Raw genomic sequence first — 115343 nt, forward strand, 5'->3', positions numbered from 1 at the left:
ACCTCACGTACGGTTTGATGAGGGGGAACAGGAAAAGGACTTGCCCACTTGTCTGGCTTAGTAAGGTGGAACACCCTGAAACCCGAGGACAAGAAGGGCAAAGTCTAATTCCTGTTTTCTACTCTACAATCAGTATCAAATTGGTTGTCACTTTTTCGATAACTAAAGTCATTTTAATCCTTATGATAGTGAGTAAAAAAGATTAATTAATTACCATGACGTCGTTAGGATCGATAGATAATATAAAATCCATAGCGGACATTTCCGATAGGCTTTGAATAAATAGTCTTGCTGACGAAATATCACTAAAAGACAAGGATTGAAGGATTTTCAAGATACTAAACGACGAACCTTCTCCCGAGTACTCTAATAGATAAAGATAAAGCAATACATTGTTAGTTTCGGAAACTTCTTTTGAAAGAACCCCAATAAAAAGGTCTTCTTCAACTGGGCTAATGAGGATAGTTTCTAAATTCATCCCTTCTAAAATGGAATTCGGAATATCAGTATGGAAATCATACTCGTTTTTTTGCATATTCTTTCCCCCAATCAGAATTTACTACGATATAACAATAACATAGTATCCTTCTAGTTATTTAAACACCCCAAAAATTCATAATCTAGCCACACTTATATATATAGAAACAATAAAATCACGAGATTTTATTGTTTATTTACAATGCGGTACGCAAAAGCGTACCACATTCAGAGATTCCTTTTGTTAGGTTTTCTTTAGATTCCAATGTATGGGAGTAAAGAAACCATGAACATTATTATAAAAATTAAAATTAAGGAATTGATCCAAAAAAGAAACATTTCCTTAAGGGAATTATCCAGATTAACCGATATCAGGCATTCTGCGCTAAGCGAACTTGCTAATGATAAGAGGCAGAATATCAATTTAGGTCACATTAAAAGGATAGCGGAATCACTCAATATTAAAGACATTCGGGAAATAATTAATATCGAAGAGAAGTAAAATTTCTAAATAAAATGATTCTCCTTAAGAGGTGCATTAATGGAACCAATCCACTATGATTCTTTTGAAGTCATCCGATTTATTAATAACTTTGGAGACGAAGTTGAAGTTGAAATCATAAATTTTGGTGCTGGTTACAAGGCAACTGCCAATATTTGTGCTGATGAACCTCCATTTACTGATTTGACAGCGGTAGGCTATGATTTGAGAAACAAAAGTAAAGCTGCAAAAAAGGCCTTGAATAATTTATATCGTAAATTCTAACCTTGTAAACTGTTCAAACAGACTTGTTCAATCGATGAGGTGACAATAATGATTATTGGTTATGCAAGAGTTAGTTCAAAAGATCAAAATATACAACCGCCTCCCGTCCTTTCCATCATCGATTTTACGTACCGACAACAAAAAAGCTATTGCTTATGGTCCATATTTCTTCAAATTGACGAAGTGTGACTCTCTTGAAGTTCTTTTCCCGACGCTTCACGTTCGTTTCGCTACCACTTTTTTTCTTATCCAAGAAAGCTTGTACCTGGCTTTCGCCTTTGGCTACATCCAGACCTACAACAGGATTCATTCTTTTATCTCCTCCAATAATTTATAAATTAGCCGGCAGCCCCTAGTCCTTCTTGCAGTTTCATAGCTTCGCTTGTTATACGAGATCGTTGTCCCAACCAGCCAAATCATGTTTAAGCAAGTAGGGGGTGAACTGTTTTGTTGACGGGATCCGTGTCCCACGGGCAGGTACGTTCTACCCCGGCTACCGTAATAATAAAACCATATAAAAAATGGTCAACCAGAAATATCTGGCTGACCTTATAATACTAACGTGGCAGGTTAGCGGAAGAAGGATTATCTATTTTACCCGTCGAATTTTGATATTCAAGAGTTAGAGAGATTCGGCTGTGATTGAATTTTTGAGGAAAAACAATCAGGTAAGAATTTTTTAGAGCGCAAAGTTTATCATGAGATGCGCTCTAAAATGCGTTTTGGTGATGTGTTGGTTGTTCATGACTTGAGTCGCTTTGGTCGCAACAAGCAAGAGATAAAAGAAGAATGGGAGAAACTTGTTGAAGATGAAATTGATATTGTCGTCTTGAATATGCCAATTCTGGATACAAGGAAATACAAGGAATTAGAGGGTATCGGACAATTAGTATCGGATTTAGTACTTATGCTGCTATCGTGGATGGTTGACGAAGAAAGAGAACGGATTAAAACAGCTCAAAGAGAAGGGATAGAAATTGCAAAGAAAGAAGGTAAGTTCCGTGGAGGTGAGAAGAAATACCACGCTGGTGCTACCGGAAAAGATAAAGTTATTTATGATAGAGTGGTACAATTGTTGAAAGAAGAGATGAGTGTTATGGATATTCATCGTGAAGTGGGGATATCAAGGAATACTATATATGCTATTAAGAGGAGACTCACTTAAGGCCATATACATTTTCAAGATAATTTAATTATCTTTCAAATTTGGATAAATGCAAGGAAATGAATACGTGTTTATAAGTAAAATCTTATATTCAAAAAGTATAGAATCTTATCGTTGAGCCTCTGGTTTTGCTAGATTATGATATAATAATAAGTATAAAAAATACATAAAAGTATACTTTTTAGTGTGGAGGAAAGTTTATGGCATTTTCTTATAATAATCTATGGAAACAATTGATTGATAGAAATATGACTAAAACAGATTTAAGAATCTCAATAGGTATCACCCCTGCAACTCTTGCAAGATTAAGTAAGAACCATACCGTTTCTATGGATGTGTTGGGAAAAATTTGTCATGAATTAGAATGTAACATTGGTGATATTGTCGAGTATGTGGATGATCCAATGAGTGATAATCGCAACAAATAATATTGGGGAGAGTGCAGGAATGCATATAGGTGAGTTAGTTGAAAAATACAAAGCACATAAAAGTTCTTTTATAAAGTCAACTTATAATGAAACTCAATTAAGAAATGATTTTATAGACCCATTTCTAAAATGTCTAGGATGGGATGTTGATAACAGTAAAGGGAAAACACATGTTTTAAGAGATGTCATTCAAGAAGAATACATAGAAATAAAAGATGAGAAAACAAAGAAAAACCCAGATTATACGCTTCGTATAAACGGTACGAGGAAATTGTTTGTAGAAGTTAAAAAACCGTCTATAAATATTTTAGACTCAGATAAATCAGCTTTCCAAACGAGAAGGTATGGTTGGAGTGCTAACCTCGGTATTTCTATTCTTACGACCTTTGAACATTTAATTATTTATGATTGTAGATTTACACCTAATGAATACGACAATGCACATGTTGCTAGATATAAAGTTTATTCTTACGAAGACTATGAAGAATACTTTGATGAAATAAGAGAATTAATATCTTATGAGGCAGCAAATTCAGGTGCTTTGGATAAAATGTTTGATGTAAATACGAGAGATGGCGAAACGTTTGACGAGTATTTTTTACAGCAAATTGAAAATTGGCGAGAAAAACTTGCTGAAACTGCAATTAAAAATAATACAGACTTAGGTGAAGAGAACATAAACTTTGTTATTCAGAGACTATTAAACAGAATTATTTTTCTTAGAGTTTGTGAAGATAGAACCATTGAAAAATACGAAACAATTAAAGGTGTAGAAAGCTATGAAGAGTTAAAAGGTCTGTTTGAAAAGTCTGACAAGAAATTTAACTCAGGTCTTTTTGACTTCATAGATGATACACTGTTGCTTGATTTGGAAATTGATTCGGATGTATTGATAGAAATTTTTAGTGAGTTATATTTCCCACAAAGTCCATATGATTTTTCCGTTGTCGATCCAACAATATTAAGCCAAATCTATGAGCATTTTTTAAGTAAAAAAGTAATTATAGAGTCGGGTGGTACTTTTCAGATTAAGGAGTCACCAGAAATTGCAGCATCAAATGGTGTTGTTCCTACCCCAAAAATTATTGTTGAACAGATAGTAAAGGAAACAATAACACCACTTATAGAAGGTAAAAGTTTTAATGAAATATGTGATTTAAAAATAGCGGATATATGCTGTGGATCAGGGACATTCCTAATTTCAAGTTATGATTTTCTAGTTGAAAAAATAATGGAAAAAATAATTGAAGAGAAGATTGATGATTCGGCTTTAGTATATGAAACGGAAGAAGGATTAGCTTTAACACTTAAAGCAAAAAGAAACATCTTGGAGAATAATTTGTTTGGTGTTGATATCAATCCATATGCTGTTGAAGTATCAGAGTTCAGTTTGTTATTAAAGCTATTAGAAGGTGAGGATGAGGCATCAGTTAATAATTTTATTCATGAGCATTCGGAAAAAGTATTACCAAATTTAAAATCCAACATTAAATTTGGAAATTCTTTAGTAGATGGTAAGTTTTTTAATTTTATGCCAGAAGCGCTACATGATGACGAAGTCCTCTTTAACGTTAATCCTTTTGAGTGGAAAGAGGAATTTCCGCATATAATGAAGAGTGGTGGGTTTGATGCAATTGTAGGAAATCCACCTTATGTTCGCATACAGAACATGAAAAGGTATAGTCCTGAAGAACTTAAATATTATCAATCACAAGACTCAGAATATACTGTTGCAAAAAAAGATACAGTTGACAAGTATTTTGTGTTTATTGAGAGAGCCATAAATTTACTCAAACCAACAGGACTGTTAGGTTATATAGTCCCACATAAATTCTTTATTTTAAAAGGTGGTAAAGAACTGAGAAAGTTCATAGCTGAAAAATACCAGATATCAAAGATTATAAATTTTGGTGTCACACAGGTCTTTCCAGGAAGATCAACATATACGGCTATTTTAATTATCCAAAGAAGTATAATGGAACAATTCATGTATAAGAAAGTAAATAATATATCAGCAGAAGCATTGTCATCCGAAGAAAATACTCGATTTTATAGATCGGAAAATTATAATTCTGATCCTTGGATATTTTTAGCACCTGAAACAGAAGCTGTCTTTAATAAATTTACAGGAGATCAATTTAAGCCGCTTGGAGAAATCACCGATATATCTGTAGGACTACAAACAAGTCGTGATGAAATTTATATTTTCATTCCTGAAAATGAAACTGCAAATACATTTATATTTAATTATAAAGGGAAAAGATATGAGATAGAAAAATCTATATGTCGACCAGCAATCTATGACTTGTCATTCGATGTATTTGAAAGTATTCAGGGAAATGCACAAATGATATTCCCTTATGAAATCAAAGATGAAGAAGCACATCTACTAGAGGAAATAATACTTAAAAATGATTATCCTCTTGCGTGGAGTTATCTAAATGAGTTTAAAACAGTGCTTGAAAAAAGAAGCTTACAAGGGCGTAATCCAATATGGTATCAATTTGGTCGTTCTCAAAGCTTATCAAAATTCCATGATACAGAAAAACTGGTATGGTCTGTACTTGCAACGGGATCTCCTTACGTACTTGACAAAAACAATTTATTATTTACAGGGGGTGGAAACGGACCATACTATGGTTTAATCAACGAATCTAATTATTCTTTAAACTACTTTTTAGGGATTCTTTCTCATCCAGTAATAGAAAGTATGGTAAAGGCGGGAGCCAGTGAATTTAGAGGATCTTATTATTCTCATGGAAAACAATTTATCGAAAAAATACCAATTAAGAAGATTGATTTTACTAATCAAGCTGAGGTAGACAAGTATAATACGGTGGTAACAACAGTAGAAAGTTTAATTATAAATACCCGAAAAGTAAAAGTTGAGGAAAATGTATCCCACAAGAAGATGTTAAAGAGAAGGTTAGACGCTTTATTTAATCAGCTTATTCAGGTGATCAATAGCCTTTATAAAATTAGCGATGCAGAATTTGCGACAGTTTTGAATGATGAGATGTTGACAGCTGTGTTAGGAGAAGAAGAATGAGTCAATTAATTGAAAATGTTAATCTACAAAAATTAAGGGGCGGCTATTACACCCCAGAAGTTATTGCTGACTTTTTATGTAAATGGAGTATTCAAGATGATACAAAAAGTGTACTTGAACCAAGTTGTGGAGATGGTAATTTTATTGAGTCAGCAATACTTAGGTTTAAAGAACTTAATATAGATAATGACCAAATTAAAGAAAGAATTACAGGGATAGAACTAATTAAGGAAGAAGCTGTGAAAGCTCAGAATAAAGCAAATCAGTTAGGAATTAATAAAAACTCAATCGTAAACAGTGATTTCTTTCAATTTGTAAAAAAGAATAAGAATAGAAAATACGAAGTTATTATTGGTAATCCGCCATTCATAAGATATCAAAATTTCCCTGAAGAACATCGTAGTATAGCCATGGAAATGATGCGGGAAATAGGATTAAAACCAAATAAACTTACTAACATATGGGTTCCTTTTCTAGTTGTATCTGCTGAATTACTTAATGATCATGGAAAGCTGGCTATGGTTATACCAGCTGAATTATTTCAGGTAAAGTATGCAGCAGAGACGAGAGTTTTTTTATCAAAGTTTTTCGACCGTATTACTATAATTACATTTAAGAAGCTTGTTTTTGAAGATATTCAGCAGGAAGTTGTATTACTTCTTTGTGAAAAGAAAGTTAATAAAGATAAGGGTATTCGGGTTATTGAATGCGAGGACTTAGAGGGATTAAATTCTATTGATTTTGTAGCTATAAATGGGTCAAATGTTAAACCTATTGAACACAGTACTGAAAAGTGGACAAAATATTTCCTAGACGAAGATGAAATAATTCTTTTACAGAGATTAAAGGAAGACAAACGCATTAAAAGTTGCAATGATTATTTTAAGACGGAAGTTGGTTTAGTTACTGGAAGAAATGAATTCTTTATGATGCAAGAAAACCAAGTTAAAGAATGGAATCTAGAAGAATATACAATACCTGTTACAGGTAGGTCCAATCAATTAAAAGGTATAACATTTACAGAAAATGATTTTCATGAAAATTCAATGGAACAAAAGGCAATTCACCTATTTTTGCCACCAGATGAAGACTTTGAAAAGTTACCGATTGAGTGTCAAAATTATATCAAGTATGGGGAAGGAAAAGGCTTTCATCTAGGCTATAAAACCAGAATTAGAAAACGTTGGTATATAACTCCATCTAGATGGGTTCCAAATGCTTTTGCTTTAAGACAGGTTGATAGCTATCCAAAACTAATTTTAAATGAAACCGGCGCTTCTTCTACTGATACAATTCATAGGGTTAGATTTAAAGAAAGTATAAATGAAAAGTTAGCAGTAGTTTCATTTTTGAACTCACTCACTTTTGCATCTTCAGAAATAACGGGGAGAAGTTATGGTGGTGGTGTTATGACATTCGAACCAACTGAAATTGGAGAAATCCTAATACCTTCCTTTGATAACTTATCCATTGATTTTGATAAAATTGATGCCTTAATTCGAAAAAAGGAGATTGAAAAAGTCCTTGATATTGTTGATGAAGCTTTACTTATAAAATATCATGGGTTTAGTGAGAAAGAAGTAAAGCAGCTTCGAGGTATATGGAAGAAACTTTCTCAGAGAAGAACCAATAGAAAGAAGAAATAAGTATAAATATTACCCTGAATAATTGGCTATTAACTATTCAGGGGTCTACTTTTTGCCTCTTAAATCCCCACGGTGAAGCGTATCACAAGTAAGTTAAGGAGATTTTAGTTAGATAACCGAAATACAACAATGTATCAACTTAGGGTAACTTATTTTTGTTTTTCATTGAATTTGAAGATAGGGAAAAGTTTGTAATATCGCACTATTGCTATTGTATGTTTCTGATAAAATATCCACTCAAAGATGGGCATGATGTAAACCCCAATTCTTATAATGAATTGAGCAAAAATCTAAAAAATAAAAGATCAAATAGGTTTCCTGTATATAGCCTGCCAGCGTATATATTTTGATACCTTTTGAATACCCCTTGAATACCCTTTACGAAAAACCCAGTAAAATCTCATGAAATACAAACAGGGGAAAACGTTGATTTAAAGCGGTTTATGAACTTCCATATAATATGGAAGAAACTTGTCATGAAAGAACGTAAGAAATACGGTTGCCTATCGCATTTAAGACGAATGTAAATTAACAACGTGATATAATAACTTGAAAAGGTGAACACTATTACATCGTTCTTTATTTTTTCTACAATCAGCAGTCCAGACATGTGGAGTTTGGGCACAAGAAAATATGATTAAGCAGTACCATTGATTTCCCAGGAGTACTTGGCTGAGTTTTCTCAATCTAATTATGTTAAACGCAAAAGGGCTGCCTCATTGTGGCAGTCCTTTTTCCTACACTTATTAATTTAAAATTTCTTTCTTATTACGCCCTTTTTCTCCAAATTCACTAGAATACCTTTATTTTTAAATCTATTGTACGCGATTAATTTATTTAAATCTTTGAGTGTCAGGTTGGCAGGATCAATAGCAAGCTCATATTCGTTGATTTTGCCAAGGAGAGATAGGGCAAAAGTGATTTGCTTTTCTGTTAAGGAGTAGTCTTCTTCTATCGTTTCTTGCTTAGGTGCATTTTTTTCTAATGTAGCTTCGTGTTCTTTGATTTTTGCCTCGACGATTGCCTCTACTTCATCTTGACTAATTGATTTTTCTTTAGGCTGGGGTTGTTCTCCTGTACCCAGTAATTTATTGATTATACTTTTAAGCATTTTTTCACTTCTCTTTCGAATGTTGATAAAGTTCTCAACAATGTATAAGTTTCCTACACTTCCATTTTATGATTTTAATTGGAAATTACAATGGTTATTGGTGAAATTTGTTTATTTTTAGTTGTATTCAGTAAATTTTGTAATTTTTTGGGTAGTTAGCCTGCTGGTTATAGTATAATGGAGAAAAATGTGAATTTGGAGCGGGTAGGATGGCGATCACAGTTCCTGAAACGATTCGGAGCAGTGCGACAGCAGGGGAAAGGCTTTTGTTCCGGACGTTGAAGACTTATTTACCTGATGATTATATTGTTTATTTTGAACCAGAGATACATGGACGACGGCCGGATTTTGTGATTATTGGGCCGGATTTGGGTTTGCTTGTTTTGGAGGTAAAGGATTATACAAAAAATACTCTTTTTCAGTTAAATCATGAAGAGTGGCATATTCTGACGACTTCTGGCGACCAGGCTGTCATCAAGAGTCCGATTAAGCAGGCGCGTGACAATGTTTTTAAAGTTGTGGATGTGTTGAAAAAGGACAAGAATCTGATCCAGACAGAAGGGAAGTATCAGTTCAATCTGAAATTTCCTTATGGGTATGGCGTTGTTTTTACACGGCTTTATGCTAAGGACTTTGTCCAAGAGGGGCTTTATACGGTGATTGAACCGGAGCTCTGTCTGAACCGGGATGAGATTGACCCAGATAAAGAGGGCTTTTCCGAAGAAGTTTTGATGGAAAAGATTTTAAATATGTTTATCGTGCCATTCCGGCTGAAGGAGCCGCTTTCTTTCGAGGATATTAATGCGATTCGGTACCATTTGTTCCCGGAAGTGCGGATCAGTGCGGAGTTCAAGCCGCCGGTTCCTTACCAGGACCAACTGCTGTTGTCGCTCCATGATATTAAGACAATGGATCTGCATCAGGAAAACCTGGCCAAGCAGCTTGGCGATAAAAACAGGCTGATTCGTGGCGTTGCGGGGAGCGGGAAGACAATTATTCTTGCAAGCCGGGCAAAAATGCTGTCAAAACAGAATCCTGACTGGAAAATCCTGATTCTTTGCTACAATATCTCACTGGCCAACTCGATTCAGCAGATGATCAACCATATGTTGAACGAACCCGAGGATTTGTTCGATTTTAATTTTGCCGGTGGAAATGTGGATCAGCCGGTTATGAACCGCAACATTAAAGTCCGAAACTTCCATGCCTGGCTGAAGCATGATTTGAAAATTAGGGAAAGCCAGATTCCTGTTGTCCTTGAGAAAATTAAGAAGAAGGAAGCTATTCTGCCTACATATGATGCAATCATGATCGATGAAGGCCAGGACTTTGAGGCGAATTGGCTGAGCCTCGTCAGTTCGCTATTGGACGAAAAAACACAGTCGCTGCTGCTTGTTGAAGATCGGGCACAGGACATATATAAAAGGAAACGTTCGTATTTACAGGACACAGGACTCAGTTTTCAGGGAAGGTCAAAAATCCTTTCAATCAACTACCGGAATACCCAGCAAATAGTGAAGTTTGCTTGGGATTTTTACAGGAAGCACTCGATGCTGAAGAATAAAGTTGTCAATCGTGATCTGGAAGGGGAAATCATTGCCCCGCAAAGCACGAAGCGGAAGGGGCCGGTGCCTGGCATTATTCGGGCAAAGAATTTCTTCGATGAGATGAAGCTTGTCGCCAGGCTGATGAAAAAGCTGCATGAAGATCGTAAAGTGCCGTACCATGAAATGCTCGTTCTTTACCGGGTGAAGCGGACTTCCAAAATGCCAATCATTGATATTATTCAGCGCACTTTAAAAGAGGCAGGGCTCCCGTCCTATTGGATTACGGAAAATGAGAAAACGAAGCGTTCTTTTGAAAAGGAAGATTGTCGGATCAAAATTAGCACAATCGATAGCAGCAAGGGGCTAGATTTCCGCGCTGTGTTTATTGTCAATACGGATTCGATGCCTTTTCCACTTGAGGAGGACAAAGAAAGGGAAGTGTCGCTGCTGTATATCGGGATGACACGGGCGAAGGAATTTTTGTGCTTGTCTTATTCTGGTCAGTCGGAGTTTACACAGTACCTTGAGGATGTATTGGCTGAGCGGAATAGGGAGAAGGATGGGGTTAAGAAGGTTAGGTAAAATAATAGTGTAATGTATCACAATTTGCGCTAATAGATTTGAAGATGCCCTTTTGGATTTTGTTTGTACATGGAACCTCATATTAATTAAAGGAATGACAATATAAAATAGAAGCAGACAGCATTAATAATGTTATATGGAGGCAAAATTATGAAAAGAATTGACAATGAAATTTTGAATATAGATCAAGTCATTTGCCGAAATATTGATAGATTTGATGCATCTGATAGAGGGTTATTGTCACAAAATATTTTATCGCAGCTTAGAAATTTTGTTGAGCTTATTTCACTAAAAGCATACAGTAATGGTCAAGATATTGAACTCTGTTATGAAAACATTAAAAAAGCAAATGCTTTTGTTAAATCCAGAGGGAATTTAAAGTTTCTAAGTAAATTCCATAAGCTTTTGCAAGGTACGGTTTCCCACTATACGCTTGGTAAGGAGAACTCAGAAAGACTAATGTTGAAGTATTGTGAGTGTTTACTAAAAATAAAGACATTTCTCAAAAGTAACTATAATCTTGAGGTTCTCAAAAATATCGATAAATTCCCTATGATTACCGATTCTAATCTCAACGAGTACTATGGAAAAATAGCAGTTAAAATAAATCAACCTTTGTTGAATAAATCAAGAACTACATACAATAATCGGTATTACATTCAAAGAATTAAGCCATTTTTCGTAGATTACAAAGTGTATTACGAAGTGACATTTACAGTTGCCAATGACAAAGCAAGTAAGTTTGATAGAATTATCGCTTTCACAAATCTGGATATTTCACATAATTATGCAGTTAAACTTTCAGTGAAAAATGATACAGTTAATATTTTGGGTAAGGAAATGCCTATCCTCATTATTGATAGATGGGAAGTATCAATACGCCAATGTGAACTGAATAATTTTGCTGATATATTTGGAAGTCATCCTTCAATAAAAGGTGGAGGTGTTGAGTATCGAGAGTTAATGAAATTTTTAACTGAGACAGGTCTCAATTTAGTTGAATTCATTGATTTTGAAGATAGTTATTATCTAAGTATCAAAAGTCAAATAACACAAAAGGCAAAGGTGTCACATTTTTTTTTGATATCTTAGAGAAATCTCGTGATTTGATTAAAAACAATAGTCCAGGAAGTCGAGTAATTAGATATCTGCTTTACAAATTAAATAATAAAGTAATTAAATGGCAATATAAATATGGAGGTTGCCATATTTTATCAGATTTACATTTGGATTATGGATGTATTCCTTTTGATCAAATGCCATTTAATACGTCGTTAAGGAGACATAATCCAAAAATTTCAGACTTACTAGATTGTATGGATACAAACAATCGAGAACATGAGTTCTTTGCCAGATTTATTAAAAACAATACTGAAATAAAGGGTCAGTTATTTACCCCAAATAAAGATATTACGGGTTTTAGGGATATTGACAGTCTTATACAGAGTTATAACAGTAAGCTATATTATAAGCACACCAATAGAAGATTAGAGCGACATAAAGAACATATTTACATAAAAGGTTATGAAGAAGACACCTTGACCATCATTCAAAAACTAAAAGAGTTTGCTTCTAAAGGCATAGATAACTATTTAAACTCCTTTCAATTTTGGTTGGATACGTCGGCCTATGACATTGACTGCGAAGAGAAGAAAATGGCCTTAGAAAGAATGTTTGAGAATTCCAATGTAGCGTTAATATACGGCTCTGCAGGAACTGGAAAATCAACAATGATAAATCATATCTCAAATTTTTTCAATGACAAAAAAAAGCTTTATTTAGCAAATACTAATCCGGCTGTGGATAACTTAAGGCGAAGAGTTAATGCTGCTAATTGTACCTATAAAACCATTGCTAAATTTATTGCACAAAATAATTCCGATACAGAATTTGACTTATTGATAATTGACGAGTGCAGTACGGTAAGTAATTCAGATATGCTTAGCGTAATTACTAAAGCTTCTTTCAAATTATTAGTCTTAGTCGGAGATGTTTTTCAAATTGACTCAATAGTTTTTGGAAATTGGTTTGATGTTGCACGATTTTTTGTTCCAGAAACAGCGGTCTATGAACTTACAAAACCTTACAGAAGCAATAACTCTAGATTGCTAACTTTGTGGAACAAAGTTAGAAATATGGATGAAGATATACTAGAACACATAGCGAGGAGCAATTACTCAATTAGTTTGAACGAGTCAATATTTGAAAGTTCAGGTGAAGATGAAATAATTCTGTGCTTAAATTATGACGGGCTTTATGGTATTAACAATATTAATACATTTTTGCAAAGCAGTAATAATAATAATCCTGTTCAATGGGGCATTCAAACTTATAAGATTAATGATCCCATTTTGTTTAATGAATCAGAAAGATTTGCTCCCCTAATTTATAACAACCTAAAAGGAAAAATAGCGGGCATTGAAACGTTTGATAATAAAATACAATTCGATATTGAACTTGATAAGGTAATAAATCAATTGGATGCAGACGGATACGATTTTCATTTGTTAGGTAATTCCGAAAATGGGAATTCAGTAATTCGCTTTTTTGTCAATAAGTATAAAAGCACGGATGATGATGATGAATTATCCTCAGATGCTGTAGTTCCGTTCCAAGTAGCTTATGCTGTATCAATCCATAAAGCGCAGGGACTGGAATATAAATCAGTCAAAATTGTTATTACTGATGAAATTGAAGAAATGATAACTCACAACATTTTTTACACAGCTATTACTAGAGCGAAGGAAAATTTAAAAATATACTGGACGCCAGAAACGGAGAATAAAGTATTAACCAATCTGGAAAGAAAAAATACAAGAAGGGACGTAGTTCTCTTAACAACTAAGTTTAGGCAGCCAGTGATATAAGACAGTTATTTTCCCTGACGGATTAATTGGAATCAATGACTTTGCCTATGCGGTTAATAAAGTGATAGATAAAACAAAAACGAAGAAATTGAACGGCGCAGCCATTAACCGGAAGCTAAAAGCAATGGGGCTTTTTAAGTGAAGTTGTTGATCATGAAGGGAAAAAGCGAACAACAACAAATGAAAAGTCAGAAGGGTACGGCATAGAAACTGTCCCTAAAAATTTCGATGGCAGGGAATATATGTAGGTTGTTTATAATGAGATTGGAAAGAGGTTCTTATTGGATAATATTGAGAGGATTATGGAGTTTGAGCTAGATTCGGCAGAGTTTTAGATAATTTTATTATGTTAACTGGTATTTGTATTGCTAGGATGAAGGCGAAAGGCGCTTGGTCCTATTTAGAAATCGGAGAATGAAAATTTAATGTTATAACCCAAAGGGGGAGGCTGCTGAAGCCTCCCCTTATTTTTATTGCAATTCCTTTCTAGGCCCGTATGAAGATGCCTACCTAATAGGTTACTTTTTTGGTTCCTGTTGGTTCAATGGGGCTAATGTTCTATGTCGATAAATTAGCACAACTTTTAACTTTTTTAGTACCGGCGAGTTTTAATTATATAGATAGATAGTAGTGGTCTATATTTCCTGATATTCTATTAAACCCCTTAAATTCCATTTTCAAATATCCATTTGAAAGGAAATCCTTAAATTCTTTATGCGCAAAATCGTTCTTTCATACCTTTCACCTGCTTTGTTACATTGGTAGATTAAATTATATAGATCTATTAGAAAATAATGAATAGTGGCAATATTGATGTGAAATTCCATTACTTGCAAAATTGCCAATTAGTATTGTGGCATTTTTAATAGGTTGTTGTCCAATTTATGACTACGGTTTATGGCTTTAAGGGGGTGATAAACCAAGGTAAGGCAGTAATCTGTGAATGGAGGCGATAGAGGGGTTAATAACGAATGACAACATAAGTAAAACATCAGTGTCATTGAAAAATAACAACCTACATAAAAAGTAGGCTATTTTCTACTAGAGAGGAGAATAGATTTGAAGATTAGAGGTAAGATTGCAGCGATAATGACCGCTATATTGCTTGCGACGTCTTCAACAGCCGCTTTTGCCGCGGAACCTGGCTTGGATAATATGCCAAACCCAGTGGACCCCCAGTCATGGGTGAACCCGGAGGATATGACGTGGAATGATTATAATCCGGTCCCTGGTATTGACTGGAATAATCCGGATATTAAACCTGAAACAGAACTTAAAGGGGCCCTGATTTTGGTAGACTTTCCGGATCAGGATTTTATCTTGACCCAACCCAAGGGTTCAGAACTCATCGGTAATCCGCAAGTCGACGCTGTTCCTCGTGAAGAACTAGGGGAATGGTGGAAGAATTTCTTGAATGTTCCTAGCGAACTGAACAACTATCAGACAATAGATGGATTTTGGAAAGAGAATTCTTATGGAAAATGGGGCGTATCTCTTGATTCTTATGGCCCATACCGCTTGGATAAAAATGAATTTCAATATGGGCTTGAAAGCAGCCATAACGCTGGAACACTCCCAGGTAACTATACTAGAGGAAACCTTTTTACGGATGGTGTAAATGCAGCTGCAGCCGACATAAACGCATCTGGGGAAGAATATGACTTTGCGTTCATCGTTCATGCTGGCTATGATGAATCAACTGTATGGCAGGAACTCGGAGAAATGATGTTCATGAATCCGGAATCGGTGCCTGATGAATTTGGTCCGCCGGATTTACCTGGCTTTGAAAACATGCCAAACTGGGCTAAAACTCGTTATGTACCGTGGACTTCCTATTATGCAGCCAAAACGATTTGGTCTGCTGCATCCAGTGCAAGGATCAATGGCAAAACGATTCGTGTTTCTATTCAAGGCGAAAGTGATGGTATGGCCGTTTTTGCTCACGAATTTGGCCATCTTAAGGGACTAGGCGATAACTATAATAATGCGGCTCTTGACCCTAGAACCTATTCGGGTTATTGGGAAACGATGAGCCGTGGATCATTCAACGGCCCCGGTGGAACACATACCCGCTGGATGATTCCGTCTACCCTTGGTGCATCTTTACCGGCACCACATATGCTTCGAAATAAGATGAAACAGGGATTTGTATCCGATGATGAAGTCCTGCAGCTAAACCGTGATGAATTAAAAGAATCCGGGCCGGTGTTTGCGGATGTAATCGCGCGTCAAGCGCCAGTTGGGAGTAAATTTGGCCGAACCGGACTTCACGGCATCAATATCAGCATGACCGATTTAACACCAACAGATTACCTTGCCGGTGACTGGCGTAACGATATGCCATCAAGAGCAGTATACAATAATTACACCCTTGAAGTGGTAGACCGCATTGGTGCGGATTCCTTCGCAGCCGATTCCGGTGTTTTAATTGCCAAAACGAAAAATGCCGAAAGTGCCCCGTTCATGTGGGTAGTCGATTCACATCCCGAGGATATTCATCTGAAGGACTTTACAAGACCTGACGGCACAACAGCTATGGTTGGAAAAGGTGACCCCCGTCAAGCTCTTGATGCTTTATTCAAAGCTGGGAATGGGGAAGCTTTAGTCTCCGGCCAATTCGATGGGTCTATTGACAAAGACACGATTGTCAGCGAGTACATTGATTCATACAATAAGCTTCATTTCTACATTTTAGGAAAAAACAAAGACAATGACGGTGTGCTTCGTTATCAGGTTGCGGTCCGTAACACGGAGGGCTCGGGCGCCTATAAACGCGGGGTCAATGTAAGCGCCGGCACTGTGCAACCTGCCGTACAGGACAAAGTGGCAGTCTATCATTTTAATGTTACGAATACAGGCGAAGCAAAGGATCTTATTCGTGTCAACGCTTCTGCCGGCGATGATTGGGATGTGCAGCTTGAGCACAGCGTAGTTGCTGTGGAACCTGGCACAACCGTCGCTGTACCGGTATACGTGAAAATTCCGAAGGGCAAGACAGCTCCGGCTACCCTTACCTTTACGGCAACTTCAGAGACAGACTCTAAGCAAAGCGTTACCGAAACCAATTTATTGCCTAGCAATCTTAGCGCAGCGGGTCTAAGTTCTGTTATTGATGGCTTTGCGAAAGAGGGAGCTTTCAAAGCGGGTGCAGCGCAAGCATTGAAGGCACATTTGAATTCCGTCGGTCAATTTGAAAAGAAAGGATCCGCGGATAAGGTTGTCAAACATGTGAATGATTTTAAAAGATTCCTGGATCTTAAAAAAGATGAGAATCAGATTTCCGGGAAGGCGTATGATAGTTTGAAAGCGTATGCCGATGCCATGATTGAGATTTGGCAATAGGTTAAGTTCACTGTCAAAATATACCTCCTGTGCCGGGGATAACCTGGTACGGGGGGAACAAACTCAAAATCTATTAAATTGCGAAGATGAGAAATGAATAGCCCTTCTATTAATCTTGTTAATTGATGATCTGAAAAGGTAACCAAAGTCAGATTCACCGTCAAGATTTTTGGGAGTTGCCAAAGCAGGAGTGAAGATAATTGAAGAATAGGATTTCAGTTTTAGCCATTATATCATTGTTAGTTTTACTCGGTGCCTGTTCGGCTCAAACCTCTGGCAAGGAGAGCGAGGTGCTTGTTAAAACGAAATATGGAAATATTACCAAAGATGATTTATTTAAAGAAGTGACTAGTTCCGATCGGGGAAAAGAATTGATTCAAAAGCTGGTCTATATGAAAATTTTGGAAGAGAAATACGAGGTAACTGATAAAGAGGTGAATCAACGGCTGGACGATATAAAGGAACAGGCCGGTGAATTTGAAATGTTCCTGCAGAAACAGGGCTTTGAAAATGAAAAGCAATTAAAAGAACATATAAAACAATCACTTTATTTCTTTAAAGCGACAACAGAAGGCGCGAAAGTCTCAGATAAGCAAATACAAGATTATTATGAACAAAATAAAGACCTATACACGAAGGTAAGAACCAGCCATATTCTAGTGGATCAGGAGTCAACTGCAAAAGAAATTAAAAACGAACTAAAGAAAGGAACCGACTTTGCCGAATTAGCTAAAAAACAATCAACAGATAAGGTGTCTGCAGCAGAAGGCGGAGATTTGGGCTATCTTTCCGGACGAAGCCAGGAATTGGATCCGACATTTCTTGCGGCGGCAATGAAATTGAAAAAAGGTGAAGTGAGCGAGCCAGTTAAGACAGTATTTGGATATCACATTATTAAGGTAACAGATAGAGAGGAGACACCATTGAATGAGGTGAAAGACCAAATCAAGCAAACGCTTATGGGACAAGTCGCAAAACCAGTACAGGAGATATTAAACAAATTGAATAAAGAAATTGAGATAACAGAAGATGCATTTAAAGATGCATTTAAGGATGTAGGACCAAAATAACCAAAAAGGACGGGTTCTAGTTTGCCAAAAGGCAAACCGAGAACCGTCCCCACTCTGCTTCTTTTGATGCAAACGAGGATGGAGCCGCTTGGCTTGCATCCTCTTCTTTTTATTGAGGACTAAAAGTTAAAGTTATGTGACACAATGTCATGTTTCATTGACGTATGACACCGTGTCATATATAATCGTCTTATCGCTAATGTGACACGCTGTCATTCGATTGATGGGAGGTTTATAGAATGCCAAAACAAACTTTTTTTCATTTACCTGAAGACAAGCAGGGCACATTGATTCAAGCTGCTAAAAAAGAGTTTTCACGAGTCCCGTTACATGAAAGCTTAATTTCGAATATTATAAAAGATGCGGGAATTCCTCGGGGTAGTTTTTACCAATATTTCGAAGGGAAAGAGGACTTATATTATTTCCTCTTAAACCAGATTTCAGAGAAAAATAATGATCGGTTTATCGCTTCCTTGAAGGAGAATAACGGGGATGTATTTGAATCTTTTATTGATTCCTTTCAGTTTATGATTCAGAACCACAGAAATCAGGAACACAAAAACTTTTTTAAGCATGCTTTTTTAAATATGAATTATAAATTGGAAAATATATTAGCTAGTAACATGTACCAGGAAAACCGGAAAAGTCAGTATCTAACTATGATTAGCTTAATCAATACCGAAAATTTGAATTTGAAGGATGAACGTGAACTTCACCATCTGTTCCAAATTATGATCTCTGTCACTTTTCAAAATGTTATTCAAGCGTTTGTAAGGGATCTTACAGATGAAGAGGCTTTAAAAAATTATGTTGAGCAACTGGAACTGTTAAAAAGAGGCTTATATAAGGAAGAGAATCTATGAGCTCTTTTAAAGTAGTGAGAACAGAGAGGATTTTTTTGCAAAGGATTGTTAAAAAACTGCAAAATCAGGGCGTCAATGCACAGATATGCAAACGGCCAAAACAAATTCAAAAACATTTTTGAAAGGCTAATGTTTATGAAACATACGTGTTAGCAGTTTTAATCGAATGGAAGGTGCATAAACGTGTTAGATGAATTAACCTCCGTAGATCTTGAGCACTTTAAGAAAACTAGAAATGAGCTTAAAAGGTTCATGATGGTCTATAAATTTGCGATTGATGAAGTAAATACCAAGTTGAATATTTTGCGAGAAGAATTTCAAGCCATTCACGACTATAATCCGATTGAACATATTAGCTCGCGAGTAAAGTCACCAGAGAGCATATTTAAAAAGGTGCAAAGGAAAAATTGTGAGCTGTCACTTGCATCTATTAAAGAAAACATTCATGATATCGCAGGGATCCGAATTACGTGTTCCTTCATTTCAGATATCTATAAAGTAAGCGAAATGATTAAAAGTCAAATAGATATCAGCGTTATCGAGTGTAAGGATTATATTAAGAACCCAAAGCCTAATGGATATCAAAGTCTCCACCTTATTATCATGATTCCGGTTTTTATGTCGGACCGGGTTGAACATACGTATGTTGAAGTCCAAATCAGGACCATTGCCATGGACTTTTGGGCAAGTTTAGAACATAAAATCTATTATAAATACAATAAGGTCATACCTGAAAGACTAACGAGGGAACTTAAGGAAGCCGCACTCTCCGCGATGGAGTTAGATAGGAAGATGGAAAGGCTTCATGAAGAAGTGAATGTGATTAAAAGTACAGAAGAGAATCGTGAGCAACAAAGAAACCTTCAGATTCATGGGAAAATTGCCGAGATGGTTGGTTTGTTGAATTAGTGAGCGATCCAGGGAATGGATTTGTTTTTGCCTAGTGAATAGAAAGGAGGATGCGGCAATGGTTTGCGTGCATCCTCTATTTAATTCACTAATTAATCTACCTTTAATATAATTTTTCCGATGTTTTTGTTGTTCTCCATATGTTCATGTGCTTGTTGGATTTGATTAAAAGGAAAGACTTGATCGACAATTGGACGAAGCTTGTGATTTGCAAAAAGGTCTAGGGTTTTGTTGGCAAATTCAGTTGTCAGGGCTGCCTTGTATGCATCGCTTCTTGGTGTGAGCAATGTGCCAGTCAGCTGAATGCGTTTTGACATTAAATCCATTAAATTTACGTTTTCTATATTTGCTCCTCCCAAAATACCAATTAACACCCAACGTCCATCAACTTTGATGCTAGAAAGATTCTTACTCCAATACGATGCCCCGATGAAATCAAGAATCAAATCAACCCCTTGATTGTTGGTGATAGTCAATATTTCCTCATCAAAGTTCTGTTCCTTATAGTTTATACACACATCCGCCCCTAATGACCGGCAAAAATCAAGCTTCTCTTCCGATCCGGCTGTCGTTATGACATTCGCTTGACCGATTTGCTTCGCAAGTTGAATTGCTGCAGTTCCGACCCCACTCCCGCCAGCGTGGATCAGCACGGTTTCATTTGCACGTAATTGGCCAATCCAAAATAACGTTTGATAGGCGGTTAGAAACACTTCAGGAATAGCGGCAGCTTCTTCAAATGAAAGATGATGATTGGGAATCATCATCGCTCTGTCAGCCGGCATGACAACGTATTCGGCATAACCGCCGCCATTCACAAGCCCCATAACGCGCGTACCAACCTCGATTTCTGAACCTGGGCCTACTTTTTCAACTGTTCCAGCAACTTCTACACCTAAAATTGGATTGTCCAAATAGCCCAAACTCTTTTCTCGATTAATAATATCCGTTCGGTTAACGGCTGATGCTTTTACTTTGATTAATATTTCCCCATCCTTTGGTTCTGGTTTAGCATGTTCTGTAATTTGTAATTGATCTGCACCGCCTGGTTGTTTTACAGTGATAGCTTTCATGTTAAGCCTCCTGTGATAATAACTTTGATTCTATATTAAGTTTTAAAATGTATTAAATAAAGAAAGAAGCTTATCAGTGTTTAAAGCGTACCTTAATTAGTTCATGAGTGGGGTAGACAGAGAAGCGATTATCCAAAGAAAATATATCCACCTTTTGATATTGGGGTATAGATCACCCGCTATAAATCAACTGTTGATTTGATTCTTAGAAACAGGGGAATAAATAAGATTAAAAGTGGAAAAGGAGATGAGCCTATGTTTCATTACACTGTAGAAACGAATCAATCAATCGAAGAAGCGATGGTAACCTTAGAGGAAAAATTAAAAGAGGATAAGTTCGGTGTGCTTTGGCATTTTGATATCAAAGATACGTTACAAAAGAAAGGGTTTGAATTTGATCAATCTTATCATGTGATTGAAGTTTGTAACCCAAAAGAAGCGCAACGGGTATTATCAGAAAATAAAATGGTAGGCTATTTCTTACCATGTAAAATGGTTGTTTATGAAGATAAAGGCAAGACGAAAATAGGTATGCCAAGACCTACGGCTTTAATTGAATTGATCAGCGAACCCTCTATTAAAGAATTTGCCCAGGATATTGAAGACCGCTTAATTGCATGTATCGACCGGGTTGTGCAATAGCATAGTGTGACGCAAGAGCTAGACCCTTGGACGAGGATGAGTTTCTCTGTCTAAAGGGTCCTTTTTCATAGATGGAATTTTTTCATAAATAAAATAGGGTTTTTTACTTATTGATTCTCTATTATTCAATACAATCCACTGAGCCAGTTCGTCTTATACACTAATAATCCGGTTTTTCCAGTCAGCTTGGTATGGACCGTTATCTTTAAGGAAAGAATGGATGAGCTCAATCGCCTGATGTTCATGATACGTTTTCTTTTCTTCCATTCCTTTAAACAGTTGCTGTCCTCCGCCTGCAATTTTATAGGTTTTACTCAGGTTGATATCCTTACCGCCCACTTGAAGGGTTTGGATACGATGTCCTTTTGGGTTATATGGTTTGTAGGTCATGAACAAGCCCGAAGAGCGCAAAATATAACCGCCTTTTTGCTGAAAAGGATCTGAAGAAAAAACTTGTTCCAAATTTTTTTCTAGTATATTCAGAAGTTCTTTCCCTTCGACTTCCAGCGTAAAAAGTTTCGGGTTGGTGGGAATGATGCTGTGCAAATCATACATCGAGAGAGAGCCAGGTGCTTGAGGAGGCCCGTATCGCCATCCGTGGGAAAAAGCGGCGTCACATGACAGGGAGTGCATATAAGCATCCGTGATCAGCTGGTCCATTGGGGCCTCGTTTAATGTCATCCGGTGTAACATCGAATTCGTTTGGCCTGCGATTTCTTTCTTTTCGTTCTCATAACGGCCGACAGCGGTCTGAACAAGTTCTTCCACTACCGAATCTTCAGCCAGTTGTTCGTCAATATCGATCAACTGGTAATTAACGCCCGTAATTCTTCCGTTATCAATAGCAATATCCAGCCGCCCTAAAAATGAAGAATTGGAGCCGGCCTGAACAACGATTGTATCGTTCACCATGATTGGCTTGGAAACACGGTCGTGACTGTGACCAGAAAGAAGGATATCTATCCCATCAACAATGGAAGCCAGTTTCACATCAAGGGGAAGCCCCATATGGCTAAGCAACACAATAAGATCTGTCGCCGGTTTTAAAATTTGAACAATGTCGCGGACTTCATCCAAACCTTTGGAGAAGACCAGTCCCTTAGAAAAACTACGCGCCATTGTTTGATCTACATAAGGGTATGTAAGCCCGATCACACCAACCTTAACCCCTTGCATTTCTTTAATGAAATAAGGCTCAAATAAGGTTTTGCCACTTTCTTCATCCTTTACATTACAGGCGATTGCAGGAAACGGAAGGCTTTCAGCCAGTTGTTTCAGCTGTTCGCGGCCATAGGCAAAATCCCAATTACCCGGAACAAACCCGTCAAGTTCCATTTCTTTTAATATTGGAAGGATCGCGCTGCCTTTGCTGCTTACAAGAGGAAGAGTCCCATGAAACAAGTCACCACCATCCAGGAATAGCACTTTGGGGTTTTTGTTTTTAGCGTCTTTTACATATTGATTGATCCGTGAAAAGCCACCCGCCTTTTTTAAATACGGGCCTTTTGCGCCCCAGAAAAGCTCCTCGTGCATTTCCAGGCAGCCATGTGTATCATTTTGTTGGATAATTGTAATTTCCTGGACCATTTTATCCCTCCTGGTTTTTTCCCACCTCAAAAACTTTAGTCTATATATATCTGCCCAGATAAATGTTTTGGAAACCTGATTATTCATCGAAAAATGAAAGTCCAATCTTAATCAAACTTTAACAATTCAAACCCATAATGAAACAGAAAAGGAGTGAGTATGATGAATGATGTAGGAATATTTTTTGCACTAGCGGGTGGCGTATTATCTTTCTTCTCCCCATGCGTATTTCCTCTTTTGCCAGCCTATATCACCCATTTAACAGGTGGAAAGATTGAAGATGCAAAAATGCAAGTTAATCGAGCAAAGCTTTATTCAAGGTCAATAGGTTTTATTATTGGTTTCAGTCTGATCTTTATCGCACTTGGAGCCTCAGCGAGCTTTATCGGTAAGGCTCTGGCGGATTACCGAATGATTATTATGCAAATTGCTGGTTTGTTGATTATTGTTTTCGGGTTGCAGATGGCAGGCTTATTAAAATTTAAATTCTTAATGAAGGAAAAAAGGTTTGAAACTGAACAAGGAACAAAAAATATTTTTAGTTCCATTTTATTAGGAATGGCATTTGCAGCAGGCTGGTCACCTTGTGTCGGACTTGCCCTGTCTTCCATACTATTATTGGCGGGGTCATCAGAAACTCTCAGCCAGGGTGTTTTTTTGTTAGGCGCCTATTCACTCGGAATGGCCATTCCGTTTTTTATCATTTCCATTGTTCTTTCCTATTCTCTGAGTACAATAAGAAAAATCAACAAATATTTGCCAAGGCTTGCATTTGTTAATGGCATGATCATGGTATTCCTGGGGTTCCTGGTCTTAAGCGGACAAATGCAGAAAATCAGCGCCTGGCTTGCATCATTTAGCTTATTCTTTTGATTAGAAGGAGGAAGCGCGCTTGCGTCAAGAAAACTTAATTGGAAAATCGGTCTTGGTTGTAGAAGATGATTCAAAGATACGAAACCTTGTGAAAATTTATTTGACCCGAGAGGGGTATGAAGTGATTGAAGCGGTTAACGGACTGGAGGCAAAGAAAAAAATAGAAGAGATGGATCCATGTATTTTAATTCTTGATCTGATGCTTCCTAAGATCAGTGGAGAAGAGATATGCAGATGGGTTCGGGAGGATTATAAGAGTAGGATGCCGATCATCATGCTGACGGCAAAAGCATCTGAAAAAGAACGGATTAAAGGTTTTAAATTGGGCGCAGATGATTATGTGGTCAAGCCTTTCAGCCCTGGAGAATTAATGGTCCGTATTGAAGCAGTGCTTAGAAGGACGGCAAGTCGCTGTGGAAAGTTGAGTTTTACTGGGTTTACAATTAAGCCCTCAAAAGGAGAGGCATCGATCAATGGTGAGCAGCTTGAATTAACCCATTTTGAATTTAAACTTCTTCATATATTCATGCAGCATCCTGATCAGATTTTATCTAGGGATCAGATCCTTTCCTTTATCTATGAGAAGAATGAAAAAGCTGTATCAGACAGAACAATCGATGTCCATATTAAGAATTTACGTGAAAAAATAAAAGACAAAACACCTAAAGATTATATTCAAACCGTACGGGGAATGGGGTATAAATTTGTGGCTTTATAAAAAATTTTTCAACCTTTTATCACGGCTTATCGCTTTGAATAGTATTGTCATTTTGCTCGTCATTCTTATCGCAGGCATATCCGTCAAGGATTATGCTTGTTTTTTGGTTAATTCGGAACAAGTTACAGGCCAAGCTCTTGTTGATACGTTGAATGAATTTCTTTTGAAAGCGGGCATCATAGCCTTCATTATGGTTGGGCTATTTCATTATTTTACAGTCAGAAAAATAATGAGTCCCATCAAGTCCTTATCATCGGCGGCAAAAGCGGTAAAGGAGGGCAGTATCCCAAATAAAATTAAGGTAAGTACATCAGGCGAGATGAAGGAATTGATTGAGAATTTCAATTCAATGACTGAGACACTTTATTTGGTCCAAGAGCAACGGGAAGAAATGCTTCGTGATATTGCGCACGAACTTAGAACTCCATTAACAAACATAAACGGATATCTTGAGGCCCTGCAAAACAAAGTGATTGAGGGAGATTCCGAATTATTCGGCTCGCTGCTTGAAGAATCTAAACGCATTACAAGGATTGTCGAACTGATAACAGAATTGAATTCCTGGAATAAAGGAAATTACTTTTTTGAGAAACAGTTTCATCCTTTAAAGATCAATGAAGTGTTGTCAAAGGTGATCACGACCTTCCAATTAAAACTGGAAAACAAATTTAAAGTCTATCACATTCATTTTGACCAAGCAGAAATACTCGGGAATCAAGATGGTCTCAAGCAGGCCTTTACAAATATCCTTCAAAATATTATTGATTACAATACCGGAGAGGTACTAACCGTCAACGGATCGATAGGAAATGAAACATACACCATTGTTTTTACACATACCGGTCAATATATTGATCCTGAAAAAAAAGATCTTATCTTCGAACGCTTTTATCGAATGGAACAATCACGAAGCACAGATACGGGAGATGCAGGGCTTGGGCTTGCCATCACCAAAAGTATTATTGCTTCCCATGGCGGGAAGGTCGGAATCAGTACAAATGGCAATAATCATACATTTCGGATACAGCTTCCTTTGAATTCAAAAGCTTAATCATTCCTTAACAATTAGAAACTACCATTAGGTTGAGAGTAGTTTTTTCGCTGGAATCATTGACCGATACCTGCATGGGCTCAATTGTATTTATCCGTGGAATGAAAGCTGATAAGGAGGCAAGATGATTTGAATAAAAATTTATTGTCAATTGCAATTATCATACTGGCAATTGCAATTGTATTCGTCAACGTGTGGAAGCCATTTGAAAAGGAAGCAGCAAATTCTATAACTGAAGAGGAGATATCGACGGATGCAGATATTCCGGGTGTGGACCTCTCTGAAGTAGAAGAAGGAAAGTTGGCACCTGATTTTGAATTAACCACATTAAACGGAGAAACAGTCAAACTATCCGATTATAAAGGAAAAAAAGTAATTTTAAATTTTTGGGCGACATGGTGCCCGCCTTGTAAGGCTGAAATGCCTCATATGCAAAACTTTTATGAAAAAAACAAAGATAAAGGCATTGAAATAGTGGCCGTGAACCTGACAAAGATGGATAAAGGGAAAAAGGAAATAGATAAATTTGTTAAAGATTTCGGTCTAACCTTTGATATCCCCTTAGACAGAGGTGGGGATATTGGTATGCAGTATCAAGCCTTTATCATTCCCACGAGCTATATTATTGATACAAAGGGGAGAATAGTAACAAAATTTATCGGTCCAATGGATGAGCCGACAATGGAAAGCTTAACGAAGGATATCAAATAAAGACCTCAATTGCTTGTAGAGAAAGCAGATATTTTCTCTACAAGTTTTTTTATTAAATAAACGAATGCTGATAACAGACGGTCAAGGCTCACCCGCAGCTTTCAGAAACTTTATAGACTTTAAGGATTAATCGTCTATTACAGCATTTCCTTGTTCGCGCAACTTTTTTAAAGATGTAATCATATGATTTATTTCCTCATCGGAATGTCTTTCCCATGAACCTAATTCAGCTATTATTTTCAAAGGAGACTTGGACCTATAGGAACGTGTGGGGTTTCCGGGAAATCTTTTGTCTGTTAAGTTCGGATCATTTTCAAAATCACCTAATGGCTCGACAATATAAATTCTTTCTTTTGATTTAGAAGTTGCTAATTCAGCACCCCATTTAGCAGCATCTAATGAAGCGGTAAAGTAGATAAAGTTCGATTTTTTATCTTGGTAATTGGATAAGTGCTGTGGTTTTAATAAATCCCCAATTTTCAATTCTGCTTTCGTACCATGAAAAAAAGGACCAGGATCTAAGACATCTTTTTTGTCATTCATACTGATACACCTCTTTTTTGATTTGTGTATAACATTGTAATATAAGAAATACATAAAGAGTACTCTGAAAATAATTTTAGCGTTTTTTAATACCCACATTTCTTTGCATCCCTTTTATGAGGGATTTTTTATATCAACAAAAATTTTGAAAGAGGAATTCTTCAGATTAACACGAATTCGTTTAAGAAGGCTGTTTTCGTATAGATTGTTGCTTTCTTTACTATACTGTAAAAGGCTTGAAATATTGGGGTTTAAGGAGGCGTTCAAGTATGTGGGAAGACGTTTATGAGGATGATTTCAGCGAATTTGTTTCGGCGTGTCAAAAATCCAATAATTTAACAGTCAATCGATTAAGAGATGTAGCATAAAAGTGAAATATGCAGTCAAATGACGACATATTTATGTAAATATCACATTATTTTTCTTTATACAAGATCAACACAGCAAAAAAGAATACAGGCGAAGAAAATTTCACATCTATTATTTCTAATGAAGCGTCTGATAGAAAATCATTCACCTTTTTATCAAATCCTTTTTCAGTATAACCTATTATTGTTTTGGCTTTCAAAATAATACACTCCCCTTCTAATCTATAATACTTTATACGAATATTTAACCCTTTAGTTTCAAATAACTCACTTTGTTTAATAACTTCACATTTTTCTTAAAACAACAACAATATTTGGGAAAACAGCCTTTAAGAATATGCGCTGTAAAGAAAAGGGGGCAACCTTTTGAAATTAACAAGGCCGCAAAAATTGGCATTGGAGTATATTACTAGTTATGCGCGAAACCACAGGAATGAAGCGAAGGAAACGATTAATCATATCCTTCGAATGTCTAATATCGATGGTATAACCTATAGAGATGCCATCAAAAAATTAAAGGCAAATGCACGGATCGCTTTACACTTTCATCCCGATCGACCTGATTCAATGCTGAAAAGTGTTGCGGAGGCGCTGCTTGAGCAAGGGACATATAAGAGCCAATTTGAAACACAACTATCTAATGGACTGGTATCTGCTCTTCCCGGGGGTGCGCGTGATAGATGGGAAGAGAGAATTTTTGGAGGAGCTTATCAACAGGAAGGTACAAGGAATAACGAACGGCCCAAATATGGCGCTCTCAATTTGATGCTGCACCCGGATGGACCTTCTCCAAGATTTGGATCATGCTATTTTCTTCTAAAACCGGAAGTCTCCCATCGCTGTACATATACGTATATGGATTCTCACCAGGACCCTAGGGAAAAAGGGACGTATGAAGAGTTTGATATGATCGTCGCTGCACTATTGGAGGAGACGTTTACAAGGGAGTATGCCATTGGTGAAAGAAACTTGACTCCGGCAAAATTAATAAATCATTTGCTCGTTATTCTAGAGAAACCTTTCCAAGATCCGGCTAACAAAGAGCCACACCGAAATCTAAATCACTATATTGAAGCCCAGGTGCATGGTGACATATCCCTGAAGGATGACGTGGATATCCTTGTTGCAGATCCTTCTTTCAAAAATACAAATACAGGAAGGGTTCTTGAGGAACTATGCCTTCGGTATGCCATAAGTCTATACTGGCACGCGGGGTTCGCGCTTTCAGTGGACGAGGTTCCAAAAGATTATAGAGGACCAACCATGCCTTCTCTGGCTAAACGGATTGCTCACAAACATATCATATCGGCGAACTTGATTGGAGATGCCGCGATGGGGTTGAAACGTAATGCGGTTTCTTGGAGTGATAGAGGGAGCTATAATGAAGTACTCCAGGAATTAAAACTTTTGTGGCATGTCCTTGTTAAGTTTGGAAAGCCGTTTCGAAATTATCATATTAACGGTGAAAAAAATTGACTTACTCTATTCTTTACATGTTTTGAACGAAAAAGTGCTGTCCGAATGTTAACGGGTTCCGTTCCCTATCGCAAACATACGAAAAATTATTATTTTGCATATTTAAATTAGCAATTACGATTATGAACTAATGTACTTAAACAAACGGGTGTGTTGATCCAGGAAGGATGACTAATTCCCTATTGAACAAACGGGGCAGGTTAGTGCAATAAGAAGTTGTATAATAGGGTTAATACTTTATGGGAAATACGCTTTGTTAAACAACTTTGAAGACGTAATAATACCTTGAGGTGAGTAATAATATGAACTGGTTAGGAATAGCCTGTGGTTTGATTGCTGTTTTTTTGTTGGGGTTATTACTTATCGAAACAACCCGATTTAAGAAAGAATTGAAGAAGGAAATTAATAAGAATGATAGGAGTTTATCCAACAGTTTTGTAAAAGGATGGGAAAGAAAAACATCCAGAGAAGTTATCCTTGGGATTACAGCGTTTATTTTTGTTATATTAGCAATTTTATTTAAATAATAAAGTCTTGTTTAGCTAACGGGGCAGTTTAGTTGAAGAATATTCTCGAAGAAAAATCATCCTTGTTACTAACGATGAATGCATTCAGTTATTTCGTTTTGCTTTAACCTTCTGTTTTTGACATCAATAGCCTGCCACTCCAAAGTATATTTATTACTAAAAGTGATAGTGACTAAATCATATGGGAAATCGTGAGCATCTTCAAATGTTGTTAGCTGCACGGTAACATTAAAGTAGCGGTAGGTTTCGTGTTCCACCTTCTCTTTGATTTGGAGAATCTTTGGGCAATAATACTGCTTCGGTTTGCCGAAATGTTTTTCGAGTGCCTTGTCGATGGATGAAAAAAGCAAATTGAGGATCACATCATCACGCAACTGTACATCTTTTTTAGTTGCGGTTTCGGCTTGAACGGGAGAACTAGAGAAAAGAGTTAGGCAGGCAATCAATATTAAAAGGCTTTTTTTTATAAGAATCCTCCATTTAATGTTGCTCTTATTATGAACAATTAAGGAAATTCTCATTAAACAACGGGTACATTGATCTTACGAGGATAAGGCAATTTTTTGTTGAATTCGTTATTGAACAAACGGGGCAGTTTAGTGCAATAAGGAATTTTTATAATAATTATCACATTTTATCTACAGACATATCAATGGATTGGAAATAAAATGGGTTTAAAAGCGATGGATGTGATAATATGATGGAAAACCTTCCTGTAATATATCAAGGAAAAGAATACTTATTAATCGTTCAATACGCATCTGGATTTTGTGAAGTAATAAAAAAAGGGGATTCATCCAACAAAGTTGAACTAGTCCATTTTACTGAGCTTAGATTCAAAAGCGAAACCGTTTAGTAATTTATTTTTGTTACTAATACTATCTATTATAGGATTCTCACTATGGGCATAAAATCTTATAGGGATTATTGCCTCTTTTGAATTCCTTTTGAGGGGCAGATTAGTTTAATCAGAAAATAATAAATGATCAGTTTACCTTTTTTGAAATAAATATGAAAAAACGCCTATTGGCGTTTTTTTCGAAGAGAGTGCTATTCATTTGAACCCATATTCTGTACATTCTTCGCCGCTTTGTTGACGGCATTGGTTGTTGCATCTACGACATTCATTGCAGTGTTCTCTGTTGTCTCTAACGCACTATGGGCGACTTGGAATGCGGCACCCGCAGTATCCTTTATCCCTTTAGACACCTGATTTTCTTTCTGATTGTTATTTTGTTGTTGGTTAGTCATTTTACCACCTCCTGACATTTTAGGGTATGGAGATAGAATTATTAATATACATTTGTAAGTAAAACTGAAAGCAATATTTGTAATATATTCAATTAATAATTTGTATGAAAATGGAATGTAAAAGGGTTACGGGAATTTTGAAAAGGTACAAGGTCACCAAGGAAAAGCACAGTCTAGTAGTGCGTCGGGACCTCGTAACAGTTTTAAAAAGTTTTCCTATTGCACCAGGCACGGGCGGTTTAACCTAAAAGGGGTTAAGACACTTTTTGTTGAAATCCTTATTGAACAAACGGGGCAGTTTAGTTCAAGAAGGAATAATAAGTGGAGGTTTAAATATTGAAATTTCTCACTAGCCTTATTTTTAGCGAGGTAAATAGTCATTTTTCTATTTCACATAAGGTTAATTTAAAGATAAGATAAGCATTAAATCAAAATATAGTATCTTATCTAAAATTAACCCCTAAAGAGAAGGAAATGGATTTTATAAATTTAATAACTTGTACAAAAAAAGCGATATTAGAAGTCGAAGTAAAAGGTCCTGACATCAATCGAAAGGAAAAAATTATTGATTGGGGCTTGTGGTTACCATACGAGAAGATAGTTAAATACCCAGACCAGAGAAAGCCATATATAATATATAAAATTCTATTTTGATGCCCTAGTAATTTTATTTGAAAGGTACGGAATAGAAGAAGAGGATGAAATAAAAATTGACTTTTCGGATTTAAATTTAGATTAACACCTCTTACCTCTTCCTTAACAAACAGAGTTAATCCAGGAAAGATGAACCGCCTTTTTGTTGAATTCCTTATTGAACATACGGGGCAGTTTAGCTTAATAAGAAGAAGGATAAATTTCGGGTAAGCCCTCCTCTCTTTTTATAAAAATGAAAAAACGCCTAGTGGCGTTTTTGGAAGAGAGTGCTATTCATTTGAACCCATATTCTGTACATTTTTAGCGACCTTATTAACGGCATTGGTTTGTTGCATCCACGATATTCATTGCAGCGTTCTCAGTTGTTTCTAACGCACTATGGGCAACTTGAAATGCCGCATCCGTAGTGTCCTTTATTCCTTGAGATTGTCGAAATCTCATATAAATGATGCTAGCAAAAAAATGAGACTAATCCATACACAAAGAGGTGAATAGAAGGCGGTATCTTGTTTTGCAAATTTAGTATGTTGGATTTTCTTGAAAAAACCTACATATTTTCCTTCACCAATAGCACGTAATAAGAAAACAATTCCTCCAGCTATACAAAGCCATTTTGAGAGGGGGGAGGATTTGATGACTGCAAAAAAATCTATTTGAACTAATAGCAGAACAGATGCAAAAAAGCAAAGTGATCCGATAAAAACTGTACCTAACATTCTTGGTTGTAAAACTGGTAATTTACTTTCATCTTTAGTTGGAAGAGCCGCTTTTACTCCCCATCTTCCACCAAATGCCCAAAAAACGTGTAACATACCAATAATTATAAATATTAGAGAAGTTATTCCTATTAAAATCTTTATCAATTTACCACCTCTTCTGTATGTTATCGTCCTCCGTATCTAAATTGGTCATATCATTAGTACATTCATTTTATTGCATTTTATTCCAATTAACTAGATGTTTTTAAATTTATTTCCTGTTTCCTGGAGGGTTGTTCAAATATAGATTAATGCAATTTTCTTGAATCCCTTATTGAACAAACGGAGCTGGATAGTTGAATAAAAAGAAAACACATTTTTATTATTTATGGCTAATGGCATTGGTAATAGCAATTAGTGAACCAATAATAAAAACAATCGTTTTAACTCCGTATGTATTTCTATTCTTAGGCGCAGCTTGTTTGGTAGGAGGAATATCTCAATTTAAAGAAGTTGTCAGTAAAGGAAATCTTAATTAACCAACGGATGCTTTAATCCAAGAAGGATTACCCACCTTTTTTGTTGAATTCTTTATTGAGCAAACTGGGGAGAATACTTCTAAAATTTATTAAACAAAAATAGATGTTTCTTTGTTCAACTTCAGAATGGGCAGGCCCTGGTCACGTTGGAAACTGAAAATTGGAGGCGTTATTGAAATGGCTAAACTGATCTACCCTATTAACGTATCTTTGGACGGTTATATGGAGGACGAGCGCGGCAATCTCGAGTGGTCGACCTCCGATGACGAGGTGTTTGCGTTCTGGACTGACTTCCAGCGGCCGATTGGCACCTACCTATACGGGCGTGGAATGTACGAGTCGATGGTGTACTGGGAGACGATAAGCGCCAAAAAAGGCGATCAACCGGAGGAAATGTGGGAATTCGCGCAGATCTGGCGAACGGCTGAGAAGATCGTGTATTCCCGGACGGTTCAGGCGGTTTCAAGCGCCAGGACTAGGATTGAGCGCGAATTCGATCCTGATGTGATTCGGAGGCTGATAGGGTCTTCAGAAGCCGACATTACGATTGGTGGCCCCGAGCTTGCCGGGAAGGCGATGAGCGCGGGACTGATCGACGAGTGTCATCTGCTTGTTAATCCGATTGTCTTGGGTGGAGGTAAGCGAGCATTGCCGGACAACCTACGCATGCGGCTCGAGCTGCTCGGTGAGCGCCGCTTCCGATGCGGCGTTGTTCATCTTCACTACCGTGTGATCGTCTGATCCCGACGCTAGAGTAAAATTCAGAAGTTACAATTTCGAGCTTACAAAATCAACTGAAATTACAAAAGCCGGAAGTTATGAGCGTCTTCCATATTTATACTAACGGGTGCGTTGATCCAGGAAGGATCAACCGCCGTTTTTGTTGAACTCCTTATTGTACAAACGGGGAAGGTTAGCACAAGAAGGAGAGACGAGTCAAAACGTAGAACATATTAGCAATATGTTGCGGGAATGGGTGATTTTAATGCGAGGAGAGAAACGTATCCGAATCAAAATTGGGGATGTATATGCTATACCATTACCTAATGGCAAATATGCTTTCGGTAGAATATTTAAAGATGGTGGAATTGGTATTTATAAATATATCGGAGAAAATATTGAAGACATTCCAAAGGTTGAGGAGTACCAATTTATTGTTGGTATATATGAATATGTTCTAAAGTCAGGAGATTGGACAGTTGTAGAAAATCGCCCTTTTAAAAGTGATGGAGAAGCATTCCCACCTCCTTTTTGTATCATTGATAGTATTTCAGGTGAATATTCCATTTACCAAAAAGGTGAAATTCGAAGTGCAACAAAATCGGAATGTGAAGGATTAGAGGTAGCGGCAGTTTGGGCGGATAATCACATAATAGATAGGATTATGGGCGACGATAAATGGCACAGAGATGATAAAATATAATATTTCTTTGTTCCAGTAACGGGTGCGATGTTCGGAAGGATATCCGCCCTTTTTTGTTGAATTCCTTATTGTACAAACGGTGCAGGTTAGTTCAATAACATAGGTAAAAGAAAGGACAATGAAATGAAAATTCCAAATGAGTTAGACGGTGCAAAGGTAATTCAATATACAAATAACGTTCCATCTAATGACTATGGTATTGTCTTATATGAAGAGGAAAGCACTAAGAAAGAAGTCAAAATAACTGGGATAGCAATCGCTAAATACGAAGACGCAGAGGGTTTCAATCTTTTTTCTTGTGACTTGAACTGGCAGGTAATTGGTGATTACTTCTATTTTACCTTAGTTGAAGCAATAAATGAGGCGTGCGACGGTTTTGGTGTTAAGAGTAATGATTGGTGTTTGGTCGATAAGCAATCTTAAGCTAACGTGGCAGTTTAGTAAAAGAAGAAAAAATCCTTAATAAGTATTAAACACTAAAATTCTGCATTTAGGAGGAATGTAAAGGTTGATGAAAAGTTTGAAAATTTATTCAGACGTTCCTTGATTGCTTACCATGAGTGTACCGATAAAAAATATGCAAAAGTATTGGAGAAGATAACAAATGATCTAATGGATAATGCACATGAAAACGGTTTTGTTTATGAAGTTTCCCTGATATAACTCGAATCAAATAATTCGCAGAAATCTTTTTAAAACATCTCGACGATACGATCGACCGATTTCACATAAAGGATTATGACTACAGAGATCAGGATATCAAAAGGAAACACAAAGATTATTTTCGCAAGACTTTTCGATATATAAAACGACAAAAGGCTTGGAAAAAAGGATAGAACACGAGCCGATACCACATCTTCTTTTGGTACAACCAGCATTTCCTAACCTATTTTTCCTCGATGAAATTGTTTGATATCCTCTTTTTATTTCAAATAGTACGCACCTAGCTGGGATTGTGTATCAATCATCATCATAATAACTCCTTCTCCCAAGTATCTGGTTAGCTGCATAATCAATATCAGCACCTAGCTGGGATTGTGTATCAATCGCAGCATCCAGTGAATCCTGATCGCCTGATTCTTGATAAAAAACAATGGATTCCAAGGAATCAGGTAACTCCAAGATTGCGTTTCTGTAGATAACAGCAAAATCCTTAAGTTCCGAATCGTCGGCTGGAAGAGGAAGGGTTTCCATTTGCTTGGTCGATTCCCTTAATTCCTTCAGTGCGGTTTTATATTCTACTTCAAAGTTTTTATTATTCATGAAATCAATAGTAGCTGCAGCTGCTATTTTAACAACTTCCCTATGAGAAAAGTGAAAATCGACAAAGGATTTCATATACTCAGAATCTCCAACTACTTCAGGTTCAGGTTTTTTTATTTCTTTTACGGTTTTATTTACATTGCAGGCCGATAAAAATAAAACAATAATAAAAAATATAACATTAAATTGTTTCATAGATACCCTCCTAAAGTGTTAATAAAAGGACTGTAAATATTTTCCCTTTAAAGTAATTAAGTAAACATTTTAAAAGGGATCCACAATTTAAAGAAAACTCGACAATAGAAATTTGAAACCTTTTCCCAATATGATCGTATTGAAACTAAAATCATAATAGTAGGAGGCTGAGGTAATGTTGATAAAAATGAAACAATGTGATGTTTATGCTCCTTAATATTTTTTAGCAAAATTTTGTTTATAGATAAGGTTTGTTGGTTTTAACAAATATTTGCTTAAAGAAAGGATAATTATGTCTAAACTCTCAAAAGCATTTAATGAATACTTTTATGCTTGGGGCGATAATGACCCTAATAAAAAAGTTTTGAGATACGGAAAATTTGTATCTTTAAAACAATTGCATGGATATGACGATCATGTATATTACAGACCACGTAGGCAAATGGCAGGAACGGTAATCATTTTGGGTGGTGTAGGTCTATTTGGGGCGAGTGGATATGGTCTATATAAAGGTGTCTCTTACCTCAAAGCCAAGTACGATAAAAGAAAGACAGATAAAGAAAATCTCTAGCCTATTTTAGACTAGGGATTTTCTTAATACTTTTTTCTGAAAGATTAAACACTATCGTAAGTATGATCTCGTTATAAGCATATATAGGAAACATAGTTGTGGCTGCGAGGTTGTTATTTAAGGCTGTTTTTTAAAAGGTTTTTGTTATCAAGCTTAGCACTGAAAAAACGTTGATTTTAAACTAACGGGGGCAGTTTAGTTGAAGAATAAAATGGGGGTTTTTGTGTCGCATTTGACACAAAATGCGACGGTAACGAAAGGGTTGAAAAGAAAATGAACGATACAGGTAAATCAGTAGCTAGAACGGGTATTACATTCGGTTCAGCGTTGGCAATCGCAATATCTTGGAGTTTACACAAATCAATTTTATGGGCATGTATTCATGGTTTTTTTAGTTGGTTTTATGTAATCTATTATGCTTTTACAAGATAAACTTGATGCACATTTCGAACATAATGTGTAATAGGTATTTATTAAACTAAACCAGCTAATAGTTTGTCAAGATTTTTCATTTAAATAGATTTTTATACTGTGCTATTCTAAAAATAAGCATGCCAAATAACCTTCCGTTTTGCCGAATTGGAAGGTTTTGTTGTATTTAGTTAGATATTGTTCCTAAACATTATCTTGGAAAATGCTCTTTCTTTTTAGTAAGGCATATATCCAATAAAGAAGCTTATTTACGCAGGCTATAACAGCTACTCTGAAGGATTTTCCTTCTTCGCGTTTCTTGTCGTAAAACTCTCTCAGTCTCTTATTACGTGGAATAATCATGTCAGTGGTTTACTTTTTACGGGCGTCCCTGATGCCACTTTGAACAGCCATGTATAAGGCGTGACGGAGTCTACTGGAGCCTCGTTTGGTAATCCTGTTTACCGATGCAGTAAATTTACCAGAAGAGTACACACTTGGATCAACGCCTGCGAATGCAACGAGTTTTTTGGCATTATCAAACCGATCTATTTCCCCAATCTCAGAGATAATCGTTGCCGCGATTTTTTCTCCGATTCCAGGGATAGATTGGAGTAGTTTATATTCTTCAATTTCTTTAGCGAGGGCATCTATTTCTGCTGATAACTTTGATAGATGCTCTTCGTATTGAAGAACAATCCTTATCAGTATCTCCATGTTAAAGATATGACTCTGATACAGATTTCTTTGGAACGGGTTCCTAAGGGCTGCCTCTCTTAGTTTCTGTGCCTTTTCTGTTGCCCAAAGTCTTGAACGACTTTTACATATTAAATTTATATTCTCGGTGATATCATTTTCACTGGCACTTAAAACGGCCTCTGATGTTGGATATTCAAGTAGGGTGAGTAATGATACCTTTGAATACAAACTCCCAAATACCCCTCTGTACTCGGGGAATACCTGATCCAATAAAGTATGAAGCTGGATCTTTGTTTTGGCCGTAATTTCCGCAAGACTTTCTTGTTGTCTCGTCAAATTTCGAAGGTCCAAAAGCTGTATGCCGCGTTTTTTATAAGGCTCCAGCTCCTCTTTATAAAAGAGTTCACAAAGGTGATAAGCATCTGCTGCATCTGTCTTTACCTTCCGTAAACTAGAACTCTTGGCCCTATGCGAGATAAGAGGATTAACAATGATATATACATACTTGTGTTCCTCCAAAAATTGAATGACTGGAGTATTATAATGTCCAGTTGATTCCAAAACTACCGAAGGTTGATGACCAAGTGCTGCCTTTTTAACTTCATTAAGGAATTCTAATAAGTTCCCCAATCCTTCGAAGTTGTGAGTAATGCTAAAGCTTCTCCGATAAGGCTTCCCCTTATCTAAAAATGCCTGGACCTGACTTTCTCCTTTTGATACATCCAGGCCTACGACTGGATTCATGCTTTTCTCCTCCTAAATCTCAATTTGTCGGTATCCCCTAAGGCTTCTTGTAATGTCATAGGTTCGCTTGTTAAACGGGATCATTGTCCCAACCAGCCTGAAACATGTTTATACAAGTAGGGGGTGAACAGTTTAGCTGACGGGATTTAACCCACGGGTGCGACGTTCTACCCCGACTACCGATATATTAAGACCCAAAATAAAAAGGTCAACCAGAAATATCTGGCTGACCTTATAATACGAACGGGTGCTTAAGTTAAACATCGTTATAATTAATTGAAGGATAGCCTGGTTCCTTTACGGAGCTAGGCTATATTATTTTCCCCAAGACAAATAGCACCGCAAAAACGGTGCAAATTGAATTACATTTTACTTTACATATTTAGCTGAAAATTCACGTGTTGCGATAGGTAACGGAACCCGTTATCCGAATGTGGCAGCCCTTTTATTGATGTTTTATTGCTCTGTTTTTCAAGTTCTTATACAATCCGCCAGCTCCTCCAGCCTGTTTAGGTACTTATAAAACAGTCTTATCCATAAACATATAAGAGAAAACAATGAGAAGGGGGGCGAAGTCAATTGTTGAAGGTTAAGGTTGGTTTACGGCCCGTTGCAAGCCGGTTGAATTTAACTACTGTGTTAAAAACGGCTATCCTTCCTGGTGAGTCAACGGAACGATTATTTATTGCTACCCAGGTGGGAGAGGTCTTTTATGTAGGAGATTCAAGTATAAGGAGTTTTTTAGATATTCGCTCGCGAATTATAAAACTGGGTACCTTCGAACCAGGGGTTTCTAGAGGGGGATATGATGAGCGGGGATTGGTGGGGCTTGCGTTTCATCCGCAATTCCAGTCTAACGGTTTGTTTTATCTTCATTATTCAGTAGCTGGAACACAAGGTCCAGGGGCGCTTCCTGGATCTTTTCAGCCTGACCCTTGCAAACCTGAAACCCTAAACTTAAGGTGGTTAAATCGAGAAACGCAATATGACCATATTGATACTGTTGAGGAATGGATTTTGCAATCGAATGGGCAGCCACAAAAACGACGGACATTACTTAATTTAAGGAGACCTTTTTTCAATCATAATGGGGTCAATAGCTTAAATTTTTCGCCTGAAACAGGAAAACTTGTTTTGACAACCGGAGATGGCGGGGCAGGCTATGACCCATTTAATTTAGCACAGGATGATTTGGAAGTCGCCGGGAAAATCATTGAAATCGATTTAAGTAAGAATACATTTATCAATAATCCACCTGTGGTTACGCGTTTTACTGAACTTCCCGTACCGATTCAGGAAACGCTGACGGTTATGGCAAAAGGGGTTCGCAATATACCAGGTATTTCATATCAAAGGTTTTATCAACACTATCTCAAATATGTAGGAAATGTTGGCCAGGATTTGGTCGAGTCGATTTTTTCATTCTTAACATATAAACCAACACCAGTTACTCAACTTGTTCAAGGTTCATTCGGGCACGAGGGATTGGTTAACATTGGCTGGCGGGGGTGGGAAGGGGCTTTTCCTACCCCGATTGTCAGAAGCTGTGCGCAAAATCAGAACTTGAATCAAAAAATAATGGTTTATTACAATGAAGCAGTCGCTCTGTCAGGGAGCCGTCTTCAGCCTTTAACTAGTTACTTTCATCAAGATGCCCGTCCCGATAAGTTTGCAGGTACCGCGCTTACAGGAGTGCAAGCCTATATGGGGAGTAGTATTCCAGGTTTAACAGGAAGCGTTGTGTTTACCGATCTTGCCCGGAAAGATTCCCAGCCTCATGTGAGAGGGGCTTTAGCTTATACGAAAGTAAGGCCAGATGGGAGACAAAATGATTTTAGCGTCATTCAAACCGATTATGACTTTGGGTCTCAATCCGCTTATTATGTTAGCTTAGGGACGAATCTGGATCAAACTCGATTATTTTTAGGGGTTTATGGGTCGATGAGGGTAGCTGATCTGAACCAAGGGACTGTTTTTGAGATCGTGCCGTGATTATAGTGAAACCAGATTAAAACCATGAGTACGTATCCGCTTTAGTTAATAAAAGAGGGAAGCAATAAGGGGAGTCTCGTAGAATCACTAGAGAGTAAAAGACTGTCGACAAAACCGGGGAAATCCGGGCTTGTCGACAGAATTTTTATATGAGGCGTGAATTTCAGACGGAATGGATGAAATGCTAACCAAAAATACACAGTTGAATCGTGTAAGTACCCATATCATTTTATAATTTTCATTCGGCCTTCAGCTTCTCGAACACTTCTTCCGTCAGCGAAAAAGGGGTTGCTGTAAATATTGAAAATACTCCAAGCATGTATAAAAAGACGGCGAGTCCAACATTCTCATCAACTGATTGAAATCGTAGAACTGCCATGATTGCAATACCAATGATGATAATTCCAGCTAGTGCTGTCGGCCACATGACAAGTTGCTTTATCTTTCGCGGATTCACAAAGATTTTTCCTATTCTCTCTTTCAAAAGATGTCCCAATAGGAAAAGTAGCAGTGTACCAATGAGTACTGGCCAGAAAGCTGGCGTCACATAGCTCATTCTCACAAAAGGCATTGTCGTGTAAATCGAGAACCCGATCAGCATCCAGTACGCTTGGATGGAATAGTAACGCTTCGTGTCATGTTTGTATCGATTCCACATCGTTAGTACACGGAAGACCAGTAAAGCTTCTACACTTAGATTAATGGCAAGCCAAAAGAAAAAACCGTCTTCCGGCATGGAAGCTCCCACTATTAAAAAGAGATGCAAGCCAATCGTAAATCCTAGTCGTTTCTCCGCAACCGGTTCGGTTTCATTGTTTTTTGCTATCATTGGTCACTCACTCTCCTTTGTTTTCCCCTTAACTCAATGATAGCAAGAAACTTCGCTCCCCGCTATTTCTCCTACGTCTATGGTGTTAATTTTTTCATTTATATATTTTCCTATCTGGAGCAAGCCCCTATTTCGACTGAACAAACAGACCTGGATGCATTGCATGCATACAATAAATTAACGAACGTTCTAATTGGTTGACAGAAAAACGTTCGTCTATTAAACTAATAATTGTGCTTTTGGCATCAGAAATGAGATGAAAACCTGTTTTATTACTATACGTATGAAAAGGGGACCTGTCCAAATGGATACTGTTTTCGATTATGAAGATATTCAGCTTATTCCAGCAAAGTCGATTGTAAAAAGCCGTTCTGAATGTGATACATCTGTAGAGTTTGGCGGACGTAGGTTTAGGCTGCCAGTCGTACCGGCAAATATGCAAACGATTATTGATGAGAGCCTGGCCATCAAATTGGCAGAGAACAACTATTTCTATATCATGCATCGTTTTCAGCCGGAGAAGCGAATTGATTTTGTAAAAGATATGAGGTCCCGCGGTTTATATGCTTCCATTAGCGTCGGGGTAAAAGAAGACGAATATCGGTTCGTTGAGCAATTGGCGGAGGAACAATTAATTCCTGAGTACATTACAATTGATATTGCCCACGGCCATTCCGAATCGGTCATCAATATGATCAAGCATATTAAAAAGCATCTTCCTGAAAGCTTCCTGATTGCAGGCAATGTGGGTACTCCTGAAGCCGTTCGTGAACTGGAAAATGCGGGTGCGGATGCAACGAAGGTAGGAATTGGACCTGGTAAAGTGTGCATCACGAAAACTAAAACAGGTTTCGGCACAGGAGGCTGGCAGCTGGCTGCGGTAAGATGGTGTGCCAAAGCGGCGAGCAAACCGATTATTGCCGACGGCGGTATTCGTACACATGGCGACATTGCAAAATCTGTCCGCTTCGGAGCTTCAATGGTCATGATTGGTTCACTTTTTGCGGGCCATGAAGAATCACCTGGGGAAACAATTGAAATTCACGGAAAGCTTTATAAAGAATATTTCGGTTCGGCTTCCGAATTTCAAAAAGGCGAAAGAAAAAACGTCGAAGGCAAAAAAATGCATGTTGAGTTTAGGGGATCGATCAAGGATACTCTCGTTGAAATGGAGCAGGACCTTCAATCATCGATTTCGTATGCTGGAGGCAACAAACTATCCGCCATCCGCAACGTCGACTATGCGATTGTAAAGAATTCAATTTTTAATGGTGATAAGATATATTAAGCAATAGGGAAAAGCGCTTAATGATGTAAGGAAAAAGCCCAAGTTCTTCTTATGGAGAATTTGGGCTTTTAACATTTTAAATTATGAAAAGATGCAGCAAAAAAGTAATGCTCTATGGCCGTTAATGGGCATACTACCATATAGTTGAGTACCTCAATGTTAGGAGGACAGCGATGGCTAAGAAGAGCGAACAAACGACTGAATCGGCGAATAAAGATAAAGTCGTTCAATTGCCTGATCATCAGCAAACTAAGGATGAAACTGCCGAACTAACCAGGATGCTTGCGGCAGTATTGGACTATCTATCTGACGAAACACTCGAGGTAATTGATATCGATTATCTTTTTGAAAATACAGAGGGTCTGAAGGATTGGTGGAATCATTACCAGGAAAACAATCGGAAAAAAATTGAGGAAGAAATCAAGAAATCTCTCGGTGATCTATCTTTGGAAGACCTGCAGAAAATCCGGGAACAGATAAAGAAAAACAATGGATAGAGCCATGGACAATGAATCGAACTTCATAATAAAAGCCTAATCCCTCCATACGTTTGACGAGGAATTAGGCTTATTATTATCCGCAAACATGCTGGACAAGGAGAACTATATTTCTAGTCGAGCCTTTTCCAATGCCGCAATTTCAATTTTCTTCATTTTGTACAGCACTTCAGTCACTCTCTTAATTTCCTCTTTTGATCCTTTAAACATGACTTCATCCATGTTTTCCGGAACGATCTGCCATGAAACGCCGAATTGATCTTTTGCCCATCCGCACTGTTCTGCCTCAGGTACTTTAGAAAGCTTATCCCAGAAGTAATCAATTTCATCCTGATTTTTGCAGTTTATGATGAAGGAAAAGGCTTCGTTAAAAGTGGAGACTCCACCAAAGGCATGATCCATTGCTGAAAAATGAAGACCGCTAAGTTTGAAGTCGGCATAATTCACTTTTGCCTTAAGGGACGTTGCTTCTCCTTCTTGATACCTGCTGATTGATCCTATACTGGAATCTTCGAATATTTCGGCATAGTACCTCATTGCTTCCTCGGCTTTCCCGCATACCTCACTTGAAAAACGGAAGTTCGGGGTAATTTTTTGAACCGTTTGTTCTTCGTCCATAAGCATCAATTGCCAGGACAGTCCGAACCGATCCTGACCCCAGCCATATCTTTTGCTAAAAGGATATTCTCCCAACGGCATGAATTCACTGCCGCCATCAATGAGAGCATTCCATCTAGTATTTAGTTCTTCTATCGATGAACATGCCACGAATAAGGAGATGGTTGGATTTAACTTAAAGTAGGGACCCGCGCTGATTGCATCAAATCGTTGTCCCGCCAACTCAAAGCTCACATATTCCGCGTCATCTCCAGTAGGGGTTTTTCCAAGGCTTCTCACATTCAAGAGTTTAGAATCGTCAAACAAACTAATGTAGAACATTGCGGCTTCTTTCGCTTCTTTGTCATACCAAAAATGCGGAACTATTTTTTGCATAGCGGTCTCCTTACTGTTCCTATATTTACCGGCAATTTTTGATGCCAGCATTATAACTATTATAATTGGTAGATCCAAATCATCGCAAAATTGGGAAGGGGAAGTCCCGCAATGTTTCGAGTTCTAGTCGCCAACATTTTTTGAAAATTGACGCTCGTGTTGTGGATAATTTTGTATAATGAAAGTAGATAAACTAGGTAATTAAATACATAGAGAAAATAGGGGTAATGGAATGGACAATCAATCGTATTTCTATCAATTTTTAGAGTCGGATTCCAGGGAGCTGGCGCTTTTGGCGAAGGAGCTGGAGAACAGCCTTTTTACGAGTCCCCGAATGATGCTGACGCACTCTAGAGTGTTTATTGAAACGATTTTGGAAAAGGTGATGGAGGCAGAAGGAATTGAGGAGTTGCCACGCATTGGGTTGAAGGAGAGGCTTGATCTTTTGGATGATCGGGGCTATTTAACCTATGAAATCCGCGATGCCCTCCACAACGTGAGGAAATTGGGGAACCAGGCCTCGCATGATGCGCGGATGTTTCGGTTTTCTGAAGCTTTGCAGTCATGGGAAGCGCTATATGTGATTGTCAAATGGTTTGTTGAGGTTTACGGCCCGGTCGATATGAATATGCCAGATTACCGTGATCCATCACCGCGGCAGGAGAGGGCCTTTGATATGACAGAGCTTGAGATCAGGCTGAAGGGCCTTGAGGAACTATTAAGGAATAAGCCTTCGGATTATGGTGAACTGGAAAGCCAGAAAGAAGTGGCTGCTGCAGCCGAAGTGATCGAGAAGGTGGCGGAAGCGCCAGGCTTCACGACGATACGGACACTCGCTTATCAAGGAAAGACGCTGGATGTTCCGTATTTTCTTCGTGATGCATTCCTGCTTCCACAGCGGTTCGACAAATCGGAAACCTTTCTAATCAGGCTTGGCGCCGAGCAGGAAGCAAGGATCATGAGCGAGCTGCAAACGAATCTTGAAGGCCTTCATAAGAAGGTAAAACGGTACTCGGCAAAGAATGATGAGATCTTTTTTGATGAGCTGCGGGGGTTTATAGAGGAGGAAAAGATTCGCAGGAATTTGACGGTGAACAGGCCTGGGGAACTGTTTTTCTTTTTCAAAAAAGATCATCTTGTTGTAACAGAGGAGCTTGCAAAAGTACCGTTGGATTCCGATGAATTCAAGGGAATTCCTAGTCTGTTAAGGCAGCTGAATGAGGATCAAATAGAAACGGTAGGGGAGCTTCCAAAGGAACTTGTGATTCTCGCAAAATATGAACATGTCGGGATCGGGACAGTTGAAAAGTTATTTGAACAGCTGAAGTCCAAATTGAACGAAAAAGCCGTCGCCATGAATGCCGAGGAATCCGCTGAAAAAGAGAGAAGAAGCCATAAAAAGTGGGAATCGCTGTATGTGAATGTTACCCACGGGGATGTAAAGGCTGTCATTCGCGGGGAAAGCATCTCGTCTATTTGGAAGGCTGCCCTCGGCTGGATGGAAGATAGAAGATTGCCTTTGCATGAACTCGTGAAAGAAGGCATCACACTCGGATCGACGGATGCGGGGCAGCGCTACGCGATTGCGCTTGAACCAATCCACAAGGACAACAAACATTTTGCCCAGCTGCACACCTACAAATCCGTACTGTCTGGCGAGGTCTATTATCTGGAAACAAAAATTAACCCGAGATCCGGCTTGGAAACGCTCGGGAAACTATTAAAGCGGTTGGGGGTTGAGGTAGATATTCCGCTGTTGAGAGAATAATAGATGGCAGTGATAGCATTTTCAAATTTTGAATTCGTTCCTTATTAACAGTGTGATTACCATTTTTTAAAGGAGCTGGTTAGAATGTGTGGGATTTGTAAGTAGGCATTTGGAAAGAGATTTGAAGTTACCTGAATCACGGGCTATTCTTTTGAAAAACGCCCTGGATGACTTGACCGCTGACCCTGATGTACTGGCTATATACCAAGGAGGTTCATTGGCAAAAGGGAACTTTGATCATTATTCCGACATTGATTTGCATACTATTGTTTTGCCCGAAAAAAAGAATTCTTTTGTTAGAGAAAAGAAGGAAAGGGCCAAAAACTGGGGAGAGGTTCTGTTTTATGAAGATTTCCATCCTTCTTCGCCTGTCATTGTTACACATTATTCTTCCTTTGTAAAGATAGATAGCTGGTATCATTTTCCGGAAGAAATTAAGCCCTCGATTTGGCTAAAGGGCTGTGAGGTTCTTTACGACCCAAAGAACCTTATCGGAGAGATCATAAAAGAGTCAACTGCAATCATTTATAAACCGTCAACTGAGGAAGTGCTTTTTTGGAGGGGAAAGGTTCTCGCCTTTATCCATGAAACCTACAGAGCGGTTATGAGGGAAGAGTTCTATTATGCATTAGCAAACCTAGATAGAATACGTTGGCTGGTTGCGTCTGGTTGGTATATGAAAATGGATCAACACTTGGATAGCCCATATGGCGTTTGGTCTAAAATTGAAGGCAAAAGAAGCAAGTTAGCCGAATGGCAGCAGTCTTTGTTGTCTAGCTGGGATTGTAGCCGCAATGCCAATCAAATTATGATGATGTTGGTAAGGATGATCCCTGAAATACTACGACTTAATACTTGTTTGAGTCTCAAAGTGGACCTTTCTCCTGATCATGATCAGATGGAAAGAATAATGAAAATGGTTTATTAGGGATGAGTCCGGGGAGGATGGAAAATGGTCAGTTTTGCGGAAAGAAGCTCGTATTTTGATCATATGGTCAATAGTTCTAATGTTTGAAACTTATCAGAAGTAAAATCATATTAACGAAAAGGATAAGCAACTCCAACAAAAAAGTTATAAGAGAAAGAGGTACTGCGGATATGGAGAACAAAAAATGTCTTAAATGTGGTGGTACTGAATTCGCAGAAGGTACAGATTTTATACCCATTAAACCGAGCAAAATGTCTATGAGTGGCGGAAATAAAATTTACACATTTTGTTTAAAATGTGGAGAAGTTGTTTCAATCCGTATAGAAAATACAACTATTTTCAGAAAGAATAAGGGTTGAAATTCAAATAATTATTTTTTATAAGCTAGTTATTAGTAAATAAACGCCTGTAAATATTAAAATAATGTATGTAATAATTCGAAATGTTTCTTGATTAATCCAATTAAAAAATAATTGTCCTAAAACGATTCCAGCGAAAAGGGCAGGAGTAGCCAAAATTGAATTTACCCATATCTCTTTATTCGTTCCACCAAACATTATTTGCATCACCAAGCTAGCAAAGTAAACAAAAAGATAATAAGCCAAAGTCGTACTACGTAAGGTCACCTTATCAATTCTAGCTCCAGAGAAATATAACAACAAAGGTGGACCAGGTACACCAATACTTGTTGTTAATAATCCCGAAATTCCTCCTGCTGTAAAATCTCTATTTCTCGTTCGATTTAGTGTCAATTTAAAAATAAGAAGTAATGTTAATATTATAATAAGAATACCTACAGCGATTTTTAATATTTGAATATCTAAAAAAAGATAAATAAAAATACCGAAAAGTAATCCTACAATACTGCCTTTAATCAATCTAATTAATAAAGATTTATCTACTTCTTTTCTAATTTTAAAAATCATAAAAGCTGAAAGACAAATAGATAGAACAATATTAATTTGAATCGCTGTATGAACAGGATAAATTAATAATAAAAAAGGGGTACCTATAATAGAAAAGCCATAACCAGTACTTGTCTGCAAAAGTGAAGCCACAAGTACAATTGAAACAAGTACAATCAAATCTAATGTCATATAATTTTCACCGCTCTTCGAACTAATATAAGGTAGGCTTATTCAACAATCTGGCCCGATTCGGAATAGAGTAAATGGAGCTTTTACTACTTGTTTAGACAAAATAAAGAGGTTAAGTTTAACCGCTTAAAAGGGGTTGATCATAGCCTCTTTACTATCTTAAATATCCAAAGTCTTTTATTTGAAAAATGTAAACTTTGCCAAAGAGCTCAATCATGTTATCTTCTCTCGTAAACCACCATTCAAGTATATCTGCTCCTTGCTCAGCAAAGAATGCTTGGATATGATCTAAACACTTGTTAAATTCTTCTGTAAAATGAACTGAAACTATCGGTTACTTTCTATTGCCATGCCGCGCCTCCTTTAATTCTCTTGCGGCATAGCGTTTCATTTCCGGATTGTCAAGAAAACGTTGTATCGATTCCTTTAGTTCAGGGTATTCTTCAATTTCCTCTGACAAGTTATTGGGTTTTTCATATAATGATGATGAATCGTACCTCCAACGAGAAAAGCTTTCCATCCTTAACAAACATTGCGGAATTTTTACCGTTCAAAGCATTCATGATTTCTTCTATCACGTTTTTGCTTAATGCCCTCATTATTCATCACCTCAAAGGTACCGTTTCTATATTTCCCTTCATGATAACACAGGGGTAGCCGGGATATCACATCATAATAGAACAGGCGACTGAGAAATAATTCGGATATAGATAAAACCACTGTGGAAATTCTAAGAGCTGTTTAAAAAAGACCATTGTTTTAAGGTTCTTATTCCACTACCCTCAAGTTTAAATATAGAGGTGAATATGGACGGAGAAAAATCATATACAATCTTTTGAAAGCAATCTTGTAAATTCTACTAAAATATCGCACTATTAGATTAGAAAAACAGCAGCGTGTATCCTCTCAATTTATGATATAAGGGGAAGAAAATGAATGGTTGATATTAGCAAAAATTATCACAGTCGCTTATTAGATATGAGTAAAGCTTTTGACAAGCCGATAGAGCGGCTAAAAGGTGGCCATGTAGATTCGAGATTTACAAGTTGGGTTGTTTGCTTACTATTGGCTCCTTTTAGGCAATATGCCCGGATAATAAAAGTACATGAAGGGTTAAAGAAATTCTCGGCAGAAAGCTTAACAGCTTTGACGATACCGTCCTCTACACTTTTGGCAACTGGGGTTAACTGGACCCTTGGAAATATCAATAATTTAATTGAATTTGTAGGGGTAGCAACAATTGGTTTTTTGGCGGGGTATATATTCTCCTTGCTAATCTATTTCACATACTTACTGGATTTTTATAGTGATCACTTTCATACCGGAGCTTACAAGGTTTTCAGAAGACAAGAGTACAATATGTTTAAAATGGCCCTCTATGATAAAGAAGGGGAATTCTATTTCAAAGGCGTATATGACTATGTGGGGAGTATGCAAGCAGGTAGAGCTGAGTTTAACGATTTATCGGATAAGATGACCGATTATTTCGAGAAGGACAAAATGCAGCTGCAGACCAAATACGCGTTGATTCAGAATAGATATCACCGTCTGGAGAGGAAAAGTGAAGAGAAAATTAACGAAATTGAAGGTGCTTATAATTCTTTGATACAGGATTATGATATTATCGTGAAAGATTTATCTGCTGGTGCTGAATATGTCATTGAATTAATTAAACACATTAACAATGTTTTATTTCGATTGAGAAATGAGGAGTTCACTAGCAAGGACCTGGACTTGGTATGTGGGTTTACATTGTATGAACAAAGGGGTAAAGAATTACATAAAATTGAGGATGTTGGAACTTCCGGCCGAACACCAAAGGTACTTAATATTGACGAACCTCAATATCAGGACTGGGGTGTAGTCAAAGTTGTTAAAGACAAAATGAAACAACCAGTCATTAATGAACCTTATGATAACCATACAGTGGTTTCAGTGAAATTGAATATTGATAGAGATAAGATTTGGATCTATAATTTTCATTTTGACTCGGACAATAAAAAAGTTAATTACTTGTTGGTAAAAAATGATATAATAGATTCAAGAGAAGTGTACAGATTGATCCATGCGTTATGTTTAATTGCAGAGCGTATGCGAAACAGTACCTTAAAGGAGGCGAATAAACATGCCTAATACTGTGCAGGTCATTGAATTTAAATCACAGAAAGATATCAATAAAGAACGTCAAGAAAAGTTAGATCAAAGGAAAGCGGAACTTCGCCGTCGAATAGATGCAATTAAAAGCAACCATCAGCCGCCTAAAGATAAGGTCTATAGTAAGAGGTAAATAGCAAATTGCTATTTACCTCTTTTTTATGTTGTTCACTAACTTTTCAATTTCTTTTTTCTTCCACTCTATAGGCTCCAGTTTCTTATTAAAATTCTCTTTTCTATCACCTAATTGCAATTGTTTAGGTTTTTTACGCAAAGGTATAATATCCCCCAATAAATTCACCCCTTAATGTTGCTCATTCTTATATCTATTCACTGGTTTCGCCAAGGATGAAGAATAACAAACGTGTAATATCGACTGGTTCCTTTGGGGTTTTCGCCAGTTCTTACTCTTCAGTATGGAGAGATGTAAAATGATGTAATAAAGAAAGGTACAGTGAACCAATTATCTTTAATTTGTTGCCAATCAAATTATTTATTCCTTTATTTCCTAATAGGTGATTTTCCGTTTCCAGCAATTGTATAATTACCATTCAGCCCATTCAGTTTGACTTCCATTTCATAATTGAGAAATAGCTTTTAACCATCAAGTATCAAAAGGTTGGTCTGGGTAAATTAGGTAAATGTCCGAAAACATGCTAATACTCCGAGCCAGTCTTAACAAAGGCATCACAAGAGAAAGAGGCCTGCAGGGGATGAAGCAGTAGAACCGTCCCCGTGCCTCACCATTCCTCAATGGCTTGGTAGAAGGGGGAACAGGTTTGTGAATTTTGTGTCGATGATGCCGTAGAAGTAGGCGATTTGGTTTTTGATGCGTGTGTTTGATTTTATTTTGCCAATCAGCTGTTTGAAGGAGCTGATGGCGGTGTCGAGAACGGTGTCTGTTTCTGTTTCGCGGTTGTTGCGGTAGGCTGCGATTTGAACCATTTGCCAGTATTCCTGGATCGTTTTCGCGTTGTTGAAAAAGCATTTGGCAAGCTGGACAAAAGGCTGTGGGACCTTGTCGCTTGTAAATGTGTGGTTGAGTTCTGCGTGTTCAAATGTATGATTTTGTTCTGCGCGTTCTTCTTTACGTTTATTAATGTCTTGGTCTTTTTGTTTTGAAAGAATGATAGTTTCAGGGTGGTTCATTTTTTCGTCTTTAGGTGGTTCATTTTTGGGAAAACGATTGAAGATGTAAAGATTGCTGGACTGGGAGCCGTTTTTCCGTTCGGTTTCATGAATGGTCAGGATGCCTAACGAGATTGCTTTTTGGACCATGCGTTTGAAAGTAGATCTGGAAATTCCATTCGCGTTGTATTCTTCATGAATGGCTTTTAGGATCGTCCCAATTTTTGCGTTTGAGACGCCAGGTACTTTTGCCGAAAAGCGAATGAGTCTTTTCAGGCCGACGAGCTCGCCTTTTGCAAAATCGTGCTTGTGGAGAGCGAGCCACATTTCCATATGCGTGTTGAATTCCTTTAATGAAGAGAATTGGGAAAACTGTTCAAAGCCTTCTATCTTGCCTGATTTAATTGACATAATTCTGCACCACCCTTTCACCCGTTATATATAGAGGACAGGGCGGAAAGGACATGGTGAGGCGGGAGAAATGTGACAGATTGGTGAATTTAGATTTAAATCGAGTCTTTAGGAAAGCCGTTAGGAATCTTTGCTCACTTTATTAAGGTTTAGTATAACATTATTATGTAAACCCGGACTTTTGAAAAAGCCGTTTTCGTATTGAGTGTGGTTTCTTAATCCATCTAAAAATATACTTGTCGAATGACATTTATCCTTTTTTATGATATTAAACTTATTCGTAAAAAGAGTGTAAACAGCATTTACTTAGGGGTGGATAAACGTGCTTGGAGAAGAGCCTAAATGTACTACATGTGGAAAAGAAATTAAGGGTGACGAGATTGTTTTTATAAGAATGCGATATCCAAAGCGTAAAGGTTTTACAGAAATAAAAGCATATTTAAAAAACGAAGGAAGTTTCATATGTGAAGATTGTTTTCATCAAAAATTAAACTGAGTTGAATAAAGTCTACTTTTGCAAAACAGGAAGGTAAACCTTTAAACAACACAGTTTCCCAGACTGGGGGTAACTGTTTGCGATGGAACTGGACCATTGCAGTCGTTAAATTATGAATAGGGTCTATTTTTACATGAATTTACCTGGCCATTCGACCGAATCAAGGGTTGATTCGTCCAAAACGCGGGTCATTCGTCCGAATCAGTGGGGGATTCGTCCTAAATCCAGTATCATTCGGCCGCAGCCAGGGAATTCGTCCTAAATGAAGGGGTATTTATCCGGAATCACGGCTTATTCGGCCGGATCAGGGGATCATTCGTCCAATTGAATAAATTCTGTTGGCTGCTTTGTTTCATAGGTATCGAGCAGTTTACATACGATTTCATCTACTGCAGTTGATAATGGACCCACTCCCTAATAAAATTGCTCACCCCTTTATGGAACGGCATTCTTTCCGTAGTGTTCCGACGACCAACAGAAATAAAGAAAACCCACCATCCAAGTTGTGAGTTTTCTGTACATTTTTTCGAAAAGTCCTTTGAACTTGAAGGTATCCTTTAGCTATCGGTTTACAGGTTAGGAAGCTTCATCCTTCTTTTCGTACTTGAATTCGCCCCAAGTTTCAATATCCCTCATATAAAGTTCGCCACCGCCAAAGTTAAGAACTTCCAGCGTCATCTGCGGGCGGTTCATTTTCGTTTCCTTGCCATTGTCGAAGAGCTTTTCGTTCGTAAAAACGATAATCTTTCGAGAGTGGTCCCATTCCCATTTCCCGATGAACGCATTGTCCTTGGAAGGATAAGTATCATTCGCGTATCCTTCGTAGCGGCCATCCTCATACAGAACAATTGAAGGCTTCGCGTTTTTAAAGCCCCATTTGCCGATCAGTTCATGGCCGTCTTCGGAAATATTCTTGCGGACAGCGTCGCGGTCAATTCCGGCCGTCTTATCGAGGTCTTTCAAGTCTTCGGTCGTAATTGTGCCGTCCCCTAATGGAACTGGGGTCATTTCGGACAGTTTCGCAAAGGCATCCGTCCATAACGCGGAGGCTTCGGCAAAATGCGGGTCTGCTTTTCGCAATGTTTCATTGTCCTTTTTCGCCAGCCCCTTCCGGAGGTAGCTTAATCCCTTGTCATAATCTTTCGCTGCTTCAAGATACATCGTATGTATTTCGGTAAACTCGGCTGGAGCCTTCATCGCTTTGTAGCCATTGACGGTATCCTGAATGGTTTGAATCTGATCGGCTACCTTCTTGTCCCGATCCTTAGAATCCTTTTCAGCCGCAATTAGCTGCATTTCCTGAAAGCCATCGTTCATTTTCTGGTGAAGTTCCCCAATTTTCTTGAGATAGTCTTCCTTGGATACCTCAACCGCCTCAATCTTCGGCTGTTCATACGTATCCGCCCCAGCAGTCTTGTCCACTATGCCGTAAGCCGCCAAAGAAGCGACCGCCAGTAAACTAAACGCAAGAAGTCTTCCTTTCATCTCTGTCACCCTTTCATTCTTACATTTCTATTTATAATAGGGAAATAGTGTTAAATCTTCAAATAATCATAGCTGAATTGGCCGAAATTAGTTAATTCTACCCAAATTCAGCGCCTACTCAAAAAGGATAACGCGAGGTATGTTTGCCAGAATGAAAGCCGCCGGTCGGGGATGAAGCAGTAGAACCGTCCCCTGCCTCACTTTATTTCATGATATATCTTCCCGGTGGCTTGAATAGAGTATAAAGATGAATGTTGGGGAGGGGGGATCGTATGCCGGCACATGTCGTGCAGCCCGGTGAAACTTTATGGCAGATTGCCCAAAGATATCATACGTCCGTTCAGGAAATCATCGAGGCGAATCATATTCAACAGCCAAGCTTTATAAATCCGGGAACAATATTAACCATTTCGAGCCGTCAGATTGAGATATCAAATTTATATCTTCCGCCGCAAAATTCCCGTCCGAGGACTGAGCCTATTACCCATGTCGTTATACACTTCATTTCAAATGCAGGTAGCAATCCCCGTAACCCTTATAATGTTCAGGATATTTACCGGATTTTTTTAAATAGTGGAGTTTCCAGCCATTATTTGATTGGGAGAAATGGAGAAGTATATCGTTTAGTAGGCGAAAACCGTGTTGCGTACCATGCGGGCAGAGGCAGTCTGCCAGGATTTCCGGCATATGAGAACAGGCTGAATGATTATTCCATTGGCATCGAATTAATGGCGATTGGCACACGCGAAGAAATGCTCCCCTTTTTCCCGGCCGAGACGTATGAATTTATTTCCCCTTCTGATATTGGATACACGGACGCCCAGTATCGTTCGTTAAATTTGCTTTTGGATGAAATCATTAGGCGGCATCCCGCTATAGTGCGGGACAGACAGCATATTGTCGGTCACGATGAGTATGCCACTGGGCGGAGGACGGACCCGGGAAGTCTGTTTGATTGGTCGCGAGTCAGGGTGATTGGGCAGTATGTCCATACAGTCAGGAGAGGGGAAACATTATGGGGTATCGCTCAAAGATATGGCACCTCTGTCAATGCGATCGCAAGTTGGAATAACCTAAACCCAAACGCCGTTTTAAAAATAGGGCAGCGTGTGTTGATTCCAATCAAACGGAGAAAAACAGGGTATGTCGTGCAGCCAGGCGATTCATTGTGGAAGATTTCAAAAAAATTCGGCATCAGCATAAATGCTCTTGCCAGTGCCAACAAATTAAGTCAAACAGCTCCCCTCCAACCTGGCCAAATTTTAACGATTCCTTAAAAAAGTGGTTCATAGTTCATTATCTTCAAAGGTAAAACAAAAACGATCGTTCATCACCATGCTGAAGAACAGCTATTAAGAGATGATGAAGGAGGGATGCCAATGCAAATTCATGTGGTGCAAAAGGGAGATACGCTATGGGCCATCTCACAGCGTTACCACGTTACAACCGATCAAATTGTGACGACAAATCAACTACAGGATTCAAATCGACTTCCTGTTGGTCTTGCACTCGTTATTCCTACGGCTAACCGGATGCATACCGTCCGTTCCGGAGAGACTTTGTGGCAGATCGCCCAACGGTATGGGACGACAATACAGGCCATCGTCCAAGCGAATCAACTGACAAATTTGGATAAGCTTACTCCTGGAATGGTGATCATTATTCCAGCACGAACCCATGTCGTGCAACCGGGAGAAAGCGTGGGGCAAATCGCTCAAAGGTATAATACGACCGTTCAAGAAATCCTCAGGGTCAATCGAATTAGTAATCCTAATTTACTTACGAGTGGTATGGTGTTAAGTATTCCCTTCAGGAAGCCGGTCATTGATGTAAACGCTTATACGATCAACACCGGAGAACAAGGAGCTCGTGATTTACGTGAAGTTGGCAGATATTTAACTTACTCGGCTCCTTTTGCCTACACATTTAATGAAGACGGAAGCCTCAACGCCATTAAAGACACGCCAATCATCCAGGCGTCCGTTGCTGCAAGAGTTTCCCCAATGATGGCCATTACAAATTTTACGTTTAAGACGACAGGTTCTCAGTTGGCCCGCACCATTCTTTCAAGTACAGCTCTACAAGATCGGTTATTAACAAACATTTTAAATACAATGAGGCAAAAAGGGTATGAGGGCTTAAATATTGATTTTGAAAATGTCTTTCCTGCAGACCGCGTGTTATATAATACGTTTTTACAGCGTACAGTCAATCGTTTGCATCCGGCCGGATATTATGTGTCCACTGCCCTTGCCCCAAAAGTAAGCGGTGAACAAAAAGGCTTGTTATTCGAAGCCCATGATTACCCCGCACACGGGCGGATTGCGGATTTTGTTGTTCTCATGACTTATGAATGGGGCTATCGACTCGGACCGCCACAGTCAATTTCACCTATTAATCAAATTAGACGTGTATTGGATTACGCGGTGACTGTCATCCCAAGAAACAAAATCTTTTTTGGATTCCAAATCTACGCCCGCGATTGGCTCGTTCCTCATGTACAGGGACAGGAAGCCGAAACATTCAGCCAGCAGGAAGCAATCAGAAGGGCTATTCAACACGGAGCCACCATCCAGTATGACACGTTAACCCAATCACCTTTTTTCAAATACACGGACGCCCAAGGACGGCGGCACGAAGTATGGTTTGAAGATGCCCGAAGTGCCCAGGCAAAATTCGATGTCGTAAAAGAGTATGGAGTGAGAGGGATCAGTTATTGGGCACTTGGCTATCCGTACCCACAGAACTGGGTATTGCTTGAAGACAATTTTTCTATTCGGAAATTACATTAATATATGAAGTTTATTGAGACGGAACGCTTAAGGCAATGGCTTTGAGCGTTTTTAATTACCCTAATTTCGGGCTCGGCTCATCTATTATATTACTGGCGTGATACTGACGAATGAAAATAAGAAAGTGAGTTTCGGAGGGCCAGTAAAAAAGAAACCCGGCACAATTACTATATAAACGCCAAAAAGGCCCACCGTTTTTTAGTGAGGCAGGGGACGGTTCCGCTTCTTCATCAATCTGGCAGAGGCAACTTTCGAAGATTTTTGGAAAAGTAGATAAAGGATTGGACTGCCTTTGCAGTCGAGAAAACCGTGAGGAAGGGGATGATCCGATTTTAGGGATGATCTTCTTTGTATTTGCTAAAAGGAACCCACCATTAAAAAAATGCGGTTATTTATCATTTTTTCAACCTATAGTGTACCATTGATGATTCAAAATGATAATTTTCTTCAATGGGGGGCATAGAGTGAGTAAATTTGCATTGCATCAAGGCTTTTCTTATATGTTTAAGGAGAACCATTTGACGCTTGGATTGTTTTTTCCGATTGAAGCGTATACGGGAAGTATCCCGCAGATGGATTTGGAGCAGCAAATGAAATTAGGGAGAATGGCGGAGGAAGCAGGGTTTGCATCCCTATTCGTTAGAGATGTTCCATTGCATGATCCTACGTTTGGGGATGTAGGACAAATTTATGACCCTTGGGTGTTTCTTGGGTTTTTAGCTGCCCATACAAAAAGGATTGCTTTGGGGACTGGAAGCATCGTAACGACATTAAGGCATCCGTTGCATGTGGCAAAAGCAGCAGCATCTGTTGATCGGATTTCTGGAAATAGGCTTGTGCTCGGAATCGCCACAGGAGATCGTCCGATTGAATTCTCCGCGTTTTCCGTCGAAAGTGTGCAACGCGGTCAATTGTTTCAAGAGTCATTACACGTGATGAGACAATTATGGAAGGAAGAGTTCCCGGTCATTCATTCAGAAAGGGTAAGCCTGCAGAATGGCAATTTACTGCCAAAACCAGAATTAAAGGATATTCCTGTATTAATAACTGGACATTCTTCACAGACTCCTGAATGGATCGCACAAAATAGTGATGGATGGTTGTATTATCCAAGGAGTGTCGATTTCCAGGAAAAAATAATTAATGATTGGCGCACATACACAGGTGAATTCAAGCCTTTTGCCCAATCTTTATATATCGATTTATCAGAAAATCCAGATGAAGATCCCACACCGATCCACTTGGGACTGAGAACCGGCCATAAATTCCTTACCTATTTCCTTCAAACTTTAAAAGAAATTGGTGTGAACCATGTAGCGTTTAATCTGAAATATGGGAAGCGGCCTGTTGAAGAAGTGATTCAAGAATTAGGGGAATATGTGCTTCCGGATTTTCCTGCAATCAAAAATTGAATGATTGGTTTGTGTTTCAATGCAGTCGTTAGTAGAGTGTAAAAATATTATGTTAACTAAGTTATTTTGCCTAATCGAAAATTAGAATTAGAGGATGCCACCATTTTGGTTGCATCCTCTTTAGGTTATTCGATATTTGTCACACGGACTCCGCTGTGGGAAAGTTCTTCAACAATCTGGTCGACTTTTTCCTTTGGTGTATCATTTGGAATGGAAAGGTGAATTTGGCGCACGGACCTGTTGCTGCCAAGGGTGAACATCGAGAGGATGCCCGTATGCTTTCCGACAATCGCGGAAATGCGTTCGATCGCATGGTTTTGCTCGAACAGGCCGATTGTCAGCGAGATGCCATCGCTGTATGTATCCTCGAGAAGGTCCATGATCTGCGCATGGGTCAGGATGCCGTCGAATTCTTTTTTTTCATCCACGATCGCCAGGTAGGGCAGGCGCTTGATGCTTTTGAAAATCTTCCCGAACGATTCCTCACCACGGACGACTCCGTCTTCTTCTTTAATGATTTTCGTAACGGGATCTTTTCTATCACCAACATATTCGAAAATGTCGATTTTTTCGACGTTCCCTAGGAAACGGTTCGTGTTCTGTTCAAGGACCGGGACCCGGCGATAGCCAACCTCATCCAGGAACTGAAGCGCCTCCTCAAGCGTCGCATTTTCTGTCAGATACTTTACTTCGCTCTTATCAATCTTAAACTGCTGAATCTTCATGCCATTCCTCCTCCATAATCCCTATTTCTATCTCTACCCATATATATTCTCTGCAACCAAGTTATTTACCTCTTTTTTGTCAAACAAAATTTGAGTGAGGCAGGGGACGGTTCTGCTGCTTCATTCGGGTCCCGAATGAAGCACTGGAACCGTCCCCATGCTTCTTTTTTCCTATTTGGCTTGCTGGATGGATGGGTCTTTTCACACTTACATGTTTTTACAAACGCGTGGTATATTCGGAGTATTCTGACACGAATGATTGTCGGAGGAAAGAGTTTAAAGGGGGAATGGGTTGTCTGTTTTTAGGTTTCGTTGTTTAGTTTAATAGAGAAGGGGATTGTGAATGAGAAAGATGAAGAGAATGAAAAGAAGTTTTGTATTCCTGCTAATTTTACTACTGTCTTTTTCAAGCTTTGCGAATGCTGCTCCAGGAAACAATGGTGATACAGGCAAGGAACTGGCTACAATCCTTAACGGGGAAGAATCCATTGCGGCTGCGGTTGATGAGGGGGCAGAGCCTGCTTTTGCGAAAGAGGAAAAGGTAAGGGTGATTGTCGAGCTAAAGGAAGAGTCGGCGATTGAGCAGGCAACAAAGAAAGGGATTAAATTTTCCGAATTATCCAAACCAAACAAAAAAGCTATGAATGATAAAGCGCTAGCCGCACAGCAAAAGGTAAAGCAAAAGCTGGCGGATAAGAAAATTAAAATGAATTATAAATATAAATTTACAACAGTCGTGAATGGCTTCAGCGGTGAGGTTGCCTACGGCGAGATTGATGCAATTGAAAATATGCCTGAAGTAAAGAAGGTTTATTTGACAAATGAATACGAAAGGCCGATTACTGAGCCGGATATGGAGACAAGCCATGAATTTATCCAGTCCTACAAAGCGTGGGCGGATGGCAAGTACAAGGGTGAAGGCATGGTTGTCGCCATTATCGATTCTGGAATGGACCCGGCCCATCGTGACATGATTCTTAGTGAAGGAACGGAGGCAGACCTATCCGAAGCGGAAGTAAACGCAATTGCAGCCGCTGATCAACTGCCAGGTAAGTTTTTCACGAAAAAGATTCCATACGGCTATAACTATTTTGATAGAAACTCAGAAATCCGCGATCTCGTTCCGGGTGGGTCGAATCACGGGATGCACGTCGGTGGGACAGTCGGTGCGAACGGGAATCCTGAACAGGGCGGCATTAAAGGGGTTGCACCTGAAGCCCAGCTGCTCGCAATGAAGGTATTCAGTAACGATCCGAATTACTCTTCTACTTTCTCAGATGTTTACGTCGTCGCGATTGATGAAGCGATTAAATTGGGCGCGGATGTCCTTAACATGAGCCTTGGCTCGGTTGCATCCTTCTACACGCCAGAAGATCCTGCTAACCTTGCTATTACACGCGCGGTTGATAATGGGATCGTCTGCTCGGTATCAGCAGGGAATTCCCGCCATATCGGCCGTGGCTATAAAACGCCTTTTGCAGAGAATCCGGATATCGGACTTGTTGGCGCGCCGGGTCTGTCAGCCGATTCAATCCAGGTTGCCGCATCCGGAAATAAGCAGACATGGTTCGATTATAGCCTTTCTTTGAACGGAAATAATGTCAATGGAGTTGGCTTTTCAAGTGATGACTGGCTCCAGAAGCTCGGTGACAAGGAGTATGAGCTCGTTTCGCTAGGCAGTAAATTCGGGGCACCTGCCGATTATGCGGGGCTTGATGTAAAGGGGAAAATTGTCGCTGTCATGCGAGGCGGAACACCAGGTCCGTTTACGGATAAAGCGACCGAAGCTGCAAAGCAGGGCGCTGCTGGGATCATTGTTGTTGACGCTGGAACAGGCGGAACGATTTTTAAAGACCAGGGTGGTTTTTCGATTCCATTCATGCTCGTCACAAAGGCAACTGGTGAACATATCCACCAGCTCTATACATCAGGGAATACGAGCCTGAAATATGGGGTTGCCACTTCCGAGTTGGCTCCGCAAAATGGGCGCCCGACCGAGTTCTCTTCATGGGGAACGACTCCGAGTCTTGAAATCAAACCTGAAATCATGGCTCCTGGTGGAAATATCTATTCCACATTGAATAACAATAAATATGGGTTCATGAGCGGAACTTCAATGGCCGCGCCGCATGTTGCCGGCGGTTCTGCACTTGTCATGGAGTATATTAAGGAAAATCCTTTGTATAAAGATCTGCCGCTGAAAGAACAGACTCGTCTGGCAAAAGTTCTTTTGATGAACACAGCGGAAGTTGTTACGGGCGTGAATGATCAGCCGTATTCACCGCGCCTGCAAGGTGCCGGCATGATGCAGATCTATAATGCAACGCTGACCCCGGTCAGGGTTGTCAATCCGGCAACGAATGAGGCGAAGGTTGAACTACGGGATTTCACGGAAAAAGTCGTCAGCTTTAAGGTGAAGGCGATGAATGATTCCGCCTCCGAGGATGTTACGTATAAGGTAAATGTGGACGTGCTGACTGACGCGATCCAGCGCCTTGCATCCGGTGACGTCAACTGGTCGGCCGGCGTTGGCACGACAGGCGACCCGCATTTGCGCGGAGCCGAGCCGCTGAAAAATGTAAAGGTCACTGCGCCTGCAACCGTGACGGTGCCTGCGGGCGGAAGTGTAGAAATTCCGGTTTCAATTGATTTGACGAACGCAAAAATCCCTGGCTATACAAGCGCAGGTGCGAAAACAGAGTTTGATTTGAAGGAAGATATATTTGTCGAAGGCTTTGTCCGCCTCGAAGATGTGAAAGGCGAACAGGTTGACCTAAGCGTCCCTTATATTGGCTTCTATGGCAAGTGGGATCGTCCAAGCATTCTCGATGGGCTGCGCCATATTGACAACAAGTTCTTCTTTACGGACGGTACTGGCGGCGCGCCGGTTGCCGGGATTGTGGATAACCGTGGCACGTATATTGGATTTGACCCAATTTCAGGCTATACGAACGCGGTCAGCAAGTTCGCGCTGTCCCCGAATGGCGATGGCCTTTTTGACACAATTGTCCCGGTCATGTCCTTCGTGAGGAATGCGAGTGATATGGAATTCAATATCCTAGATGCAGACGGGAACAAGCTCCGGACACTCCGGACGGAAACGTTTGTCAGGAAACATTACGGAAGCCTGACAACTGCGAGGTATACGTATTCCACTACCCGCGCATGGGATGGGAAAATTAATGGCGAGCTCGCTCCCGATGGGAAGTACTTTTACGAAATTAAAGCCCGTGTTGACATGAAGCACAGGGAAGCGGAGTGGCAAAGCAAGAAGATTCCATTTACGCTCGATACGGCAAAGCCGGTTGTTTCCGCTAAATACAATACAACGACAAAACTGCTTACTTGGGAAGCAACGGACGGTAATGGCGTCGGCCTGCAGCATTTCCTTGTCAAGGTGGACGGAAAGAATGTCCTTCCTGCCAATGTCATTTTGAATCCTGCGGCACGGTCCTATGATTTAACGAATGTCGATGTTCCTAAGGGAGCAAAAGTTGAAGTGGAAGCGTATGATTTTGCCAATAATATTGCCGTCCAACAGGCGAAAAACGTTGCGACTGGCGATACGAATGCGCCGGTCATCATGCTTGAAACGCCAGGTAATTCGTCGATTGCCACATCCCGGGATCTCGCTGTGAAAGGGTATGTGCTCGATGAATCGCTAATTGATGCGATTTATGTAAATGGAAAGTCTGTTCCTTTCAACCGCGTCATTGAAAAGAATACATCGGGTGTGGATGAGGAGCGGTACCGCTTTAACGCAACTGTAACGGTTCCTGGGGATGGAGTCCACGAGATTTCCGTGAAAGCGGCAGATATCGCGGGGAACGAGATGCAAATTCAAAGGCGTCCGGTGTTTGTTGATACAACTCCGGCCACATTGAATGTTGATGCGCCAGCCGCCGTTGCGAACAGTGTGTCAAAGGCAAATTTGTCCATCTCCGTCCAAGACAATTTCGATGCAATCCGTGTATACGTGAATGACAGTGAAGTGAAATTCAACTCAGGCCCAAGCTCGAATGTTGCCGCGGTGCCTTACAATCAAACCTTTACATCCGAGGTAGCCCTGAAAGAAGGGGAAAACGCCTTTAGGGTGCGTGTTGTAGACCTTGCCGGTTTTACAACGACGAAGACCGTCACGATTACCAGGCTGAGCGCGGCTGAAATGCCTGTCATCCAGTCTGTGAAAGTGACGCCTGAAAAAGATGTCAGCTTCAAAAACCCTGCTGTGATTAGCGCAACAGCGAACCAGCAGCTGACCTGGTCGGCTAAAGTTATCAAGCCGGATGGCTCCATTGTCAATCTGAAGCAGGCAACAGGCACAGCCTATAATGAAACGTTCGTCCCAGACAAGAATGCCTCCAAAGGCGTCTATAAAGTCATTGTTAGCGGCGTTTCAGCAAACGGCTTAAAAGCTTCCGACAAAGAAACACAATTCCTAATCGGCAAAAAATAAAAAACACTAACGAAAAACCTGCCTGGAAGCTTAAAGCCCGGGCAGGTTTTTTTGTGAGGCAGGGGGACGGTTCCAGTGCTTCACTCCAGACTTCTAACTAAAATTACTTATTCCTATCCGGTCCAATAGCAGAGTTTTTGTAACGAATCTACATTTAGTAAAGATCTCTTTATAACCGGATTTTCATTCACTCCGTCTTTGAAATGGTTAGTACAAGCGGGTATTTTACCCGATATTCAGATACCTTTGGGACTAAATATTCAAAGTTTCACTTAAATAATGAGATAATAGCTGGATGATGCTAGTAGGTTGTCAATAAATAGGGCTATTTTAAGGATTCTGCCAGGCATTCGTCCGAGTTATAGAATGATTCGTCCAGTATCTGAGGGGATTCGACCTAGTTTGAGTGTGATTCGTCCAAAATCGAGGAGTATTCGTCCGGAATAGCACTTGATTCATCCAGCCGATTCGATTTCTAGTGCTCCATACATTGCAGCGCTTTTTTTTGGGGGAACTAAAAACGAGTGATGCTTAAACGGACGGCTTTTACTGTACTGTATGCTCTTCTTGTATCACTTTGCGGGAATTTATGTTATTATTGGCGATGGAATATTGTTGATTCAGCTATATAGAGGTTCTAGCACCCCTCGTTAAAAAAACTAAGGAAAACAGCACTGCTTTCTTAGTTGTGCTGTTTTTTTATTGGAAAGGGGAATTTTTCTTCAATGATGAAGGATGAAAAAGCAGTCGTTGTCTTTAGTGGAGGCCAAGACAGTACAACCTGTCTTTTTTGGGCGATGGAACAATTTGCTGAGGTTACGGCTGTAACATTTGATTACAATCAAAGGCACCTCACAGAAATTGAGAGTGCGAAAAATATTACGAAAGAGCTTGGAGTCAAGCATCATATTCTTGATATGAGCCTGCTTAACCAGCTTGCCCCGAATGCATTGACCCGAGATGAGATCGAAGTGAAAGATGGGGAAGACGGCGGGCTGCCTTCTACGTTTGTACCGGGAAGGAATTTGCTGTTCATGTCCTTTGCCGGGGTACTTGCCAGCCAAATCGGTGCAAAACATATCATTACAGGGGTTAGTGAAACGGACTTCAGCGGTTATCCCGACTGCCGCGATATGTTCGTTAAATCACTTAATGTGACTCTTAATCTATCAATGGATCAGAATTTTGCCATTCACACCCCATTGATGTGGCTCAATAAAGCCGAAGTCTGGAAATTGGCAGACGAGCTGGGGGCGTTTGATTTTGTAAGGATAAAGACACTTACATGCTATAACGGGGTTATTGCCGACGGATGCGGCGAATGCCCAGCCTGCGTCCTGAGAAAAAAGGGTTTGGATGATTATCTGGCAGAACGGAATGAGTTGGTATGATGTACGGATTTAGGATTGTTGAAAAGTTGCAGAAGATTGATGAAGATATCGAGCGGGACCAATTGAAGTACCATTCAAAAAGGGTCCTAGTCAGCAAGGAATTTACGTTTGATGCTGCCCATCACTTGCATGACTATGAGGGAAAGTGCAAAAATCTGCATGGCCATACGTATAAAGTAATTTTTGGCATTAGCGGGTTTGTCGATGAGCGTGGTCTTGTGATTGATTTTGGCGACATTAAAGAAATTTGGAAATCTGAAATTGAAGTGTTCCTTGATCATCGCTATTTAAATGAAACGCTGCCGCCGATGAATACAACAGCGGAGAATATGGTCGTCTGGATTTATGAAAAGATGGCTGAATCTCTTGAAAACCGTGCCGAGCAATTCAATGGAGCACGTGTCGAATTCGTCCGTCTCTATGAAACTCCTACAAGTTTTGCAGAAGCGAGAAGGGAGTGGATGGACGTTGAATAAGATTCCTGTTATGGAAATCTTCGGGCCGACCATCCAAGGTGAAGGAATGGTTATGGGCCGGAAGAGTATGTTCGTCCGGACTGCCGGGTGTGATTACAAGTGCTCCTGGTGCGACTCAGCTTTTACATGGGACGGGTCTGAAAAAGAAAAAGTCCGCATGATGACGCCCATGGAAGTCTTTCAAGAACTAAAGGCACTTGGCGGGAATAACTTCGACCATGTTACGATTACGGGTGGAAACCCGGCTTTGATTGGAGATGCAATGAAAGAGTTCATTGAACTACTTCATCAATCTGCTATTGAAGTAGGGTTGGAGACTCAGGGAAGCAAGTGGCAAGACTGGTTTTATCTTGTCAACGATTTAACGATTTCACCTAAACCACCTAGCAGCGGCATGAACCCAAATCTCGAACTCTTAGATGATATCATTTTTAAGTTAAGGGACTTCAAGTCAAATTTTTCCCTTAAGATTGTTGTGTTTGATGATGAGGATTTTGACTATGCAAAAATGTTAAATAATCGGTATAAGGAATCTAGCATCCCATTCTTTCTTTCGGTCGGCAATAGCAACCCTGGGGAGGATGGTGATATTTCAGGTAGGTTACTTGACTCACTTGACTGGCTGTGGGGGAAGGTACTAGGCGGCCCTGAAATGAACAATGTGCGTCCTTTGCCCCAACTTCATGCCTTGGTTTGGTCGAATAAGCGGGGAGTGTAAACAGTGTATGCTTTCTATGGATTGTTTGGTTTGGAGACTAAACAATACACGGGAAGCATACTTTTTTTGCACGGATTCCTGGAGCTCTTGTGTAGGCACTTCGTTCTTCCGCAGATTCTTTCGGGTTCCGAATGAAGCACTGGAACCGTCCCCTGCCTCACTCCGAATGAAGCGCTGAAACCCCCTCAGTGTGAAAATGAAGAGGGAAAAATTGAATCTTTTCACCTATTGGGAAATTTTTGGCGGTGGGTCTGTTGGTTCATTTTTATACAAATTGTGTGAATTTTATAAATCTTTAAAGGGATTTTCATTCTCTTTCTCGTATTCCTTCGTGTACCAAAAAATTAGGGGGTGTACGTTATTGTCGAGTTTTAGAAAGAAGGCTAGTAAAAGAGTGTTTTCTGTCCTATTGTCGGTGCTCGTATTATTATCAACATTCGCTCCTCAGCTTGCGTTAGCGGCTGAAGGGAAGCCGCCGCGCTTTTCTGAGGAAGAGCTGGTGTTGGAGAAGAAGCGGGAGAAGGAGGCCGAGGCAGGCGGGCTAGAGGAAAATAAGAAAGAGGAAAGGCAGCCTGAATCCACGAGTTCGAAAGACGAACTGCCCGATCTCCTAAAAGGCCTCGGAATCGAACCGCCGCCGCTAAAGGATGAAAAAGCGCCGGTGAAGAAGGAGAAAGCCGAAGCATCTTTGCAAAAAGCTTTTGAAAAAAGCAACGAGGTTGATGTCATCATCAGGATGAAAGACCAACCAGACCTCCAGAACATTTACCCCCAAGTGAAACAGGAGAAAAACCGTACAGAGAAATTAAAAGCCATCAAAGACCACCTCACAGAGAAAGCAAACAACTCACAAAAAGGAATCCAGCAGGCGTTAAAAGCAATGGAAAGCAAAGGGAAGGCAAAGCAAAAGCAATCATTATGGATTATTAACGGCATGTCTGCCACTGTGACGAAGGAAGCGCTTGAGGAATTGAAGAAGCGTGATGACATAGAGTCGATCACCGTTGATGAAATTTTGCAGCTTCCGGAAGTAACGGTTGAAGATACGAAGCCAAGACTGCCGGAATGGGGCCTGGAGAAAATATTCGCCCCGAAAGTATGGGGCAACTACGGAATCAAAGGTGAAGGAATTGTCGTCGGTATCATGGATACCGGGGTCGATGGGAACCATGAAGCGCTTAAGAAAAATTACCGGGGCCACGATGGGAACCATCAATACTCCTGGATTGACGTTTCTGGTGATAATTACGCAACCCCAAATGACGGGAATGGCCATGGCACACACGTTGCCGGAACCGCAGTTGGCGGTGGTGACGGCGAGCCGATAGGTGTTGCTCCAGGGGCAGAGTGGATTGCGGCGAAAATCTTTTCCGATGGTGGCCGTGCGTCGACCTCAGGCATCCACGAGGCATTTCAATGGTTCATGGCACCGGGCGGCGACCCATCCAAAGCGCCGCATGTTGTCAACAATTCATGGGGAAATTCGAATACTTATAATCTCGAATTCTATGAAGATGTGAAAGCATGGATTGCAGCGGGCATATTCCCGGCTTTTGCCGCGGGAAATGACGGGCCTGGCTCGCAGACGGTTGGATCTCCGGGCAGCTTTCCAGAATCGTTTACTGTCGGGGCGACCGATATGTATGACCAAACGGCTTCGTTCTCGAGCCGGGGCCCCGTTTTCTGGCAGGATAGCAATGGCGAACGAAAGCGGTTCATCAAGCCGGATATTTCTGCGCCGGGGCACCAAATTTATTCCGCCTGGCCGACGAAATTGAATAAAGGGAAATACAATACAATCAGCGGTACTTCGATGGCGACTCCGCATGTGACCGGCGCGGTTGCGCTACTGTACCAGGCGAATCCGAACCTGACCATTGATGAAGCGAAAGCGATTTTGAAAGAGACGGTCAGGAAGGAAGGCCATATGGGAACCTTGCCGAATGATTCATACGGCGAAGGGATTATTGATATTTACCAGGCAGTGACCGAGGCTGCATTTGCAGGGGACTTGAAGGGGACTGTCAAGGATAAAGACGGCGAACCACTTACAGCAACGCTAGAAATCGAAGCCGAAGAAATCGTCAAGAAAATTTCCGAGCAAGGAACATTCTCTTTCAAAATCAGGGAAGGTTCGCATCAGGTGAAGGTGACTTCTTTCGGATATAAGCCTTACGAGGGGACGGTCGTTGTCAAAAAAGGGCAAGTGACAAGCGTTGACTTTGTCCTTCAAGACGCCGAATCCTACAATGTGACCGGAAAAGTCATTGATGAATCCGGAAAACCTGTCCCATACGCATTTTTGCGGCTGAAAAACACACCGCTGACTGCGATCAGGACGGACGGCGAAGGAAATTTTGAAATCAGGAAAATTCCAACCGGCACTTACGGTATAAATGTGAGCGGTGAAGGGATTCACGGCAAGTCGGAAGAGCTTTCCATCAAGCAAAATACGACAGTCGAAATCAAAGTGAAAAAGCTCACCGTTCCGCTCGGCAAAGAGTGGACGGTTGCCAATGGAAACAACGCGCGGACGGGCGTTTCCGGAAACGCAATCGATGTGAACAGCCTTGAAAAAAGCTGGGAATACAGCACGGAAAGTAAAGGGGAAATCCTCTTTTCCACTCCAGCGGCAGCTGGCGGTAAAGTTGTCCTGACGACGGATCGCGGCTGGGTTGTTGGGCTTGACGCCAAATCTGGGAAAGAGCAGTGGGCTGTCCGAATCGGCAGCACGAACCGCTCCTCACCGACCATCAAAGGAGATACCGTCTATCTATCCGGTGGGCAGGATGGAAAAATCTACGCCCTGGACTTGAAAAATGGAAGCATCAAATGGAATACAGCCACGGGCGGCTCTGCTGTTTATGAATCACCGATTTACCATGAAGGCACGCTGTTCGTCTCATCCGACCTGACGGCAAATGCCCAGCTTTACGCGCTGAACGCGGAAACAGGGGCGAAACTGTGGAGCGTCAAGCTTGGGGCACCAACGTATTTCGGGCCGAGCGTCGGAAATGGTCTAATCTTTATTGGCAGCTACGACAACCAAACAATTCGCGCACTGAAAATTGAAGACGGTACCGAGGTCTGGCAAAAGCGGGTTTCCGCTGAAGGCATTGCCTCGAAGCCTGCTTATTCAAGCGGCACGCTCTATTTCACCGGCATTAACTTCAGTACGGACGCCGGCACGTTGTACGCGGTTGATGCGGCGACTGGCGCTGATAAGTGGAAGGTTCCCGGCATCGGGGACACCCAGGCTGCCTCGCCAATCGTTTACGAAAACATGGTGATCATGGGCTCTTCGGTTCAGCCGAACTTGAGGGCGTTTGACAAGGAAACAGGCAAGGAAATCTGGAGCAACAAGGATGTCGGCACGACGCTGAACAGCGGTTCGGTCACGGCGAATGGCCTACTGTTCTTCGCTTCGACGAATGGGTCCGTATCGGTCCTTGATGTGTATACCGGTGAACGCCTGAAGGATATGATTCTTCCGGTTTACAGTACATCCGGCATTCCGATCCTCCCCGGCCAGGTGATTTTGCCATACATTACTGGCGTTGAAAGCTACCAGTCACCAGGCATTTTCGAGGGAGTGCTGACTGATAAAGACGGGAAGCCTGTTCAGGCTAATTTGACAGTCGAGGAAACGGGTGAATCCGTGAAAGCCAAGGAGGAAGGAAGCTTTGCCCTAAAGCATGTCCCGGGCGAATACACTGTCCGCATCTCGCTTTATGGCAAAAAACAAGTAACGGAAAAAGTCACTTTCGTATCAGGTTACAAGCTGAAAAAGGATTACACGCTTGCGGATGCGGAAAAAGGGTCGTTCGCCATCACCGTAAAGGATAAGCGGACAAGTAAAGTGCTTGATGGCGTCTCGGTTGATCTGCCGGCAGTCGGACTAAACGGAGTCACAGACTCGGATGGCATTTTTGCAAAAGAAGGGGTGTTCGAGGGCACTTGGGACATTGCCTTCTCGCTCGGCGGATTTAAGGATGGCAAGGGCAAAATTACCATCAAACCAGGTGAAACCGCGGTACTTGCCTTTGATCTGCAGCCAATTGATATCGCGGTCCTAAATGACCTGAAGGGTGATATCACAAATCTGCTTGAAAAGAACGGCTACGCTGTCGAGGAACGCGGCTGGGATGTGGTCAAGGATATTGGCCGCTATCGGGTCCTCTACTTGAATGGCGCTTACGGCACAGATGGCGTGAAGCCAACCGAGGCCGAAGTGAAAAATCTCGTTGACGAGGCGAAAAAGCATAATGTCAGCCTTATTTTCACAGATCAATGGGGATCGAATTACGGCTCAATCCATCACTTGAAAGACTTCTACAATAATCCCGCCGACCTTGGCCATGATTATAGCGTGGGGGAAGTGATGCTGAAAATTGAAGCTGACCACCCGATCACAAAGGGCTACAAAGTCGGGAACGAGGTTCCGGTACTCGTCAGACATGCGGACTTTGCCTGGTTCAACCACTATTCAGGAAGAACCGTCGGCAAAATTGGCGCCACCCAGATTGGCTATGTTGGTGCTGGGGTTGCCTATCAGGCAGTCTCTGAAAACAGCGCGCATCTGCTTCTGTCGAGCCATTCTTCGGCTCCGTGGGAAACGACCGAAGGCTGGCAGCAAGGCAACTACCGCATCCTGTTCAACAGCCTTGATTACTTGTTCAATGCCCAGTATGGAAAAGTTTCCGGCACAGTCGCCGATGGTACGGGAAATCCACTTGAAGCGAGCATTGAAGTGGTTGAAACGGGTGTTAAGGCAAAAAGCGGCGCTGATGGTACTTTCGAGTTATTCCATGACGAAGGGACATTTACGGTTGAACTGAGAGCGAAGGGCCTTGGTACCGTGACGGAAAAAGTATCGATTGCAAAAGGCGAACCGGTAACAGTAAATGCGGTCCTGGGCGGCTCTGAACGCGGAACGCTGACAGGTTCGGTGACAGATGCGCTTTCGAAACTTGAGCTTGCGGGTGTTAAAGTGGAAGTAACAAGCGCAGCCGGTGAAAAAGTGGCCGAAGTACAGTCGGCAGCGAATGGCCGTTTTGAACTGACCGGCCTTGAAGAAGAGACATACAAGCTTACATTCACAAAAGATGGCTACATTCCTTATACACAAAGTGTCGATGTTGCCCGACATACCGGTGAAATCGACGTGAAGCTGCATACGATGCCGCGGGTTGGGGTTGTCGGTGACCATTACTCGAGCGACACGAACTTCAAGGCATTCCTGAAAGGCTATGGCATTTCAGGGATTGATGTCCAGCCGGCAGACCTGGCCGAGAAAATGAAGGATTTCGATGTCGTGCTCATCAATGATCCAAGCAGCTCCTCGTTTACGAAGGCTGTCTTTGAAAATACGATGAAGGCTGCCGATGATGCCGGCACGAGCGTTATTTTCGGTGAGGCATATTGGAGCACTTCGGGGCTGAACCATCTTGTGAATTACCGGAAGGATCCGGATGCACGCACGGTAGTCAGGAACACAACGCTGCCGGCAGCTTACAAAGTGATCGAGGAACATCCAATTTTCAATGGTTTTAAAAAGGGAGATAGCATAAACATTACGTCACCTGCCGGCGCTACGGTCGCTTCGTTCAAAAACTACAGCGGCTATCCTTTGGCGGAAGTTTTGCACGAGGACGGCGCGTCACATGGATTGGGCGTTGCGTATAAGCCGAGGACCGAAAACAACGTTGAGGTGCTGATGGGCGGCCATGGATTCTCATCTTATCGCGGGGCGAGGGATTACACTGATGACGGAAAGCAAATTTTCCTCAATGCAATCCTTTGGGCGGCGAACGTCAAGTTCCCGGTCATTCAGGGAACCGTCATCGATGAAAATGGCGATCCCCTGAACGCTGATATAAAGGTCAAGGGCCAGCCATTCTCGGCAAAATCGGACGCTGCAACTGGCGCGTTCTCAATCGCGCTTCTTGAAGGCGATTATGAATTGACGGTCAGCGCCTATGGCTATAAAACGAAAACCGTGAAAGCAGGGGCGATCATTGACGGGGAACCGTTGTCAATCAAGATGGACGTTGCCGGAGATGTTGGTACGATCAACGGTTCGGTTGAAAGTGTGAAAGACGGAAATGCGATTTCCGGTGCGAAAGTCATGCTTGTTGGCAAGCCGCGTACAACCGAATCAAATTTACAGGGACAATTCGGGCTGGCGAAGGTGGAACCTGGCACCTACACCGTAAGGGTTGAGAAAGAAGGGTTTGTCCGCAATGATGTCGAAGTGAAGGTCGCGGCAGGACAAGATTTTGTCCTCAATGTGAAAATGCTGCCATCCCCGACAGTTGGCGTTGTTGTCGATTTGACAGCATCGGGCATGACTTTTAAGCAATACCTTGAGGAGCGCGGCTATATAGTCGAGTACCTCACTTACAAGGATTTGGATAAGCTTGACGCCGTTGACGTAGTTTTTGCCAATTCAGACTATAATAACAACGCGATACCAACGAAGGCGGATTTCAAGGCATTCCAGGAAGCGCTCGACCAGAAGCGGAAATCTGTCATCTGGACTGGACAGGCGGGAGGCCGTGGTTCAATCCGCTATCTGCAGGAATATGACGGCGACCCGGCGACCGTTTTCGATGGAACGAATAAAACCGGTTCAAAGGGGATTGTTAAGGAAGATCATCCATTGACAGCTGGCTTCAAGGCCGGCGATGAAATTGAGATTCCTGGCAAATCCGGTTATTATTACGGATTTGATGGCTATTCCGGCAAGACGGCTGTTAATTTTGAACAGACATTGACCGGCCAGAAGGGTTCGATGGTCGCCTATAAAGGCCGCACCACCCAATCGGTCGAAATCTTGCTCGCGAATATGACAATCAGCCACGTGTTCCTTCCGAACGATCCGACGTTGTTTGATGTGGGACGCGAGAAGTTGTTGATGAATGCGGTCAACTGGGCGATCGCCGAGAAAGCGCCGCTTGTCGGCGAGCTTCACGGGACGATCCAGAATGAAACCGGACTGGCAGTTAAAGGCGATGTGTTCATTAAGGAAACCGGCAAAAAAATTGCCGCCAAGCAGGATGGGAAGTTCTTTGCGGGGCTCGAGGCAGGGACGTACACGGTCGTCGTGAACGCTTTTGGCCACCATGAAAAAGAGTTCAAAGTCTCGATAAAGAACGGCCAGATCCTGAACGAATCCTTTGTTCTTCAATCTCAGAACGCCGGAACAGTGAAGGGGAAACTCATCGATGCGGCGACGAAGAATGAAATCGAAGGGGCTGTTGTAGAAGTCCTTGGCACACCTGTGGTGGCGAAGACGAGTGCGACGGGGCAATTCGAGCTTTCACTGCCAGATGGCTCATATGAGGTACGCATTAGCGCGACTGGATATAAGCCGGTCTTTGAAGTCATCAAAGTGACGGAAGGCCAGGAGACGGCGTTGAATATTTCGATGTTTGTTTCCGAGAAAATCGCTGTGCTGGCAAGCACGGCCAACATAAATAGGCTGAAGCCGTTTCTTGAAGCATACGGGTATGATGTTGACTTCCACATCTATACGAATTATGAACCAATGATTGAAAAGATAGCTGATTACAAGTTGATTATTGTGAACGACATATCGTCCACAATGAAGGACCGGTTTAAGGAAATGATCAAAAAAGCGGATGAAAAGGAGACGAGCCTTATTTTTGCCGGGCAGTATGGGTACCATTCTATCAGCGAACTTTCAAATGCTTTCGGTGATCCTAAGAAGGTAACATCTGGATTTGTCGACAAAGAACTGAATATCCGGGTTGATGAAAACCATGCGATTTTCCGTGGTTTTGAGCAAGGGAAGGAATACCCGCTGCTCCTAAATCTGAAGGGCGCTGCCCAGTACTCGGTCTATGAGGGATACAGCGGCACAACTCTTGGCAATCTGACCAACCCGGCCAAAGGCGATATTGGAGCATCGGTCGCATATAAATTCAGCTCGCCGAACAGTGTCCATATTCTTCTGTCTGCATTGCAGGTCGGCACTTACGGCAACCCGGCGGATCGCTGGACAGATAATGCCATTAAGCTGTATCTGAATGCGATTGACTATGGCCTGACCGCAAGCCAGGGCGAAATTAAAGGGACTGTTACCGATGCAAAAGGCAAGCCGATTGCGGGCGCGCTTGTCACGATTCCTGGTACGTCGGTAAAAACCGCCACGAACTCTGCCGGCGTCTACCGGATTGGCATTGGAATCGGCACCTATGAGGTGAAGGTCCAAGCGAGGGGCTTTGTCGAGCAGACTGGCAAAGTGGAAATTGCCGAAACCGGCAGCAGCGCTGAATTGAATTTCACGCTTGAATCGATTGAGGCGTCCGATCTTTCCGGATTGGTTGTGGACAAAAAGACCGGGGATGCGGTTGCTGACGCGGCCCTGACGCTAATTCCTGAAGATGAGCCAGACTTCAAGGGAACCGCGGTCAGCGGGAAGGATGGCAGTTATGTCTTTGAAAATCTTTTGCCTGGCAATTACAAGGTTGAGGTGAAAGCGGAAGGCTATCTGCCACAGTCGTTCGAGACGGCGATTGGCGATAAGGATGTTAAGCTTAATCTTGAGATGAATGCGTTTGAGGTAGCTGTTCTCGGAGACCATAACGGGAACATTAGCAGCTTCCTGAATTCGCAGGGAACTTTTGCAGAAGAAAAGGGCTGGGAGCTTCTAGGCCAGCTTGATAAATATGCTGCAGTTGTTGTGAATATAAAGGACGGCACGAAGGACCAGGTCGCCCAGTTGATCAAGGAAAGCGACGAGAAGAAAGTCAGCCTCATCTTTACGGGGACATGGGGCGTGAAAGAAGGATCGATTCAGCTGCTGAAGGAAGCATTGGGCAGTCCGGATCCGGGTGCGGATGGCTATAATGAGGGCGCTGTTTATGTGAAGGCGCTTGAAGACCATCCGGTGTTTGAGGGATTGAAAGCGGATGCCGACGGATTGGTCCGGATCCATGCAGAAAAGAGCCCATATGCGGCGTTCAAAAATTACGCCGGCATGACGCTTGCTGAACTGAGCGTTGATGGGGCTGAGAAAGGTTCCGCGATTGCTTATGACTTCAGGAGCAAGGACCACATGCATCTGCTGCTGTCGTCGTTCACGGCCACGAATATTATCGGGCCTGAGCGCGGCTGGACGGCGGAAGGCAAGCAGCTGTTTGCCAATGCGGTCCGCTGGTCGATGGATGCCGAACAGCAGCTTCCGGGTGCACCTGTCTGGGATACTGCCGAACTGAAGGTTAAGGATGAGGCGGCTGTTGTTTCCGGCAAGGCAGACCGTTTGGCAAAAGTGAATGTATATGAAGTGACAGGAAAGAAACGAGTCTTGCTTGGATCTGTTGAGGCCGGTGCGGAAGGTGCGTTCTCGGTTGAATTGGCCGGGTTGATGAACGGGTCCCACACGTTGATTGCCGAAGCGGAAAACTTCGCCGGAAAGACAGAGTCTGTGAATGCGATGAAAGTAATCGTGATCGGGAAGCCGGCTAAGAAGGCGGGTTAATAAGATAGAATTGTGTGTGATTTTGGTGGGCTTCCCGGTTGCGGGGAGCTCTTTTTTTGCGCTGGTTAGCGCAGCTATAGATTGACCGTAATTGGGCCAGAACCCATTGAGATGAGGTTTCGCAGTAGCGAAAGAGCGGAAATCGGGCCAGCAACCCGGTAAATCCAATGCTTATTCGGACTCTTGGAGTCCTAAAACCTGTTAGAGAGTCCGAATCCATTGCTTATTCGGACTCTAGGAGTCTTAAAACCTGTTAGAGAGTCCGAATCCATTGCTTATTCGGACTCTTTGAGCCTTAAAACCTGTTAGAGAGTCCGAATCCATTGCTTATTCGGACTCTTGGAGTCTTAAAACCTGTTAGAGAGTCTGAATCCAATGTTTATTCGGACTCTTGGAGTTTTAAAATCTAGTTGAGAGTCCGAATCTATAGCTAATTTTTTCACGGTTAGGAGGGCTGAGGGTAAAACTACCTTGAATCCCGGAGGCGTTACTTTGACCTTGTTCTTCCTGGTTCTGAAGGAATATTTTGAGGCGAACAATGGCGGTAAGGTTGAGTAAAAGGAACGAGTGGTAAACTGTTATAAGAATGTAGCAAAGGAGTAGAGCATATTGAATTTTTGGCACGAGCGTTTCAAGGATGAGGATTATGTATATGGCACAGAAGCGAATGCTTTTTTGCAAGAAGCACAGAAGAGCCTTCGGTTGACCGGTCATGCTTTGGCGATTGCGGAGGGCGAGGGGCGCAACGCAGTTTTCCTGGCAGAGCAGGGGATGAAGGTGACGACATGGGATTACGCGGAATCCGGCCTGGAAAAAACGAAAAACCTCGCCCGCCTGAAAGGTGTCGAGGTAGAAACAAGGCTCGTTGATTTAAACGAGGCAAAATGGGATAAAGATAAGTGGGATGAGATTGTATGTGTATTCGGGCATTTTCCCGAAGATTTGCGCCGGAAGACACTGAAGGGGGTAAAGGAAGCCGTCAAACCAGGCGGTTATTTCATTACCGAAGTCTATTCAAACCGCCAAATTCCCTACAAAAGCGGCGGTCCAAAGGAAATAGACTTACTCTACAAACCCGATGAGTTTTTAAACGTTTTCCATGACTGGCGAATCATCCACCACTTCATAGGTGAAGTCCACCGCCAAGAAGGCAAACTCCACAACGGCCTCTCCCACGTCATCCAATTCATCGGCCAAAAACCGGAATGAGGCAGGGGACGGTTCCAGTGCCTCACTGTGGAACTGGCAGGACGGCTGTTTGACCTTTTATTAACGGGAAAGGGGGATGCGTCATGCTTGATGGAGATTCAAAAGGGGCAGAAAAACAAGCCCCTACGGTCGACTCCAAGTATATCCAGCAGCATTTGGCGAATGAACGGACATATCTCGCCTGGATTCGGACAGCGATTGCAATCATTGGGGTTGGTTTTCTGGTCACGAACCTCCATTTCAATATGAGGTCCACCCTTACTCCAATCAATGATTTTATGGCGAATACGATTGGCATGTCCTCCGTTTTGCTAGGTATTGTGGTGATTGTGATGTCGACCGTTTCTTATCTTCAAAAGGTAAAATCAATCAACAATCAGACATTTAAGACGCCGCGGGTGCCTATTATGTTACTTGGAATCCTTGTCGTGATGATTGCAGTCTTCTTCTCAGTGTATTTTGTGATGGTGAATACCTGAATTGGTGTGGTTCAGAACCGTTCCCCCGGATTTATGGTGTCGGTGTTTTTCGGTTCGGCAGGGGGGCGGTTTTTGCGGTCGTCCATGATTTCGGTAAACAATACCCACGTATGCTTGATGAACTGCTGAAAGTCCCCAACCATCGCGATGACGGCATTTGAAACTTCCAGGTTCTCCTTTAGTGAATGCAGTTCAGCCTGGACCCGGTCAACCGCATCGCCCGGATTTTCCAACTGCTTCTCAATCACCGGCCACGACGACATTAGAAATAGAACCGACAAAATCAGCGTTATGAAGCGAAACATAATCGAATAGCCTCCAATGAAGCAGCGGGACGGTTCCACTGCTTCTTTTTTTATGATTTTTGCCAATTGTGGGCGGTTATATAAGTGGATTTGCATTTATTAAGCATTTACGGGAGATGGAATATGTTGACGGTACATTCATAGGGGACTTAAAGAGAAGACAAGAATGTATTTTATGAATGGATGCTTTATAGGCGGAATGAATGAAAGGCCGGTTATAGAAGGAGCTATTCCTCTTTCTCAAATTTCTTTGAAAAAAATTTCCGAAACTACTAATGAAATTCGGAAACCTTTGAAAGGAGTCCGGAATGAGGCACTGGAACCGTCCCCGTGCTTCTTTCGAGTGTCGAATGAAGCAGTAGAACCGTCCCCTGCTTCACCCAATAGTGGATATTTCTTCTGGAAAATTAAATTGTGGTGAAAATTATTTACACAATGTCGAGATTTGTGATATGCTGTTTTCGAAAGCGTTATCATTTTGAAAAGTTTTAAAATTAGAAACTTAGGTGGGTGGGAAGATGACAAACGAGAAATTCAAGGGAATTATTCCTGCTTTTTATGCTTGTTACGATGAGGCCGGCGTGGTGTCGGAGGAGCGTACGAAGGCGCTTAGCCTTTATCTTTTGGAAAAAGGCGTGAAAGGTCTTTATGTCGGCGGGAGCTCTGGTGAGTGCATTTATCAGAATCTAGAGGAGCGGAAAGCAACGCTGAAGTTTGTGGCTGAAAGTGTAGGCGGAAAGTTGGCGCTAATCGCCCATGTTGGCGCACCTTCTACTAGGGAAAGCGTCGAGTTGGCGAAATACGCGGCAGAGCTTGGCTATGATGCGTTGTCCGCGATTCCGCCAATTTATTTCAAACTGCCGGAAAGCTCAATCTACCGTTACTGGACCGATATAATCGAAGCCAGCGAGCTGCCATTTATCATTTATAACATTCCGCAGACAACCGGCTACAACTTATCTCTTAACCTTTTTGCAAAAATGATAGAAAACAAGAAGGTAATTGGGGTTAAAAATTCATCAATGCCAGTACTCGACATCGAACGCTTCAAGGCCGCCGGCGGAGAAGACTTCATCGTTTTCAACGGTCCGGACGAGCAGTATGTAGCAGGACGGCTGATTGGTGCCGACAGCGGCATCGGCGGAACGTATGCAGCCATGCCTGAACTTTATCTGAAGGCGGAGGAATACGTGGCCACAGGCAATTTTGCAAAAGCGAGGAGCATCCAAAAGGATATCAACAATCTCATCATTGCACTTTGCTCGCTGAATGGAAATATGTATTCCGCAATTAAGGAAGTCCTTAAGCTCCGCGGCGTAAACGTAGGAAGCGTCAGGGCACCACTAGAGCCAGTAACCGGAGCGGACCTGGACAAAGTTGCCGCCATTAAAGACCAAATTGATGCAACGATTGCAAAATACTTGGATTGATCACATCCTAGGATGCAAGATTGAAAGTTTTTTTGCAAAAAATCACGCCAGGAGAACCAGGCTGTTAACCAGCCTGTCTTCATAAAAAGACAAACTATGAAAGATGTCAGGGGGAAAGATTATGTTGAAAAAACGCTTTGTCGCTTTGACTGCTGCTGCAGTACTTGGCGTTGGCCTGCTTGCCGGGTGCACCGGCGGAAAATCCAAGGACAGTGCCGGCGATTCAAAGAAACCGGTTGAAATTTCCGTTTGGCTGACTCCGCAATGGAAGGGAGTCATGGATGCGAATGAGAAGGGTGCGGATTTTGACAGCTTCTTCAAGCACGCAGCCGAAAAATTCACAGAGCAGTACAAAGACCATAATGTCAAAGTTAACGTTGAAGTCATCGCCGGCGATCAGCGCGATGAATTGCTGAACGTTAACCTAAACGGAGGTACTCCTCCGGATGTCTTCTTCGAAAGTGTTTTTGCAATGGGCGATTATGCGCACAGGGGAGCACTTGTGCCGCTGAATGACATTGTTGATGAAGACGCCAAGAAAGATATCGACAGCAATTACTGGGACAGCGTAACGTTCGGTGACGATATTTACTTCTATCCGTTCTCCCACATGCCGGGCACGCTCGTCTACAATGCTGACATGTTCAAGGCTGCCGGACTGGACGAATACATTGGCGGCCAAGACGAAATTAAGACTTGGACTCTAGCAGAATATGAAACAATCTTGAACAAGCTGAAGACGGACCTTCCAAAGGACAAGTATTCCAATGCGTACCCGATGGGCTTATACGCTTTGAACAACCAGGGGGATACATGGAATCTTGCGTACTTGAGGATGTTCGGCAACAAATTCTTTGACGATGATGCAAACATCGTTCTTGGTGATGCGAATGGGGCGAAGGCTGCCAACTGGTTGAAGAAGATTTATGATGAAAAACTGACAAACCCTGGCGCTGAATCCGTTTCATCCAATGATGTAAACGCGATGTTCCAGAACCAGCAACTTGGAATTAGCTTTACAAACTCTGTTCTGTACAAAAATGCCCTTGCCGACATGGAAGCAGGCAAAGCGCCTAAGTTCGATGCTAGGCTTGCGAATATTCCGTCTGAAAGCGGAGACCCGCTGACATTCACATATGTCACTGGTGCAAGCGTCTTCAACACTGGCGATGAGACGAAGATGAAAATCAGTAAAGATTTCGTCAAGTTTTTCTCAACCGATCTTGAGCTTGTGAAAGCTTCGAAAAACGGCGTACCGGTCAGGACCTCCGTTGTTGAAGAGTTCAAAGCTGACAATCCTCTGTTTGAGGCTTATGACAAAAACGCGAAATACATGTTCAACTTCACTGGCAGCGTACCAGGCTACGGTGAATTGAGACAAGTTCTTTATCCTGAACTCCAGGCTCTCTACACAGGCGAAAAGAAGGGTGAGCAGGTTGTGAAGGACTATCAAAAGAATGGTAACGAAGTCATCAAAAATGCGAAAGCAAACTCGGTTATTTTCCAGAAGTAATTCTTTTGCTTAGATCTTGGCTGCAGGCCGCCCCGCGCGGCTTGCGGCTAATGATAGTAGGGAGGTCCCATGAACATCAACCAGAAGTCTCTAAAAGAAAATCTGACGGGCTATCTGTTTATCGCGCCGCAGCTGCTTCTGTTCCTTGTCTTTATTGTTTATCCGATTATCGAAGGCATCCGATTAAGTCTTTATAGAATCAATTACCAGCAAGAAACGTTTGTTGGTTTTGAAAACTACAGCCGCTTATTTGCAAATCCAGTATTCATGAAATCCACGATCAACACGGTTATGTTTGTCGTTTTCATCGTTGCGTTAACCGTGATTTTCGCGTTATTCGTTTCAGCTTCAATCTTTGATAAAAATGCAAAATACGTGTCCTTTATTAGAGGCAGTTATTATATACCGGTTATGGTTTCCATGGTTGTTATGAGTATGGTTTGGAGCTTTTTGCTCAACCCGGCCAACGGATTGATCTCTTATGCGGCAAGGCAACTGGAAATCGCCTCGGTGAATTTTCTCGGGGATAAAGACCTTGTCCTCCCGGTCATCATTTTCATTACGTTCGCAACGAACGTCGGCTCCGCGATTATCCTTTATGTCGCTTCAATGATCGGCGTTCCGAAGGATATATTCGAAGCGGCCGAGGTGGACGGCGCCAACAGGCTGCAGGTCATTTTCAAAATCCTCATCCCGTTGGTGAAGCCGACAACGATTTATATCATCATCATGAATATCATTGCCGTTTTGAAAATCTTCGTCGTCATTCAGCTTTTGACAGGCGGCGGGCCTAATAATGCTTCAACGACACTCATGTACTTCCTGTACAATAACGCATTTAAATATAACCAGCTCGGCATTGCTTCAGCTGTCGGTGTCATCATGTTCCTGATTACGCTTGCTCTCTCCATTCCACAGCTGCGCGCAATGTTCAAGAAAGACTAGGAGGTGGCTGGATATGTTCGGAAGGAAACCGAAGAATCAGAAAAAGAAAGAAAAAATCGATATAGTCTTTAATATTTTGGTCATATTCTTCGCAATATTGAACTTGTTCCCGCTTTACTGGCTGTTTACCAGCTCGCTAAAGAACAGTTCGGATGTTGTCAAAATGCCGCCTGACTGGTGGCCGAAAACGTTCACGTTCAGCAACTATGTGGATGTGTTCAACAATCAGCCGGCTTTGAAATGGGCCTATAACAGCATTGTTGTTTCGCTCGTCTCGACAGTCGCGCTCATTTTCGTGAGCTGCCTGGCAGCCTACGCTTTTTCAAAGCTGAAATTCAAAGGCAAAAACATTATTTTCATTATTTTCATCTCGAGTCTGATGGTTCCGAAAGAAGTCATGATTGTTCCGCTCTTCAGGCTGATCCAGGATCTTGGCATGGTCAATACGCTAAGCGGCATGATATGGCCTAACGTTGCCACCGCTTTCGGCGTTTTCCTATTAAAAGGATTTTTCGATACGATTCCTGATTCACTGCGTGAGTCGGCAAAAATTGACGGGGCCAGCGAATTGACGGTATTCTTCAAAATCATGCTGCCGATGGTCAAGCCGGGCATTGGCGCTTTGTTCATCCTTAACTTCGTCAATGTATGGAACGATTACCTGTGGCAGCTCGTTGTCGGCCAAAGCGAAAGTTCAAAAACACTCATGGTCGGAATTGCGACCTTGATGCAGGAGCTGAACCCGAACTTTGCGTACAAAATGGCAGGCGCGACTGTTGCTGCGATTCCAATGCTGGTTATCTTTATCTTTTTCCAAAGGTACTTCACGGCGGGAATCTCAATCGGAGCGGTCAAGGAATAAAGGGAAGCTTTCATCAGTTGGGGATTTTCGTTATCCTCGGGAAAATTTTTATACTTGGAGATGTTTGTTATGAGCAGCAATGAAGAAATTTTTGCCCGGCTTAAGGGAAATCTGATTGTTTCCTGCCAGGCGCTTCCGGAGGAGCCGCTTCACAGCCCGTACATTATGGGAAGAATGGCTTACGCGGCTATGCTCGGCGGGGCGAAGGGTATAAGAGCTAATGGGGTCGCGGACATTCAAGAAATCAAGAAAACAGTCGACCTGCCAATCATCGGTATTATTAAGAAAGATTACGAAGGGTCGGATGTGTTCATTACGCCGACGATGGAAGAAATCGACCATCTGTATCGGGAAGGCGTCGACATCATCGCCCTTGATGCCACAAAACGGATTAGGCCGGATGGGAAGACGATCAGCGAAATTTTCCCGGTGATTCGAGAAACGTATCCGGACCAGCTTTTTATGGCGGACTGTTCAACGTATGAAGAAGCGGCTGAAGCGTACCGGCTTGGCTTTGATTGCCTTGGCACGACGCTGAGCGGCTATACGGCTTACACAACAGGGAAAGAGTTGCCTGATGTTGAGATGCTTGGCAAAATCGCCGCCGATTTCCCGATTCCCGCAATTGCTGAAGGCGGAATCTGGACCCCTGAACAACTAAAAACAGTTTTCGGCGTCGGCGTCCATACCGCAGTTGTGGGAACAGCCATTACGAGGCCGATGGAAATTACAAAAAGATTTGTTCAAGCGATTGAATAGGAACTGCGCTTTGCGGTTCCGTTTTTTCTTCTTGGCTGTGTTAAACTTGGCTGTTGATTTCCACTCCGGGCACACGCTTTCCGCGGGGCGTCAGTGGAGCCTCCTCGGCGCATTTGCGCCTGTGGGGTCTCCACCTTGCCGCTTCATCCCGCCGGAGTCGGTGCCCTCCGTTTCAATCAACGTAGTTAAACTCCAAAAATAGTCTTTAACACAGCTCTCTTCTTAATAACTGATAATGAGGTTGAGAATATGAACATCTTAACAGCGGATATTGGAGGCACCTCAATTAAAGTCGGTATTTGCCACGAAGATGGGCGAATTGACCAATTTACAGAATACAGCACAAAGTGGGCGAATGGCGAGCTCCGATTAGTCGATCGGTTGATGGACATCCTTTCACCTTACAGTGGTTACGATGCGATTGGCATCAGTACAGCTGGCCAAGTGAACAGCGAAGAGGGAGTCATCACGTATGCGAATGAAAACATTCCCGGCTATACGGGAACAAGGTTGAAGGAACTTTTGCAAGATCGATTCGATGTTTCGGTGAAGGTTGAAAATGATGTGAATGCCGCCGCGCTCGGTGAACTGCATTTCGGGGCAGGCAGGGGCTTTCAAGATTTTCTTTGCCTGACATATGGAACGGGCATCGGGGGAGCGATCGTTCTCGGGTCGCAGGTGTATAAAGGCCACACCGGCAGTGCCGCTGAATTCGGGCATATCATCACTCATCCGCTTGGCAACCGCTGTGCATGCGGCGGGCTTGGCTGCTATGAAACGTATGCATCAACGACAGCATTAATAAAAAAAGCGATAGAAATTGACAAAGACTGGATTAATGGCAAAATAGTTTTTGAGAAGCTTAACCAGGGGAGTCCAATTTTGGAACAAGTGATCGATGATTGGGTTTTCGAAATAGCGCTTGGCCTCGTGTCGCTGATTCATGTGTTTAACCCTCCTGCGGTCGTGCTTGGCGGGGGCACCATGGAACAGGAAATGCTCGTTGGGCTCGTTTCGAAAAAGGTCCGGGAAATGATGATGGAAAGCTTCTCTGATATTCATATTTTGAAAGCCGAGCTTGGAAATAAAGCAGGCTTGCTTGGCGCAGCATCTCTTCATTTTAAAAGCGAACTTTAGGAGGAGTCTCCATGAATAGCCAAGATATCTTTTCACTTATTCATTCCCGTTATCAATCTTTTACGAACACCGAAAAAAAGGTCGCCGATTATATTCTTGAGCATACGAAGGATGTCATCTTCATGTCGATCACCGATCTCGCCGACGCCTGCAATGTCGGTGAGTCAAGCATTTTTCGTTTTTGCAAAACAATGAATCTGAAAGGCTATCAAGAGTTTAAAATCATGATGGCGCACAGCATTTCGCCGGATGGCGAAGCGCCCCAACTATCAAGCAAAATCACGATGGAAGACACGATTGAAGAGCTTTCTTCAAAAATCCTTTCATCCAATGTCAGCGCGTTGACGGAAACATATAACCTGATTTCCAAAGAAGATATATCCCTTGCGGTGGACCGCATGTTGAAGGCTGACAAAGTCCATTTCTTCGGCGTGGGCTCCTCATTAATGACCGCCCTTGAGGCAAAAAATAAGTTCATGCGGATTACAAACAAAGCGGAATGCACACTCGATTCCCATTTACAGATCATGTCAGCCGCATTGATGTCAGAAAAAGATGTCGCCGTCCTGATTTCCTATTCAGGCTCGACAAAAGATACTATTGAAGTCGCAAAAGTGGCCAGGGAGGCCGGCGCCAACATCATCGCCATCACCCGCTTCGCCAAATCGCCACTGACAAACTACTCAGACATCACCTTACTTTGCGGCGCAAACGAAGGACCGCTCCAAGGCGGCAGCCTCACAGCAAAAATATCCCAGCTCTACCTGCTCGACCTACTCTACTTCGAATACTTCAAACGCACATACAACCAATCCACAACCAACAAAGAACGAACCGCCAAAGCCGTCATCGAAAAAATGCTATGAAGCAGGGGACGGTTCCAGTGCTTCATTCGGTACTCGAAAGATGCAACTTAATGGCGTAGTTCTACTGCTTCGGGCGAGGGATCTGGCAGGGATAAGGGGCAGAGGGGATTAGTAAGCAATTAATAGTACAAAGGTGCTGAGGTCCTGCTGGAAAGCCGGGCCTTTTTGTATTCCTGGGGTAGATAGGATGAAAGCCAAGAGGATGTGAATGAAAAGCTGGTTATAAAATGTTTTTGTTTCTCTTTAACGGGTTTCGTTGGATGGAATTGGTAATTCCTTAAACCAGGTCGTCCGCTACGGATTTTTTTGGGTGGCTGGCAGTTCATTCACTAGGTTTTACTCGAGAGCGGAGTGCTAGTTTTGCAGTCGGACGAATGAAGTGCATTTCCGGACGAATCTTTTGGTTTCTGGACGAATGACCCGCCAATTCGGCCGAATCATCGGTTAAGTCGGATCAATCCCTAGATCCTGGACGAATCACTAGCTAAGTTGGACGAATGACACACTAAGTCAGGCGAATTACCAACTAATCCGGACGAATGACATCGCAAACTGGACGAATCCTCCATTCCTACGCTTCTACACATGATGAAAATTGGCAGGAAGAACGAAATATAGAAGACAATAAGTGTGATAATTAAAATCTTACGGATTGTTGGCAGTACTTTGTCAAAAAATGTACAAATTTACCTTAATTTTTAAAAGGAAATGAAAGATGTTGTACGAATTCTTATTAAAAGAAAGGAGTGGATAAGTTGGATGTGTTACCAAGGACAATTTTATTGAAGGTTTTGGCATTAGAGGCATTAGCTGGCAGAGTATCCTCGAATCACCTTAAATACCCTCAGATCCTTGAAAGTTTAAGGCTGGAGCGGGCAGGATATAACGGGGAAAAATCGATGGACTATCCGCTAAAACTATTGGACAAAGAAAAATATTTCATTTTTAATGGGCTAAGGCTAGAGGGAACGGATTTTGCTTTACAACTGGATACGTATTTATTGTCTCAATACTTTTCCGTCATTTTTGAATCTAAAAATTGGAACGGACAGGTTTGCTTTAAACAGAAGCCCTGCCAAGTGGTTCGAATACTTGATGGAATCGAACAAGGAATGCCGAACCCGGTTGAGCAGGTCAAAACTCAAAAGTATAACTTAAACAGATGGTATAGTCAGAACCAAATGCCAGTGCTGCCGCTTGAAGGCTATGGGGTTTTTGGAAATTCGACCATCATTACTATTGATAAAGGATATTATGAAGCAGAGAAGTCTATTTGCAAAATAGATTACATTAACTCCATTATCCGCAAGTTGGAAACCCTCTATAAAACTCCCATTTTGACACAAAAAGAACTCAACAAATTAAAGCGCAGGCTTCTTAAAGCAAATACTCCACAACTAAAAAATTACCTATCAACCTTTAATTTACATCAGTCCGAAGTTAGAACCGGGGTTCGCTGTCCTGATTGCGGGCTTCTTGCGATGGAGTATAAGAAATCTTCATGGCATTGCCCAAGTTGCGAATGTATTTCAGATGACGCCCACATTCCATCAATAATCGATTATTATTTGATCTTTGGCCCAATGATCAGCCATCAAGATTTTAAGTGGTTTTTGCATCTGCATAGCAGCAGTGTTGCCACGAAAAAGCTGGCATCATTAAAATTCGAAAAGATTGGAAAGACAAAGTCAACCATTCATAAAATCCCCTATGAGTTTATCAGCGCGAATCAGGAAAAAAGTAAAAATGGGACATTGTTAGCTGGAAAGTGTGGTAAGGTTTAACCAGTTTTATGGTATGGCTGGCCGTTCGTTCAATTAGGCTTTACTTAAGAGAGGAGTGCTAGATATGCAGTCGGACGAATTAAGTGTGTTTCCGGACGAATCTTTAGCTACTCGGGACGAATGAACTGCTAATCCGGACGAATGAATACTGATCCGGACGAATCCTCAGACTCACGACGAAAGCTCGGTAATCCGGCCGAATTAACTCCAAATTAGGACAAATCACCTCCTAAAATGGACGAATCACCGCCCAATCCGGACGAATGCAAAATAAAAGGACTTAACAGCAAGCTAATTAGTAAGCAATTAGTTCCGTAAAAACCGTTTTCAAAGCCAATTGAACGAAGAGCAGGTTACAAAACCCCTTTTCTATATAAAAGGTGCTCTTTTTGCAAAAGAAAAGACGCATGCAACCGCACGCGCCCCAATTCAAATAATCCATCTATTTCTTCATCAACAAATATATAAAATAAGGTGCTCCAATCAGCGCGGTCATGATGCCGGCCGCGATGCCTTCAGGTTCAGCGAGATTTCGCCCGATTGTGTCTGCGAACAGGAGCAGCCAGCCGCCAATTAGCAGGGAAACAGGGAGATAAAGCTGCGCCCTCGGTCCGACGAGTGCTTTTGCCAGGTGGGGGGCCATCAGTCCGATAAAGGCAATTCCGCCCGTTACCGATACTGAAGCGGCCGCAAGTGCGACAGCGATCAGCAGCAAAGAAAAGCGTTCCTTCTCGAGCGATACGCCAAGGCCAATGGAAACAGGTTCATTCATTGAAAGGATATTCAATCTGTTGGCCTTAAAAAGCGTAAAAGGAATTAATACCGCCAGCCAGGGCAAAATGGCCACGATGAACGGCCAATCCGCTCCCCAAATGTTTCCGGCTAACCAGCGAGCAATGAAATCAACCTTTTGCCGCTCAGCGGATGAAATGACAACGATCATCGCGCCGGACAGGGCCATGGAAAACCCAATTCCGACTAGAATAAGCCGTGCCGGTTCGAGGCCGACTCCGCGCCGATAAGAGAAAAAGTAAATCAACAGCGCGGTCATCACTGCGCCGGCAAAAGCGACAACTGGCAAAACAAACACAAACGAAGTTACCTCAATCGGCACAAATAGAAAAAAGATAGCAATTCCAATCCCCGCACCCGCATTAATTCCGATAATTCCGGGATCGGCAAGGTCATTCCTAGTTAGCCCTTGCAAAATCGCTCCCGAAATCGCGAGACCCATTCCCGCAAGCAATGTGATCAAAATCCGAGGAAGCCTGATTGAAAGTAAGATGAATTCTTCTTTAAACGTGCCGTTCCCGAGCAAAGTAGGGATGATCCGGTTGTATGACACCGATGAATAGCCGAGCCCGAGACTCACCACAATCGTCGCCGCAATCAGCACCAAAAACCCTACCACGAGCAGCCTTTGTTTTCTCAAAATCGATGGATGAATCATAATGAAAGTTTCCCTCCTTTATGGATGATAAACAAAAAGAAGGGGAGGCCAAGCATCGAAACGATTGCGAACACAGGGGTTTCGTAAGGTGCATTTACCGTGCGCGCGATCGTGTCGGCTAGCACCATGAACGCCGCACCGACAACGCCGGACATCGGAATGATGTACCGGTAATCCGTGCCGACGATTATGCGGACGATATGCGGGATCATCAGGCCGATGAATGCCATATTACCAACCAGTGCAACAGAAGCGCCCGCGAGCAACACAATTGCCACGACTAAAAGAATTTTGATTTGCTGTGTTTTCTGGCCGAGGCCGACAGCAACTTCTTCACTCAAGCTGAGGATGGTCAGTTGTTTTGAGAGGAAAAGGGCAATCACCAGGCCAATCAATATAAAGGGAACAATGACTTTCAACTGGCTCCAGGACGTGCCCATCAGACCACCGGATGTCCAAAGGGAGACGTCTTTCGATATTTTAAAATACAACCCAATTCCATCAGCGACTCCGTATAAAAACGCGGACACCGCTGCACCGGCTAAAACGATCCGTAAATGCGAAAAACCGCCCCGTTTAGCAGTCCCGATTCCGAGGACAAGCAAAACACCGACAGCGGCTCCGATAAAACAGGCAATCGTGATGCCAAAATAACCGATCGAAGGGATTAGGCCAATCGTTAGCGCCAATGCTGTATTCGCTCCGGCTGTTAGGCCAAGTAAGCCTGGGTCGGCAAGCGGGTTTCGTGTCAGCCCTTGCATAATCGCGCCTGCAACGGCTAAGGCGCCACCAACAAAAACAGCCGCAACCTCACGCGGGAAGCGGATTTCACGCAGCATTGTTGCCGTATCACTTTTCCCCGAACCGGAAAGAGCCATCCAGATATCGTTTAGGCTCGTTTCCGCAGCGCCAAAGCGCAGTCCAATGAACAGTGATGCCCCCATCAGCAAAAGCCCGCCTATAAACTTTAGAAAAAATAAGTTTTCCCGATTCATCTTCATCTCATCATTTCTCTATTTAATATGTATAAAGAAGAGGAATTCCGTTTAAAGAATTCCTCTTTTGAGTCACTTACCCAATTTTAAGGCTTAAACTACGGAAAAACCACCATTTACTCTCCCAAAAACGACTTTTTGAAGAAATCGAGCTGGTATTCAAGGGTAATCGGGTCGTTGAAGTAAAATTCCTTCGCGTTTACTTCAAAGACGCGGTTATTCTTGACAGCCGGGATGTTTTTATACGTTTCCGTCTGCTGGAAGGAAGTATCGCCGTCTGAATTTTTGCTAAAGATCACGTAGTCGCCAGCATAGTCGGCCAACACTTCTGGTGAAATCGCATAGAAGCCTGGCTTCAGGACATCCTGCTTCACTTTTTCAGGCATATTCAGCTTCATTTCCTGATAAAGGATTTCTGTTCCCCTCGCAAAATTTTCGCCGAAAACGAACAATTGCTTGTCCTGGTTTTCAATGACGGAAACAGTGGCATCGGCGCCAATTTTCGCTTTGATTTCTTCGCCTGCCGCCGCGGCTTCCTTCTTGAAGTTCTCAACCCATTCTGTTGCTTCTCTTTCTTTGTTCAAAAGCTTCCCAATTTCGATGTGCTGGGTTAGGTAATCGTTTTTGCCATACGTAATTGTAACGGTTGGCGCGATTTTCTTTAACTTGTCGACATTCTTTGTATCGGCCTGGCCAATAATCAAGTCTGGTTCAAGCTCGATAATTTTTTCAAGGTTTTCATCGGTAACGACCTCTGCGTTTTTCAAACCGTCTTCAAAACGTGGATTTGCCTTGGACCACGCATCAATCCCGACAATATTGCCGCCAAGAGCAAGTACGCTCCCCGAATACGAGAAGGATAGGACGACAATCCTTTGTGGATCGGCCGGTACTTCGACAGGGCCATTTTCGGATTGATAGGTAATCGTTGTTGGTTTTTCATCTTTTTTCGCCGATTCATTGTTTTTATCCCCGGTTTTACTACCGCAGGCACTAAGCACCAGTGCCAGTACCAGCAGGATAGGCATAAGTTTTTTTGTCATTTGCTTTGTCTCCTCTAATCAAGTTGTAAGTTAAGCACATTGGTTTTTTCGTCCTCGGGTCAAGCCCGATTTCAGCTTCTATATTAAATACGTCGCGGAGGACGTGGCGGTTAATGACAAACTCACAAGTTCCTGACTTGACAATCTGCCCGTCTTTCATGGCGATGATATGGTCCGCAAATCTCGCTGCCTGGTTCAAGTCATGGAGGACCATGACGATTGTCCGGCCTTGTTCACGATTCAAGTCTTGAAGCAGTTCAAGAACCTCAAGCTGATGCGCCATATCAAGATATGTCGTTGGTTCATCAAGGAAGATGATGTCTGTTTCCTGCGCCAATGCCATCGCAATCCAGACGCGCTGGCGCTGTCCGCCTGAAAGGGCATCGACCGGCTTGTATTTATACTCGATTGTGCGGGTCACTTCAAGAGCCCAATCGATGACTTCTATATCTTTTTTTGTCAAACGGCCGAATCCTTTTTGATAAGGGAAGCGCCCATAGGAAACGAGCTCGCCGACAGTCAATCCAGCTGAGCTTTCAGGAGTCTGGGGGAGGATGGCCATTTTTTTTGCAAGATTCTTCGTATCCTCGCGTACAATGCTGACGCCATCGAGGAGAATCGAACCTGACTGATGGGAAATAATTCGTGACATCGCTTTAAGCAAAGTCGATTTTCCGCAGCCGTTCGGCCCGATGATCACAGTGATTTGATTGTCTGGAATATCAACGGATAAATTTTTCACAATTAAACGGTCATCATAGCCAACTTGCAATCTATCAGTATAGAGGCGGCCCATACTTATCCCTCCAAAAACTTCATCTATTATCATTGATAATGATTATCACTTTCGCTTCAATAACACTATATAAGTTTTGTTAATTCGAGTCAATGTCAAACCTGTGACATTCAATGAAGTTCTAAAAATGTTAACAATTGAGGAAGTAAACACGTGAAAATACATGTTGGTTAGAAGTGGGAAAGCTGCCTGGCAATAAGCCTAGCAGCTTTCCTTTTTGAAACCGGCTATTGTTGTCCAGTCCGGTTTCGCATAGCCTGTTCGCCGAGTGCGACAAGACGCTTTGTCATTTCGCCTCCGACTGAACCGTTTGCCCGTGCGGTTGTGTCAGCACCAAGTTGTACTCCAAACTCATTGGCGATTTCCTCTTTCATCTGGTCAAGCGCATTGCCCGAACCTGGAACCAACAGTTTGTTTCTAGCCATGATCGATCACTCCCCACGAAGGTTTGAGCAAATAAATTTGCTCGGTTTTACTATTTCCTTTTTGGGAAATCTCATCCATCGATTATTTTTCTGGACAAAAATTAATAGGGTATAGGCTTTTTTACTAGGATTGGAAATGATAAAATAGAATCAACTTTACTAGAAGGGAGGAAACGAAATGGAACAGAAAGAACTCCTGCAGGCACTTTTGCAGGCGATGAATGAATTTCGTGCAGAAGTAAATGAAAAACTATCCGGCTTGGATGCAAAGATTTCCGGTATGGAAACTAAGATCATCGGCATGGATGCGAGGGTTTCCGGCATTGAGGGTGGGTTGAAGGATCTGAACCAGAAGGTAGACCGAATTGAGAGAACAGTCAACGGTCACACCGACATTCTACATTCATTTAAATTTGACGTCGACTTTTTGGCTGAAAAACAAGTAAAGAATGCAATGAAAATGAACAGGATTGAAAAGTTGCTTAACTACTGATTCTCCACGAAAGCCTTTTTTAATCCTGTTTTTGCTCCTTACCAAACGAAAAAACACTTCTCTTTTGCAAAAATCCCCAATTATTTTGAAACATCCCTGTAACAGCCTGTAAAAAACCATCCAACTCCTACAATCGAAGGATATTTTTGGCGATACTGGATGCCACGGAAGGTTTTTCCTGCTATCCCGCTAAACTGCTTGCCATTAGGGTTAAAAGCAGTCGATATTCCTTTGTTAAATTTTGGGCCATGAAAGCAAGTATTACAGCTGATAGCCTAGTAGTAGAGAACAAATTCAGAAACTACTAGGGGGAATAAAGATGAATAGATTTAAAAAACTAGTGATTGCTGCTGGTTTAATCTTTTCCATGTCAGCAACAATCGCTTCCCAAACAGAAGCAGCCACAACCCATACTGTCAAATCAGGTGAAACGTATTATAAAATTGCCGTAAAACATGGAGTTCCTGTAAAAAAACTGATGAGTGCCAACAATGCGAAAAGCTCCGCTTTAAATGTCGGCAAAAATCTTACTATACCAAACTCTACGATTACTGCCGCTGAAAAAGATCTTATGGCCCGCCTCGTTCGTGCCGAAGCTGTTGGCGAACCGTATGCGGGTAAAGTTGCCGTTGCCACGGTTATCCTAAACCGTGTCGCGAGCAAAGACTTCCCGAACACTATCGAAGGCGTTGTAAACCAAGTCTCCAATGGCCACTATGCCTTTACTCCGGTCCAGAATGGGGCAATCAACAAGGCAGCCGATGCGGCATCAAAGCGCGCTGTGAATGAAGCAATCGCCTACCAAGGGCAGGGGAATGGAAGCTTGTTCTTCTACAATCCGAAAACTGCCGTAAGCAAATGGATCTTCTCACGTAAAACGACAGTCACAATTGGCAACCACCGTTTTGCAAAATAAAAACCTCAGAATGCACCATCCTTTTATAGGGTGGTGTATTTTTTTATTCCACACTTTATTAAAACCAATGTAAACGTAGAACCAGCTATCTAAATAGGCTTCGTCGTCGTACCTCTTTTACTACATAACGATTTCTTTAAACTAAGTTGTTCATGAACCGCTGAAAACTAATGGCATTCGTCCGAATGAGGAGGCGTTTCCTCCAAATCCCGGAGTCATTCGTCCGGATCAGCTGGGGATTCATCCGGAATCCAGGTGCATTCGTCCAAAAGACCACTTCATTCGTCCGGATGAAAAATTTACACGGCTTCGTACGGATGTTTTAAAGGAAAAAAGTTCAAAGAATAGAATGTAATAGTATAAAAGAAAACTCATCAGGGGGCGTTTATGAAGAAGTACATCCTGCCAATCGGCATCTTACTTATATCCATTTTCTTATTAAACACAGTCATCGAACCAAAAGAACCGGAAAAGGTTAGTAATTCAGAAACAAATGACGAAAAGTCGAGACTGGTTCCCGCTTTTAAAGCGGATGAAGTTCCCGATGAAAAGCCACTCTTGATTTATGAAGGCGATAATTTTTTAGCCCAACTCTCGAAAGACGACGTTGAAACAGCTGCAAAAAAAGTTAGGCCATTGGAAGTGAAGCCTTATCAGCACGCATGGTTAAAATTTGAAGAATATACGGAACACATTACCATCTCTGAATGGGACGAAGGAAAAGAGTCCGAACCGGAAAACACCAATACGTACGAAACAGGAGGGATTCCTGGTGTAAAAGTACTGCTCATCAGGACACAGCGGCGGGATAAAAGCGCAGCAGTCTATGTAGCAAAAGTCAGGGTAAAGAACATTTATTCCTATCAAAAGCATCTTTCTCCAAATATAAATAACTATACGGTTATTGGATTTTTTGCTGATGATGAATCAAAAATTGCCATGCCGCACCCGATGAAAGATTTTTACGACATTCGGGCGCTCGAGGGAAGTTTGGAATCGCATCAAAATGAGTTTCCTGAACTGGATATCCGAAATCTCCCAACCTACTATCTTTTTAAAAAGGGAAACATTTTATATAAAACCGGAGAATACAAAGAGCTGGTTGCTTATTTAAACCAAGAAAATGTACTGACCTTTGAAGGGAAAAGTGATAATTGGGAAGTAAACTTGTTCGTTCGTCAAAATCTGAAAACAATTAAACAGCAGGTTAGCATTCGTTACATCGGGAAATCTGCTCTAAATCAATCTCCAGTTGATTTAGAGGTTTCCGGCCCGTCATGGAACTGGGGGAGTTCGATCGACCTTGACAAGGATAAAAAACTTACATCAGAGGTCGACGTAGATATCGAGGTAAGCCCAGAAGATTCTATCACGTGCATCCTGAAGTGGAACGGCAAAGAAGAACAGATCGAATTATTTTATGCGAACTGATCTTTGCCAACAGGCACTAAAACAGAGTCAATTCATTTTTGCAAAAGTGGTCTTAAGGGAATCATGAATCATTGTCTAGGGGGAAGCCATGAAAAAATATATCCTGCCGATCGGTATCCTGATTATGTCGATTTTCTTACTAAATCAAGTCATAGAGCCGAAGGAAGATAAAAAGCCAGAACCGTCATGAAGCCAAGTCCTTTCCGATGCCAGAAATTTTCACCGATATAAACAAAGGGGAAGCAGCGCTGCTGATGAAAAATGAGTCAGACAGCAAGCTTACAAATCAGCAAGTTAGCGAGATGAGCAGGAAAATAAAGCCGGTGGAAATCAACCCATTCGAAAAAGTCACCGTTCATTTCTCTGACGATCCCGCAAGTATATCAATTTCTGAATGGGATTTTGAAAATAGCGCCGAAACCGATTCGATTGATCAAAATGTTTTTGATTTTTCCGCTCTACCAGGCTTTAAAACGATGATTATTCGCGCAAAGTGGGATAACGGTACTGCGTGCGGGTGAAACAAACCTATTCCTATCAGGACCTTTTGTCGCGGAATAAGGAACGCTTCACCGTATTGGGTATCTTTGAATTAGAAAAGGAAACTAGGGAAATGCCTAAGCCGGTGGGAGGTTTTTATAATGCCCGGATAATTGGAGGCTCGCTTGAGGAACTTCGTGATTCATACCCGGAATTGAAAATCAAAAACCTGCCAGCTTTTTATATTTTTGAAAATGCCCGTATTCTTTATGTCGCAAAGGATTTAGAGGAATTAAACACCTATCTAACTCAAGATAAAGTTCTAATATACGAGGGGAAATCAGAGAATTGGCGGGGGCAGCTGATTGTTTATCAAAAGCTTGGAAGCGGGAAGATGGATTTTTTCCTCGGCTACATTGGCAAAGATAAACATCCGTCCGGAACACTCGAATTCGAGTTAACAGGTTCGAACTTTTCCTGGCAAGAAGGTAGCCTCGTTTTAGATCCATTAGGAAACTATACGACGGATAATCCCATTGAAGTCCAAATGACCGAAAACGACAGTATCATCTGTACAATTAAGCAGGACGGTAAGAAAGAACAGATTATCTTGAAGTTTAAAGAAGATGCTAGTTAGCAAAAAAAGAAACCTTTACGGCAATGCAGTTCCAAACCGAAAACAAGTTGGCTGGTTAAGGGGGAAAGCCATGAAGAAATACATTCTGCCGTTGGCTATTCTAATGGTTTCTGTCTTTTTTTTGAATCAGGCGATCGAGCCAAAGGAAAAAAAAGAGCCAGCCAAAGAGGCTAACACCATCCCGATTCCGGATATTATGTCTTATTTTAGTAAGGAAAAAACAAATTTAATCAGAAAAAGTGACAGTAAAAGGAAACTGACGGATAAAGAGATCAACAAAGCGGCAAACAAAGTGAAACCACTTGAAGTTAATCCTTATGAAATAATCACCTTTGCCTTTTTCCCAGATGAAAAGCCGGATCTGTCAGTGACGGAATGGGATGCGAAAACTGGGGAAGAAAGAATTCCTGTTGATAATGGGTATTTTGGTTTTGTATATCCTTCCGGCCTAAAAACAATTCTTGTCAGAGCAAAATGGAATGACGGGAAGGCGGCGATTTATGTTGCAAAAGTCCACGTGAATAAAATGTATTCCTATCAGGAATTGCTATCGGCAAATCTAAATCATTTTACCGTAATGGGTTTCTTTGATAGTCAGGCTCATAAAAGGGAAATGCCAACGAAGGTGGAGAGCCTATATGATATTAGCCAAAGGGAAGGGACCCTGGAATCATTGAAGGTGGATTATCCTGAATTGGATATACGAAAGCTTCCCGCCTATTATATTTTTCAGTATGGTAAGCCGTTCTTTGTCACCAATGATAGTGAGGAGTTAAAAACATATCTCAACCAAGAAAAAGTCTTAATTTTTGAGGGGAAATCAGAAAACTGGGAGGCTCAGCTTGCAATCTATCAAAAATTGGGCAATGGGAAACTTCACCTAACTATAAGATATATAAAAAACGAAGATAAGCCTGTAGAGCCATTTACATTTTTTATTACCGGTCCGTCAAGTTTGCGGGTGGAAGGGACACTTGATGTAAATGAACGTGAGATCGCAGATATGCTGGTTCCGATGGATGTCCATGTATCAGAAAACGATAGTATTACATGTAAAATCATTTTTGCAGGGAAAGAAGAGGAGATTATTCTTAAGTATATGAATGATGGAAACTGAAGAATTAATCAGGCTTTTGGCAAAAGCTAATTTCCATCAACCGCTGACTTTATGTTTTGATTTTACAATTGGATAATGAACTATCATAAGCAATGGACAGGCGGGGTTACCCGAATTCCCAGTAATAATCTATGCGCCGGCAAAATAGGATAGGGTATCTATTGTTTTTGGAGGGAGCTATATTGAAAGATATCCGTGTTACAGGAGAAATGCTGGCCACTTATTACGAACTGAACAAAAGAAAAAAAGAAATTGAAGCTGAGATGAATGCTCTGAAGGACAGCTTTCACGAATTCTTTGATGCACAGATTGGAAAGGAAGATAAAGGCGAGGTCATCCTGAACGGCTTCAAACTCCAGAGGCAAATCAGGAGATCGGAGAAATATGATGAAATCGCTACAGTCCAAAGACTAGAGGAATTGCAAATGAATGACTTGATCCAGACTGTTAAAAAACCCGATGGGGTCAAAATTAAGTCTGCCCTTAATCTTGGCTTTTTGCAGGAAAAGGACCTTGAAGGCTGTATGATCACCACTTCCTCTTCTGCCATCACTGTAAAACCCATTACACCTCGTTGATGCCATTATGCCAATCGACAAAAAAGCCCTTTTTTATTATGAAATTAATGAAAAACAGCACCAGCTCATGTTACTTACAGAGCAAAGGTGCTGTTTTCTTTTCTATATACTATATAGGTTGAAGTAGAGATTTTCTTTTCAAGGTGAATCTTGGTTGATTTGCGCTTCACAAAGGAAAGCTTCTGAGATTAATCATCGCAGGGACAGGCGGTTTTTGCGTGTCACGCGGCACTTCGCTTTCCGCGGGGCGTCAGTGGAGCCTCCTCGGCGCTTTGGCGCCTGCGGGGTCCCCACCTTGCCGCCGCATCCCGCAGGACAAACAGCTTCCTAGAATAAGCTTTGCACGAAGGAAATGCGATAGCACAAAGGAAAGCTTCTCCGAACTTACATCGCATGAAATTATGCGATAGCATAATTGAGGATTTTCGAGGAGTCTTCGTGCCTTCCGCTCCAATCAACCTACTTCCTTGGCTAATTTGTGTAAAAATAAGTTCAACCTATATAAATCTGTTTTGCAGGACGATCTAAGGTTTGTTAGCATGAATGTTAGATTAAATATTTATTCAGGACATATGTCCTTTCAAAATGACCTGCCGCCATTTCATAATGGAATTATTCAGATTGAAAAGGAGAAACAAGATGCGTGGCATACTATTTGCTATTTTAGGCGGCGGCTTTATCACACTTCAAAGTGTCGCAAATGCAAGAATCAGCCAGGATATTGGAATGTGGCAAACAGCCTCGTTAACACAATTGACTGGATTTTTGACGGCCTTCCTCATCCTGCTTGTAGCAAGAGATGGGAAATGGCACGAAATGAAAAAAGTAAAACCGCTCTATCTTACAGGGGGAGCTTTTGCTGCCGTGATCCTTTCGAGCAATGTGAAAGCCATTCAGTTGGTCGGGGTGACGCTGACAACGTCAGCTATGCTGTTTGCACAGTTGTATACCGCTTTTCTCGTAGATGGGAGAGGCTGGTTCGAGATTGCAAAACAGAATATGAGGCTGCCTCAGTTTTTAGGGATCGGGATCATGATTGCCGGAGTGATCATTTTACAATATTGACTTTTTGCCAATGAGGAGGATAAATGGTGGTGGAAATGCATACCCGGGCGCAAATAGAAACGTATCTTGAGCACTATCGGTTGCAAGACGTTTTCAATGAAAAGCTAGTCCCGTATATAAGATTGTACAGATTTGGACAGGGCGAACTAATCTGTCCACAAGGAGACCTTTCTGAAAACCTGTATGTGCTTGTCGATGGAAAAATTAAGATTTTCACCACCTCCCCGGAAGGCAGGACCTTGATTCTTTCGTTTAGAAACCCAATTGAGATCATCGGGGATATGGAATATATCCATGGCGGGAACATTATTAACACAGTCCAAGCAGTAACCCCCACAATCTTTCTCGGAATTCATTACAATTGGCTGAACAAATTTGCTGATGGCCACGCGCCGTTCCTTAGGTTCATGCTAGATATTATCACCGAAAAGTTTTACACCAATCAACATTCGCAAAATTTTAACTTGATGTACCCGGTCGAGGTCAGGCTGGCCAGCTATCTTCTATCTGTATCGTTCGATGAAACCGATGCGTCGTTCAACGGACAGTTGACCACCGCCGAGTTGGCGGATGCCGCGAACCTAATCGGGACAAGTTATCGGCATATGAACCGGGTGCTGAAGAAATTTTGTGATGAGGGGCTTGTTACGCGCAAAAAAGGCCTGCTCAAAATCATCAACCGGGAGTGCCTGCAAAAGGTGGCCACCCGGAATATATATGAGTAGGCGAAGACAATATGTAAAGATCGCAGCGATCCAGGGAGGTAGCAATACATGATTACAGGCATTTTCATGGCCGTTTTGTGCGGAGCTTTAGTTAGCATCCAAAATATATTTAACAGCAAGGTGAGCGACCGGGCGGGAACCATTTCAACGACCGCGCTTGTTTTGTGTCTCGGTTTTCTTGCATCGTTTGCCCTTGGACTGCTGTTTGAAGGCAAAGACATGTTTGAACTGCCAGCCATGCAGACATGGTATTATTTTAGTGGAATGATTGGCGTTGGCGTTGTCGTCTGCATTGTCCAGGCAATCAACCGACTTGGGCCAACGTTTGCCATTTCGATTGTGATGGTGTCACAGCTCGTTTTAGCTTTAGTTTGGGATTCAATGGGTTGGATGGGGCTTGAAAAGGTACCCTTCACTTCGAAGCATCTAATTGGCGTTCTGGTCATTGTCGCCGGAATCCTTGTCTTTAAATTCGGCGGCCTGAGCGGGAAAGAAAGCCCCAAGCGTGCATGACTCCGTGCAAAAGTCAGACCCTAATTCATTTGTGGCTGGACAACCTTCATTGACCATTCTTTTTCAAAAATATCTGCCCAAGAAGAAAGGCTGCCGCGCATTCAATTATCGCGGCAGCCTATTCTTTGTTTTTTTTGCATAATGCAGTGTTTTCAATAGATACAATTGTATGTTTCTTTTCAAGATCAAAAACGGCTTGATAAATATCTGAAATCCGATCACCCATTATTTTAATCGATTCAAAGTTATTTTCATTTTTATTCATATACGTTATTAAGTATTGCGGCATTTATATTCCTCCCGTTGGGTCTGGTTAGCCAGTCTATTACCCTTTAACCTTTACCCTAAGTTATCAAGGAGTAACTTTCAAAGGACAGATTTTCAACTTTTGCAAAAGAGGGAGAGAATCACTATCATCGACATTTTTTTTCATGGTAAACTGTATTATAGAAATCTTAGAATAATATAAACAGAAACAGCACCGGCTATTTTAACGCGGGCAGCGTGGGGATATGGCAAAAGGTAAGCCTGTTTTTAAGGGAGTGTCGGTTTATGCGTGCAAAAGGGCTTGCCATGATTTTGGCTGGGGCAATGTTATGGGGGACGACCGGGCCCTTGATGGAATGGATGTTAACAGAAACAGGAGTAAGCGTTCCATTTCTTCTAGCCATCCGTATGGCGGTTGCCGGTGTTTTATTATTGACGTCATTGGCTGTGGCAAAAAAGCAGATTTTCAATGTGTGGAAAAACCGTTACTGGGCGCAGCAATTAGTCATATTCAGCATTTTCGGGATGCTTGGCATCCAATATACATTTGTCGCCGCGATCCATGCGAGTAACGCGGTTATGGCAACATTGATGCAGTTTTCAGCACCGATTTTTATCATCATCTTTGTTTCAGTGAAAGCGAGGAAATTTCCGCCCGCCTATCAGGTAGTCGGAATTCTTGGCACGCTGGCGGGACTATTCCTGCTTTTGACAAACGGATCTTTCAATAATCTGCTCGTCAGCAATGAGGCATTGATCTGGGGACTGCTCTTGGGACTGGCGTTCACGATTTATACGCTTCATCCGATTAGGCTTATGAATGAATGGGGCGTGTTAACTGTTGTCGGCTGGGGCATGTTTTTAGCAGGGGGCATTTTATCCATTGCGGGCAGGGTATGGCAGTCTGATGAATGGAATGTTTTTGCCGAGCCAAAGCTGTTTGGCATGATGGCCGTCTTGATTGTCTTCGGGACACTCGCATTTGTCCTGTTCCTCGGCAGCCTGAAGTATATCACCCCGGTTGAAAACAGCGTGCTATCCAGCATCGAGCCATTAACAGCGATGATTGTCTCTGTGTTCTGGCTCGGGGTGATGCTAAAAGGGATTCAGATGCTGGGCGCGGCGCTTATGTTGATTTTTGTAATTCGGTTATCGTTGGGGAACCGCCAGGAACAAGTGAACGTAAAACAGTAAGGAATTTTCTTTTTTGCGAAGTGGGCTTGTCCGATTTAAAATGATACTTTCTTACATTTCATAGCGGTAGCCGTGTGCTGATTGGATAAAGCTCTCCATTTTTGGCAAATGATATTCTGCCTGTTTCCTCTGATACGACCAGGACAAGGGCATCGCTTTGTTCAGTTAAACCTAAAGCAGCCCTGTGGCGTGTGCCGATTTTTTTATCACCTGTAAATCTGCTTGAAAGCGGGAGGACATTTGCTGCCGAATCAATCTGATTATTATTTACCATAACAGCACCATCATGGAGTGGGTTACCAGGGAAAAAAATCGATTCTATTAATGAATGGGTTAACTCGGCCCGTATCGGGATACCCGGTTTAATCAATGATTCAAGAGAGTCTGCTCGTTGAATTACAATTAAGCCTCCATGTCTTACTTTAGACATGTTTTGTATAGACATGGATAATTCAGGGTATTTGTTCGTAAAAGGAGCCATGTAACAGTTTAAATAGAAAGTAGCAGCTTTCATTTCAATATTTACGAATTTTTCCTTTATTTTTTCTAAATTACTAAGAACGCACTGGGTTCCATGATCCATCGCTTCAAGGTTATTCTCTAGAGCCGTTAAGACTTGTCGTATATCCTCTTTCAAAGACTTTTTTAGCGGGGAAAAATCGCAATTTATATGATCCATTGGGGCAAACCTCCTTTTTCTATGGTTGTCTACATCTTTCTTATTTATTCGCCTTTATAAAAGCCTGATTTCTCGGTGTTGTTTGAAAGAGATTAGTTTTAGGTACTTTTAAAACCTGCAAAGAGGGAATCAATCATCAAAAGCTTGATTTACACACTATGCAAGAAGCGAATTCTTTGATAAAAGGAATTCGCTTTTTATGTTTTTAATCGTTTATGGTCGGCACTCCTCGATCTAAAAATACTGACTTGTGACTTTCTTTTTGCAAAAGGATATAATCCCCTTTAAAATGTATTAACTGTGTTGCTGTTAAACCATTTTATGACCGTTCCAATTAATAGAAAGAGCCAACATCAACATAGCTTTAGTTGAAAGGGAAGGGCGGTTTGTTCAAATGAAGAGACTGGCAGGTTTTGCCGCTTGTTTTATCTTTTTGCTGGGCTGCAGTCCAGATGAGGAAAGCCGTCCGGTTGAAACAGAAAAGGAGAATGCAGTAGTGAGTAAAGATTTAAATGTACAGTTGCTCCGGGCAGCTGAGCATGGAGATTTAGAAGAACTTAAAAGCCTTATTGAGAAAGGCTCAGAAGTAAACGTCCAGGACTCTGAGGGCCGAACAGCTGCAATGATCGCAACCTATAATCATAATGTTGAAGCAGCGAGGATGTTAATCGAAGCAGGAGCGGACGTGAATATCCAAGACCACATGAAAAATAATCCGTTCCTTTATGCCGGAGCGGAAGGATATATCGAGATTTTGAAACTCACGATTCAAGCCGGCGCCGACCCGCACATCACGAATCGATATGGAGGAGTCGCGCTAATTCCTGCGGCGGAACATGGGTATGTCGATGTTGTTAAGCTGCTCTTGAACGAGACCGATATCGATGTAAACCACATCAACAATCTCGGTTGGACCGCGTTGATCGAAGCGATTATTTTAAACAACGGTGGTAAGAAACAGCAAGAAACAATTAAGCTGTTGATTGAACATGGCGCGGATGTGAATATTCCGGACGGGGATGGCGTGACACCGCTTGAACATGCGAGGAATAAAGGGTTCAAAGAAATCGAGGAAATTTTGTTGGCGGCTGGGGCGAAGTAAGGAAGAAAAGATTGTATACTGAATGCAAATGAGCGTAAAGGAGCTTATTTATGCAAAACTTATCCTATACTTCCCAGCATCCTGTTGGTTTTAGCCAAGTGCTGTCACTCTATGAAGCCCTCAGCTGGAATTCGCTGAATTTGAGTACCGGTGACTTGAAAAAGATGTGCAGGCAGAGCTGGTATGTCGTTTATGCTTATGACACGGAGAATCTGGTTGGGATGGGCCGGGTCATTTCGGATGGGGTCATTACTGGGGTCATTTGTGGAGTTGGCGTCCATCCTGACTACCAATCTGCAGGAATCGGCACGGAAATAATGAAAAGGCTCAGCAGCCACTGCGAGAAAAACGGGGTCATCCCACAGCTAATGTGCGTTGAAAGCCTTGAGCCGTATTATGAAAAGCTGGGTTTTGAAAAATTTACGATTGGGATGAGAAAGAACATTGTCCGATAGGCGGATTGCATATAAGGAATTGCTTTTGCGCATCCGAGTTCTGCGTGACAACCAACTCGGTTTTTCGCTGTTTGTTGTCACTCATCCAAGCTTTGCATGACAACCAAATCGTTTTTTTGCTGTTTGTTGTCACTCATCCAAGCTTTGCATGACAACCAAATCGGTTTTTCGCTGTTTGTTGTCACTCATCCATGCTTTGCATGACAACCAAATCGGTTTTTCGCTGTTTGTTGTCACTCATCCATGCTTTGCGTGACAACCAAATCGTTTTTTTGCTGTTTGTTGTCACTCAACCGGGCTTTGCGTGACAACCAAATCGGTTTTTCACTGTTTGTTGTCACTCATCCAAGCTTTGTGTGACAACCAACTCGTTTTTTTGCTGTTTGTTGTCACTCAACCGGGCTTTGCGTGACAACAAACTCGGTTTTTCACTGTTTGTTGTCACTCATCCATGCTTTGCGTGACAACCAACTCGGTTTTTCGCTGTTTGTTGTCACTCATCCATGCTTTGTGTGACAACCAAACCGATTTTTCGCTAGTTGTTGTCACTCATCCGACCTTTGCGTGACAGCTCTCCTTCATTTAAAATGGTTTCTGTCGCAGTACATGTAATAATGATGAAAACACACGTGATTATATTGAGGACACAAAAATGGCAGCTTCCGAATCCCGGAGGCCGCCTTTTCTTTTGCAAAAAAAATCATTTAAAAATCTGCCTGACGATTCCCGCGCCGTTTTCAGCCTCTACTTCGGCATACGCCCCGTTGATGAACGTGATTTGCGGAGGGACGTGGCCGCAGTCGATATCAAACATAATCGGAATCCGCAAATCTTCATACAATTCATTGTAAACATCTTCAATTGTATAGTTTTCGACCGGGTCGTTTGCCGGGCTGCGACCGAACAGAATGCCCGAACAGTTGTTAAACCAGCCGGCCAACTTCATTTGAACGAGCGTCCGTCTCAAGTCCGTTGTATTCATCGAGCAGTTCTCAAAATACCAGATCACAGGCTCACCGGGAATATGGGACTCTCGGAATTTCCTAATATCTCCGAAGGGCGTCCCGATCAGATGCCTAATAATATCGATGCATCCGCCGAGAAGCCTGCCGCTCATTTCCACCCGGCCTTTAGGAATAAATCTCCAGACAGTCGGCTCGGTCAGATGAAAAACGCATGGCGATGGATTATCATGGCGCCATTCCTTCTGGTATTTATTCGAGGAAGTCTGGATGATGACAGAACTCTTACCCGTCGAAAGGACCGTTTCCCACATCGCCGTCGTCGGATCAGCAAATTCTCCCCTTAGATCAACAAGATTTGTACCGTGCGCGGTCGCAATGCCGGTTCTTAAGGTTATGGCGAGGAGAAGCGCGCTAGTATCGGAATAGCCGAGCACCCACTTGCTTTTCATACTAGCAAAATCAAGCTTATCAAGAATTTCAATCAAAAGTTCTCCGCCCCATGGGGGAATGATGGCATCAACACGCTCATTCGACATAAATGCCATAAATTCTTCCGCCCGTACCGATGCCGAGGCTGACCTCGTTTTTTCGTCAGTCCGGACCGTGTCACCACAAACAACCTGGTAGCCCATTCGCTCAAGTCGTTCAACTGCCTGATGGACGATTTGATGAAGTTCCTTGGGTACGCCTGATGAAGGTGCAGTGACTCCAATGGTTGCGCCCTTCGGCAAAGTCGGATAGCTAATCATCTGCTTCCTCCTTTCTGTAAAATAACTATTTCAAAAATCCGGGTGTTAGTCTATTCTGATAATAAGAGGATAACACACCTGATTCTGGATGATGAGGGTTTTTTTGCAAAAGAGAAGTTGGGAGGGGTAGGGGTGTTCAAAAATATCATTACAGCGGAGGAGCAATTCCAAGAACTCCAACAGGAGATTGGCTTACCAAGCGAACGGTCGGCTAAAAAGGTAAAACGGAAACTCGATGAACAGGCAAAGAAATTTATCGTAAAATCACCTTTTTTAACTTTGGCAACGTCAAATGCTGATGGAAGGTGCGATGTTTCTCCAAAAGGCGACGCGCCCGGTTTCGTCTGCATCCTTGATGACAATCACTTGTTTATCCCGGAACGGCGCGGGAACAGAAGAATGGACTCGGTGCAAAATATTTTATCAAACGCGAATGTCGGCCTTCTTTTTCTCGTTCCAGGTATGGAAGAGGGGTTAAGGGTAAACGGCCAGGCGTTCATTTGCCGTGATCCTGAACTTCTTGAAAAGACAGCCGCGGATGGAGTGCCGCCTCTGTTTGGGATTGGCGTGAAGGTTGAGGAATGCTTTTCCCATTATTCAAAAGCTTTTTACCGCTCAGGGCTTTGGGAAAGTGAATCCAGCAAGAAGAGTAAAGTCGAATCCGTATAATATCCATTTTCGAAACAGCCAACTTATAGGCAAAGGAGAGAACGTTCGTGCGGTTTAAGGGATTTTTTGGAATGATCGTGTTAGCGGTGCTGAGCGTCTTGCTTTTGGAAAAAGGAAGGAACTTGACGGACTTGGCCCATACGGTTGGCGGGCATAGGATTGGCATTACTTTCCTGGGTCTGGAAGTTGATGACAAGGTTCCCGCTAGAGACATCCACAGTTATGCGGCAGGCTTTATGCTAACCGGGTTGGCTGTTCTAGCGAGCACCCTCATTATGGGCTTTAGGCTTTTTTCTGTGAACCGGATAAACGAATCATAACTGTCACGGGGGTAAGACATGGAATTACTTTTGATTCGCCACGGACAATCGGAGGCTGATTTGCTTGGCGTGCTCGAAGGCCGAGCGGATTTTCCGCTTACTGAGTTGGGCAGGGAACAGGCTCGGAAATTGGCGATTTATCTAAATGGGGCTATGCGCCCGGAGAAGATTATCGCCAGCCCATTAAAACGGGCGCCCGGTACGGCGCGAATTTTGCGAGATGTAACGGGTGCCGAATTAGAGGTCGATCCATTATTAATGGAATTCAATAATGGGGTTCTGGCAGGAATGCCAAAAGAAGTAGCGGCAGTTCAGTATCCATTGCATCCGGAAGGCCGCCCAGCGCATATTCCAATTCAAGACGGGGAATCGGAGTTGGAATTTCGGTTTCGCGCGGAAGCTTTTTTGCAAAAAACACTTACAGAAAATCAGAACGCAAACAGAGTGGCCGTTGTTTCTCACGGAGGGTTGATTTCAAAATTTCTTCAGGCATTTATGAATATGCCTGCCATCAATGGGTTCGGTTTTCCAACAGCAGATACAGGATTCCATCTGCTTGAGATAAACGAACAAGAGCGATTAATTTGGAAATTGAACAGCGAGGAGCACCTCGGGGGTTTACGTTGATTACAAAGGTTAATAGTTTTGGAGGGTTAAATTCATTGTATCAGCAAGTTGGATATTTACTTAAAGGGGTTCTGCGCCTTTTCAGCAGAACGAAGGTCTTCAACAAAGAAGTGCTTCCCGAAAGCGGCGGGTATGTCATTGCCTGCACGCATACGGGCTGGGTCGATATATTCGCGCTAGGGACGTCTGTTTTGCCAAAAGAGATTCATTATATGGCAAAAAAGCAATTGTTCCAGAACCGGTTAATCGGCTGGACGCTCAGGAATTTGAACGCATTTCCAGTCGACCGGGATAAGCCTGGTCCCAGTGTGTTGAAAATTCCGCAGCGGCTTTTGGCAAAAGGGGAGGTAGTCGGCATTTTTCCAAGCGGAACCAGGGTGACCGAGCAGGCTGAATTAAAACAAGGCGCGATTACAATTGCGATGCGTTCGCAAGTTCCGATCATTCCTGCCGCTTATTCAGGGCCAAATACTTTCAAAGAGCTTTTCACATTTCAAAAATCGAGGCTGATTTTAGGCGAGCCCATCCTCATTCCCTCTTCAGCTCGGGAGGAACGGGATACCTATACCCGCCTTCTTGAGGTTAAGATGAATGAGCTGCAAAAAAGAATTTCAGCATAAATTTTTTCAAAGAAAACACATTTATGCTGAGTTGTTATAGAAACTTCCTCCCTGGAAATACTAATTGAGCAATTAGATTAGGAGGAGATTTTCTTATGGCAAAAAACAAATCTGGCAACAGGATTGGCACAGACCTCATGAGCGGCGGACCAGTCGGCAACTATCTTGCGAGTGACAATGCGTTTAGTGACCATGGGTTAGAAAACGAAGAAAAGATGAACAAGGCGCTTCAAAAAGGCAGGAAATCGAAATAAGGTTTATCCAGAAGATGCAGATTATTTTGCAAATTAACCTAGCTTCCTTTAAGATGTCTTAAAAAGGAGGTTGCGTTCATGTCATTTGAAAGCGTGAAGAAACATTTAAAGCAGTGGAACAGAGATCAAGATATTATGGAGTTTGATACGTCGAGCGCAACTGTTGAATTGGCGGCTGAGGCGATTGGTGTCATTCCGGCACGGATTGCCAAGACGCTGTCATTCAGAGGAGAAGGCGATAACGCTATCCTGATTGTTGCCGCGGGCGATGCCAAGGTTGACAACAAAAAATTCCGCCATACATTCGGCTTCAAGGCAAGGATGCTTTCACCGGATGAAGTCTTCGAGCAAACCGGCCATGAAATTGGCGGTGTGTGCCCATTTGGCTTGAAGAACGATTTGGCTGTCTATCTTGATGAATCAATGAAGCGATTCACTTCATTATTTCCTGCATGCGGCAGCACCAATTCGGCCATCGAAGTAACACTGGATGAATTGGCTACATATTCTTCTGCAAAAGGCTGGGTTGACGTGTGCAAAAATTGGCAGGAGAGCATAAATGAAGAAGTTCCTGCTGTGCAAGCGGTAAATAGTAAGTAGAAGTAGGCAAGCAGCTGATCATAAAGGCTGCTTGTTTTTATTGCGTATCAATATTAACACTATTTTTGTTCAACAAAACAGGATAGTTTAACATTAATGAAAGGGGAGTACGGTTCTATGTTATGGGTTTTTACACAAAATAAAAATAGTTTGATGAATGTAAAAGAAGTAACTGTGAAAGGGAGATACATAGAAGGTGTTGTGGACAGAGGATTCTTTAATGAATGGAGCGGGACTTTAGGAAAGTACGAATCAAACGAAAGAGCATTAGAAATCCTTAAGCAAATATCTATGAAGATTGAAGAAGGCAACGGTAGTTCTGCAACGTTTACTATGCCTGAAAAATAAAAATGTACTTCTTCTACAAACGGACAGGGCAATATGACTACAGAAAGTCTAGGGATAAAGGATTAATTTTCAGACTAATCTAACTCAATTTAGGTATTTTGCGGCATGGACACTTTAACTACTCCTTTGTTACGGTTAAATAGGATGCTGATGAAAGCACTTACATAAACTTGCTTTTCAGAAGAACATATGTGCGGTATTCGTCCATCCTATATTATCAGAGCAGCTTCTTTGCTCAAAAGAGGAGGTAGTTTTTTGAAAATCAACAGATTCATGATTGTGGCCATGGTGTTGTCCCTAGTCTTGCTGAGTGTTCCATTCTCGGCACAAGCGAACTGGCAGGATCCTGTCAAGCCAGGCTGGAAAGTAGGGGAAGTGAAAAAAGGTTGGATCCAGAGTAAAATTCAGCATATGACACTAGAAGAAAAAGTCGGCCAGCTTTTCATTGTCCACGTCTATGGAAAGAACGCTGAAGACCCAGCTTATGAAGCAACGAATCTCAATAATAACCGTGGCGGTAAAAACTTCAGAGAAGTAATCGAGAAGTATAAGGTTGGCGGTGTAATCTACTTTAACTGGACCGATAATATTACAACCCCTGCCGATGCAGCACAAGTAAATAAACTTTCAAATGATATCCAAAAAATCGCGATGGAGCAGCGGATGGCGATTCCTCTTTATATTTCGACTGACCAGGAGGGTGGAATCGTCCAAAGGCTGACGACTCCGGGTACAGTGTTCCCAGGAAGCATGGCCCTTGGAGCAACCCGCTCAACTGATTTAGCGGCGAAATCCGGTGATGTACTTGCTAAGGAATTGAAGGCGATTGGCGTTAATATGGATTTCGCCCCAGTTGCCGATGTGAATGTGAACCCTGCCAACCCTGTCATTGGCGTCCGTTCCTTTGGAGAGGATCCAAAGCTCGTATCGGATATGACGGTTGCCCAGGTGAAGGCGTTTCAGGATGAAGATGTCATTGCTACGGCAAAGCACTTCCCCGGACACGGAGATACAGCTGTTGACTCCCATTACGGCCTTCCAATTATCAACCATGACCTCGAAACGCTTCACAAGGTAGATTTGGCTCCTTTCAAGGCTGCAATTGGCGCAGGAGTGGATGCAATCATGACGGCACACATTGTCGTTCCAGCTCTGGACGACTCAGGATTGCCGGCAACTCTGTCCAAACCTATTCTCACAGATTTACTACGAGGAGAAATGGGTTTTGATGGCCTGATTATTACTGACAGCCTTGGCATGTCAGGAGCAAATGTCATCCCAGCTGACCGTGTACCTGTCGAAGCTTTCAAAGCTGGTTCTGATATTCTCCTGAACCCGCCGAATGTGGAAGTGGCTTACAATGGCGTCCTTAATGCAGTGAAGAGCGGTGAAATCAGCGAAAAGCGCCTCGATGAGTCCGTTTACCGGATTCTTGAGTATAAGATGAAGCGCGGCTTATTCCATAATCCGAATACTGACCCAAGCGCGGTATCAGTAATTGGCGCGCCTGAACACTTGGCTGTCGCCGATGAAATTGCCGACAAGAGCATCACGCTTGTCAAAAATGAAGGCAATTTGCTTCCGCTGCAAAAAACGGAAAAAGTCTTTGTCACCGGCCCTTCCTCAGGGAAACCGGCACTGTTGGCAAGCCAGATGGCTGCAAAAGGCTTCAGTGCAACTTCGTACGCAGCGAGCGCCACCCCGACTGCAGGCCAAATTTCAACTGCAGTAACCCAGGCGGCAAATGCCGATAAAGTGATTGTTACCACCTACAACGGGGCAACAAATAACGGTCAAGTCAATTTAATCAAAGCCCTCCAGGCTTCCGGCAAAAAAGTCATCGTTGCGGCAATCCGCAATCCGTATGATTTGATGGGCTTCCCAACCGTGGATGCTTACCTGACAACCTACGGTGATCGCGATGTTTCCATCCATTCGTTGGCAAAGGTGCTTGCAGGTGAAGTGAACCCGACTGGAAAGCTCCCGGTAACCATTCCTGGACTATATGGTTATGGCACTGGATTAACCTATTAATCAATAGACGAGCGTTGCAAAGCAGGCGACTTACCATCGCCTGCTTTTTGTCGTCTTTCGGAGCAAGAAATACTTTCCAAATTTTCGTTGACCGGCTAACACATGTTATCCTATAATTAGGCTAACAGTTGTTATCTTAACAGCATACGAGGAGTAGAAATCATGGATTATGAAAAGGAACTGGAAAATTTTCTTGATAAGGATCTGCAGCCAATCACGAATGGAACGAAAAATAAAATTTTGCATGTGGCAATTGACCATTTTTCACAAAGGGGCTATAGAGGCGTATCAATTCGGCAAATCACCAGGGATGTCGGCATAAAAGAAAGCTCGTTGTATAAGCATTTTCAAAACAAAGATGAAATCCTTGATACGATTTTTGCTAATTTCGAGGTAGAGGTTGTGAAAATTCTTCCGTCGTCTGAACAGATTGAGGTTGTAGCTACCAGCATGGACATACGGGATTTTTTGGAGCGCGGACTGCAAAATTTTGTGAATCATATCGAAAACGTGTCAATGCGGAAAATCTGGCGGATCATATACAATGAATTGTTTTCCGATCAAAGGGCTAGGACGATTTATTTTGAAACGATTATTAATCTGACAATCGAGCGAGTCGGGGCCATATTTGAACAAATGATGAGGCTCGGCAAGCTTCCTAGGCAAGATGCACGAATGCTTTCCGCGGAATACCACTATCCGGTTTTCTCGCTCATTATGGAGTACAATTTTTTAAAACTCGAAGGGAAGTCAACGAAGGATACTGAAAAGCGGCTTCAAGACCATATCGATTTTTTCATTAAAGCGGTAACAAATTAAAATTTCCGGGGGGAAGAATGGGATGGCAGGTATTTTTGCAAAAAAAGCCGATTTCGTCGTTTCATCAAATGGGATCAGTTCGTTTGAGAAGATTATTTTGGGAGGGATTGAGCAGGCGGTTTTGATTCAGAGTGACAACATTGAAAATCCGGTCCTACTCGTGATACATGGCGGTCCTTCATTACCACTGCCAGGGGTTTCATCCCGGGGAAGGGATTATACGATTGTAACGAATACGAAGGAACTGGTCAGACATTATACGGTTGTTTTTTGGGACCAGCGGGGCACTGGCAAGTCATACAACAAACACATCCCACAGGAATCCATGAACATCAAGCAATTTGTCTCGGATGCCAATGAACTGACGGATTATTTAATAGACCGGTTTGGCCAGGAAAAGATTTTTCTAGCCGGCCATTCATGGGGTTCGACAGTCGGCCTTACCCTTGCCTCAACCTATCCGCAAAAATTCCATTCCTACGTCGGCCTTTCCCAGATTGTCAGTTGGACGGAGAATGACCGACAGTCACTGCAATGGCTAAAGAACGAAGCAAAACGCCGCGGCAATAAAAAAGCAATAAGGGAGCTTGATTCGGTTGGCGAACCGCCGTTTCTTGAAAGCTTCGAGCAATGGGGCGTGATCCGGCAGTGGCAGCAACGATTTAATACCATCACGTATTCTGACCATGAAATTAAGCATCCCGGCCTTGTTCGCATCACATTCTCCATGTTCCAATCGCCGGATTATACGCTAAAGGACATTTATCATACTTTTGTCAAAGGCTTTAAGCTTGTTTATCATCAGGCGTTTATTGAGGAGCTTGCCAGTAATAATTTCGCCGAATCAGTTAAAGAACTGCCCATTCCAATCACCTTCATCCATGGCAGGAAGGACTTCCACGTCAACGGCAAGGTGGTTGAGAACTATGTTGGCCAACTGAAGGCGGAAAGAGGAAAACGGCTCATATGGGCAGAAAAATCCGCACACGCATTCCATCCCGACGATACGAAGCTGATCGAACAGTACTTGATTGATGAGAAAAAGCACCTGAGCCATTTGCCGGAAAATGTTGAGAAGTGGGGCTAACATGAACCCACCCTTTCTTGGATAGCACCCATACAATTGCAAAGGAATTTGGTCAAAAATACGCCTCTACTAAATCGAATTTGTTTATCTTCTAGGGGAAATGCATATTATTTTAGGAAGAGGGGGCATTAAATTGATTGAAAAAGCAGCAGAAATTATCGCAAAATCAAAAAACATTGTTGTTCTAACGGGTGCAGGAATCAGTACCGAATCTGGAATAAAGGATTTCCGGTCACGGACTGGCATCTACAAGATGGCACCTGAATATGTGTTGTCGATTGGTTATTTTCTCGAGAACCCGAAGGATTTTTATAGTTTTGCACTTGAAAACCTTTACCATCCTGATGCGAAGCCGAATATCGGGCATGATATTTTGGCAAAATGGGAGAAAGAGGGCAGGATTCGCAAAATTATTACCCAAAATATAGATGGTCTCCATCATAAAGCCGGCAGCCGGGAAGTGATTGAATTTCATGGCACGATGGAAACGGCTAGCTGTCTGAACTGTGGGGCTTCTTATACAGCCGATGAAATGTTCCGGCGATTTAAGGAGATGGAAGATTTTTATGTTTGCAGCCATTGTGAGACGGCTCGTGAACGTGAACGGTATATTAAGCCTGATGTTGTCCTGTTCGGGGATGCTGGCGAATGGTTCACTCAGGAGGGGTTCGTGGAAATACTCGGACTGATTGGCGATGCGGATTGTGTACTCGTCCTTGGAACGAGCTTGAAAGTGGTGCCATTCGCTTCGTTTCCGCAGTATAGAGGTAGCGGGGTGCCATTAGTAATCGTAAACCGAGACGAGACAGCTTATGATCATGGGCAGGATACAATTGCAATCCGGGATTCAATCGGAAAAACGCTTAATGACATTGATAACTTGTTTTAAGTTGAGTTATCCATGAATTTTTTAACGATATCCATTAAATTTTCAAAGATATCCAACAATTTTTTCAGTTTATCCATTAAATTTTTCGGGATATCCAGAACTGTCACAAAATAGCGTCAAACTAGGACCGGATCCCAACATCTGGTCCTAGTTTTTTTGCCAAATATGACATTTGTCATGCTTGTCATATGACAGCTGCTACTGCACAGCCTAATTTGTTTTCTATATAATCATGGTATTAAGATTGCAAAAGGAAGGGGCTTTTTACACAATGACTGTACAAAACCAGCAAAAAGCACTTAAAAAGCAAGTTGCTCCTTATGAAAAATCGGAAACTAAAAAGAGTATCATCCAAATTGTAAATACTGTGATCCCGTTCTTTGGATTTTGGTTCCTTGCCTATAAGGCACTGTCGGTGAGTTATTTGCTCACGCTGGCACTCGCTGTTATTGCGGCAGGCTTCATGATCCGAACATTCATCATTTTCCATGACTGCTGCCACCATTCGTTTTTCAGAAGCAGGAAAGTGAATAAAATCGTCGGAACAATTACCGGCGTGATCACTTTCTTCCCGTATAGCCAATGGGGCCGTGACCACAATATCCACCATGCGACTAGCGGAAACTTGGACAAGCGTGGGACAGGCGATATTTGGGTCATGACTGTTGAGGAATATGCGGCTGCTTCACCAATGTTGAAATTAGGGTACAGGCTGTACCGCAATCCGCTCGTCATGTTCGGGGTTGGACCGATTTGGCTTGTTCTGATTAAAAATAGGTTTAACCGCCGCGATGCGCGTATGCCTGAGAAGATGAACACATGGCTGACGAATGCATTGATTGTAGGTGTTTCAGCTCTGTTAATCTGGGCAATTGGCTGGAAGGCGTTCGTGATGGTACAAGGTCCCGTCGCGTTTGTAGCGGGTGCTCTTGGCATTTGGCTGTTCTACATTCAGCATACATTCGAGGATTCCTACTTTGAACATGATAAAGAGTGGGAATATGTGCTTGCTGCGGTTGAAGGCAGCTCCTATTACAAGCTACCGAAAATCCTTCAGTGGGTGACAGGGAACATTGGTTTCCACCATGTCCACCATCTTGCGCCGAGGGTACCGAACTACAAGCTAGAGGAAGCGCACAAGAATACGGAGCCGCTTCAGCACGTACCGACTGTCACCTTGTCTACAAGCTTTGAGTCTTTGAAATATCGCCTTTGGGATGAAGAGAAAAAGCGTTTCGTCGGCTATTCGGCGGCAAAGGCTTTTGCAAAAAAGTCTTCTCGAATGAACATGAAGCCGAAAACGGAATAAATTAGTGACAGCGCTCCCCAGTAAATGGGGAGTGTTTTCATTTGGGCCAGATAACTGCCTTCTATGTCAGACTGAGTCCCATATGGTAAAATAAACAAAAAGAGAGTCATAAAAATGAGGTTTGTTCATGTTTAAAAAGTATTGGGCTTTACTTGGGAGGACAGGCATCTCCCCCTATATTTGGACGATTCTTGGCATTCTGCCGTTTTACTTCATTTATTTGTCTTCGTCAACGGTGAAAGTAATGGCCGGCATCGTACTCACGCTGGCATTTTTCGCCCTGTATCGCCTGGCGTATATTTCAAAAGGGTGGACGGTTTATTTATGGACGTTGCTGTTGATTGGCATCTCGATCGCCTTGACGACTTTGTTCAGTTACGTATATTTCGCCTTTTTTATTGCTTATTTCATTGGGAACATTAAAAAGAAAATTCCATTTTATGTTTTATACTCTATCCACCTTGCCGGGATGGTTGTTGCGATCAACTTAAAGATTATTCTTAAAGATGATTTTTTCCTAAGACAATTGCCGCTCGTCGTCATCGTCCTGCTAAGTTTGATCCTCTTGCCTTTCAGCCTGCGGCACAGGAGTGAAAAGGGAAGACTGGAAGAAAAGCTGGATGACGCGAACAAGCGGATTGGAGAACTGATTAAGATTGAGGAGCGGCAGAGAATTGCGCGAGATCTTCATGATACTCTTGGGCAAAAGCTCTCCTTAATCGGCTTAAAAAGCGACCTTGCGAGGAGACTCATTTCAAAGGATCCCGACCGGGCTGCGGCTGAAATGGTCGATGTTCAGCAAACGGCTAGGACAGCGCTGAATGAAGTCCGGAAGATGGTTTCACAAATGCGCGGGATTCGTCTCAGTGAAGAAATTCTCAGGGTGCAGGAAATGCTTGCGGCCGCCCAAATTGAATATAAGGGAAGCAAGGATTGGTCGCTGCCGAATGTCCCTCTTTTGGTGGAAAATATATTAAGCATGTGCTTGAAGGAAGCTGTTACGAATGTTGTCCGCCACAGCAGCGCGACTCGCTGTGAAGTGAAGCTTGCACGCAGCAAGAGGGGAATTACGCTAATTGTAAAAGATAATGGTGTCGGGAAGGTTGACAAGGTTCATTTTGCGAAGGGAAGCGGCCTTTCGGGTATGAGGGAACGGCTGGATTTCGTGAATGGGACGCTGGATATTATGAGTGATGGGGGAACCGAGTTGGTGATTTGGGTGCCGACTGTGGTCCAACATATGGAGAAGGAGGGTGCGGAATGATTCGGATCGTGCTTGCGGAGGACCAACGAATGCTGCTGGGGGCAATCGGGTCGCTGCTGAATCTTGAGGAGGATATGGAGGTTGCCGGGATGGCGGCGAACGGTGAGGAGGCTGTCAAGCTTGTCCGTTCTCTGGAACCGGATGTTTGCATCATGGATATTGAGATGCCGGGGAAAAGCGGGCTTGAAGCCGCCGAGGAGCTGAAGGATTCTGGCTGTAAAATAATCATTCTAACCACGTTCGCAAGGCCAGGCTATTTCAAGCGCGCGATAAAGGCTGGGGTGAGCGCGTATTTGCTGAAGGATGGGCCAAGCGAGGAGCTTGCCGGTTCAATTCGGAGTGTGATGGAGGGGAGGCGGATTTATGCTCCTGAACTGATGGATGACCTGTACAGCGAGGATAATCCACTTACTGAAAGGGAAATGGATGTGCTTGGACTGATTGCCGACGGGAAGAATACGAAGGAAATTGCGAGTGAGTTGACGTTGTCCGCGGGTACTGTGCGGAATTATATCTCAACGATTCTTGATAAGCTTCAAGTGAAGAATCGGATTGAAGCGATTACCCATTCAAAGGAAAAAGGCTGGTTTAAGTAACGGGAACGAATGTTCGTGTAATTTGTGCAGAAAAATGATATAATGAAACAACAATAGAATAGGTTTCTCAAGGGTGGTCGGCACACTCCCCAAGGAAAGGGGGTGATGCTGTATGACAGTTTTCGAATCCTTAATGTTTGCGTTGGCATTCACGGGGTTGATC

108 protein-coding genes and 1 pseudogene are annotated in these 115343 nt (G+C 42.0%); 80 read left to right on the plus strand and 29 right to left on the minus strand.

The features are described from left to right. Nucleotides 1-202 precede the first annotated feature (202 nt). Nucleotides 203-535: a hypothetical protein gene (locus tag D1B31_RS04625; protein ID WP_118919596.1), complete on the minus strand. Its 333-nt coding sequence runs from the start codon at nt 533-535 to the stop codon at nt 203-205. Between the two features lie 228 nt (nt 536-763). On the opposite strand from D1B31_RS04625, the gene D1B31_RS04630 reads away from it, so the two are divergent. After that, nucleotides 764-979 carry a helix-turn-helix domain-containing protein gene (locus D1B31_RS04630; protein ID WP_118919597.1) on the plus strand — a complete coding sequence of 72 codons (216 nt, stop codon included), beginning with the start codon at nt 764-766 and terminating at the stop codon, nt 977-979. Nucleotides 980-1018: 39 nt separating this feature from the next. After that, on the plus strand, nt 1019-1243 hold the full coding sequence (locus D1B31_RS04635; RefSeq protein ID WP_118919598.1) for a hypothetical protein: 225 nt from the start codon (nt 1019-1021) through the stop codon (nt 1241-1243). Nucleotides 1244-1367: 124 nt separating this feature from the next. Here the strand turns inward: D1B31_RS04635 and D1B31_RS04640 are convergent, their stop codons facing one another. Continuing rightward, nucleotides 1368-1553, minus strand: coding sequence for a hypothetical protein (locus D1B31_RS04640; protein WP_118919599.1), 186 nt, complete (start codon nt 1551-1553; stop codon nt 1368-1370). Between the two features lie 336 nt (nt 1554-1889). Here D1B31_RS04640 and D1B31_RS04645 point away from each other — a divergent pair, with 336 nt between their 5' ends. The 4 genes from D1B31_RS04645 to D1B31_RS04660 all read left to right on the plus strand — a co-directional run bounded on the left by D1B31_RS04645 (nt 1890) and on the right by D1B31_RS04660 (nt 7531). Continuing rightward, nucleotides 1890-2408: a recombinase family protein gene (locus D1B31_RS04645; RefSeq protein ID WP_275670702.1), complete on the plus strand. Its 519-nt coding sequence runs from the start codon at nt 1890-1892 to the stop codon at nt 2406-2408. 200 nt (nt 2409-2608) lie between these two features. Further along, entirely contained in the window at nt 2609-2836 is a 228-nt protein-coding gene (locus D1B31_RS04650) for a helix-turn-helix domain-containing protein (RefSeq protein WP_118919600.1), read from the plus strand. Further along, nucleotides 2817-5885 carry an Eco57I restriction-modification methylase domain-containing protein gene (locus D1B31_RS04655; RefSeq protein WP_142922563.1) on the plus strand — a complete coding sequence of 1023 codons (3069 nt, stop codon included), beginning with the start codon at nt 2817-2819 and terminating at the stop codon, nt 5883-5885. Before D1B31_RS04650 ends, D1B31_RS04655 begins: the two co-directional genes overlap by 20 nt. Continuing rightward, nucleotides 5882-7531: an Eco57I restriction-modification methylase domain-containing protein gene (locus D1B31_RS04660; RefSeq protein ID WP_118919602.1), complete on the plus strand. Its 1650-nt coding sequence runs from the start codon at nt 5882-5884 to the stop codon at nt 7529-7531. The genes D1B31_RS04655 and D1B31_RS04660 overlap by 4 nt, the downstream gene beginning before the upstream one ends. 751 nt (nt 7532-8282) lie before the next feature. Here D1B31_RS04660 and D1B31_RS04665 read toward each other — a convergent pair. After that, a complete protein-coding gene (locus D1B31_RS04665; protein ID WP_240035170.1) occupies nt 8283-8642 on the minus strand; it encodes an ABC transporter ATP-binding protein in 360 nt (119 codons plus the stop codon). Between the two features lie 209 nt (nt 8643-8851). On the opposite strand from D1B31_RS04665, the gene D1B31_RS04670 reads away from it, so the two are divergent. From D1B31_RS04670 to D1B31_RS04695, 7 genes are all read left to right on the plus strand, one after another. Beyond that, nucleotides 8852-10771, plus strand: coding sequence for a 3'-5' exonuclease (locus D1B31_RS04670; RefSeq protein WP_118919603.1), 1920 nt, complete (start codon nt 8852-8854; stop codon nt 10769-10771). A 150-nt stretch (nt 10772-10921) separates the two neighbouring features. Next, the gene (locus D1B31_RS24835; protein WP_240035171.1) at nt 10922-11863 is read left to right on the plus strand and encodes a hypothetical protein; all 942 of its coding nucleotides are present in this window, start codon (nt 10922-10924) and stop codon (nt 11861-11863) included. Nucleotides 11864-11877: 14 nt separating this feature from the next. Continuing rightward, the gene (locus D1B31_RS24840; RefSeq protein WP_240035172.1) at nt 11878-13638 is read left to right on the plus strand and encodes an ATP-dependent DNA helicase; all 1761 of its coding nucleotides are present in this window, start codon (nt 11878-11880) and stop codon (nt 13636-13638) included. Between the two features lie 1059 nt (nt 13639-14697). After that, nucleotides 14698-16980, plus strand: coding sequence for a M6 family metalloprotease domain-containing protein (locus tag D1B31_RS04680; RefSeq protein WP_192894729.1), 2283 nt, complete (start codon nt 14698-14700; stop codon nt 16978-16980). Between the two features lie 200 nt (nt 16981-17180). After that, nucleotides 17181-18050 carry a peptidylprolyl isomerase gene (locus tag D1B31_RS04685; protein WP_118919604.1) on the plus strand — a complete coding sequence of 290 codons (870 nt, stop codon included), beginning with the start codon at nt 17181-17183 and terminating at the stop codon, nt 18048-18050. A gap of 239 nt (nt 18051-18289) precedes the next feature. Continuing rightward, entirely contained in the window at nt 18290-18913 is a 624-nt protein-coding gene (locus tag D1B31_RS04690) for a TetR/AcrR family transcriptional regulator (protein WP_118919605.1), read from the plus strand. Between the two features lie 252 nt (nt 18914-19165). After that, on the plus strand, nt 19166-19822 hold the full coding sequence (locus D1B31_RS04695) for a GTP pyrophosphokinase (RefSeq protein WP_118919963.1): 657 nt from the start codon (nt 19166-19168) through the stop codon (nt 19820-19822). Nucleotides 19823-19914: 92 nt separating this feature from the next. Here the strand turns inward: D1B31_RS04695 and D1B31_RS04700 are convergent, their stop codons facing one another. Continuing rightward, nucleotides 19915-20895 carry an NAD(P)H-quinone oxidoreductase gene (locus D1B31_RS04700; RefSeq protein WP_118919606.1) on the minus strand — a complete coding sequence of 327 codons (981 nt, stop codon included), beginning with the start codon at nt 20893-20895 and terminating at the stop codon, nt 19915-19917. A 255-nt stretch (nt 20896-21150) separates the two neighbouring features. Here D1B31_RS04700 and D1B31_RS04705 point away from each other — a divergent pair, with 255 nt between their 5' ends. Continuing rightward, on the plus strand, nt 21151-21537 hold the full coding sequence (locus D1B31_RS04705) for a DUF302 domain-containing protein (RefSeq protein ID WP_118919607.1): 387 nt from the start codon (nt 21151-21153) through the stop codon (nt 21535-21537). A gap of 153 nt (nt 21538-21690) precedes the next feature. Here D1B31_RS04705 and D1B31_RS04710 read toward each other — a convergent pair whose 3' ends face one another. Next, nucleotides 21691-23124, minus strand: a complete 1434-nt coding sequence (locus tag D1B31_RS04710; protein ID WP_118919608.1) for a bifunctional metallophosphatase/5'-nucleotidase — start codon at nt 23122-23124, stop codon at nt 21691-21693. A 159-nt stretch (nt 23125-23283) separates the two neighbouring features. On the opposite strand from D1B31_RS04710, the gene D1B31_RS04715 reads away from it, so the two are divergent. The 4 genes from D1B31_RS04715 (at nt 23284) to D1B31_RS04730 (ending at nt 26477) form a co-directional block, all read left to right on the plus strand. Next, on the plus strand, nt 23284-23997 hold the full coding sequence (locus D1B31_RS04715; protein ID WP_338036452.1) for a cytochrome c biogenesis CcdA family protein: 714 nt from the start codon (nt 23284-23286) through the stop codon (nt 23995-23997). 19 nt (nt 23998-24016) lie between these two features. Next, nucleotides 24017-24715 carry a response regulator transcription factor gene (locus tag D1B31_RS04720; RefSeq protein WP_118919610.1) on the plus strand — a complete coding sequence of 233 codons (699 nt, stop codon included), beginning with the start codon at nt 24017-24019 and terminating at the stop codon, nt 24713-24715. A gap of 34 nt (nt 24716-24749) precedes the next feature. Beyond that, nucleotides 24750-25766: a HAMP domain-containing sensor histidine kinase gene (locus D1B31_RS04725; protein WP_240035173.1), complete on the plus strand. Its 1017-nt coding sequence runs from the start codon at nt 24750-24752 to the stop codon at nt 25764-25766. 129 nt (nt 25767-25895) lie between these two features. Beyond that, the gene (locus D1B31_RS04730) at nt 25896-26477 is read left to right on the plus strand and encodes a peroxiredoxin family protein (protein WP_118919612.1); all 582 of its coding nucleotides are present in this window, start codon (nt 25896-25898) and stop codon (nt 26475-26477) included. Nucleotides 26478-26603: 126 nt separating this feature from the next. On the opposite strand, the gene arr is transcribed toward D1B31_RS04730, so the two are convergent. After that, nucleotides 26604-27020 carry an NAD(+)--rifampin ADP-ribosyltransferase gene (gene arr, locus D1B31_RS04735; protein ID WP_118919613.1) on the minus strand — a complete coding sequence of 139 codons (417 nt, stop codon included), beginning with the start codon at nt 27018-27020 and terminating at the stop codon, nt 26604-26606. Nucleotides 27021-27435: 415 nt separating this feature from the next. After that, nucleotides 27436-27588, minus strand: a complete 153-nt coding sequence (locus D1B31_RS24580; protein ID WP_192894730.1) for a hypothetical protein — start codon at nt 27586-27588, stop codon at nt 27436-27438. A 166-nt stretch (nt 27589-27754) separates the two neighbouring features. On the opposite strand from D1B31_RS24580, the gene D1B31_RS04740 reads away from it, so the two are divergent. Continuing rightward, complete coding sequence (locus D1B31_RS04740) at nt 27755-28864, plus strand: DUF3626 domain-containing protein (protein WP_118919614.1); 1110 nt, start codon at nt 27755-27757, stop codon at nt 28862-28864. Between the two features lie 302 nt (nt 28865-29166). Then, nucleotides 29167-29391, plus strand: coding sequence for a hypothetical protein (locus D1B31_RS04745; protein WP_118919615.1), 225 nt, complete (start codon nt 29167-29169; stop codon nt 29389-29391). Between the two features lie 68 nt (nt 29392-29459). Here D1B31_RS04745 and D1B31_RS04750 read toward each other — a convergent pair whose 3' ends face one another. From D1B31_RS04750 to D1B31_RS04765, 3 genes are all read right to left on the minus strand, one after another. Beyond that, nucleotides 29460-29837 (minus strand): DUF3888 domain-containing protein, encoded by a 378-nt coding sequence (locus D1B31_RS04750; RefSeq protein ID WP_158587456.1) that lies wholly within the window; start codon nt 29835-29837, stop codon nt 29460-29462. 604 nt (nt 29838-30441) lie between these two features. Then, a complete protein-coding gene (locus D1B31_RS04755; RefSeq protein WP_118919617.1) occupies nt 30442-30642 on the minus strand; it encodes a hypothetical protein in 201 nt (66 codons plus the stop codon). Between the two features lie 1091 nt (nt 30643-31733). Continuing rightward, complete coding sequence (locus D1B31_RS04765) at nt 31734-32159, minus strand: DUF3995 domain-containing protein (protein ID WP_118919619.1); 426 nt, start codon at nt 32157-32159, stop codon at nt 31734-31736. 191 nt (nt 32160-32350) lie between these two features. Here D1B31_RS04765 and D1B31_RS23865 point away from each other — a divergent pair, with 191 nt between their 5' ends. The 4 genes from D1B31_RS23865 (at nt 32351) to D1B31_RS04780 (ending at nt 34379) form a co-directional block, all read left to right on the plus strand. Beyond that, nucleotides 32351-32533: a hypothetical protein gene (locus D1B31_RS23865; RefSeq protein WP_142922564.1), complete on the plus strand. Its 183-nt coding sequence runs from the start codon at nt 32351-32353 to the stop codon at nt 32531-32533. Between the two features lie 177 nt (nt 32534-32710). Further along, a complete protein-coding gene (locus D1B31_RS04770) occupies nt 32711-33274 on the plus strand; it encodes a dihydrofolate reductase family protein (protein WP_118919620.1) in 564 nt (187 codons plus the stop codon). 220 nt (nt 33275-33494) lie between these two features. Continuing rightward, nucleotides 33495-33956 (plus strand): Imm26 family immunity protein, encoded by a 462-nt coding sequence (locus D1B31_RS04775; protein ID WP_204562990.1) that lies wholly within the window; start codon nt 33495-33497, stop codon nt 33954-33956. A 123-nt stretch (nt 33957-34079) separates the two neighbouring features. Next, the gene (locus D1B31_RS04780) at nt 34080-34379 is read left to right on the plus strand and encodes a hypothetical protein (protein WP_118919621.1); all 300 of its coding nucleotides are present in this window, start codon (nt 34080-34082) and stop codon (nt 34377-34379) included. Between the two features lie 537 nt (nt 34380-34916). Here D1B31_RS04780 and D1B31_RS04785 read toward each other — a convergent pair. Continuing rightward, nucleotides 34917-35414, minus strand: a complete 498-nt coding sequence (locus D1B31_RS04785; protein ID WP_118919622.1) for a hypothetical protein — start codon at nt 35412-35414, stop codon at nt 34917-34919. A 292-nt stretch (nt 35415-35706) separates the two neighbouring features. On the opposite strand from D1B31_RS04785, the gene D1B31_RS04790 reads away from it, so the two are divergent. Then, nucleotides 35707-35985 carry a hypothetical protein gene (locus D1B31_RS04790; protein ID WP_118919623.1) on the plus strand — a complete coding sequence of 93 codons (279 nt, stop codon included), beginning with the start codon at nt 35707-35709 and terminating at the stop codon, nt 35983-35985. A 615-nt stretch (nt 35986-36600) separates the two neighbouring features. On the opposite strand, the pseudogene D1B31_RS04795 reads toward D1B31_RS04790, so the two are convergent. Then, nucleotides 36601-37839: pseudogene (locus tag D1B31_RS04795) on the minus strand (IS110 family RNA-guided transposase). Between the two features lie 579 nt (nt 37840-38418). On the opposite strand from D1B31_RS04795, the gene D1B31_RS04800 reads away from it, so the two are divergent. After that, nucleotides 38419-39831, plus strand: a complete 1413-nt coding sequence (locus D1B31_RS04800) for a PQQ-dependent sugar dehydrogenase (protein ID WP_118919624.1) — start codon at nt 38419-38421, stop codon at nt 39829-39831. 238 nt (nt 39832-40069) lie between these two features. Here the strand turns inward: D1B31_RS04800 and D1B31_RS04805 are convergent, their stop codons facing one another. Next, nucleotides 40070-40660, minus strand: a complete 591-nt coding sequence (locus tag D1B31_RS04805; RefSeq protein ID WP_118919625.1) for a hypothetical protein — start codon at nt 40658-40660, stop codon at nt 40070-40072. A gap of 304 nt (nt 40661-40964) precedes the next feature. Here D1B31_RS04805 and guaC point away from each other — a divergent pair, with 304 nt between their 5' ends. Continuing rightward, nucleotides 40965-41948, plus strand: a complete 984-nt coding sequence (gene guaC, locus D1B31_RS04810; protein WP_118919626.1) for a GMP reductase — start codon at nt 40965-40967, stop codon at nt 41946-41948. Nucleotides 41949-42121: 173 nt separating this feature from the next. Beyond that, the gene (locus D1B31_RS04815; RefSeq protein ID WP_118919627.1) at nt 42122-42445 is read left to right on the plus strand and encodes a hypothetical protein; all 324 of its coding nucleotides are present in this window, start codon (nt 42122-42124) and stop codon (nt 42443-42445) included. 105 nt (nt 42446-42550) lie between these two features. Here D1B31_RS04815 and D1B31_RS04820 read toward each other — a convergent pair whose 3' ends face one another. Continuing rightward, complete coding sequence (locus D1B31_RS04820) at nt 42551-43438, minus strand: VOC family protein (RefSeq protein WP_118919628.1); 888 nt, start codon at nt 43436-43438, stop codon at nt 42551-42553. 232 nt (nt 43439-43670) lie between these two features. On the opposite strand from D1B31_RS04820, the gene D1B31_RS04825 reads away from it, so the two are divergent. From D1B31_RS04825 to D1B31_RS04835, 3 genes are all read left to right on the plus strand, one after another. Beyond that, a complete protein-coding gene (locus tag D1B31_RS04825; RefSeq protein WP_240035174.1) occupies nt 43671-45206 on the plus strand; it encodes a DUF4145 domain-containing protein in 1536 nt (511 codons plus the stop codon). A gap of 109 nt (nt 45207-45315) precedes the next feature. Further along, nucleotides 45316-46134 (plus strand): nucleotidyltransferase domain-containing protein, encoded by an 819-nt coding sequence (locus D1B31_RS04830; protein ID WP_240035175.1) that lies wholly within the window; start codon nt 45316-45318, stop codon nt 46132-46134. Between the two features lie 83 nt (nt 46135-46217). Beyond that, nucleotides 46218-46493 carry a hypothetical protein gene (locus D1B31_RS04835; RefSeq protein WP_240035176.1) on the plus strand — a complete coding sequence of 92 codons (276 nt, stop codon included), beginning with the start codon at nt 46218-46220 and terminating at the stop codon, nt 46491-46493. Between the two features lie 18 nt (nt 46494-46511). Here D1B31_RS04835 and D1B31_RS04840 read toward each other — a convergent pair whose 3' ends face one another. Both D1B31_RS04840 and D1B31_RS24085 read right to left on the minus strand, forming a co-directional pair. Then, nucleotides 46512-47231, minus strand: coding sequence for a sulfite exporter TauE/SafE family protein (locus D1B31_RS04840; protein ID WP_118919631.1), 720 nt, complete (start codon nt 47229-47231; stop codon nt 46512-46514). A 334-nt stretch (nt 47232-47565) separates the two neighbouring features. Continuing rightward, a complete protein-coding gene (locus tag D1B31_RS24085; RefSeq protein ID WP_158587457.1) occupies nt 47566-47751 on the minus strand; it encodes a hypothetical protein in 186 nt (61 codons plus the stop codon). Nucleotides 47752-48167: 416 nt separating this feature from the next. Here D1B31_RS24085 and D1B31_RS04845 point away from each other — a divergent pair, with 416 nt between their 5' ends. Together D1B31_RS04845 and D1B31_RS24090 are read left to right on the plus strand one after the other, a co-directional pair. Beyond that, nucleotides 48168-49364, plus strand: a complete 1197-nt coding sequence (locus D1B31_RS04845) for a hypothetical protein (RefSeq protein ID WP_118919632.1) — start codon at nt 48168-48170, stop codon at nt 49362-49364. Then, on the plus strand, nt 49357-49518 hold the full coding sequence (locus tag D1B31_RS24090; RefSeq protein ID WP_158587458.1) for a hypothetical protein: 162 nt from the start codon (nt 49357-49359) through the stop codon (nt 49516-49518). The genes D1B31_RS04845 and D1B31_RS24090 overlap by 8 nt, the downstream gene beginning before the upstream one ends. Before the next feature lie 15 nt (nt 49519-49533). Here D1B31_RS24090 and D1B31_RS24095 read toward each other — a convergent pair whose 3' ends face one another. Continuing rightward, complete coding sequence (locus tag D1B31_RS24095; protein WP_158587459.1) at nt 49534-49677, minus strand: hypothetical protein; 144 nt, start codon at nt 49675-49677, stop codon at nt 49534-49536. Nucleotides 49678-50135: 458 nt separating this feature from the next. Further along, on the minus strand, nt 50136-50924 hold the full coding sequence (locus D1B31_RS04850) for a hypothetical protein (RefSeq protein WP_118919633.1): 789 nt from the start codon (nt 50922-50924) through the stop codon (nt 50136-50138). A 322-nt stretch (nt 50925-51246) separates the two neighbouring features. Here D1B31_RS04850 and D1B31_RS04855 point away from each other — a divergent pair, with 322 nt between their 5' ends. Then, entirely contained in the window at nt 51247-51420 is a 174-nt protein-coding gene (locus D1B31_RS04855; RefSeq protein WP_118919634.1) for a Fe3+ hydroxamate ABC transporter substrate-binding protein, read from the plus strand. 576 nt (nt 51421-51996) lie between these two features. On the opposite strand, the gene D1B31_RS04860 is transcribed toward D1B31_RS04855, so the two are convergent. Next, nucleotides 51997-52905 (minus strand): DUF3994 domain-containing protein, encoded by a 909-nt coding sequence (locus tag D1B31_RS04860; protein ID WP_118919635.1) that lies wholly within the window; start codon nt 52903-52905, stop codon nt 51997-51999. Nucleotides 52906-53177: 272 nt separating this feature from the next. On the opposite strand from D1B31_RS04860, the gene D1B31_RS04865 reads away from it, so the two are divergent. From D1B31_RS04865 to D1B31_RS04875, 3 genes are all read left to right on the plus strand, one after another. Further along, nucleotides 53178-54182: a LysM peptidoglycan-binding domain-containing protein gene (locus D1B31_RS04865; protein ID WP_158587460.1), complete on the plus strand. Its 1005-nt coding sequence runs from the start codon at nt 53178-53180 to the stop codon at nt 54180-54182. Between the two features lie 102 nt (nt 54183-54284). After that, the gene (locus tag D1B31_RS04870; protein ID WP_118919637.1) at nt 54285-55697 is read left to right on the plus strand and encodes a LysM peptidoglycan-binding domain-containing protein; all 1413 of its coding nucleotides are present in this window, start codon (nt 54285-54287) and stop codon (nt 55695-55697) included. Nucleotides 55698-56161: 464 nt separating this feature from the next. Then, nucleotides 56162-57109, plus strand: coding sequence for an LLM class oxidoreductase (locus tag D1B31_RS04875; RefSeq protein WP_118919638.1), 948 nt, complete (start codon nt 56162-56164; stop codon nt 57107-57109). A 125-nt stretch (nt 57110-57234) separates the two neighbouring features. Here D1B31_RS04875 and D1B31_RS04880 read toward each other — a convergent pair whose 3' ends face one another. Continuing rightward, the gene (locus tag D1B31_RS04880; RefSeq protein WP_118919639.1) at nt 57235-57834 is read right to left on the minus strand and encodes a CBS domain-containing protein; all 600 of its coding nucleotides are present in this window, start codon (nt 57832-57834) and stop codon (nt 57235-57237) included. 343 nt (nt 57835-58177) lie between these two features. Here D1B31_RS04880 and D1B31_RS04885 point away from each other — a divergent pair, with 343 nt between their 5' ends. The 7 genes from D1B31_RS04885 (at nt 58178) to D1B31_RS04915 (ending at nt 76068) form a co-directional block, all read left to right on the plus strand. Then, nucleotides 58178-62290, plus strand: a complete 4113-nt coding sequence (locus D1B31_RS04885; RefSeq protein WP_118919640.1) for a S8 family serine peptidase — start codon at nt 58178-58180, stop codon at nt 62288-62290. A gap of 728 nt (nt 62291-63018) precedes the next feature. Next, nucleotides 63019-63681 (plus strand): 7-cyano-7-deazaguanine synthase QueC, encoded by a 663-nt coding sequence (queC, locus tag D1B31_RS04890; protein ID WP_118919965.1) that lies wholly within the window; start codon nt 63019-63021, stop codon nt 63679-63681. Then, nucleotides 63681-64157, plus strand: a complete 477-nt coding sequence (gene queD, locus D1B31_RS04895) for a 6-carboxytetrahydropterin synthase QueD (RefSeq protein WP_118919641.1) — start codon at nt 63681-63683, stop codon at nt 64155-64157. The genes queC and queD overlap by 1 nt, the downstream gene beginning before the upstream one ends. Continuing rightward, a complete protein-coding gene (gene queE, locus D1B31_RS04900) occupies nt 64150-64875 on the plus strand; it encodes a 7-carboxy-7-deazaguanine synthase QueE (RefSeq protein ID WP_118919642.1) in 726 nt (241 codons plus the stop codon). The genes queD and queE overlap by 8 nt, the downstream gene beginning before the upstream one ends. A gap of 361 nt (nt 64876-65236) precedes the next feature. After that, a complete protein-coding gene (locus D1B31_RS04905) occupies nt 65237-74380 on the plus strand; it encodes a carboxypeptidase regulatory-like domain-containing protein (RefSeq protein ID WP_158587461.1) in 9144 nt (3047 codons plus the stop codon). A 609-nt stretch (nt 74381-74989) separates the two neighbouring features. Continuing rightward, nucleotides 74990-75589: an SAM-dependent methyltransferase gene (locus D1B31_RS04910; protein ID WP_118919644.1), complete on the plus strand. Its 600-nt coding sequence runs from the start codon at nt 74990-74992 to the stop codon at nt 75587-75589. 83 nt (nt 75590-75672) lie between these two features. Beyond that, entirely contained in the window at nt 75673-76068 is a 396-nt protein-coding gene (locus D1B31_RS04915) for a YidH family protein (RefSeq protein WP_118919645.1), read from the plus strand. An 11-nt stretch (nt 76069-76079) separates the two neighbouring features. Here D1B31_RS04915 and D1B31_RS04920 read toward each other — a convergent pair whose 3' ends face one another. After that, nucleotides 76080-76439 carry a hypothetical protein gene (locus D1B31_RS04920; RefSeq protein ID WP_204562992.1) on the minus strand — a complete coding sequence of 120 codons (360 nt, stop codon included), beginning with the start codon at nt 76437-76439 and terminating at the stop codon, nt 76080-76082. Nucleotides 76440-76891: 452 nt separating this feature from the next. Here D1B31_RS04920 and D1B31_RS04930 point away from each other — a divergent pair, with 452 nt between their 5' ends. From D1B31_RS04930 to D1B31_RS04965, 8 genes are all read left to right on the plus strand, one after another. Further along, a complete protein-coding gene (locus tag D1B31_RS04930) occupies nt 76892-77803 on the plus strand; it encodes a dihydrodipicolinate synthase family protein (RefSeq protein ID WP_118919648.1) in 912 nt (303 codons plus the stop codon). A gap of 121 nt (nt 77804-77924) precedes the next feature. Continuing rightward, a complete protein-coding gene (locus D1B31_RS04935) occupies nt 77925-79316 on the plus strand; it encodes an ABC transporter substrate-binding protein (protein WP_118919649.1) in 1392 nt (463 codons plus the stop codon). A 69-nt stretch (nt 79317-79385) separates the two neighbouring features. Continuing rightward, nucleotides 79386-80261: a carbohydrate ABC transporter permease gene (locus tag D1B31_RS04940; protein ID WP_118919650.1), complete on the plus strand. Its 876-nt coding sequence runs from the start codon at nt 79386-79388 to the stop codon at nt 80259-80261. 13 nt (nt 80262-80274) lie between these two features. Then, nucleotides 80275-81123, plus strand: coding sequence for a carbohydrate ABC transporter permease (locus D1B31_RS04945; RefSeq protein WP_118919651.1), 849 nt, complete (start codon nt 80275-80277; stop codon nt 81121-81123). A 69-nt stretch (nt 81124-81192) separates the two neighbouring features. Then, a complete protein-coding gene (locus D1B31_RS04950) occupies nt 81193-81882 on the plus strand; it encodes an N-acetylmannosamine-6-phosphate 2-epimerase (protein ID WP_118919652.1) in 690 nt (229 codons plus the stop codon). Between the two features lie 249 nt (nt 81883-82131). After that, nucleotides 82132-83019, plus strand: a complete 888-nt coding sequence (locus tag D1B31_RS04955) for an ROK family protein (protein WP_118919653.1) — start codon at nt 82132-82134, stop codon at nt 83017-83019. Between the two features lie 11 nt (nt 83020-83030). After that, the gene (locus D1B31_RS04960) at nt 83031-83885 is read left to right on the plus strand and encodes a MurR/RpiR family transcriptional regulator (RefSeq protein ID WP_118919654.1); all 855 of its coding nucleotides are present in this window, start codon (nt 83031-83033) and stop codon (nt 83883-83885) included. 761 nt (nt 83886-84646) lie between these two features. Continuing rightward, entirely contained in the window at nt 84647-85669 is a 1023-nt protein-coding gene (locus tag D1B31_RS04965) for a nuclease-related domain-containing protein (RefSeq protein WP_275670703.1), read from the plus strand. A 442-nt stretch (nt 85670-86111) separates the two neighbouring features. Here the strand turns inward: D1B31_RS04965 and D1B31_RS04970 are convergent, their stop codons facing one another. The 5 genes from D1B31_RS04970 to D1B31_RS04990 form a co-directional block, all read right to left on the minus strand. Continuing rightward, nucleotides 86112-87119 carry a FecCD family ABC transporter permease gene (locus D1B31_RS04970; RefSeq protein ID WP_118919656.1) on the minus strand — a complete coding sequence of 336 codons (1008 nt, stop codon included), beginning with the start codon at nt 87117-87119 and terminating at the stop codon, nt 86112-86114. Then, the gene (locus D1B31_RS04975; protein ID WP_420846063.1) at nt 87116-88120 is read right to left on the minus strand and encodes a FecCD family ABC transporter permease; all 1005 of its coding nucleotides are present in this window, start codon (nt 88118-88120) and stop codon (nt 87116-87118) included. The genes D1B31_RS04970 and D1B31_RS04975 overlap by 4 nt, the downstream gene beginning before the upstream one ends. 110 nt (nt 88121-88230) lie before the next feature. Next, nucleotides 88231-89157: an iron-hydroxamate ABC transporter substrate-binding protein gene (locus tag D1B31_RS04980; protein WP_118919657.1), complete on the minus strand. Its 927-nt coding sequence runs from the start codon at nt 89155-89157 to the stop codon at nt 88231-88233. Next, nucleotides 89108-89953, minus strand: coding sequence for an ABC transporter ATP-binding protein (locus tag D1B31_RS04985; RefSeq protein WP_118919658.1), 846 nt, complete (start codon nt 89951-89953; stop codon nt 89108-89110). Before D1B31_RS04985 ends, D1B31_RS04980 begins: the two co-directional genes overlap by 50 nt. A gap of 227 nt (nt 89954-90180) precedes the next feature. Next, nucleotides 90181-90378: an alpha/beta-type small acid-soluble spore protein gene (locus tag D1B31_RS04990; RefSeq protein WP_118919659.1), complete on the minus strand. Its 198-nt coding sequence runs from the start codon at nt 90376-90378 to the stop codon at nt 90181-90183. Between the two features lie 178 nt (nt 90379-90556). Here D1B31_RS04990 and D1B31_RS04995 point away from each other — a divergent pair, with 178 nt between their 5' ends. The 11 genes from D1B31_RS04995 to D1B31_RS05040 all read left to right on the plus strand — a co-directional run bounded on the left by D1B31_RS04995 (nt 90557) and on the right by D1B31_RS05040 (nt 98333). Beyond that, nucleotides 90557-90871 (plus strand): hypothetical protein, encoded by a 315-nt coding sequence (locus D1B31_RS04995; RefSeq protein WP_118919660.1) that lies wholly within the window; start codon nt 90557-90559, stop codon nt 90869-90871. A 319-nt stretch (nt 90872-91190) separates the two neighbouring features. Then, nucleotides 91191-91787, plus strand: a complete 597-nt coding sequence (locus D1B31_RS05000) for a cell wall hydrolase (RefSeq protein WP_118919661.1) — start codon at nt 91191-91193, stop codon at nt 91785-91787. A 170-nt stretch (nt 91788-91957) separates the two neighbouring features. After that, nucleotides 91958-92113, plus strand: coding sequence for a hypothetical protein (locus D1B31_RS24100; protein ID WP_158587464.1), 156 nt, complete (start codon nt 91958-91960; stop codon nt 92111-92113). A gap of 61 nt (nt 92114-92174) precedes the next feature. Beyond that, nucleotides 92175-93218 carry a hypothetical protein gene (locus tag D1B31_RS05005; RefSeq protein WP_118919662.1) on the plus strand — a complete coding sequence of 348 codons (1044 nt, stop codon included), beginning with the start codon at nt 92175-92177 and terminating at the stop codon, nt 93216-93218. Nucleotides 93219-93424: 206 nt separating this feature from the next. Further along, on the plus strand, nt 93425-93739 hold the full coding sequence (locus D1B31_RS05010; protein ID WP_118919663.1) for a hypothetical protein: 315 nt from the start codon (nt 93425-93427) through the stop codon (nt 93737-93739). Next, a complete protein-coding gene (locus tag D1B31_RS05015; RefSeq protein WP_118919664.1) occupies nt 93736-94335 on the plus strand; it encodes a hypothetical protein in 600 nt (199 codons plus the stop codon). The genes D1B31_RS05010 and D1B31_RS05015 overlap by 4 nt, the downstream gene beginning before the upstream one ends. A gap of 70 nt (nt 94336-94405) precedes the next feature. Next, nucleotides 94406-95452: a hypothetical protein gene (locus D1B31_RS05020; protein WP_118919665.1), complete on the plus strand. Its 1047-nt coding sequence runs from the start codon at nt 94406-94408 to the stop codon at nt 95450-95452. Between the two features lie 182 nt (nt 95453-95634). Then, nucleotides 95635-96030, plus strand: coding sequence for a hypothetical protein (locus D1B31_RS05025; RefSeq protein WP_240035177.1), 396 nt, complete (start codon nt 95635-95637; stop codon nt 96028-96030). A 639-nt stretch (nt 96031-96669) separates the two neighbouring features. Then, a complete protein-coding gene (locus D1B31_RS05030; protein ID WP_118919666.1) occupies nt 96670-97095 on the plus strand; it encodes a DMT family transporter in 426 nt (141 codons plus the stop codon). A gap of 26 nt (nt 97096-97121) precedes the next feature. Further along, entirely contained in the window at nt 97122-97820 is a 699-nt protein-coding gene (locus D1B31_RS05035; RefSeq protein WP_118919667.1) for a Crp/Fnr family transcriptional regulator, read from the plus strand. A 48-nt stretch (nt 97821-97868) separates the two neighbouring features. Continuing rightward, a complete protein-coding gene (locus tag D1B31_RS05040) occupies nt 97869-98333 on the plus strand; it encodes a DMT family transporter (protein ID WP_118919668.1) in 465 nt (154 codons plus the stop codon). A gap of 118 nt (nt 98334-98451) precedes the next feature. Here D1B31_RS05040 and D1B31_RS24105 read toward each other — a convergent pair whose 3' ends face one another. After that, nucleotides 98452-98598 carry a hypothetical protein gene (locus D1B31_RS24105; protein WP_204562993.1) on the minus strand — a complete coding sequence of 49 codons (147 nt, stop codon included), beginning with the start codon at nt 98596-98598 and terminating at the stop codon, nt 98452-98454. Nucleotides 98599-98885: 287 nt separating this feature from the next. Here D1B31_RS24105 and D1B31_RS05045 point away from each other — a divergent pair, with 287 nt between their 5' ends. Further along, nucleotides 98886-99794 (plus strand): DMT family transporter, encoded by a 909-nt coding sequence (locus tag D1B31_RS05045; protein WP_118919669.1) that lies wholly within the window; start codon nt 98886-98888, stop codon nt 99792-99794. 58 nt (nt 99795-99852) lie between these two features. Here D1B31_RS05045 and cdaS read toward each other — a convergent pair whose 3' ends face one another. Then, nucleotides 99853-100473: a sporulation-specific diadenylate cyclase CdaS gene (gene cdaS / locus D1B31_RS05050; protein ID WP_118919670.1), complete on the minus strand. Its 621-nt coding sequence runs from the start codon at nt 100471-100473 to the stop codon at nt 99853-99855. Between the two features lie 394 nt (nt 100474-100867). On the opposite strand from cdaS, the gene D1B31_RS05055 reads away from it, so the two are divergent. Both D1B31_RS05055 and D1B31_RS05060 read left to right on the plus strand, forming a co-directional pair. Then, nucleotides 100868-101575 carry an ankyrin repeat domain-containing protein gene (locus tag D1B31_RS05055; RefSeq protein WP_118919671.1) on the plus strand — a complete coding sequence of 236 codons (708 nt, stop codon included), beginning with the start codon at nt 100868-100870 and terminating at the stop codon, nt 101573-101575. 50 nt (nt 101576-101625) lie between these two features. Then, entirely contained in the window at nt 101626-102030 is a 405-nt protein-coding gene (locus tag D1B31_RS05060) for a GNAT family N-acetyltransferase (RefSeq protein ID WP_118919672.1), read from the plus strand. A gap of 700 nt (nt 102031-102730) precedes the next feature. Here the strand turns inward: D1B31_RS05060 and D1B31_RS05065 are convergent. Further along, nucleotides 102731-103744: a S66 family peptidase gene (locus D1B31_RS05065; protein WP_118919673.1), complete on the minus strand. Its 1014-nt coding sequence runs from the start codon at nt 103742-103744 to the stop codon at nt 102731-102733. A gap of 132 nt (nt 103745-103876) precedes the next feature. Here D1B31_RS05065 and D1B31_RS05070 point away from each other — a divergent pair, with 132 nt between their 5' ends. The 14 genes from D1B31_RS05070 to D1B31_RS05130 all read left to right on the plus strand — a co-directional run bounded on the left by D1B31_RS05070 (nt 103877) and on the right by D1B31_RS05130 (nt 115180). Continuing rightward, nucleotides 103877-104413, plus strand: a complete 537-nt coding sequence (locus tag D1B31_RS05070; RefSeq protein ID WP_118919674.1) for an MSMEG_1061 family FMN-dependent PPOX-type flavoprotein — start codon at nt 103877-103879, stop codon at nt 104411-104413. 47 nt (nt 104414-104460) lie between these two features. Beyond that, complete coding sequence (locus tag D1B31_RS05075; protein ID WP_118919675.1) at nt 104461-104733, plus strand: hypothetical protein; 273 nt, start codon at nt 104461-104463, stop codon at nt 104731-104733. Between the two features lie 18 nt (nt 104734-104751). Further along, nucleotides 104752-105360, plus strand: coding sequence for a histidine phosphatase family protein (locus tag D1B31_RS05080; protein WP_118919676.1), 609 nt, complete (start codon nt 104752-104754; stop codon nt 105358-105360). Nucleotides 105361-105395: 35 nt separating this feature from the next. After that, entirely contained in the window at nt 105396-105980 is a 585-nt protein-coding gene (locus D1B31_RS05085) for a lysophospholipid acyltransferase family protein (protein WP_118919968.1), read from the plus strand. Nucleotides 105981-106075: 95 nt separating this feature from the next. Then, nucleotides 106076-106234 (plus strand): hypothetical protein, encoded by a 159-nt coding sequence (locus D1B31_RS24110; protein WP_158587466.1) that lies wholly within the window; start codon nt 106076-106078, stop codon nt 106232-106234. Between the two features lie 78 nt (nt 106235-106312). Beyond that, nucleotides 106313-106834 (plus strand): YbaK/EbsC family protein, encoded by a 522-nt coding sequence (locus D1B31_RS05090; protein WP_118919677.1) that lies wholly within the window; start codon nt 106313-106315, stop codon nt 106832-106834. A 117-nt stretch (nt 106835-106951) separates the two neighbouring features. Further along, a complete protein-coding gene (locus tag D1B31_RS05095) occupies nt 106952-107182 on the plus strand; it encodes a hypothetical protein (RefSeq protein ID WP_118919678.1) in 231 nt (76 codons plus the stop codon). A 255-nt stretch (nt 107183-107437) separates the two neighbouring features. Continuing rightward, nucleotides 107438-109216: a glycoside hydrolase family 3 protein gene (locus D1B31_RS05100; protein WP_338036453.1), complete on the plus strand. Its 1779-nt coding sequence runs from the start codon at nt 107438-107440 to the stop codon at nt 109214-109216. Nucleotides 109217-109378: 162 nt separating this feature from the next. Beyond that, a complete protein-coding gene (locus D1B31_RS05105) occupies nt 109379-110035 on the plus strand; it encodes a TetR/AcrR family transcriptional regulator (protein WP_118919679.1) in 657 nt (218 codons plus the stop codon). A 22-nt stretch (nt 110036-110057) separates the two neighbouring features. Next, a complete protein-coding gene (locus D1B31_RS05110; protein ID WP_118919680.1) occupies nt 110058-111122 on the plus strand; it encodes an alpha/beta hydrolase in 1065 nt (354 codons plus the stop codon). A 133-nt stretch (nt 111123-111255) separates the two neighbouring features. Continuing rightward, nucleotides 111256-112011 carry an NAD-dependent protein deacylase gene (locus D1B31_RS05115; RefSeq protein ID WP_158587467.1) on the plus strand — a complete coding sequence of 252 codons (756 nt, stop codon included), beginning with the start codon at nt 111256-111258 and terminating at the stop codon, nt 112009-112011. Between the two features lie 271 nt (nt 112012-112282). After that, entirely contained in the window at nt 112283-113320 is a 1038-nt protein-coding gene (desA, locus tag D1B31_RS05120) for a Delta(5) desaturase DesA (RefSeq protein ID WP_118919682.1), read from the plus strand. Between the two features lie 127 nt (nt 113321-113447). Continuing rightward, the gene (locus D1B31_RS05125; protein WP_118919683.1) at nt 113448-114584 is read left to right on the plus strand and encodes a sensor histidine kinase; all 1137 of its coding nucleotides are present in this window, start codon (nt 113448-113450) and stop codon (nt 114582-114584) included. Beyond that, complete coding sequence (locus tag D1B31_RS05130; RefSeq protein ID WP_118919684.1) at nt 114581-115180, plus strand: response regulator transcription factor; 600 nt, start codon at nt 114581-114583, stop codon at nt 115178-115180. Before D1B31_RS05125 ends, D1B31_RS05130 begins: the two co-directional genes overlap by 4 nt. The last annotated feature ends 163 nt before the right edge of the window (nt 115181-115343 follow it).

Source organism: Neobacillus notoginsengisoli (assembly GCF_003515685.1).
In the GTDB taxonomy this organism is placed as follows: Bacteria; Bacillota; Bacilli; order Bacillales; family Cytobacillaceae; genus Bacillus_D; species Bacillus_D notoginsengisoli.

Excerpts from the sequence above, each read along its gene's own strand:
- D1B31_RS04705 (WP_118919607.1), top strand. The coding sequence starts at position 21,151 with ATGTTTCATTACACTGTAGAAACGAATCAATCAATCGAAGAAGCGATG.
- D1B31_RS04845 (WP_118919632.1), top strand. The coding sequence starts at position 48,168 with ATGGTTGATATTAGCAAAAATTATCACAGTCGCTTATTAGATATGAGT.
- D1B31_RS04755 (WP_118919617.1), bottom strand. The coding sequence starts at position 30,642 with ATGACTAACCAACAACAAAATAACAATCAGAAAGAAAATCAGGTGTCT.
- D1B31_RS05030 (WP_118919666.1), top strand. The coding sequence starts at position 96,670 with ATGCGTGGCATACTATTTGCTATTTTAGGCGGCGGCTTTATCACACTT.
- D1B31_RS04940 (WP_118919650.1), top strand. The coding sequence starts at position 79,386 with ATGAACATCAACCAGAAGTCTCTAAAAGAAAATCTGACGGGCTATCTG.
- D1B31_RS04785 (WP_118919622.1), bottom strand. The coding sequence starts at position 35,414 with ATGAAACAATTTAATGTTATATTTTTTATTATTGTTTTATTTTTATCG.
- D1B31_RS05010 (WP_118919663.1), top strand. The coding sequence starts at position 93,425 with ATGCCAGAAATTTTCACCGATATAAACAAAGGGGAAGCAGCGCTGCTG.
- D1B31_RS04695 (WP_118919963.1), top strand. The coding sequence starts at position 19,166 with ATGATGGTCTATAAATTTGCGATTGATGAAGTAAATACCAAGTTGAAT.
- D1B31_RS04710 (WP_118919608.1), bottom strand. The coding sequence starts at position 23,124 with ATGGTCCAGGAAATTACAATTATCCAACAAAATGATACACATGGCTGC.
- D1B31_RS05065 (WP_118919673.1), bottom strand. The coding sequence starts at position 103,744 with ATGATTAGCTATCCGACTTTGCCGAAGGGCGCAACCATTGGAGTCACT.
- D1B31_RS04665 (WP_240035170.1), bottom strand. The coding sequence starts at position 8,642 with ATGCTTAAAAGTATAATCAATAAATTACTGGGTACAGGAGAACAACCC.
- guaC (WP_118919626.1), top strand. The coding sequence starts at position 40,965 with ATGGATACTGTTTTCGATTATGAAGATATTCAGCTTATTCCAGCAAAG.
- D1B31_RS04960 (WP_118919654.1), top strand. The coding sequence starts at position 83,031 with ATGAATAGCCAAGATATCTTTTCACTTATTCATTCCCGTTATCAATCT.
- D1B31_RS04770 (WP_118919620.1), top strand. The coding sequence starts at position 32,711 with ATGGCTAAACTGATCTACCCTATTAACGTATCTTTGGACGGTTATATG.
- D1B31_RS04885 (WP_118919640.1), top strand. The coding sequence starts at position 58,178 with ATGAGAAAGATGAAGAGAATGAAAAGAAGTTTTGTATTCCTGCTAATT.
- arr (WP_118919613.1), bottom strand. The coding sequence starts at position 27,020 with ATGAATGACAAAAAAGATGTCTTAGATCCTGGTCCTTTTTTTCATGGT.
- D1B31_RS04945 (WP_118919651.1), top strand. The coding sequence starts at position 80,275 with ATGTTCGGAAGGAAACCGAAGAATCAGAAAAAGAAAGAAAAAATCGAT.
- D1B31_RS04745 (WP_118919615.1), top strand. The coding sequence starts at position 29,167 with ATGAACTGGTTAGGAATAGCCTGTGGTTTGATTGCTGTTTTTTTGTTG.
- D1B31_RS24110 (WP_158587466.1), top strand. The coding sequence starts at position 106,076 with ATGGCAAAAAACAAATCTGGCAACAGGATTGGCACAGACCTCATGAGC.
- D1B31_RS04780 (WP_118919621.1), top strand. The coding sequence starts at position 34,080 with ATGAAAATTCCAAATGAGTTAGACGGTGCAAAGGTAATTCAATATACA.
- D1B31_RS05130 (WP_118919684.1), top strand. The coding sequence starts at position 114,581 with ATGATTCGGATCGTGCTTGCGGAGGACCAACGAATGCTGCTGGGGGCA.
- D1B31_RS04640 (WP_118919599.1), bottom strand. The coding sequence starts at position 1,553 with ATGAATCCTGTTGTAGGTCTGGATGTAGCCAAAGGCGAAAGCCAGGTA.
- D1B31_RS05000 (WP_118919661.1), top strand. The coding sequence starts at position 91,191 with ATGAATAGATTTAAAAAACTAGTGATTGCTGCTGGTTTAATCTTTTCC.
- D1B31_RS04975 (WP_420846063.1), bottom strand. The coding sequence starts at position 88,120 with ATGAAGATGAATCGGGAAAACTTATTTTTTCTAAAGTTTATAGGCGGG.
- D1B31_RS04970 (WP_118919656.1), bottom strand. The coding sequence starts at position 87,119 with ATGATTCATCCATCGATTTTGAGAAAACAAAGGCTGCTCGTGGTAGGG.
- D1B31_RS04715 (WP_338036452.1), top strand. The coding sequence starts at position 23,284 with ATGATGAATGATGTAGGAATATTTTTTGCACTAGCGGGTGGCGTATTA.
- D1B31_RS04630 (WP_118919597.1), top strand. The coding sequence starts at position 764 with ATGAACATTATTATAAAAATTAAAATTAAGGAATTGATCCAAAAAAGA.
- D1B31_RS04700 (WP_118919606.1), bottom strand. The coding sequence starts at position 20,895 with ATGAAAGCTATCACTGTAAAACAACCAGGCGGTGCAGATCAATTACAA.
- D1B31_RS05105 (WP_118919679.1), top strand. The coding sequence starts at position 109,379 with ATGGATTATGAAAAGGAACTGGAAAATTTTCTTGATAAGGATCTGCAG.
- D1B31_RS04935 (WP_118919649.1), top strand. The coding sequence starts at position 77,925 with ATGTTGAAAAAACGCTTTGTCGCTTTGACTGCTGCTGCAGTACTTGGC.
- queC (WP_118919965.1), top strand. The coding sequence starts at position 63,019 with ATGAAGGATGAAAAAGCAGTCGTTGTCTTTAGTGGAGGCCAAGACAGT.
- D1B31_RS04690 (WP_118919605.1), top strand. The coding sequence starts at position 18,290 with ATGCCAAAACAAACTTTTTTTCATTTACCTGAAGACAAGCAGGGCACA.
- D1B31_RS05060 (WP_118919672.1), top strand. The coding sequence starts at position 101,626 with ATGCAAAACTTATCCTATACTTCCCAGCATCCTGTTGGTTTTAGCCAA.
- D1B31_RS04660 (WP_118919602.1), top strand. The coding sequence starts at position 5,882 with ATGAGTCAATTAATTGAAAATGTTAATCTACAAAAATTAAGGGGCGGC.
- D1B31_RS04650 (WP_118919600.1), top strand. The coding sequence starts at position 2,609 with ATGGCATTTTCTTATAATAATCTATGGAAACAATTGATTGATAGAAAT.
- D1B31_RS04805 (WP_118919625.1), bottom strand. The coding sequence starts at position 40,660 with ATGATAGCAAAAAACAATGAAACCGAACCGGTTGCGGAGAAACGACTA.
- D1B31_RS04865 (WP_158587460.1), top strand. The coding sequence starts at position 53,178 with ATGCCGGCACATGTCGTGCAGCCCGGTGAAACTTTATGGCAGATTGCC.
- D1B31_RS24085 (WP_158587457.1), bottom strand. The coding sequence starts at position 47,751 with ATGGAAAGCTTTTCTCGTTGGAGGTACGATTCATCATCATTATATGAA.
- D1B31_RS24835 (WP_240035171.1), top strand. The coding sequence starts at position 10,922 with ATGAAAAGAATTGACAATGAAATTTTGAATATAGATCAAGTCATTTGC.
- D1B31_RS05020 (WP_118919665.1), top strand. The coding sequence starts at position 94,406 with ATGAAGAAATACATTCTGCCGTTGGCTATTCTAATGGTTTCTGTCTTT.
- D1B31_RS04840 (WP_118919631.1), bottom strand. The coding sequence starts at position 47,231 with ATGACATTAGATTTGATTGTACTTGTTTCAATTGTACTTGTGGCTTCA.
- D1B31_RS04990 (WP_118919659.1), bottom strand. The coding sequence starts at position 90,378 with ATGGCTAGAAACAAACTGTTGGTTCCAGGTTCGGGCAATGCGCTTGAC.
- D1B31_RS04995 (WP_118919660.1), top strand. The coding sequence starts at position 90,557 with ATGGAACAGAAAGAACTCCTGCAGGCACTTTTGCAGGCGATGAATGAA.
- D1B31_RS05045 (WP_118919669.1), top strand. The coding sequence starts at position 98,886 with ATGCGTGCAAAAGGGCTTGCCATGATTTTGGCTGGGGCAATGTTATGG.
- D1B31_RS04930 (WP_118919648.1), top strand. The coding sequence starts at position 76,892 with ATGACAAACGAGAAATTCAAGGGAATTATTCCTGCTTTTTATGCTTGT.
- D1B31_RS04625 (WP_118919596.1), bottom strand. The coding sequence starts at position 535 with ATGCAAAAAAACGAGTATGATTTCCATACTGATATTCCGAATTCCATT.
- D1B31_RS05080 (WP_118919676.1), top strand. The coding sequence starts at position 104,752 with ATGGAATTACTTTTGATTCGCCACGGACAATCGGAGGCTGATTTGCTT.
- D1B31_RS04880 (WP_118919639.1), bottom strand. The coding sequence starts at position 57,834 with ATGAAGATTCAGCAGTTTAAGATTGATAAGAGCGAAGTAAAGTATCTG.
- D1B31_RS05040 (WP_118919668.1), top strand. The coding sequence starts at position 97,869 with ATGATTACAGGCATTTTCATGGCCGTTTTGTGCGGAGCTTTAGTTAGC.
- queD (WP_118919641.1), top strand. The coding sequence starts at position 63,681 with ATGTACGGATTTAGGATTGTTGAAAAGTTGCAGAAGATTGATGAAGAT.
- D1B31_RS04915 (WP_118919645.1), top strand. The coding sequence starts at position 75,673 with ATGCTTGATGGAGATTCAAAAGGGGCAGAAAAACAAGCCCCTACGGTC.
- D1B31_RS04820 (WP_118919628.1), bottom strand. The coding sequence starts at position 43,438 with ATGCAAAAAATAGTTCCGCATTTTTGGTATGACAAAGAAGCGAAAGAA.
- D1B31_RS04870 (WP_118919637.1), top strand. The coding sequence starts at position 54,285 with ATGCAAATTCATGTGGTGCAAAAGGGAGATACGCTATGGGCCATCTCA.
- D1B31_RS04815 (WP_118919627.1), top strand. The coding sequence starts at position 42,122 with ATGGCTAAGAAGAGCGAACAAACGACTGAATCGGCGAATAAAGATAAA.
- D1B31_RS04860 (WP_118919635.1), bottom strand. The coding sequence starts at position 52,905 with ATGAAAGGAAGACTTCTTGCGTTTAGTTTACTGGCGGTCGCTTCTTTG.
- D1B31_RS04950 (WP_118919652.1), top strand. The coding sequence starts at position 81,193 with ATGAGCAGCAATGAAGAAATTTTTGCCCGGCTTAAGGGAAATCTGATT.
- D1B31_RS04825 (WP_240035174.1), top strand. The coding sequence starts at position 43,671 with ATGGACAATCAATCGTATTTCTATCAATTTTTAGAGTCGGATTCCAGG.
- D1B31_RS05090 (WP_118919677.1), top strand. The coding sequence starts at position 106,313 with ATGTCATTTGAAAGCGTGAAGAAACATTTAAAGCAGTGGAACAGAGAT.
- D1B31_RS05125 (WP_118919683.1), top strand. The coding sequence starts at position 113,448 with ATGTTTAAAAAGTATTGGGCTTTACTTGGGAGGACAGGCATCTCCCCC.
- D1B31_RS05055 (WP_118919671.1), top strand. The coding sequence starts at position 100,868 with ATGAAGAGACTGGCAGGTTTTGCCGCTTGTTTTATCTTTTTGCTGGGC.
- D1B31_RS04635 (WP_118919598.1), top strand. The coding sequence starts at position 1,019 with ATGGAACCAATCCACTATGATTCTTTTGAAGTCATCCGATTTATTAAT.
- D1B31_RS04980 (WP_118919657.1), bottom strand. The coding sequence starts at position 89,157 with ATGACAAAAAAACTTATGCCTATCCTGCTGGTACTGGCACTGGTGCTT.
- D1B31_RS04670 (WP_118919603.1), top strand. The coding sequence starts at position 8,852 with ATGGCGATCACAGTTCCTGAAACGATTCGGAGCAGTGCGACAGCAGGG.
- D1B31_RS24105 (WP_204562993.1), bottom strand. The coding sequence starts at position 98,598 with ATGAATAAAAATGAAAATAACTTTGAATCGATTAAAATAATGGGTGAT.
- D1B31_RS04985 (WP_118919658.1), bottom strand. The coding sequence starts at position 89,953 with ATGGGCCGCCTCTATACTGATAGATTGCAAGTTGGCTATGATGACCGT.
- D1B31_RS05095 (WP_118919678.1), top strand. The coding sequence starts at position 106,952 with ATGTTATGGGTTTTTACACAAAATAAAAATAGTTTGATGAATGTAAAA.
- cdaS (WP_118919670.1), bottom strand. The coding sequence starts at position 100,473 with ATGGATCATATAAATTGCGATTTTTCCCCGCTAAAAAAGTCTTTGAAA.
- D1B31_RS24100 (WP_158587464.1), top strand. The coding sequence starts at position 91,958 with ATGGCATTCGTCCGAATGAGGAGGCGTTTCCTCCAAATCCCGGAGTCA.
- D1B31_RS04850 (WP_118919633.1), bottom strand. The coding sequence starts at position 50,924 with ATGTCAATTAAATCAGGCAAGATAGAAGGCTTTGAACAGTTTTCCCAA.
- desA (WP_118919682.1), top strand. The coding sequence starts at position 112,283 with ATGACTGTACAAAACCAGCAAAAAGCACTTAAAAAGCAAGTTGCTCCT.
- D1B31_RS04790 (WP_118919623.1), top strand. The coding sequence starts at position 35,707 with ATGTCTAAACTCTCAAAAGCATTTAATGAATACTTTTATGCTTGGGGC.
- D1B31_RS05005 (WP_118919662.1), top strand. The coding sequence starts at position 92,175 with ATGAAGAAGTACATCCTGCCAATCGGCATCTTACTTATATCCATTTTC.
- D1B31_RS04955 (WP_118919653.1), top strand. The coding sequence starts at position 82,132 with ATGAACATCTTAACAGCGGATATTGGAGGCACCTCAATTAAAGTCGGT.
- D1B31_RS24090 (WP_158587458.1), top strand. The coding sequence starts at position 49,357 with ATGCCTAATACTGTGCAGGTCATTGAATTTAAATCACAGAAAGATATC.
- D1B31_RS05110 (WP_118919680.1), top strand. The coding sequence starts at position 110,058 with ATGGCAGGTATTTTTGCAAAAAAAGCCGATTTCGTCGTTTCATCAAAT.
- D1B31_RS04775 (WP_204562990.1), top strand. The coding sequence starts at position 33,495 with ATGTTGCGGGAATGGGTGATTTTAATGCGAGGAGAGAAACGTATCCGA.